The sequence below is a fragment of the Caballeronia cordobensis genome (genome assembly GCF_001544575.2).
GTDB lineage: Bacteria > Pseudomonadota > Gammaproteobacteria > Burkholderiales > Burkholderiaceae > Caballeronia > Caballeronia cordobensis.
On record NZ_FCNY02000025.1, the window covers coordinates 1 to 104,588 of the forward strand.

111 protein-coding genes, 5 tRNA genes, 1 rRNA gene and 1 riboswitch are annotated in these 104,588 nt (G+C 61.9%); of the genes, 107 read left to right on the forward strand and 10 right to left on the reverse strand.

All coding sequences use genetic code 11. The features are described from left to right. The 50 genes from rrf to dsbD all read left to right on the forward strand — a co-directional run. Positions 1–106: ribosomal RNA gene (gene rrf / locus AWB70_RS32280) — 5S ribosomal RNA — on the forward strand; the annotation flags it as partial. Between the two features lie 148 nt (positions 107–254). Further along, positions 255–340 (forward strand) — tRNA-Tyr (locus AWB70_RS32285). A 31-nt stretch (positions 341–371) separates the two neighbouring features. After that, positions 372–445 (forward strand) — tRNA-Gly (locus AWB70_RS32290). Between the two features lie 16 nt (positions 446–461). Continuing rightward, positions 462–536: transfer RNA gene (locus AWB70_RS32295), tRNA-Thr, on the forward strand. A gap of 62 nt (positions 537–598) precedes the next feature. Further along, on the forward strand, positions 599–1,789 hold the full coding sequence (gene tuf / locus AWB70_RS32300; protein ID WP_014192481.1) for an elongation factor Tu: 1,191 nt from the start codon (positions 599–601) through the stop codon (positions 1,787–1,789). A 67-nt stretch (positions 1,790–1,856) separates the two neighbouring features. Beyond that, positions 1,857–1,932: transfer RNA gene (locus AWB70_RS32305), tRNA-Trp, on the forward strand. A gap of 37 nt (positions 1,933–1,969) precedes the next feature. Next, on the forward strand, positions 1,970–2,350 hold the full coding sequence (gene secE / locus AWB70_RS32310; protein WP_008343790.1) for a preprotein translocase subunit SecE: 381 nt from the start codon (positions 1,970–1,972) through the stop codon (positions 2,348–2,350). 1 nt (position 2,351) lies between these two features. After that, entirely contained in the window at positions 2,352–2,909 is a 558-nt protein-coding gene (gene nusG, locus AWB70_RS32315) for a transcription termination/antitermination protein NusG (RefSeq protein ID WP_053568889.1), read from the forward strand. 147 nt (positions 2,910–3,056) lie between these two features. Then, positions 3,057–3,488, forward strand: coding sequence for a 50S ribosomal protein L11 (gene rplK, locus AWB70_RS32320; protein WP_008343796.1), 432 nt, complete (start codon positions 3,057–3,059; stop codon positions 3,486–3,488). Next, positions 3,489–4,187, forward strand: coding sequence for a 50S ribosomal protein L1 (gene rplA, locus AWB70_RS32325; RefSeq protein ID WP_053568888.1), 699 nt, complete (start codon positions 3,489–3,491; stop codon positions 4,185–4,187). A gap of 303 nt (positions 4,188–4,490) precedes the next feature. Then, entirely contained in the window at positions 4,491–4,988 is a 498-nt protein-coding gene (gene rplJ / locus AWB70_RS32330; protein ID WP_014192487.1) for a 50S ribosomal protein L10, read from the forward strand. 83 nt (positions 4,989–5,071) lie between these two features. Beyond that, complete coding sequence (gene rplL / locus AWB70_RS32335; protein ID WP_014192486.1) at positions 5,072–5,446, forward strand: 50S ribosomal protein L7/L12; 375 nt, start codon at positions 5,072–5,074, stop codon at positions 5,444–5,446. 368 nt (positions 5,447–5,814) lie between these two features. Beyond that, a complete protein-coding gene (gene rpoB, locus AWB70_RS32340; RefSeq protein WP_014192485.1) occupies positions 5,815–9,921 on the forward strand; it encodes a DNA-directed RNA polymerase subunit beta in 4,107 nt (1,368 codons plus the stop codon). A gap of 21 nt (positions 9,922–9,942) precedes the next feature. After that, positions 9,943–14,187 (forward strand): DNA-directed RNA polymerase subunit beta', encoded by a 4,245-nt coding sequence (gene rpoC, locus AWB70_RS32345; protein ID WP_014192484.1) that lies wholly within the window; start codon positions 9,943–9,945, stop codon positions 14,185–14,187. 165 nt (positions 14,188–14,352) lie between these two features. Next, positions 14,353–16,200 (forward strand): DNA helicase RecQ, encoded by a 1,848-nt coding sequence (recQ, locus tag AWB70_RS32350; protein ID WP_053568887.1) that lies wholly within the window; start codon positions 14,353–14,355, stop codon positions 16,198–16,200. 218 nt (positions 16,201–16,418) lie between these two features. Beyond that, positions 16,419–16,799, forward strand: coding sequence for a 30S ribosomal protein S12 (gene rpsL / locus AWB70_RS32355; RefSeq protein WP_006998493.1), 381 nt, complete (start codon positions 16,419–16,421; stop codon positions 16,797–16,799). Between the two features lie 184 nt (positions 16,800–16,983). Continuing rightward, positions 16,984–17,454: a 30S ribosomal protein S7 gene (rpsG, locus tag AWB70_RS32360; RefSeq protein ID WP_008343817.1), complete on the forward strand. Its 471-nt coding sequence runs from the start codon at positions 16,984–16,986 to the stop codon at positions 17,452–17,454. Positions 17,455–17,573: 119 nt separating this feature from the next. After that, positions 17,574–19,676: an elongation factor G gene (gene fusA, locus AWB70_RS32365; RefSeq protein WP_014192482.1), complete on the forward strand. Its 2,103-nt coding sequence runs from the start codon at positions 17,574–17,576 to the stop codon at positions 19,674–19,676. Between the two features lie 54 nt (positions 19,677–19,730). Then, positions 19,731–20,921, forward strand: coding sequence for an elongation factor Tu (gene tuf, locus AWB70_RS32370; protein WP_014192481.1), 1,191 nt, complete (start codon positions 19,731–19,733; stop codon positions 20,919–20,921). Positions 20,922–21,054: 133 nt separating this feature from the next. Then, the gene (gene rpsJ, locus AWB70_RS32375; protein ID WP_006998489.1) at positions 21,055–21,366 is read left to right on the forward strand and encodes a 30S ribosomal protein S10; all 312 of its coding nucleotides are present in this window, start codon (positions 21,055–21,057) and stop codon (positions 21,364–21,366) included. Positions 21,367–21,574: 208 nt separating this feature from the next. Then, positions 21,575–22,234: a 50S ribosomal protein L3 gene (gene rplC / locus AWB70_RS32380; RefSeq protein WP_014192480.1), complete on the forward strand. Its 660-nt coding sequence runs from the start codon at positions 21,575–21,577 to the stop codon at positions 22,232–22,234. After that, a complete protein-coding gene (rplD, locus tag AWB70_RS32385; RefSeq protein ID WP_008343845.1) occupies positions 22,234–22,854 on the forward strand; it encodes a 50S ribosomal protein L4 in 621 nt (206 codons plus the stop codon). The genes rplC and rplD overlap by 1 nt, the downstream gene beginning before the upstream one ends. Next, entirely contained in the window at positions 22,851–23,165 is a 315-nt protein-coding gene (gene rplW, locus AWB70_RS32390) for a 50S ribosomal protein L23 (RefSeq protein ID WP_008343846.1), read from the forward strand. The genes rplD and rplW overlap by 4 nt, the downstream gene beginning before the upstream one ends. A 2-nt stretch (positions 23,166–23,167) precedes the next feature. Next, positions 23,168–23,995 (forward strand): 50S ribosomal protein L2, encoded by an 828-nt coding sequence (gene rplB, locus AWB70_RS32395; protein WP_014192479.1) that lies wholly within the window; start codon positions 23,168–23,170, stop codon positions 23,993–23,995. Positions 23,996–24,005: 10 nt separating this feature from the next. After that, positions 24,006–24,281 carry a 30S ribosomal protein S19 gene (rpsS, locus tag AWB70_RS32400; protein WP_008343850.1) on the forward strand — a complete coding sequence of 92 codons (276 nt, stop codon included), beginning with the start codon at positions 24,006–24,008 and terminating at the stop codon, positions 24,279–24,281. Positions 24,282–24,293: 12 nt separating this feature from the next. Then, positions 24,294–24,623 carry a 50S ribosomal protein L22 gene (gene rplV / locus AWB70_RS32405; RefSeq protein WP_004199272.1) on the forward strand — a complete coding sequence of 110 codons (330 nt, stop codon included), beginning with the start codon at positions 24,294–24,296 and terminating at the stop codon, positions 24,621–24,623. An 11-nt stretch (positions 24,624–24,634) separates the two neighbouring features. After that, a complete protein-coding gene (gene rpsC / locus AWB70_RS32410) occupies positions 24,635–25,429 on the forward strand; it encodes a 30S ribosomal protein S3 (protein ID WP_014192478.1) in 795 nt (264 codons plus the stop codon). 2 nt (positions 25,430–25,431) lie between these two features. Beyond that, positions 25,432–25,848, forward strand: a complete 417-nt coding sequence (gene rplP / locus AWB70_RS32415; protein WP_014192477.1) for a 50S ribosomal protein L16 — start codon at positions 25,432–25,434, stop codon at positions 25,846–25,848. 9 nt (positions 25,849–25,857) lie between these two features. Continuing rightward, a complete protein-coding gene (rpmC, locus tag AWB70_RS32420; protein WP_014192476.1) occupies positions 25,858–26,052 on the forward strand; it encodes a 50S ribosomal protein L29 in 195 nt (64 codons plus the stop codon). Then, the gene (gene rpsQ / locus AWB70_RS32425; protein WP_008343854.1) at positions 26,049–26,321 is read left to right on the forward strand and encodes a 30S ribosomal protein S17; all 273 of its coding nucleotides are present in this window, start codon (positions 26,049–26,051) and stop codon (positions 26,319–26,321) included. The genes rpmC and rpsQ overlap by 4 nt, the downstream gene beginning before the upstream one ends. 299 nt (positions 26,322–26,620) lie before the next feature. Beyond that, on the forward strand, positions 26,621–26,989 hold the full coding sequence (gene rplN, locus AWB70_RS32430; protein WP_006998478.1) for a 50S ribosomal protein L14: 369 nt from the start codon (positions 26,621–26,623) through the stop codon (positions 26,987–26,989). Between the two features lie 9 nt (positions 26,990–26,998). Then, complete coding sequence (rplX, locus tag AWB70_RS32435; RefSeq protein ID WP_045451318.1) at positions 26,999–27,307, forward strand: 50S ribosomal protein L24; 309 nt, start codon at positions 26,999–27,001, stop codon at positions 27,305–27,307. A 14-nt stretch (positions 27,308–27,321) separates the two neighbouring features. After that, positions 27,322–27,861, forward strand: a complete 540-nt coding sequence (gene rplE, locus AWB70_RS32440; RefSeq protein ID WP_014192474.1) for a 50S ribosomal protein L5 — start codon at positions 27,322–27,324, stop codon at positions 27,859–27,861. A gap of 7 nt (positions 27,862–27,868) precedes the next feature. Then, positions 27,869–28,174 (forward strand): 30S ribosomal protein S14, encoded by a 306-nt coding sequence (rpsN, locus tag AWB70_RS32445; protein WP_014192473.1) that lies wholly within the window; start codon positions 27,869–27,871, stop codon positions 28,172–28,174. Between the two features lie 14 nt (positions 28,175–28,188). Further along, the gene (rpsH, locus tag AWB70_RS32450; protein ID WP_014192472.1) at positions 28,189–28,584 is read left to right on the forward strand and encodes a 30S ribosomal protein S8; all 396 of its coding nucleotides are present in this window, start codon (positions 28,189–28,191) and stop codon (positions 28,582–28,584) included. An 18-nt stretch (positions 28,585–28,602) separates the two neighbouring features. Beyond that, entirely contained in the window at positions 28,603–29,136 is a 534-nt protein-coding gene (gene rplF, locus AWB70_RS32455) for a 50S ribosomal protein L6 (protein ID WP_014192471.1), read from the forward strand. A gap of 12 nt (positions 29,137–29,148) precedes the next feature. Beyond that, positions 29,149–29,514 (forward strand): 50S ribosomal protein L18, encoded by a 366-nt coding sequence (gene rplR / locus AWB70_RS32460; protein WP_008343872.1) that lies wholly within the window; start codon positions 29,149–29,151, stop codon positions 29,512–29,514. A gap of 14 nt (positions 29,515–29,528) precedes the next feature. After that, entirely contained in the window at positions 29,529–30,047 is a 519-nt protein-coding gene (rpsE, locus tag AWB70_RS32465; protein ID WP_008343875.1) for a 30S ribosomal protein S5, read from the forward strand. Between the two features lie 10 nt (positions 30,048–30,057). Next, a complete protein-coding gene (gene rpmD, locus AWB70_RS32470; RefSeq protein WP_006400644.1) occupies positions 30,058–30,240 on the forward strand; it encodes a 50S ribosomal protein L30 in 183 nt (60 codons plus the stop codon). Positions 30,241–30,269: 29 nt separating this feature from the next. After that, the gene (rplO, locus tag AWB70_RS32475; RefSeq protein WP_008343934.1) at positions 30,270–30,704 is read left to right on the forward strand and encodes a 50S ribosomal protein L15; all 435 of its coding nucleotides are present in this window, start codon (positions 30,270–30,272) and stop codon (positions 30,702–30,704) included. A gap of 41 nt (positions 30,705–30,745) precedes the next feature. After that, positions 30,746–32,092: a preprotein translocase subunit SecY gene (secY, locus tag AWB70_RS32480; protein WP_008343935.1), complete on the forward strand. Its 1,347-nt coding sequence runs from the start codon at positions 30,746–30,748 to the stop codon at positions 32,090–32,092. 8 nt (positions 32,093–32,100) lie between these two features. Beyond that, positions 32,101–32,319, forward strand: a complete 219-nt coding sequence (infA, locus tag AWB70_RS32485) for a translation initiation factor IF-1 (protein ID WP_004521905.1) — start codon at positions 32,101–32,103, stop codon at positions 32,317–32,319. Positions 32,320–32,339: 20 nt separating this feature from the next. Beyond that, on the forward strand, positions 32,340–32,456 hold the full coding sequence (rpmJ, locus tag AWB70_RS32490; RefSeq protein WP_004199844.1) for a 50S ribosomal protein L36: 117 nt from the start codon (positions 32,340–32,342) through the stop codon (positions 32,454–32,456). Positions 32,457–32,497: 41 nt separating this feature from the next. Then, a complete protein-coding gene (gene rpsM / locus AWB70_RS32495) occupies positions 32,498–32,863 on the forward strand; it encodes a 30S ribosomal protein S13 (protein ID WP_008344037.1) in 366 nt (121 codons plus the stop codon). A 28-nt stretch (positions 32,864–32,891) separates the two neighbouring features. Next, positions 32,892–33,296, forward strand: coding sequence for a 30S ribosomal protein S11 (gene rpsK, locus AWB70_RS32500; protein WP_006052224.1), 405 nt, complete (start codon positions 32,892–32,894; stop codon positions 33,294–33,296). Positions 33,297–33,446: 150 nt separating this feature from the next. After that, positions 33,447–34,070 (forward strand): 30S ribosomal protein S4, encoded by a 624-nt coding sequence (gene rpsD, locus AWB70_RS32505; RefSeq protein ID WP_014192468.1) that lies wholly within the window; start codon positions 33,447–33,449, stop codon positions 34,068–34,070. A 135-nt stretch (positions 34,071–34,205) separates the two neighbouring features. Next, entirely contained in the window at positions 34,206–35,183 is a 978-nt protein-coding gene (locus AWB70_RS32510) for a DNA-directed RNA polymerase subunit alpha (RefSeq protein WP_014192467.1), read from the forward strand. Between the two features lie 141 nt (positions 35,184–35,324). Beyond that, complete coding sequence (gene rplQ, locus AWB70_RS32515) at positions 35,325–35,720, forward strand: 50S ribosomal protein L17 (RefSeq protein ID WP_008344047.1); 396 nt, start codon at positions 35,325–35,327, stop codon at positions 35,718–35,720. A 154-nt stretch (positions 35,721–35,874) separates the two neighbouring features. Next, a complete protein-coding gene (cutA, locus tag AWB70_RS32520; protein WP_053568884.1) occupies positions 35,875–36,207 on the forward strand; it encodes a divalent-cation tolerance protein CutA in 333 nt (110 codons plus the stop codon). Beyond that, entirely contained in the window at positions 36,200–38,029 is a 1,830-nt protein-coding gene (gene dsbD, locus AWB70_RS32525; RefSeq protein WP_053568883.1) for a protein-disulfide reductase DsbD, read from the forward strand. Before cutA ends, dsbD begins: the two co-directional genes overlap by 8 nt. 39 nt (positions 38,030–38,068) lie before the next feature. Here dsbD and hemB read toward each other — a convergent pair whose 3' ends face one another. Together hemB and yihA are read right to left on the reverse strand one after the other, a co-directional pair. Further along, positions 38,069–39,064 (reverse strand): porphobilinogen synthase, encoded by a 996-nt coding sequence (gene hemB / locus AWB70_RS32530; RefSeq protein ID WP_045451304.1) that lies wholly within the window; start codon positions 39,062–39,064, stop codon positions 38,069–38,071. A gap of 258 nt (positions 39,065–39,322) precedes the next feature. Beyond that, positions 39,323–39,985, reverse strand: coding sequence for a ribosome biogenesis GTP-binding protein YihA/YsxC (yihA, locus tag AWB70_RS32535; RefSeq protein ID WP_014192463.1), 663 nt, complete (start codon positions 39,983–39,985; stop codon positions 39,323–39,325). 369 nt (positions 39,986–40,354) lie between these two features. On the opposite strand from yihA, the gene AWB70_RS32540 reads away from it, so the two are divergent. From AWB70_RS32540 to msrQ, 5 genes are all read left to right on the forward strand, one after another. Beyond that, positions 40,355–41,029 carry a c-type cytochrome gene (locus tag AWB70_RS32540; protein ID WP_041730717.1) on the forward strand — a complete coding sequence of 225 codons (675 nt, stop codon included), beginning with the start codon at positions 40,355–40,357 and terminating at the stop codon, positions 41,027–41,029. A gap of 175 nt (positions 41,030–41,204) precedes the next feature. Further along, positions 41,205–43,439, forward strand: coding sequence for a cytochrome c biogenesis protein ResB (locus AWB70_RS32545; RefSeq protein ID WP_053568882.1), 2,235 nt, complete (start codon positions 41,205–41,207; stop codon positions 43,437–43,439). A 4-nt stretch (positions 43,440–43,443) separates the two neighbouring features. Further along, the gene (gene ccsB, locus AWB70_RS32550; protein ID WP_053568881.1) at positions 43,444–44,649 is read left to right on the forward strand and encodes a c-type cytochrome biogenesis protein CcsB; all 1,206 of its coding nucleotides are present in this window, start codon (positions 43,444–43,446) and stop codon (positions 44,647–44,649) included. 122 nt (positions 44,650–44,771) lie between these two features. Then, positions 44,772–45,752, forward strand: a complete 981-nt coding sequence (gene msrP / locus AWB70_RS32555; RefSeq protein WP_053568880.1) for a protein-methionine-sulfoxide reductase catalytic subunit MsrP — start codon at positions 44,772–44,774, stop codon at positions 45,750–45,752. A gap of 3 nt (positions 45,753–45,755) precedes the next feature. Beyond that, positions 45,756–46,400 carry a protein-methionine-sulfoxide reductase heme-binding subunit MsrQ gene (gene msrQ, locus AWB70_RS32560; RefSeq protein WP_045451293.1) on the forward strand — a complete coding sequence of 215 codons (645 nt, stop codon included), beginning with the start codon at positions 45,756–45,758 and terminating at the stop codon, positions 46,398–46,400. Positions 46,401–46,452: 52 nt separating this feature from the next. On the opposite strand, the gene lysA is transcribed toward msrQ, so the two are convergent. Beyond that, complete coding sequence (lysA, locus tag AWB70_RS32565) at positions 46,453–47,715, reverse strand: diaminopimelate decarboxylase (protein ID WP_053568879.1); 1,263 nt, start codon at positions 47,713–47,715, stop codon at positions 46,453–46,455. 42 nt (positions 47,716–47,757) lie between these two features. Further along, positions 47,758–48,042, reverse strand: a complete 285-nt coding sequence (gene lptM / locus AWB70_RS32570) for an LPS translocon maturation chaperone LptM (RefSeq protein ID WP_041730715.1) — start codon at positions 48,040–48,042, stop codon at positions 47,758–47,760. Between the two features lie 35 nt (positions 48,043–48,077). Here lptM and cyaY point away from each other — a divergent pair, with 35 nt between their 5' ends. Then, complete coding sequence (gene cyaY / locus AWB70_RS32575) at positions 48,078–48,395, forward strand: iron donor protein CyaY (protein ID WP_014192456.1); 318 nt, start codon at positions 48,078–48,080, stop codon at positions 48,393–48,395. A 53-nt stretch (positions 48,396–48,448) separates the two neighbouring features. Here cyaY and AWB70_RS32580 read toward each other — a convergent pair whose 3' ends face one another. Then, complete coding sequence (locus tag AWB70_RS32580; protein ID WP_014192455.1) at positions 48,449–50,857, reverse strand: penicillin-binding protein 1A; 2,409 nt, start codon at positions 50,855–50,857, stop codon at positions 48,449–48,451. A 251-nt stretch (positions 50,858–51,108) separates the two neighbouring features. On the opposite strand from AWB70_RS32580, the gene pilM reads away from it, so the two are divergent. From pilM to ugpQ, 12 genes are all read left to right on the forward strand, one after another. Continuing rightward, positions 51,109–52,110 (forward strand): type IV pilus biogenesis protein PilM, encoded by a 1,002-nt coding sequence (gene pilM, locus AWB70_RS32585; protein WP_053568878.1) that lies wholly within the window; start codon positions 51,109–51,111, stop codon positions 52,108–52,110. Continuing rightward, positions 52,107–52,778, forward strand: coding sequence for a PilN domain-containing protein (locus AWB70_RS32590; protein ID WP_053568877.1), 672 nt, complete (start codon positions 52,107–52,109; stop codon positions 52,776–52,778). The genes pilM and AWB70_RS32590 overlap by 4 nt, the downstream gene beginning before the upstream one ends. After that, positions 52,775–53,644, forward strand: a complete 870-nt coding sequence (gene pilO / locus AWB70_RS32595; RefSeq protein WP_053568876.1) for a type 4a pilus biogenesis protein PilO — start codon at positions 52,775–52,777, stop codon at positions 53,642–53,644. Before AWB70_RS32590 ends, pilO begins: the two co-directional genes overlap by 4 nt. Beyond that, on the forward strand, positions 53,641–55,170 hold the full coding sequence (locus AWB70_RS32600) for a type IV pilus secretin PilQ (RefSeq protein WP_053568875.1): 1,530 nt from the start codon (positions 53,641–53,643) through the stop codon (positions 55,168–55,170). The genes pilO and AWB70_RS32600 overlap by 4 nt, the downstream gene beginning before the upstream one ends. 94 nt (positions 55,171–55,264) lie before the next feature. Further along, the gene (locus AWB70_RS32605) at positions 55,265–55,810 is read left to right on the forward strand and encodes a shikimate kinase (RefSeq protein WP_053568874.1); all 546 of its coding nucleotides are present in this window, start codon (positions 55,265–55,267) and stop codon (positions 55,808–55,810) included. Between the two features lie 16 nt (positions 55,811–55,826). Then, positions 55,827–56,903: a 3-dehydroquinate synthase gene (gene aroB / locus AWB70_RS32610; protein WP_053568886.1), complete on the forward strand. Its 1,077-nt coding sequence runs from the start codon at positions 55,827–55,829 to the stop codon at positions 56,901–56,903. 44 nt (positions 56,904–56,947) lie between these two features. After that, positions 56,948–58,168, forward strand: coding sequence for a deoxyguanosinetriphosphate triphosphohydrolase (locus AWB70_RS32615; protein WP_053568873.1), 1,221 nt, complete (start codon positions 56,948–56,950; stop codon positions 58,166–58,168). 45 nt (positions 58,169–58,213) lie between these two features. Continuing rightward, the gene (gene ugpB / locus AWB70_RS32620; protein WP_053568872.1) at positions 58,214–59,539 is read left to right on the forward strand and encodes a sn-glycerol-3-phosphate ABC transporter substrate-binding protein UgpB; all 1,326 of its coding nucleotides are present in this window, start codon (positions 58,214–58,216) and stop codon (positions 59,537–59,539) included. A 50-nt stretch (positions 59,540–59,589) separates the two neighbouring features. After that, positions 59,590–60,474, forward strand: coding sequence for a sn-glycerol-3-phosphate ABC transporter permease UgpA (gene ugpA / locus AWB70_RS32625; RefSeq protein ID WP_053568871.1), 885 nt, complete (start codon positions 59,590–59,592; stop codon positions 60,472–60,474). Beyond that, a complete protein-coding gene (gene ugpE, locus AWB70_RS32630; protein WP_014192445.1) occupies positions 60,471–61,316 on the forward strand; it encodes a sn-glycerol-3-phosphate ABC transporter permease UgpE in 846 nt (281 codons plus the stop codon). Before ugpA ends, ugpE begins: the two co-directional genes overlap by 4 nt. 3 nt (positions 61,317–61,319) lie before the next feature. Continuing rightward, positions 61,320–62,396: a sn-glycerol-3-phosphate import ATP-binding protein UgpC gene (locus AWB70_RS32635; RefSeq protein ID WP_053568870.1), complete on the forward strand. Its 1,077-nt coding sequence runs from the start codon at positions 61,320–61,322 to the stop codon at positions 62,394–62,396. Between the two features lie 18 nt (positions 62,397–62,414). Continuing rightward, positions 62,415–63,170, forward strand: a complete 756-nt coding sequence (gene ugpQ / locus AWB70_RS32640) for a glycerophosphodiester phosphodiesterase (RefSeq protein ID WP_053568869.1) — start codon at positions 62,415–62,417, stop codon at positions 63,168–63,170. A 4-nt stretch (positions 63,171–63,174) separates the two neighbouring features. Here ugpQ and AWB70_RS32645 read toward each other — a convergent pair whose 3' ends face one another. Both AWB70_RS32645 and AWB70_RS32650 read right to left on the reverse strand, forming a co-directional pair. Next, entirely contained in the window at positions 63,175–63,552 is a 378-nt protein-coding gene (locus tag AWB70_RS32645) for an ElaB/YgaM/YqjD family protein (RefSeq protein WP_041730713.1), read from the reverse strand. Positions 63,553–63,848: 296 nt separating this feature from the next. Next, a complete protein-coding gene (locus AWB70_RS32650; RefSeq protein WP_014192441.1) occupies positions 63,849–64,574 on the reverse strand; it encodes an OmpW/AlkL family protein in 726 nt (241 codons plus the stop codon). Positions 64,575–64,780: 206 nt separating this feature from the next. On the opposite strand from AWB70_RS32650, the gene AWB70_RS32655 reads away from it, so the two are divergent. The 3 genes from AWB70_RS32655 to AWB70_RS32665 all read left to right on the forward strand — a co-directional run bounded on the left by AWB70_RS32655 (position 64,781) and on the right by AWB70_RS32665 (position 72,059). Next, complete coding sequence (locus AWB70_RS32655) at positions 64,781–65,488, forward strand: transposase (protein ID WP_014192440.1); 708 nt, start codon at positions 64,781–64,783, stop codon at positions 65,486–65,488. 322 nt (positions 65,489–65,810) lie between these two features. Next, positions 65,811–70,514 (forward strand): glutamate synthase-related protein, encoded by a 4,704-nt coding sequence (locus AWB70_RS32660; RefSeq protein ID WP_014192439.1) that lies wholly within the window; start codon positions 65,811–65,813, stop codon positions 70,512–70,514. A gap of 78 nt (positions 70,515–70,592) precedes the next feature. Then, positions 70,593–72,059 (forward strand): glutamate synthase subunit beta, encoded by a 1,467-nt coding sequence (locus tag AWB70_RS32665; protein WP_053568868.1) that lies wholly within the window; start codon positions 70,593–70,595, stop codon positions 72,057–72,059. A 67-nt stretch (positions 72,060–72,126) separates the two neighbouring features. Here the strand turns inward: AWB70_RS32665 and AWB70_RS32670 are convergent, their stop codons facing one another. Both AWB70_RS32670 and AWB70_RS32675 read right to left on the reverse strand, forming a co-directional pair. After that, positions 72,127–73,860 carry an ABC transporter ATP-binding protein/permease gene (locus AWB70_RS32670; RefSeq protein ID WP_053568867.1) on the reverse strand — a complete coding sequence of 578 codons (1,734 nt, stop codon included), beginning with the start codon at positions 73,858–73,860 and terminating at the stop codon, positions 72,127–72,129. A gap of 198 nt (positions 73,861–74,058) precedes the next feature. After that, complete coding sequence (locus AWB70_RS32675; RefSeq protein ID WP_045452227.1) at positions 74,059–75,801, reverse strand: ABC transporter ATP-binding protein/permease; 1,743 nt, start codon at positions 75,799–75,801, stop codon at positions 74,059–74,061. Positions 75,802–76,030: 229 nt separating this feature from the next. Then, positions 76,031–76,155, forward strand: a riboswitch (TPP riboswitch). A gap of 179 nt (positions 76,156–76,334) precedes the next feature. On the opposite strand from AWB70_RS32675, the gene AWB70_RS32680 reads away from it, so the two are divergent. The 29 genes from AWB70_RS32680 to tatC all read left to right on the forward strand — a co-directional run bounded on the left by AWB70_RS32680 (position 76,335) and on the right by tatC (position 97,714). Next, positions 76,335–77,477 (forward strand): FAD-dependent oxidoreductase, encoded by a 1,143-nt coding sequence (locus tag AWB70_RS32680; protein WP_053568866.1) that lies wholly within the window; start codon positions 76,335–76,337, stop codon positions 77,475–77,477. A 16-nt stretch (positions 77,478–77,493) separates the two neighbouring features. Next, positions 77,494–77,691 (forward strand): sulfur carrier protein ThiS, encoded by a 198-nt coding sequence (thiS, locus tag AWB70_RS32685; protein WP_014192433.1) that lies wholly within the window; start codon positions 77,494–77,496, stop codon positions 77,689–77,691. Between the two features lie 23 nt (positions 77,692–77,714). Continuing rightward, positions 77,715–78,521 carry a thiazole synthase gene (locus tag AWB70_RS32690; RefSeq protein WP_041730708.1) on the forward strand — a complete coding sequence of 269 codons (807 nt, stop codon included), beginning with the start codon at positions 77,715–77,717 and terminating at the stop codon, positions 78,519–78,521. Next, positions 78,518–79,603 (forward strand): thiamine phosphate synthase, encoded by a 1,086-nt coding sequence (thiE, locus tag AWB70_RS32695; protein WP_063786687.1) that lies wholly within the window; start codon positions 78,518–78,520, stop codon positions 79,601–79,603. The genes AWB70_RS32690 and thiE overlap by 4 nt, the downstream gene beginning before the upstream one ends. Before the next feature lie 97 nt (positions 79,604–79,700). Beyond that, a complete protein-coding gene (locus tag AWB70_RS32700; protein ID WP_053568865.1) occupies positions 79,701–80,516 on the forward strand; it encodes an ABC transporter ATP-binding protein in 816 nt (271 codons plus the stop codon). Next, positions 80,513–81,280, forward strand: coding sequence for a lipid asymmetry maintenance ABC transporter permease subunit MlaE (mlaE, locus tag AWB70_RS32705; protein WP_014192429.1), 768 nt, complete (start codon positions 80,513–80,515; stop codon positions 81,278–81,280). The genes AWB70_RS32700 and mlaE overlap by 4 nt, the downstream gene beginning before the upstream one ends. Before the next feature lie 94 nt (positions 81,281–81,374). After that, positions 81,375–81,941, forward strand: a complete 567-nt coding sequence (mlaD, locus tag AWB70_RS32710; protein WP_014192428.1) for an outer membrane lipid asymmetry maintenance protein MlaD — start codon at positions 81,375–81,377, stop codon at positions 81,939–81,941. Positions 81,942–81,952: 11 nt separating this feature from the next. After that, a complete protein-coding gene (locus AWB70_RS32715; protein ID WP_014192427.1) occupies positions 81,953–82,843 on the forward strand; it encodes an MlaA family lipoprotein in 891 nt (296 codons plus the stop codon). A 124-nt stretch (positions 82,844–82,967) separates the two neighbouring features. After that, on the forward strand, positions 82,968–83,597 hold the full coding sequence (locus AWB70_RS32720; protein ID WP_014192426.1) for an MlaC/ttg2D family ABC transporter substrate-binding protein: 630 nt from the start codon (positions 82,968–82,970) through the stop codon (positions 83,595–83,597). Continuing rightward, positions 83,594–83,881 carry an STAS domain-containing protein gene (locus AWB70_RS32725; protein WP_082378078.1) on the forward strand — a complete coding sequence of 96 codons (288 nt, stop codon included), beginning with the start codon at positions 83,594–83,596 and terminating at the stop codon, positions 83,879–83,881. The genes AWB70_RS32720 and AWB70_RS32725 overlap by 4 nt, the downstream gene beginning before the upstream one ends. Before the next feature lie 203 nt (positions 83,882–84,084). Further along, entirely contained in the window at positions 84,085–85,011 is a 927-nt protein-coding gene (locus AWB70_RS32730) for an ABC transporter ATP-binding protein (RefSeq protein WP_053568863.1), read from the forward strand. Then, positions 85,008–85,763, forward strand: coding sequence for an ABC transporter permease (locus AWB70_RS32735; protein ID WP_014192423.1), 756 nt, complete (start codon positions 85,008–85,010; stop codon positions 85,761–85,763). The genes AWB70_RS32730 and AWB70_RS32735 overlap by 4 nt, the downstream gene beginning before the upstream one ends. A gap of 17 nt (positions 85,764–85,780) precedes the next feature. After that, positions 85,781–86,020, forward strand: coding sequence for a BolA family protein (locus tag AWB70_RS32740; RefSeq protein WP_014192422.1), 240 nt, complete (start codon positions 85,781–85,783; stop codon positions 86,018–86,020). 153 nt (positions 86,021–86,173) lie between these two features. Then, a complete protein-coding gene (murA, locus tag AWB70_RS32745) occupies positions 86,174–87,445 on the forward strand; it encodes a UDP-N-acetylglucosamine 1-carboxyvinyltransferase (RefSeq protein WP_014192421.1) in 1,272 nt (423 codons plus the stop codon). Then, a complete protein-coding gene (gene hisG, locus AWB70_RS32750; protein ID WP_014192420.1) occupies positions 87,442–88,143 on the forward strand; it encodes an ATP phosphoribosyltransferase in 702 nt (233 codons plus the stop codon). Before murA ends, hisG begins: the two co-directional genes overlap by 4 nt. Positions 88,144–88,189: 46 nt before the next feature. Continuing rightward, positions 88,190–89,512, forward strand: coding sequence for a histidinol dehydrogenase (gene hisD, locus AWB70_RS32755; protein ID WP_053568862.1), 1,323 nt, complete (start codon positions 88,190–88,192; stop codon positions 89,510–89,512). Positions 89,513–89,586: 74 nt separating this feature from the next. Next, the gene (gene hisC, locus AWB70_RS32760; protein ID WP_053568861.1) at positions 89,587–90,660 is read left to right on the forward strand and encodes a histidinol-phosphate transaminase; all 1,074 of its coding nucleotides are present in this window, start codon (positions 89,587–89,589) and stop codon (positions 90,658–90,660) included. Positions 90,661–90,693: 33 nt separating this feature from the next. Beyond that, positions 90,694–91,281 (forward strand): imidazoleglycerol-phosphate dehydratase HisB, encoded by a 588-nt coding sequence (gene hisB, locus AWB70_RS32765; protein WP_008344136.1) that lies wholly within the window; start codon positions 90,694–90,696, stop codon positions 91,279–91,281. A gap of 48 nt (positions 91,282–91,329) precedes the next feature. Then, the gene (locus AWB70_RS32770; protein WP_014192417.1) at positions 91,330–91,950 is read left to right on the forward strand and encodes a YchE family NAAT transporter; all 621 of its coding nucleotides are present in this window, start codon (positions 91,330–91,332) and stop codon (positions 91,948–91,950) included. After that, positions 91,947–92,588, forward strand: coding sequence for an imidazole glycerol phosphate synthase subunit HisH (gene hisH, locus AWB70_RS32775; RefSeq protein WP_075644241.1), 642 nt, complete (start codon positions 91,947–91,949; stop codon positions 92,586–92,588). Before AWB70_RS32770 ends, hisH begins: the two co-directional genes overlap by 4 nt. Before the next feature lie 148 nt (positions 92,589–92,736). Then, entirely contained in the window at positions 92,737–93,489 is a 753-nt protein-coding gene (gene hisA / locus AWB70_RS32780) for a 1-(5-phosphoribosyl)-5-[(5-phosphoribosylamino)methylideneamino]imidazole-4-carboxamide isomerase (protein WP_014192415.1), read from the forward strand. Positions 93,490–93,554: 65 nt separating this feature from the next. Beyond that, a complete protein-coding gene (gene hisF / locus AWB70_RS32785; RefSeq protein WP_053568860.1) occupies positions 93,555–94,328 on the forward strand; it encodes an imidazole glycerol phosphate synthase subunit HisF in 774 nt (257 codons plus the stop codon). 4 nt (positions 94,329–94,332) lie between these two features. After that, entirely contained in the window at positions 94,333–94,737 is a 405-nt protein-coding gene (hisI, locus tag AWB70_RS32790) for a phosphoribosyl-AMP cyclohydrolase (protein WP_014192413.1), read from the forward strand. Beyond that, positions 94,734–95,102: a phosphoribosyl-ATP diphosphatase gene (locus AWB70_RS32795; RefSeq protein WP_014192412.1), complete on the forward strand. Its 369-nt coding sequence runs from the start codon at positions 94,734–94,736 to the stop codon at positions 95,100–95,102. Before hisI ends, AWB70_RS32795 begins: the two co-directional genes overlap by 4 nt. A 32-nt stretch (positions 95,103–95,134) precedes the next feature. Beyond that, the gene (locus AWB70_RS32800) at positions 95,135–95,527 is read left to right on the forward strand and encodes a DUF4870 family protein (RefSeq protein WP_045451225.1); all 393 of its coding nucleotides are present in this window, start codon (positions 95,135–95,137) and stop codon (positions 95,525–95,527) included. Positions 95,528–95,558: 31 nt separating this feature from the next. After that, a complete protein-coding gene (locus AWB70_RS32805) occupies positions 95,559–95,921 on the forward strand; it encodes a histidine triad nucleotide-binding protein (RefSeq protein ID WP_041730702.1) in 363 nt (120 codons plus the stop codon). 153 nt (positions 95,922–96,074) lie between these two features. Next, positions 96,075–96,320, forward strand: a complete 246-nt coding sequence (gene tatA, locus AWB70_RS32810; protein ID WP_014192410.1) for a Sec-independent protein translocase subunit TatA — start codon at positions 96,075–96,077, stop codon at positions 96,318–96,320. A 36-nt stretch (positions 96,321–96,356) separates the two neighbouring features. Beyond that, the gene (gene tatB, locus AWB70_RS32815; protein ID WP_053568859.1) at positions 96,357–96,887 is read left to right on the forward strand and encodes a Sec-independent protein translocase protein TatB; all 531 of its coding nucleotides are present in this window, start codon (positions 96,357–96,359) and stop codon (positions 96,885–96,887) included. 50 nt (positions 96,888–96,937) lie between these two features. Beyond that, positions 96,938–97,714, forward strand: a complete 777-nt coding sequence (tatC, locus tag AWB70_RS32820) for a twin-arginine translocase subunit TatC (RefSeq protein WP_014192408.1) — start codon at positions 96,938–96,940, stop codon at positions 97,712–97,714. A 107-nt stretch (positions 97,715–97,821) separates the two neighbouring features. Here tatC and AWB70_RS32825 read toward each other — a convergent pair whose 3' ends face one another. Then, positions 97,822–99,045, reverse strand: a complete 1,224-nt coding sequence (locus AWB70_RS32825; protein ID WP_014192407.1) for a S1C family serine protease — start codon at positions 99,043–99,045, stop codon at positions 97,822–97,824. Positions 99,046–99,065: 20 nt separating this feature from the next. On the opposite strand from AWB70_RS32825, the gene AWB70_RS32830 reads away from it, so the two are divergent. The 7 genes from AWB70_RS32830 to AWB70_RS32860 all read left to right on the forward strand — a co-directional run bounded on the left by AWB70_RS32830 (position 99,066) and on the right by AWB70_RS32860 (position 104,179). Beyond that, on the forward strand, positions 99,066–99,812 hold the full coding sequence (locus tag AWB70_RS32830; protein WP_053568858.1) for a Nif3-like dinuclear metal center hexameric protein: 747 nt from the start codon (positions 99,066–99,068) through the stop codon (positions 99,810–99,812). Positions 99,813–100,030: 218 nt separating this feature from the next. Continuing rightward, positions 100,031–100,651: a ubiquinol-cytochrome c reductase iron-sulfur subunit gene (gene petA / locus AWB70_RS32835; protein ID WP_041730699.1), complete on the forward strand. Its 621-nt coding sequence runs from the start codon at positions 100,031–100,033 to the stop codon at positions 100,649–100,651. Next, the gene (locus AWB70_RS32840; RefSeq protein WP_014192404.1) at positions 100,652–102,034 is read left to right on the forward strand and encodes a cytochrome b; all 1,383 of its coding nucleotides are present in this window, start codon (positions 100,652–100,654) and stop codon (positions 102,032–102,034) included. It abuts the gene before it with no gap. 23 nt (positions 102,035–102,057) lie between these two features. Continuing rightward, positions 102,058–102,813: a cytochrome c1 gene (locus AWB70_RS32845; protein ID WP_014192403.1), complete on the forward strand. Its 756-nt coding sequence runs from the start codon at positions 102,058–102,060 to the stop codon at positions 102,811–102,813. Between the two features lie 93 nt (positions 102,814–102,906). Continuing rightward, the gene (locus tag AWB70_RS32850) at positions 102,907–103,518 is read left to right on the forward strand and encodes a glutathione S-transferase N-terminal domain-containing protein (protein ID WP_014192402.1); all 612 of its coding nucleotides are present in this window, start codon (positions 102,907–102,909) and stop codon (positions 103,516–103,518) included. A 63-nt stretch (positions 103,519–103,581) separates the two neighbouring features. Further along, on the forward strand, positions 103,582–104,085 hold the full coding sequence (locus tag AWB70_RS32855; protein WP_053568857.1) for a ClpXP protease specificity-enhancing factor: 504 nt from the start codon (positions 103,582–103,584) through the stop codon (positions 104,083–104,085). An 18-nt stretch (positions 104,086–104,103) separates the two neighbouring features. After that, positions 104,104–104,179 (forward strand) — tRNA-Thr (locus AWB70_RS32860). The last annotated feature ends 409 nt before the right edge of the window (positions 104,180–104,588 follow it).

The window sequence follows — 104,588 nt, forward strand, 5'->3', positions numbered from 1 at the left end:
CCATAGCGAGTCGGTACCACCCCTTCCCATCCCGAACAGGACCGTGAAACGACTCCACGCCGATGATAGTGCGGATCACCCGTGTGAAAGTAGGTAATCGTCAGGCTCCTCTCTATGAGATGCAAAAGCCCCGTCTGATCTTCAGATGGGGCTTTTTGCATTTCTCTCACTATAGGTGAGAGCCTCGGTTGCCTCGGGTCGCAAGAAACGCTTGACAGCGGCGTGTTGTTACCCCATAATCGATAGTTCTCTGCGGAGGGGTGCCCGAGTGGCTAAAGGGGGCAGACTGTAAATCTGTTGGCTTACGCCTACGTTGGTTCGAATCCAACCTCCTCCACCAGAATTTAAGCGGTAAGGGAATCCAACACCTCGCGGGTGTAGCTCAATGGTAGAGCAGAAGCCTTCCAAGCTTATGACGAGGGTTCGATTCCCTTCACCCGCTCCAGTGCCGGTTTTGTAGTGCCCATGTGGCTCAGTGGTAGAGCACTCCCTTGGTAAGGGAGAGGTCGGCAGTTCGATCCTGCCCATGGGCACCAGTTGTATCAGTCTAGTAAGTTGCGCGCGGCGCAAGGTGCGAAAATCCTGTTAGGAGTCGAAAATGGCCAAAGGTAAATTCGAGCGGACCAAGCCGCACGTGAACGTGGGCACGATCGGTCACGTTGACCACGGCAAGACCACGCTGACGGCAGCAATCACGACGGTGCTGACCAAGAAGTTCGGCGGCGAAGCCAAGGCGTACGACCAGATCGACGCGGCGCCGGAAGAAAAGGCGCGTGGTATCACCATCAACACCGCGCACGTCGAGTACGAAACGGCAAACCGCCACTACGCACACGTCGACTGCCCGGGCCACGCCGACTACGTGAAGAACATGATCACGGGCGCAGCGCAGATGGACGGCGCAATCCTGGTGTGCTCGGCCGCTGACGGCCCGATGCCGCAAACGCGTGAGCACATCCTGCTGGCCCGTCAGGTCGGCGTGCCCTACATCATCGTGTTCCTGAACAAGTGCGACATGGTGGACGACGCCGAGCTGCTCGAACTCGTCGAAATGGAAGTGCGTGAGCTTCTGTCGAAGTACGACTTCCCGGGCGACGACACCCCGATCATCAAGGGTTCGGCGAAGCTGGCGCTGGAAGGCGACACGGGCGAGCTGGGCGAAGTGGCGATCATGAACCTGGCCGACGCACTGGACACGTACATCCCGACGCCGGAACGCGCTGTTGACGGTTCGTTCCTGATGCCGGTGGAAGACGTGTTCTCGATCTCGGGTCGCGGCACGGTGGTGACGGGTCGTATCGAGCGTGGTCTGGTGAAGGTCGGCGAGGAAATCGAAATCGTCGGTATCAAGCCGACGGTGAAGACGACCTGCACGGGCGTGGAAATGTTCCGCAAGCTGCTGGACCAAGGTCAAGCGGGCGACAACGTCGGTATCCTGCTGCGCGGCACGAAGCGTGAAGACGTGGAGCGCGGCCAGGTTCTGGCCAAGCCGGGTTCGATCACGCCGCACACGCACTTCACGGCTGAAGTGTACGTGCTGAGCAAGGACGAAGGCGGCCGTCACACGCCGTTCTTCAACAACTACCGTCCGCAGTTCTACTTCCGTACGACGGACGTGACGGGCTCGATCGAGCTGCCGAAGGACAAGGAAATGGTGATGCCGGGCGACAACGTGTCGATCACGGTGAAGCTGATCGCCCCGATCGCCATGGAAGAAGGTCTGCGCTTCGCAATCCGCGAAGGCGGCCGTACCGTCGGCGCCGGTGTCGTTGCGAAGATTATCGAGTAAGAGCCAGACATCTTCTCGGTAGTTTGAGGTTTCGGGGTCGGCGAAGTCCGTCGACCCCAAATGGTTTAGGGGTATAGCTCAACTGGCAGAGCGTCGGTCTCCAAAACCGAAGGTTGGGGGTTCGATTCCCTCTGCCCCTGCCAAAATTCTTGCGCCAAGTGGCGCTGTGTTTAAGGTGTTATGGCGAATCCTTCCGTCGAAACTGTTAATACTTCCGGCGACAAGTTGATGTTGGTAGCGGGCGTATTGTTGGTCTTGGCCGGGTTCGTTGGATTCTTCTGGCTCTCTGGCCAAGAATGGTACGTCCGCGGCGCAGCGCTTGCTGTTGGTGTCATCGCGGGTGTCGCAGTCGGTCTTCTCTCCGCGCCGGGCAAAGGTTTCATTGCTTTTGCTAAAGACTCATACAAAGAAGTCCGCAAGGTTGTCTGGCCGACTCGCAAAGAGGCCACGCAAACGACCCTGGTGGTCTTCGCGTTTGTTTTGATCATGGCCATTTTTCTTTGGCTTAGCGATAAGTCAATCGAATGGGTGATTTTCTCGGCGATTCTGGGTTGGAAATGATATGAGCGATACTCCGACCACCCCGAGTGGAAAGCGTTGGTACGTGGTGCACGCCTACTCCGGTATGGAGAAGAGCGTGCAACGTGCGCTTCAGGAGCGCATCGAACGCGCAGGCATGCAAGATCAATTCGGTCAGATTCTCGTGCCGACCGAAGAAGTGGTTGAAGTGAAGGGTGGTCACAAATCGGTCACCGAGCGTCGTTTCTTCCCGGGCTACGTCCTGGTCGAAATGGAAATGACGGACGAGACGTGGCACTTGGTCAAAAACACGGCCAAAGTGACCGGTTTCGTCGGTGGTGCACGTAATCGCCCGAGTCCCATCTCGCCGCGTGAAGTCGAAAAGATCATGTCGCAGATGCAGGAAGGCGTCGAGAAGCCGCGGCCGAAGACGCTTTTCGAGGTGGGCGAGATGGTCCGCGTGAAGGAAGGCCCGTTCACCGACTTCAACGGCAACGTAGAAGAGGTGAATTACGAGAAGTCCCGAGTTCGCGTCTCCGTCACGATCTTCGGGCGTTCGACGCCGGTCGAACTCGAGTTCGGTCAGGTCGAGAAGCTTTAAACGAATACATCGCGCGTGGCTTTCGAGTCATCGCGCGATTCGCGCTTACGGTCCGCGTCATGACCGTTGAGGAGCGTCAGTAGCCGGCAACGTCGAACGCGCGCTACCACTCACCGAACGCTCACGCGTTCAGCAGAGGTTTTCAACATGGCAAAGAAAATCATCGGCTTTATCAAGCTGCAGATTCCTGCAGGTAAAGCCAACCCGTCGCCGCCGGTTGGTCCGGCACTGGGCCAGCGTGGCCTGAACATCATGGAGTTCTGCAAGGCGTTCAACGCGCAGACTCAGGGCATGGAGCCGGGGTTGCCGGTGCCGGTCGTCATTACGGCATTCGCGGACAAGAGCTTCACGTTCATCATGAAGACGCCGCCGGCTACCGTTCTGATCAAGAAGGCAGCCGCAGTGCAAAAGGGTTCGAGCAAGCCGCATACCGATAAGGTCGGCAACATCACCCGCGCTCAAGCGGAAGAAATCGCGAAGACCAAGATGCCGGATCTCACGGCAGCCGACCTGGATGCAGCCGTGCGTACGATCGCCGGCAGCGCGCGTTCGATGGGCATCACTGTGGAGGGCGTGTAAATGGCTAAGGTTTCTAAGCGCCTTCAGGCATTCGCGGCCAAGGTCGATCGCCAAAAGCTGTACGCGATCGAAGACGCACTGACTCTCGTGAAGGAATGCGCGAGCGCGAAGTTCGACGAGTCGATCGACGTGGCAGTGCAACTCGGCATCGACGCGAAGAAGTCGGATCAAGTGGTTCGCGGTTCGGTCGTTCTGCCGGCAGGCACGGGCAAGTCGGTTCGCGTGGCCGTGTTCGCGCAAGGCGACAAGGCTGAACAAGCTCGCGCTGCTGGTGCGGACGTGGTCGGTATGGAAGACCTGGCCGAGCAAGTCAAGGCCGGCAATCTGAACTTCGACGTCGTGATCGCGTCGCCGGACACGATGCGTGTCGTCGGTACGTTGGGTCAGATCCTCGGCCCGCGCGGCCTGATGCCGAACCCGAAGGTCGGTACCGTTACGCCGGACGTCGCGCAAGCAGTGAAGAACGCGAAGGCCGGTCAGGTGCAGTTCCGCGTCGACAAAGCGGGTATCATCCACGGCACGATCGGTCGTGCGTCGTTCGAGTCGGCATCGCTGCGCCAGAATCTGGCCGCGCTGATCGATGCGCTGCAAAAGGCGAAGCCGGCGACGAGCAAGGGCGTGTACCTGCGCAAGATCGCTGTGTCGAGCACGATGGGTGTCGGCGTTCGCGTGGACCAATCCACGCTCGCGCAACAGTAAGCATTCAGGGCGCGGTCGAAAGATCGCGCTACTAAAAGGGCTTTGGGCGGTTGCGAGATTGCAGTTCGGTCGAGCAACCGGTTGTCAAAGACCGTTGGTGGTAGTGCAGCAGGCAGGCGCTGCCTTAATTCAAGCCAACGCAGATGGCGAACCCGAAACAGTTTTGTAGTGGTTGAAGTCGGTTGTCGAGCGTCGTGAGACGGTTCACCAATCGATCGAGATACTCCTAACAGTCGGACGCCGTTGTTGAACGTGGTGCACAAGGGTTTGTGGCCCGAATGCATCGAATCTGGAGGTTTAACCGTGCCACTGAACAAAGAAGATAAGCAGGCAGTCGTCGCTGAAGTCGCCGCGCAAGTCGCGAAGGCTCAGACGATGGTGCTCGCTGAGTATCGTGGGATCACGGTTGGCGATCTGACCAAGCTGCGCGCGAAAGCGCGTGAGCAACAGGTGTATCTGCGCGTGTTGAAGAACACGCTGGCGCGTCGCGCCGTCGAAGGTACGCCGTTCGCTCCGCTGGCTGAGCAGATGACCGGTCCTCTGATCTACGGCATCTCGGAAGATGCCATTGCCGCTGCCAAGGTCGTCAACGACTTCGGTAAGGGCAATGACAAGTTGATCATCAAGGCTGGTTCCTACGAAGGCAAAGTGATGGACAAGGCAGGCGTGCAAGCGCTGGCCAACATCCCGAGCCGCGAAGAACTGCTCTCCAAGCTGCTGTTCGTCATGCAAGCACCTGTTTCCGGCTTCGCGCGTGCTCTGGCCGCGCTGGCTGAAAAGAAGCAGAGCGAAGCTGCGTAACGATCGCGCTTGGGCGCTAGTCGCTTAACGTAGGCAAAGCCAGATCGCTAGCTCGATCCGAATTCAATCTAGGAGTATTTCACATGGCAATCGCAAAAGAAGACATCCTCGAAGCCGTTGGCTCGATGTCCGTTCTGGAACTGAACGAGCTGGTCAAGGCGTTCGAAGAGAAGTTCGGCGTGTCGGCTGCTGCTGTTGCAGTCGCCGGCCCGGCCGGCGGCGGCGCTGCAGCTGCTGTCGAAGAGCAAACGGAATTCACCGTGAACCTGCTCGAAGCAGGCGCGAACAAGGTTTCCGTGATTAAGGCTGTTCGTGAACTGACGGGTCTTGGCCTGAAGGAAGCGAAGGACCTGGTCGACGGCGCACCGAAGCCCATCAAGGAAGCGGTGCCCAAGGCTGCTGCTGAAGAAGCCAAGAAGAAGCTGGAAGACGCTGGCGCGAAGGCTGAAATCAAGTAAGTCGCGTTGCGCTATGCGAAGGCTGGCGGTTTTTCACCGCCGGCCTTTTTGTGCTTTGTGGGGATGCAGTTTTGATGCTTGCGAGCAAGCATAAACGTCCCTGCAGAAGCCAAAGAGAACGGTCGTATCGGTATGAATTTCCGGCAGTTCTCTTTGTCTTCTGAAGCGACTGCAGAAGGCAAGTTTGGTCGGGTAGCGGGAAACACAGGCATCCGCTGCCGTCAGCCAGCGGTTGGTAGCGGCCAACCACCAAGCTTCTAGACTCGCGCGTCCTCCCCGGACACGTGCGCGGGTCTCAGTCGGTGAACACCGGGTCGTGACATCGAGGTATCCCGCCTCGGTAACGCCCGCCGTGATTCGGAGATCGTATGCAATATTCCTTCACCGAGAAGAAGCGTATTCGCAAGAGTTTCGCGAAGCGCCCCATCGTTCACCAAGTTCCCTTCTTGCTGGCGACCCAGCTTGAATCATTCCAGACGTTTCTGCAAGCAGACACGTCTTCTTCGCAGCGCAAGGCAGAAGGCTTGCAGGCTGCGTTCAGCTCAGTTTTCCCGATTGTCTCGCACAACGGCTTCGCGCGGCTCGAGTTCGTCAGCTACATGCTGTCGCCGCCCGCGTTCAACATCAAGGAATGTCAGCAGCGTGGCCTGACGTACTGCTCGGCGCTGCGCGCGAAAGTGCGTCTGGTTCTGCTCGACAAGGAATCGCCGAGCAAGCCGGTCGTCAAGGAAGTGAAGGAACAGGAAGTGTACATGGGCGAAATTCCGCTCATGACGCCGACGGGTTCGTTCGTCATCAACGGCACCGAGCGCGTGATCGTGTCGCAGCTGCACCGTTCGCCTGGCGTGTTCTTCGAGCACGACAAGGGCAAGACGCACAGCTCGGGCAAGCTGCTGTTCTCGGCGCGCATCATCCCTTACCGTGGTTCGTGGCTCGATTTCGAGTTCGATCCGAAGGACGTCCTGTACTTCCGCGTCGACCGTCGTCGCAAGATGCCGGTCACGATTCTGCTGAAGGCCATCGGCATGACGCCGGAGCAGATCCTCGCGAACTTCTTCGTGTTCGACAACTTCGGCCTGATGAGCGAAGGCGCGCAGATGGAATTCGTTCCGGAGCGTCTGCGCGGTGAAGTCGCGCGCTTTGACATCCAGGACCGCGATGGCAATGTCATCGTGACGAAGGACAAGCGCATCAACGCGAAGCACATTCGCGACCTCGAAAACGCCAAGACGAAGTTCATCTCGGTGCCCGAGGAATACCTGCTCGGCCGCGTGCTGGCGAAGAACGTGATCGATCCGGAAACGGGCGAAGTGATCGCGAACGCCAACGAGGAAATCACCGAAACGGTTCTCGAAAAGCTGCGCGAGGCGAAGGTCAAGGACATCCAGACGCTGTACACGAACGATCTGGATCAGGGTCCGTACATCTCGTCGACGCTGCGTATCGACGAAACCGCCGACAAGATGGCCGCGCGCATCGCGATCTATCGCATGATGCGTCCGGGCGAGCCGCCGACCGAAGAAGCGGTCGAGGCCCTGTTCAACCGTCTGTTCTACAGCGAAGACGCGTACGACCTGTCGAAGGTCGGCCGTATGAAGTTCAACCGCCGCGTGGGTCGCGATGAAATCATCGGACCGATGACGCTGCAGGACGACGACATCCTCGCGACCATCAAGATCCTCGTCGAGCTGCGCAACGGCAAGGGCGAAGTGGACGATATCGATCACCTCGGCAATCGTCGCGTGCGTTGCGTCGGCGAACTCGCGGAGAATCAGTTCCGCGCTGGTCTCGTGCGTGTCGAGCGCGCGGTGAAGGAACGCCTCGGCCAGGCCGAAAGCGAAAACCTGATGCCGCACGACCTGATCAACTCGAAGCCGATTTCGTCGGCGATCCGCGAGTTCTTCGGTTCGTCGCAGCTTTCGCAGTTCATGGACCAGACCAACCCGCTGTCGGAAATCACGCACAAGCGTCGCGTGTCCGCACTGGGCCCGGGCGGTCTGACGCGCGAACGCGCGGGCTTCGAAGTCCGCGACGTGCATCCGACGCACTATGGCCGCGTGTGCCCGATCGAAACGCCGGAAGGTCCGAACATCGGTCTGATCAACTCGCTCGCGCTCTACGCGCACCTGAACGAATACGGCTTCCTCGAAACGCCGTACCGCAAGGTCGTGGACAGCAAGGTGACCGACCAGATCGACTATCTGTCGGCGATCGAAGAAGGCCGCTATGTGATCGCGCAGGCGAACGCGGCGGTGGCCGAAGACGGCACGCTGACCGACGAACTCGTGTCGTCGCGTGAAGCGGGCGAAACGCTGATGGTCACGCCGGACCGCATCCAGTACATGGACGTGGCGCCGTCGCAGATCGTGTCGGTGGCCGCATCGCTGATCCCGTTCCTCGAACACGACGATGCGAACCGCGCGTTGATGGGCTCGAACATGCAGCGTCAGGCCGTGCCTTGCCTGCGTCCGGAAAAGCCGGTCGTCGGTACGGGCATCGAGCGCACGGTTGCGGTCGACTCGGGCACGACGGTTCAGGCGCTGCGTGGCGGTGTCGTGGATTACGTCGACGCGGGCCGTATCGTGATTCGCGTGAACGACGACGAAGCCGTGGCCGGCGATGTCGGCGTGGACATCTACAACCTGATCAAGTACACGCGTTCGAACCAGAACACGAACATCAACCAGCGTCCGATCGCGAAGGTCGGCGACAAGGTCGCTCGTGGCGACGTGCTGGCTGACGGCGCATCGACCGATCTGGGCGAACTCGCGCTCGGCCAGAACATGCTGGTCGCGTTCATGCCGTGGAACGGCTACAACTTCGAAGACTCGATCCTGATCTCGGAGAAGGTCGTTGCGGACGATCGCTACACGTCGATCCACATCGAAGAACTGAATGTCGTTGCGCGCGACACGAAGCTCGGACCGGAAGAAATCACGCGCGATATTTCGAACCTCGCGGAAGTGCAGCTCGGCCGTCTGGACGAGTCGGGCATCGTGTACATCGGCGCGGAAGTCGAAGCGGGCGACGTGCTCGTCGGCAAGGTTACGCCGAAGGGCGAAACCCAGCTCACGCCGGAAGAAAAGCTGCTGCGCGCGATCTTCGGCGAGAAGGCATCGGACGTGAAGGACACGTCGCTGCGCGTGCCGTCGGGCATGAGCGGCACGGTCATCGACGTGCAAGTGTTCACGCGCGAAGGCATCACGCGTGACAAGCGCGCGCAACAGATCATCGACGATGAACTGAAGCGCTATCGCCTCGACTTGAACGACCAGCTGCGCATCGTGGAAGGCGACGCGTTCTCGCGTCTCGCACGTATGCTGAACGGCAAGGTCGCGAACGGCGGTCCGAAGAAGCTCGCGAAGGGCACGGCAATCGACCTCGCGTACCTCGAAGATCTCGACCACTACCACTGGTTCGACATCCGCCTCGCGGACGAAGAAGCAGCGGCACAGCTGGAAGCGATCAAGGATTCGATCGAGCAGAAGCGTCACCAGTTCGACCTCGCGTTCGAAGAGAAGCGCAAGAAGCTCACGCAGGGCGACGAGCTGCCGCCGGGCGTGCTGAAGATGGTCAAGGTGTATCTCGCGGTCAAGCGTCGTCTGCAGCCTGGCGACAAGATGGCGGGCCGTCACGGCAACAAGGGTGTCGTGTCGAAGATCGTGCCGATCGAAGACATGCCGTACATGGCCGATGGCCGTCCGGCCGACGTCGTGCTCAACCCGCTCGGCGTGCCGTCGCGGATGAACGTGGGTCAGATTCTCGAAGTGCATCTGGGCTGGGCCGCGAAGGGTCTCGGCTGGCGTATCGGCGAAATGCTGCAGCGTCAGACGAAGATCGAAGAACTGCGCATGTTCCTGACGCAGATCTACAACGAGTCGGGCCGCAAGGAAGAGCTGGACAGCTTCTCCGACGACGAAATCCTCGAACTCGCGAAGAATCTGCGCGAAGGCGTGCCGTTCGCCACGCCGGTGTTCGACGGTGCGACCGAAGAGGAAATGGGCCGCGCGCTGGATCTGGCGTACCCGGACGATATCGCGACGAACCTCGGCATGAACCCCTCGAAGAATCAGGTTCAACTGCACGATGGCCGCACGGGCGAACCGTTCGAGCGCAAGGTCACGGTCGGCTACATGCACTACCTGAAGCTGCACCACTTGGTCGACGACAAGATGCACGCGCGTTCGACCGGCCCGTACTCGCTCGTCACGCAGCAGCCGCTGGGTGGTAAGGCGCAGTTCGGCGGCCAGCGCTTCGGCGAGATGGAAGTGTGGGCGCTGGAAGCGTACGGCGCATCGTATGTGCTGCAAGAAATGCTGACGGTCAAGTCGGACGACGTCACCGGCCGGACGAAGGTGTATGAGAACCTCGTCAAGGGCGATCACGTCATCGACGCGGGCATGCCGGAATCCTTCAACGTGTTGGTGAAGGAAATCCGCTCGCTCGGTATTGATATCGATCTGGACCGCAACTAATCGGACTACGGAGAGAAAGCAATGAAAGCTCTGCTCGATCTATTCAAGCAAGTCCAACAAGAAGAAGTTTTTGATGCGATCAAGATCGGCCTCGCGTCGCCCGACAAGATTCGCTCTTGGTCGTTCGGCGAAGTGAAGAAGCCGGAGACCATCAACTACCGCACGTTCAAGCCGGAGCGGGATGGTCTGTTCTGCGCGAAGATTTTTGGTCCGATCAAGGACTACGAATGCCTTTGCGGCAAGTACAAGCGCCTGAAGCATCGTGGCGTGATCTGCGAAAAGTGCGGCGTCGAAGTGACGCTGGCGAAGGTGCGTCGTGAGCGGATGGGTCACATCGAGCTCGCGTCGCCGGTCGCGCACATCTGGTTCCTGAAGTCGCTGCCGTCGCGTCTGGGCATGGTGCTCGACATGACGCTGCGCGACATCGAGCGCGTGCTGTACTTCGAAGCCTATGTGGTCATCGATCCGGGCATGACGCCGCTGAAAGCGCGGCAGATCATGACGGAAGAGGATTACTACAACAAGGTCGAAGAGTACGGTGACGAATTCCGTGCCGAAATGGGCGCGGAAGGCGTGCGCGAGTTGCTGCGCGCGATCAACATCGACGAACAGGTCGAGATGCTGCGCACCGAACTCAAGAACACCGGTTCGGAAGCGAAGATCAAGAAGTACGCCAAGCGCCTGAAGGTGCTCGAGGCCTTCCAGCGTTCGGGCATCAAGCCGGACTGGATGGTGCTCGAAGTGCTGCCGGTGCTGCCGCCGGAACTGCGTCCGCTCGTGCCGCTGGACGGCGGCCGTTTCGCGACGTCGGACCTGAACGACCTGTATCGCCGCGTGATCAACCGTAACAACCGGTTGAAGCGTCTGCTCGAACTGAAGGCGCCTGAAATCATCGTCCGCAACGAAAAGCGGATGCTGCAGGAAGCCGTCGATTCGCTGCTCGACAACGGCCGTCGCGGCAAGGCGATGACTGGCGCGAACAAGCGTCCGCTGAAGTCGCTCGCTGACATGATCAAGGGTAAGGGCGGCCGTTTCCGTCAGAACCTGTTGGGTAAGCGCGTCGACTACTCGGGCCGTTCGGTGATCGTGGTCGGCCCGACGCTCAAGCTGCATCAGTGCGGTCTGCCGAAGCTGATGGCGCTCGAACTGTTCAAGCCGTTCATCTTCAACAAGCTGGAAGTGATGGGCGTCGCGACGACCATCAAGGCGGCGAAGAAGGAAGTCGAGAACCAGACGCCGGTCGTGTGGGACATTCTCGAAGAAGTCATTCGCGAACATCCGGTCATGCTGAACCGCGCGCCGACGCTGCACCGTCTCGGCATTCAGGCTTTCGAGCCGGTGCTGATCGAAGGTAAGGCGATTCAGCTGCACCCGCTCGTCTGCGCGGCGTTCAACGCCGACTTCGACGGCGACCAGATGGCCGTTCACGTGCCGCTGTCGCTCGAAGCGCAGATGGAAGCGCGCACGCTGATGCTGGCGTCGAACAACGTCCTGTTCCCGGCCAACGGCGATCCGTCGATCGTGCCGTCGCAGGATATCGTGCTGGGCCTGTACTACGCATCGCGTGAAGCGATCAACGGCAAGGGCGAAGGCATGACGTTCACGGGCGTGTCGGAAGTCATCCGCGCGTACGAGAACAAGGAAGTCGAGCTGGCTTCGCGCGTCAACGTGCGTATTACCGAAATGGTGGCGAACGAAGACCAGAGCGAAGGCGCGCCGAAGTTCGTGCCGAAGATCTCGCTGTACGCGACGACCGTCGGCCGTTCGATCCTGTCGGAGATTCTGCCGCCGGGCCTGCCGTTCACGGTGCTGAACAAGCCGCTGAAGAAGAAGCAGATTTCGCAGCTGATCAACACGGCGTTCCGCAAGTGCGGTCTGCGCGAAACGGTGATCTTCGCCGACCAGCTGATGCAGATGGGTTTCCGTCTCGCCACGCGCGCCGGCATCTCGATCTGCGTGGACGACATGCTCGTGCCGCCGCAGAAAGAGACGATCGTCGGCGACGCCGCGAAGAAGGTGAAGGAGTACGACCGTCAGTACATGTCGGGTCTCGTCACCGCGCAGGAACGCTACAACAACGTGGTCGACATCTGGTCGGCGACGTCGGAAGCGGTCGGCAAGGCGATGATGGAGCAGCTCGCAACCGAACCGGTCGTCGACCGCGACGGTAACGAGACGAAGCAGGAATCGTTCAACTCCATCTACATGATGGCCGACTCGGGCGCTCGCGGTTCCGCGGTGCAGATTCGTCAGCTGGCCGGTATGCGCGGCCTGATGGCGAAGCCGGACGGTTCGATTATCGAAACGCCGATTACCGCGAACTTCCGCGAAGGCCTGAACGTGTTGCAGTACTTCATCTCGACGCACGGCGCTCGTAAGGGTCTGGCGGATACGGCGTTGAAGACCGCGAACTCGGGTTACCTGACGCGTCGTCTCGTCGACGTGACGCAGGATCTGGTCGTCGTCGAAGATGATTGCGGCACGTCGAACGGCGTGGCGATGAAGGCGCTGGTCGAAGGCGGTGAAGTCGTCGAAGCGCTGCGTGACCGTATTCTCGGTCGCGTCGCGGTGGCAGACGTCGTCAATCCGGAAACGCAGGAAACGCTGTACGCGTCAGGCGATCTGCTCGACGAAGACGCGGTGGAACGGATCGAAGCACTCGGCATCGACGAAGTGCGCGTGCGCACGCCGCTGACCTGCGAAACGCGTTATGGCCTGTGCGCCGCGTGCTACGGCCGCGATCTCGGCCGCGGTTCGCGCGTGAACGTCGGTGAGGCAGTCGGCGTGATCGCTGCTCAGTCGATCGGTGAGCCGGGCACGCAGCTGACGATGCGTACGTTCCACATCGGTGGTGCGGCATCGCGTGCGGCAGTTGCTTCGACGGTGGAAGCGAAGTCGAACGGTACCGTGCGCTTCACGGCCACGATGCGTTACGTCACCAACGCGAAGGGCGAGCAGGTCGTCATCTCGCGTTCGGGCGAAGCGATCATCGCGGACGACTTCGGTCGCGAACGTGAGCGTCACAAAGTGCCGTACGGCGCGACGCTGCTGCAACTCGACGGCGCGCAGATCAAGGCCGGTGCGCAACTGGCGCAATGGGATCCGCTGACGCGTCCGATCATCACCGAGTGGGGCGGTACGGTGAAGTTCGAAAACGTCGAGGAAGGCGTGACGGTCGCCAAGCAGATCGACGACGTGACCGGTCTTTCGACGCTCGTCGTGATCGATGCGAAGCGTCGTGGTTCGCAAGCCGGCAAGAGCGTGCGTCCGCAGGTGAAGCTGCTCGACGCGAACGGCGAGGAAGTGAAGATCCCGAACACCGAGCATTCGGTGCAGATCGGCTTCCAGGTCGGCGCACTGATCACCGTGAAGGATGGTCAGCAAGTGCAGGTCGGTGAAGTGCTGGCACGTATCCCGGTTGAAGCGCAGAAGACGCGTGACATTACCGGCGGTCTGCCGCGCGTGGCCGAACTGTTCGAAGCGCGCTCGCCGAAGGACGCGGGTATTCTCGCGGAAGTCACGGGCACGACGTCGTTCGGTAAGGACACGAAGGGCAAGCAGCGTCTCGTTATCACGGACCTCGAAGGCAATCAGCACGAGTTCCTGATCGCGAAGGAAAAGCAGGTGCTGGTGCACGATGGTCAGGTCGTCAACAAGGGCGAAATGATCGTGGACGGCCCGGCCGATCCGCACGACATCCTGCGTCTGCAGGGTATCGAGGCGCTGTCGCGCTACATCGTGGACGAAGTGCAGGACGTGTACCGTCTGCAGGGCGTGAAGATCAACGACAAGCACATTGAAGTCATCGTGCGTCAGATGTTGCGTCGTGTGCAGATCGTCGATAACGGCGATACGCGCTTCATTCCTGGCGAGCAGGTCGAGCGTTCGGACATGCTGGACGAGAACGACAGCATGACCGCGGACGACAAACGCCCGGCGACGTACGAAAACGTGCTGCTCGGTATTACGAAGGCATCGCTCTCGACCGATTCGTTCATCTCGGCGGCGTCGTTCCAGGAAACGACTCGCGTGCTGACCGAAGCGGCGATCATGGGCAAGCGCGACGATCTGCGTGGCCTGAAGGAAAACGTGATCGTCGGCCGTCTGATTCCGGCCGGTACGGGTCTCGCGTTCCACAAGGCGCGCAAGGCGAAGGAATCGTCGGATCGCGAACGCTTCGACCAGATCGCTGCCGAAGAGGCATTCGATTTCGGTACGCCGGAAACCCCGGCAGCGGAGCAGCAGCAGCCGCACACCAACGAGTAAGCGTTCTTCGCTCGTAGCAGCATCGAACCGCTCAGCTTCGGCTGGGCGGTTTTTTTTCGCCTCTACGTTTCTCCGCCGCCCTCGTCCGAATGGCTAACGCCGTTTCTGCGCGGCAATGCGTTGGTAGAATTCGTTATCTCCCACGTCGCAGTGCGCGCTTTCTCCATGTCCCGGTCGCTCGAAATACTCAACGAAATCTTCGGCTATCCCGCGTTTCGCGGACAACAGGCGGAGATCGTCGAGCACGTCGCGGGCGGCGGCGATTCGCTCGTTCTCATGCCCACGGGCGGCGGCAAGTCACTCTGCTATCAGATACCGTCGCTCGTGCGGCGCGAGGCGGGGCTTGGCGCGGGGATCGTCGTTTCGCCGCTGATCGCGCTGATGCAGGATCAGGTCGCCGCACTGACGGAGGTCGGCGTGCGCGCCGCGTATCTCAATTCGACGCTCTCTGGCGCCGAAGCCGCCGCAACCGAACGCGCGTTGCGCAATGGCGAAATCGATCTGCTGTACGTCGCGCCCGAGCGGCTGATGACGCCGCGCTTCCTGGATCTGCTCGACAGCTCGCCGGTCGGGCTCTTCGCGATCGACGAAGCGCATTGCGTGTCCCAATGGGGGCACGATTTCCGCCCTGAATACATTCAGCTTTCGGTGCTGCACGAGCGCTTTCCGAACGTGCCGCGCATCGCCCTCACGGCGACCGCGGATGCGATCACCCGCGATGAAATCGTGCATCGCTTGGCGCTCGACGATGCGCGCATCTTCGTTTCGAGCTTCGACCGGCCGAATATCCGCTATCGAATCGTCGAGAAAGACAACGCGCGCTCGCAGTTGCTCGATTTCATCCGCGCGGAACATACGAACAAGGACGGCACGACCGATGCGGGCGTCGTCTATTGTCTGTCGCGCCGCAAGGTCGAGGAGACCGCGGACTGGCTGAAGGGGCAGGGCGTTCGCGCGCTGCCTTATCACGCGGGCATGGAATTCGAGACGCGCCAGAAGCACCAGGAAATGTTCCAGCGCGAGGAAGGCATCGTCATGTGCGCGACGATCGCATTCGGCATGGGCATCGACAAGCCGGATGTGCGCTTCGTCGCGCATCTGGATTTGCCAAAGAGCGTCGAGGGCTACTATCAGGAAACCGGGCGCGCGGGCCGTGACGGTCTGCCGGCGAACGCGTGGATGGCCTATGGACTGGGCGACGTCGTTCAGCAGCGTAAGATGATCGACGAGTCCGAAGCGGACGACGCGCACAAGCGCGTGCAGACTGGCAAGCTCGATGCGTTGCTCGGCCTGTGTGAAGTCGCGTCATGCCGCCGCGTGCGCCTGCTCGCGTACTTCGGCGAGACCAGCACACCGTGCGGCAATTGCGATACGTGTCTGGAGCCGCCCGCTTCCTTCGATGCCACGCGCGAGGCGCAGATGGCGCTGTCGTGCGTCTATCGTGCGCAAAGGGCGAGCGGATTCCATTTTGGCGCGGGTCATCTCATCGATATTCTTCGCGGCACGCGCAGCGAAAAAGTGCTGCAACGCGGCCACGAAAAGATTTCTACCTTCGGTGTCGGCGCGGCGCTGTCCGAACCCGAATGGCGTGCGGTGTTTCGGCAACTCGTCGCGTTCGGCTTTCTCGCGGTCGATCACGAGGGCTTCGGCTCGCTCGTGCTGACCGACGCCAGCAAGCCGGTGCTCAAAGGCGAAGAGCGCGTGACGCTGCGCAAGTACGTGAAGCCTACGCGGGCCCGGTCGTCGTCGAGCCGCACGGGCGAACGCGCCGATCCGACCGCGGGCATGTCGTCGCGCGAGAAGTCCCGCTGGGAGCGGCTTCGCGCCTGGCGTGCCGAAACCGCGAAAAGCGACGGCGTGCCGGCGTACGTCATTTTCCACGATGCCACCCTTGCGGAAATCGCGCGAAGCGATCCCGATACCATCGACGATCTGCGTCATATTCCGGGTATCGGCGTGCGCAAGCTCGAACGCTTCGGCGACGAATTACTCGATGTCGTCGGGTCGGACTGACGCCGCGCGGCGAAAACTCGTCGAAATCGTCGCAACGTATTGACCCGATTGCGATTTTCGGAATATCATGCTTGGTTCTCGTTCTTGGTCCGCCTTCGGACCCGGCCTAGCGTCGGGCACGGAAAGCGAAATTCATCGGCGAGAATCGTCAAACGCGCAGTTCTTTTCGCTTTGCCCGAGAGATCTGCGTGGATTTTGTTCAATTTCAGGAATAAACGATGCCAACCATCAATCAACTGGTTCGCAAAGGCCGCGCGTCGGAAACGACGAAGAGCAAGTCGCCGGCCCTGCAGGACTGCCCGCAGCGTCGCGGCGTGTGCACCCGCGTGTACACGACGACGCCGAAGAAGCCGAACTCGGCACTCCGTAAGGTCGCCAAGGTTCGCCTGACGAACGGCTTCGAAGTCATTTCGTACATCGGTGGTGAAGGCCACAACCTGCAAGAACACTCGGTCGTGCTGATTCGCGGCGGCCGTGTGAAGGACTTGCCGGGTGTGCGTTACCACATGGTTCGCGGCTCGCTGGATACGCAAGGCGTCAAGGACCGTAAGCAAGCTCGCTCGAAGTACGGTGCGAAGCGTGCCAAGGCTGGCAAGTAAGCTGCCAGTTCGCTGTAGAAGAATCAGGTCGCCGCAAGGCGGTTAAGGCGGTGGTGCCGGAAATGCCGGTGTCATCGAGTAAGTGGTCACCCGGCCAAGCTGGTTTAGTCGAATAGATGTGGATCGGGTTAGTTGGTGGCCGCGGAGCGGAAGACGCTCCAACTGAAAAAGCAAAGGAAGAATCATGCCGCGTCGTCGCGAAGTCCCCAAGCGGGAAGTGTTGCCGGATCCGAAATTCGGCAACGTAGATGTAGCCAAGTTCATGAACGTGCTGATGCTCTCCGGCAAGAAGTCGGTTGCCGAGCGTATCGTGTACGGCGCTTTTGAACAGATCCAGACCAAGGGTGGCAAGGACCCGCTGGAAGTGTTCACGGTTGCGCTCAACAACGTGAAGCCGGTGGTCGAAGTGAAGAGCCGTCGCGTTGGTGGTGCCAACTATCAGGTTCCGGTCGAAGTGCGTCCGTCGCGTCGTATGGCATTGGCGATGCGTTGGTTGCGTGAAGCCGCGAAGAAGCGCAGCGAAAAGTCGATGGCCCTGCGTCTCGCAGGTGAACTGCAGGAAGCGGCGGAAGGCCGTGGTGGCGCAATGAAGAAGCGCGACGAAGTTCACCGCATGGCAGAAGCCAACAAGGCATTCTCGCACTTCCGTTTCTAAGCTCCCGCTCACCGGGCAAACGGAAAATCAGGGCGGGTGCGCTAGTTTTGGCGCCTCGCCCGTTTGTGTTAGGGCGCGGCCGGCAGTTCGCCGGCGCGTCGACCGAAAAAGGATCCAAAGTGGCTCGCAAGACACCTATCGAGCGCTACCGCAATATCGGTATCAGCGCTCACATCGACGCCGGCAAAACGACGACGACCGAGCGCATCCTGTTCTACACGGGCGTGAACCACAAGATTGGTGAAGTTCACGACGGCGCAGCAACGATGGACTGGATGGAGCAGGAGCAGGAGCGCGGCATCACCATCACGTCGGCTGCTACCACGGCGTTCTGGAAGGGCATGGGCGGCAACTATCCCGAGCACCGCATCAACATCATCGACACACCGGGACACGTGGACTTCACGATCGAAGTGGAGCGCTCGATGCGCGTCCTCGACGGCGCGTGCATGGTCTACTGTGCAGTGGGCGGCGTGCAGCCGCAGTCGGAAACGGTGTGGCGCCAGGCGAACAAGTACAAGGTTCCCCGTCTCGCGTTCGTCAACAAGATGGACCGTACCGGCGCGAACTTCTTCAAGGTCTACGACCAACTGAAGAACCGCCTGAAGGCGAACCCGGTTCCGGTCGTGGTGCCGATCGGCGCGGAAGAAAACTTCAAGGGCGTCGTCGATCTCCTGAAGATGAAAGCGATCATTTGGGACGAAGCGTCGCAAGGCACGAAGTTCGACTACGTCGACATCCCGGCTGAACTCGTCGATACGTGCAACGAGTGGCGCGAAAAGATGATCGAGTCGGCTGCCGAAGCCAGCGAAGAGCTGATGGAAAAGTACCTCGGCGGCGAAGAGCTGAGCGAAGCGGAAATCGTCAAGGCGATCCGCGACCGGACCATCGCGTGCGAAATCCAGCCGATGCTGTGCGGCACCGCGTTCAAGAACAAGGGCGTGCAGCGCATGCTCGACGCCGTGATCGACTTCCTGCCGTCGCCGGTCGACATTCCCCCGGTTACGGGTGAACTCGAAAGCGGCGAGAAGGGTGAGCGTCGTGCATCCGACGACGAAAAGTTCGCGGCGCTCGCGTTCAAGATCATGACCGACCCGTTCGTCGGTCAGCTGATCTTCTTCCGCGTGTACTCGGGCATCGTCAATTCCGGCGACACCATCCTGAATGCGACCAAGGACAAGAAGGAGCGTCTGGGCCGTATTCTGCAGATGCACGCGAACCAGCGCGAAGAAATCAAGGAAGTGCGCGCGGGTGACATCGCTGCAGCCGTTGGCCTGAAGGAAGCAACCACGGGCGACACGCTGTGCGATCCGCAAAGCCCGATCGTGCTCGAACGCATGATTTTCCCGGAGCCGGTTATCTCGCAGGCCGTTGAGCCGAAGACGAAGCCCGACCAGGAAAAGATGGGTCTGGCGCTGAACCGTCTCGCACAGGAAGATCCGTCGTTCCGCGTTCAGACCGACGAAGAATCGGGCCAGACCATTATTTCGGGCATGGGCGAGCTCCACCTGGAAATTCTGGTGGACCGTATGAAGCGCGAGTTCGGCGTGGAGGCAACTGTCGGCAAGCCGCAGGTTGCTTACCGCGAAACGATCCGCGGTACGGCTGCGGACGTTGACGGCAAGTTCGTCAAGCAGTCGGGCGGTCGCGGCCAGTACGGTCACGCGGTCATCACGCTCGAGCCGAACGAGCAGGGCAAGGGTTACGAGTTCCTGGACGAAATCAAGGGCGGCGTGATCCCGCGCGAGTACATCCCGGCAGTGGACAAGGGTATCCAGGAAACGTTGAAGTCGGGCGTGCTGGCTGGCTTCCCGGTCGTCGACGTGAAGGTTCACCTGACGTTCGGTTCGTACCACGACGTGGACTCGAACGAAAATGCGTTCCGTATGGCCGGCTCGATGGCCTTCAAGGAAGCAATGCGCAAGGCAAGCCCGGTCATCCTCGAACCGATGATGGCTGTGGAAGTCGAAACGCCTGAAGACTATATGGGCAACGTGATGGGCGATCTGTCCAGCCGTCGCGGTATCGTCCAGGGCATGGAAGACATGATCGGCGGTGGCAAGATCGTCCGTGCGGAAGTTCCGCTGTCGGAAATGTTCGGCTACTCGACGTCGCTGCGTTCGGCCACGCAAGGCCGTGCAACGTACACGATGGAGTTCAAGCACTACGCTGAAGCTCCGCGTAACGTCGCCGAGGCGATCATCAACGCCAAGGGCAAGTAATTCGGCGCAAGCCACAAGCTTTAACCGATAACCAAACTTTGAAAGAAGGTAATCATGGCAAAAGGTAAATTCGAGCGGACCAAGCCGCACGTGAACGTGGGCACGATCGGTCACGTTGACCACGGCAAGACCACGCTGACGGCAGCAATCACGACGGTGCTGACCAAGAAGTTCGGCGGCGAAGCCAAGGCGTACGACCAGATCGACGCGGCGCCGGAAGAAAAGGCGCGTGGTATCACCATCAACACCGCGCACGTCGAGTACGAAACGGCTAACCGCCACTACGCACACGTCGACTGCCCGGGCCACGCCGACTACGTGAAGAACATGATCACGGGCGCAGCGCAGATGGACGGCGCAATCCTGGTGTGCTCGGCCGCTGACGGCCCGATGCCGCAAACGCGTGAGCACATCCTGCTGGCCCGTCAGGTCGGCGTGCCCTACATCATCGTGTTCCTGAACAAGTGCGACATGGTGGACGACGCCGAGCTGCTCGAACTCGTCGAAATGGAAGTGCGTGAGCTTCTGTCGAAGTACGACTTCCCGGGCGACGACACCCCGATCATCAAGGGTTCGGCGAAGCTGGCGCTGGAAGGCGACACGGGCGAGCTGGGCGAAGTGGCGATCATGAACCTGGCCGACGCACTGGACACGTACATCCCGACGCCGGAACGCGCTGTTGACGGTTCGTTCCTGATGCCGGTGGAAGACGTGTTCTCGATCTCGGGTCGCGGCACGGTGGTGACGGGTCGTATCGAGCGTGGTCTGGTGAAGGTCGGCGAGGAAATCGAAATCGTCGGTATCAAGCCGACGGTGAAGACGACCTGCACGGGCGTGGAAATGTTCCGCAAGCTGCTGGACCAAGGTCAAGCGGGCGACAACGTCGGTATCCTGCTGCGCGGCACGAAGCGTGAAGACGTGGAGCGCGGCCAGGTTCTGGCCAAGCCGGGTTCGATCACGCCGCACACGCACTTCACGGCTGAAGTGTACGTGCTGAGCAAGGACGAAGGCGGCCGTCACACGCCGTTCTTCAACAACTACCGTCCGCAGTTCTACTTCCGTACGACGGACGTGACGGGCTCGATCGAGCTGCCGAAGGACAAGGAAATGGTGATGCCGGGCGACAACGTGTCGATCACGGTGAAGCTGATTGCCCCGATCGCTATGGAAGAAGGTCTGCGCTTCGCAATTCGCGAAGGCGGCCGTACCGTCGGCGCCGGTGTCGTTGCGAAGATTATCGAGTAAAATCTCGGATTCGCTCGATCTGAAGTAGCAGTACCCGACCGGGTTCGGGCGTGCGCTCTCCGCAAGCGCCCGAACCCACGCTCTTTTGCCCAATCGGCGGTGCAAGACCGCCTCGCTCTTTTAAGGAATCGTCATGCAGAACCAGAAAATCCGTATTCGTCTGAAGGCTTTCGACTATCGCCTGATCGATCAATCGGCAGCCGAGATCGTCGATACGGCGAAGCGGACTGGCGCGATCGTCCGTGGCCCGGTGCCGCTGCCGACGCGTATTCAGCGTTTCGACATCCTGCGTTCGCCGCACGTCAACAAGACGTCGCGCGACCAGCTCGAAATCCGTACGCATCAGCGCCTGATGGACATCGTCGATCCGACGGACAAGACCGTCGACGCGCTGATGAAGCTCGACCTGCCGGCTGGCGTGGACGTCGAGATCAAGCTGCAGTAAGTCCCAAAAGCTCCGCTGGCGGCAACAAAACCGGCAGATGGAGCTAAGTCTTTGATTGCTTGCATGATTCGAAAAGCCTTGTTATACTCCAAGGCTTTTCGCGCCTATGCGCACGAAAAAGACGCAAGAAAGCCGACCCAGTCTCCCGTGACGCAGCCGGCATTTGTAAATCAGCCCCGACCAATCGCAGTTGGGAATGGAGAAAACGATGAGCCTTGGACTCGTAGGTCGCAAGGTTGGCATGACCCGTATCTTCACGCCTGAGGGGGATTCGATCCCCGTCACCGTGCTGGACGTGTCGGACAACCGCGTGACGCAGATCAAGACCGTTGAAACGGATGGTTATACCGCCGTTCAGGTTGCATTCGGCGCCCGCCGCGCATCGCGCGTGACGAAGCCGTTGGCGGGTCACCTCGCCAAAGCCGGCGTTCAAGCCGGTGAAATCCTCAAGGAATTCCATATCGATACGGCCAAGGCAGGTGAACTGTCGAACGGCGCTGTCATCGGTACGGACATTTTCGAAGTCGGCCAGAAGGTTGATGTGCAAGGCACGTCGATCGGTAAGGGCTACGCCGGTACCATCAAGCGCTACAACTTCGCTTCGGGCCGCGCATCGCACGGTAACTCGCGTTCGCACAACGTTCCGGGTTCGATCGGTATGGCGCAGGATCCGGGTCGTGTTTTCCCGGGTAAGCGCATGACGGGTCACCTCGGCGATGACACCGTTACGGTTCAAAACCTCGAAATCGCCCGCATCGACGCTGAGCGCAATCTGCTGCTCGTCCGCGGTGCTGTTCCGGGTGCGAAGGGCGGCAAGGTCTTCGTGACCCCGGCCGTCAAGACGCGTGCTGTGAAAGGAGCGAAATAATGGAACTTAAGCTCCTGAATGCCAATGGTCAGGAAGGCGCTGGCGTGAACGCATCGGACGTCGTGTTCGGTCGCGATTACAACGAAGCCCTGATTCACCAGGTCGTCGTCGCCTATCAGGCGAATGCACGCAGCGGCAACCGCGCTCAGAAGGATCGCGAGCAGGTCAAGCACACCACCAAGAAGCCGTGGCGTCAGAAGGGTACGGGCCGCGCTCGTGCCGGTATGTCGTCGAGCCCGTTGTGGCGTGGCGGTGGTCGCATTTTCCCGAATTCGCCGGAAGAAAACTTCTCGCACAAGGTCAACAAGAAGATGCATCGCGCGGGTCTCCGCTCGATCTTCTCGCAGTTGGCTCGCGAAGGCCGTATCGCTGTTGTCGAAGACTTCGTGCTCGAAGCTCCGAAGACCAAGCTGCTGGCCGAAAAATTCAAGGCAATGGGCCTCGACTCCGTGTTGGTGATCACCGATACGGTCGACGAGAACCTGTACCTCGCGTCGCGCAACCTGGCCCACGTGGCGGTTGTCGAGCCGCGTTACGCCGACCCGCTCTCGCTGATCTACTTCAAGAAAGTGCTGATCACGAAGGCTGCGGTTGCTCAGATCGAGGAGTTGCTGTCATGAGCGAAATCCGCAAAAACGATCATCGTTTGATGCAAGTTCTGCTCGCGCCGGTGATCTCCGAAAAGGCGACGCTGGTTGCCGACAAGAACGAACAAGTCGTGTTCGAAGTCGCACCGGACGCCACGAAGCAGGAAGTCAAGGCTGCTGTCGAGCTGCTGTTCAAGGTCGAAGTCAATTCCGTCAACGTGCTCGTCACGAAGGGCAAGGCAAAGCGCTTTGGCCGCTTCAACGGCAAGCGCAAGGACGTGAAGAAGGCGTACGTCTGCCTGAAGCCCGGCCAGGAAATCAACTTTGAAGCGGAGGCCAAGTAATCATGGCAATCGTGAAAGTTAAGCCGACCTCGCCGGGTCGCCGCGCGATGGTCAAGATCGTCAACAAGGATCTGCACAAGGGCAAGCCGCACGCAGCGCTGCTCGACACGCAATCCAAGTCGGCGGGCCGTAACAACAACGGCCGTATCACCACGCGTCACCAAGGTGGCGGTCACAAGCAGCACTATCGTATCGTCGATTTCCGTCGCAACAAGGACGGCATTCCGGCAAAGGTCGAGCGTCTCGAGTACGACCCGAACCGTAGCGCGAACATCGCGCTGGTTCTGTACGCAGACGGCGAGCGCCGCTACATCATCGCGCCGAAGGGCGTGACGGTCGGCACGCAGCTCATGTCCGGTTCGGAAGCGCCGATCCGCGCGGGTAACACCCTGCCGATCCGCAATATCCCGGTTGGTACGACGATCCACTGCATCGAAATGCTGCCGGGCAAGGGCGCGCAAATGGCGCGTTCGGCTGGTACGTCCGCCATGCTGCTGGCTCGCGAAGGCGTCTACGCTCAAGTGCGTCTGCGCTCGGGCGAAATCCGCCGCGTGCACGTCGAGTGCCGCGCGACGATCGGCGAAGTGGGTAACGAAGAGCATAGCCTCCGTCAAATCGGTAAGGCTGGCGCGAACCGCTGGCGCGGTATCCGTCCGACGGTGCGCGGCGTTGCAATGAACCCGGTCGATCACCCGCACGGCGGTGGTGAAGGTAAGACGGCAGCAGGTCGCGATCCGGTGAGCCCGTGGGGCACGCCGACGAAGGGCTATCGCACCCGCAGCAACAAGCGCACGACGACCATGATCGTCCAGCGCCGTCACAAGCGTTAAGGAGTAGGCAATGACACGTTCTGCTAAAAAAGGTCCGTTCTGCGACGCTCATTTGCTGAAGAAAGTTGAGGCGGCTGCGTCCACGCGTGACAAGAAGCCGATCAAGACCTGGTCGCGTCGTTCGACGATTTTGCCGGACTTCATCGGTCTGACGATCGCTGTTCACAACGGCCGTCAGCACGTTCCGGTGTACGTCACGGAAAACATGGTCGGCCACAAGCTTGGCGAGTTCGCACTGACCCGTACGTTCAAGGGTCACGCGGCCGACAAGAAGGCCAAGAAATAAGGGGCAATCAAGATGGAAGTGAAAGCAATTCATCGCGGTGCCCGCATCTCGGCGCAGAAAACGCGCCTTGTGGCTGACCAGATTCGTGGTTTGCCGGTCGACAAGGCGCTGAACGTTCTGACGTTCTCGCCGAAGAAGGCGGCGGGTATCGTCAAGAAGGTCGTGCTGTCTGCGATCGCGAATGCGGAACACAACGAAGGCGCCGATATCGACGAGCTCAAGATCAAGAGCATCTACGTCGACAAGGCTGCTTCGCTGAAGCGTTTCACCGCACGCGCCAAGGGTCGCGGTAATCGCATCGAGAAGCAATCCTGTCACATCACTGTGACGGTCGGGAATTAAGGAGCCATACGATGGGACAGAAAATTCATCCGACTGGCTTCCGTTTGGCCGTCAGCCGCAATTGGGCTTCGCGCTGGTACGCGAACAACAACAATTTCGCGGCGATGTTGCAGGAAGACATCGGTGTCCGTGAATACCTGAAGAAGAAGCTGAAGAACGCTTCGGTTGGTCGCGTCGTTATCGAGCGTCCGGCGAAGAACGCGCGCATCACGATTTACAGCTCGCGTCCTGGCGTCGTCATCGGCAAGAAGGGTGAAGACATCGAACTGCTGAAGTCCGAGCTGCAAAAGCGCATGGGCGTTCCGGTTCACGTCAACATCGAAGAAATCCGCAAGCCGGAAACCGATGCTCAGCTGATCGCTGACTCCATCACGCAGCAGCTCGAGCGCCGGATCATGTTCCGCCGCGCGATGAAGCGTGCGATGCAGAACGCGATGCGTCTTGGCGCCCAAGGCATCAAGATCATGAGCGCGGGCCGCCTGAACGGTATCGAAATCGCTCGTACCGAGTGGTATCGCGAAGGTCGCGTGCCCCTCCATACGCTGCGTGCGGATATCGACTACGCGACTTCGGAAGCGAAGACGACGTACGGCATCATCGGCGTGAAGGTGTGGGTCTATAAGGGCGACACCCTCGGCCGTAACGAAGCGCCGGTCGTGGAAGAAGTAGCGGAAGAAAAGCGTCCGCGCCGCAACGCACGTCCGGGTGGCGATCGCCGTCCGCGTCGCGATGGTGAAGGCGGTGGCCCGGCAGGTGCACGCCGTGGCGGCCCTCGCCGTGGCGGTGACGCGAAGACTGGAGAATAACGATGCTGCAACCGAAACGCAGAAAGTATCGCAAAGAGCAGAAGGGTCGTAACACCGGCAAGGCGACGCGCGGCAACGCAGTGTCGTTCGGTGAGTACGGTCTGAAGGCTATCGGTCGCGGCCGTTTGACCGCGCGTCAAATCGAAGCGGCGCGTCGTGCAATGACGCGTCACATCAAGCGTGGCGGCCGGATCTGGATCCGTATCTTCCCGGACAAGCCGATTTCGCAAAAGCCGGCCGAAGTGCGTATGGGTAACGGTAAGGGTAATCCTGAGTACTACGTCGCCGAGATTCAGCCGGGCAAGATGCTGTACGAAATGGACGGTGTCACCGAAGAACTGGCGCGCGAAGCGTTCCGTCTGGCTGCAGCCAAGCTGCCGCTCAAGACGAACTTCGTGGTCCGTCAGCTCGGCGCCTAAGGAGTAAATATGAAGGCAACTGAACTTCGCCAGAAAGACCAGGACGCGCTCAACAAGGAGTTGTCGGACCTGCTCAAGGCGCAATTTGGCCTGCGCATGCAACTCGCGACCCAGCAGCTCACGAACACGAGCCAGCTGAAGAAGGTTCGTCGCGACATCGCGCGCGTGCGCACCGTCATGACCGAGAAGGCGAACCAGAAATGAACGATAGCGTAAAAACCTCGCTCAAGCGGACGCTGGTCGGCAAGGTCGTCAGCAACAAGATGGACAAGACGGTCACCGTGCTGGTCGAGCACCGCGTGAAGCATCCGATCTACGGCAAGTACGTCGTGCGTTCGAAGAAGTATCACGCGCACGATGACGCGAACACGTACAACGAAGGCGATCTCGTCGAAATCCAGGAAACCCGTCCGATTTCGAAGACGAAAGCCTGGGTTGTGTCGAAGCTGGTTGAAGCGGCTCGCGTGATTTAAAGCTGAAGTAGAAGTAAGGCGATGCAGGAAGTAGTGTCGCAGTAAGTTTCGCTTGCAAGACCGAGATTATTTGTTATAATCTCGGTCTTCCCTCTTTGTGGGAGCCCCGTCGCGGGCGAAATTGGTGGGGGAAGCCGGTTCGGGCGCCAGCCTGAGTCGACAGATTCACCGGATTGCGATGGCGGGTTTCGTCTGCCATTGCTGCCTGTTCTAACCCAAGCAGCCATTTGGCTGACGGGACCAAGACTGACCGGTTGTGCCATGGTGGTGCAATCGGATTAAGTTGGGAAAGATAAACCATGATCCAGACCGAAACTCGGCTTGAAGTGGCCGACAACACGGGTGCGCGTGAAGTCATGTGCATCAAGGTGCTCGGCGGCTCGAAGCGTCGTTACGCAAGCATTGGCGACATCATCAAGGTGACCGTCAAGGAAGCGACGCCGCGCGGACGCGTGAAAAAGGGCGAAATCTACAACGCTGTGGTCGTTCGTACGGCCAAGGGCGTGCGCCGTCAAGATGGCTCGCTCATCAAGTTCGACGGCAATGCCGCCGTACTGCTGAATACGAAGCTCGAGCCGATCGGCACGCGTATTTTCGGGCCGGTGACGCGTGAACTGCGTAGCGAACGATTCATGAAGATCGTTTCGCTCGCGCCGGAAGTGCTGTAAGGAGTCGCGATGAATAAGATTCGCAAGGGTGACGAAGTCATCGTCATCACCGGCAAGGACAAGGGCAAGCGCGGCACCGTGCTGGCCGTTGCGGAAGAGCGTGTCACTGTCGAGGGCATCAACCTCGTCAAGAAGCACGTGAAGCCGAACCCGATGAAGGGTACGACGGGCGGTGTGGAAGCCAAAACGATGCCGCTGCATATTTCGAACGTCGCATTGGTCGACGCGAACGGCAAGGCATCGCGCGTTGGCATCAAGGTCGAAGACGGCAAGAAGGTTCGCTTCTTGAAGTCGACCGGCGCCACGTTGAACGCCTGACGCGGAGTTAAAAAATGGCTCGTCTGCAAGAGATTTATAAAGAAAAGGTTGTGCCGCAACTGGTTGAAAAGTTCGGTTACAAGTCGGTCATGGAAGTGCCGCGTCTCACCAAGATCACCCTGAACATGGGTCTTGGCGAAGCCGTCGCTGACAAGAAGGTCCTTGAGCACGCTGTTGGCGACCTCACGAAGATCGCCGGCCAGAAGCCGGTTATCACGAAGTCGCGTAAGGCAATCGCTGGTTTCAAGATCCGCGAAGGCTACCCGATCGGCACGATGGTTACCCTGCGTGGCAATGCCATGTACGAATTCCTGGACCGTTTCGTGACGGTCGCGCTGCCTCGCGTGCGCGACTTCCGCGGCGTGTCGGGCAAGGCATTCGACGGCCGTGGTAATTACAACATCGGTGTGAAAGAGCAGATCATTTTCCCCGAAATCGACTACGACAAGATCGACGCGCTGCGTGGGCTGAACATCAGCATCACGACAACTGCGAAGACCGACGAAGAAGCAAAGGCGCTGCTCGCCGGCTTCAAGTTCCCGTTCAGAAACTGAGGTTACCGTGGCTAAACTGGCACTGATCGAACGTGAAAAGAAGCGCGCGCGCCTGGCAGCCAAGTACGCTCCGAAGCGTGCTGAGCTGAAGGCTGTGATCGACGACGCAAGCAAGTCCGACGAAGAGCGTTATCTCGCACGTCTGGCGCTGCAACAACTGCCGCGTAACTCGAACCCCACTCGCAAGCGTAACCGCTGCGCGATCACGGGTCGTCCGCGTGGCACGTTCCGCAAGTTCGGACTCGCGCGTAGCAAGATTCGTGAAATCGCGTTCCGCGGCGAAATCCCTGGCCTCACCAAGGCGAGCTGGTAATAGGAGAAACATAAATGAGCATGAGTGATCCTATCGCCGATATGCTGACTCGCATCCGCAATGCGCAGATGGTCGAGAAGGTTTCGGTGACTATGCCCTCGTCGAAAGTCAAGGTTGCGATTGCGCAGGTTTTGAAGGACGAAGGTTATATCGACGATTTCGCGGTGAAGGCTGAAGGCGCGAAGATCGAATTGAACATCGCGTTGAAGTACTACGCCGGCCGTCCGGTCATCGAGCGCCTCGAACGCGTCTCGAAGCCTGGCTTGCGCGTGTACCGCGGTCGCAACGACATCCCCGTGGTCATGAACGGCCTGGGCGTTGCAATCGTTTCGACGCCGAAGGGTGTGATGACTGACCGCAAGGCGCGCCAAAACGGCGTCGGCGGCGAAGTCATCTGCTACGTCGCTTAACGCCTAAGGAGAAGAAACATGTCTCGAGTAGGTAAAAGCCCGATCGCGCTGCCGCAAGGCGCCGAAGTGGCCATCAAGGGCGACGTCATCACCGTCAAAGGTCCGCTCGGCACGATCTCGCAACCGGCGAACAAGCTGGTCAGCGTCACGAACGAGAACGGCACGCTGAAGCTGGCTCCGACGGACGAAAGCCGCGAAGCAAACGCGATGTCCGGCACGATGCGCGCCCTGGTGGCGAACATGGTGCAAGGCGTCACCAAGGGTTTCGAGCGCAAGCTGACGCTGGTTGGCGTCGGTTATCGTGCGCAAGCGCAAGGCGACAAGCTGAACCTGTCGCTGGGTTTCTCGCACCCCGTGGTGCACCAGATGCCGGAAGGCGTCAAGGCTGAAACTCCGTCGCAAACCGAAATCGTGATCAAGGGGATCGACAAGCAGAAAGTCGGACAGACCGCAGCAGAAGTGCGCGGCTATCGTCCGCCTGAGCCGTACAAGGGCAAGGGCGTGCGTTATTCCGACGAGGTCGTGATCCTCAAAGAAACGAAGAAGAAGTAAGGGTGCGCAATCATGGATAAGACTCAATCTCGCCTGCGCCGCGCTCGTCAGACGCGTATCAAGATCGCTGAGCTGCAGGTTCCGCGTCTGGCCGTGCATCGCACGAATACGCATATCTACGCGCAAGTGTTCTCGGCATGTGGCACGAAGGTCGTGGCAAGCGCCTCGACGCTGGAAGCCGAAGTCCGCGCTGAACTGGCCGACAAGTCGGGCAAGGGCGGCAACGTCAATGCTGCGACCCTGATCGGCAAGCGTATCGCCGAAAAGGCCAAGGCTGCCGGCATCGAATCCGTCGCCTTTGACCGCTCGGGTTTCCGCTACCACGGCCGCGTGAAGGCGCTGGCTGATGCGGCGCGTGAAGCCGGGCTCAAGTTCTAAGGGAAGAATTCGTCATGGCAAAGATGCAAGCGAAAGTTCAGGCTGACGAACGCGACGACGGCCTGCGCGAAAAGATGATTTCGGTCAACCGCGTGACCAAGGTCGTGAAGGGTGGCCGTATTCTCGGCTTCGCCGCACTGACCGTGGTTGGCGACGGTGATGGCCGTATCGGCATGGGCAAGGGCAAGGCGAAGGAAGTTCCCGTCGCCGTTCAGAAGGCAATGGAACAAGCCCGCCGCAACATGTTCAAGGTGCCCCTGAAGAACGGCACGCTGCAACACGAAGTGCACGGCAAGCACGGCGCATCGGCGGTCCTCCTCGCTCCGGCGAAGGATGGTACCGGCGTGATCGCTGGCGGTCCGATGCGCGCAGTGTTCGACGTGATGGGCGTGCAAAACGTTGTGGCCAAGAGCCACGGTTCGACGAACCCGTACAACCTCGTTCGTGCGACGCTGGACGGTCTGCGCAAGCAGTCGACCCCGGCCGACATCGCGGCGAAGCGTGGTAAGTCCGTCGAAGACATTCTGGGCTAAGGTGGGCACCATGTCTGAAAAAACTGTCAAGGTTCAGCTCGTCAAGAGCCTGATCGGGACCCGCGAATCGCACCGCGCTACGGTGCGTGGCCTCGGCCTGCGTCGCCTGAACTCGGTTTCCGAGCTGCAGGACACGCCGGCAGTGCGCGGGATGATCAACAAGGTTTCGTACCTCGTTAAGGTCATCGCCTAAGCGCGACCCAAGGATCCAAGGAGTTGAACATGGAATTGAATAACCTGAAGCCGGCAGAAGGCGCGAAGCACGCAAAGCGTCGCGTCGGTCGTGGTATCGGTTCGGGCCTCGGCAAGACCGCTGGCCGCGGCCACAAGGGTCAGAAATCGCGTTCGGGCGGCTTTCACAAGGTCGGCTTCGAAGGCGGTCAGATGCCTCTGCAGCGTCGTCTGCCGAAGCGTGGCTTCACCTCGCTGACGAAGGAATTCGTCGGTGAAGTGCGCCTGGCTGATCTCGAGAAGCTGCCGGTCGACGAAATCGATCTGTTGGCGCTGAAGCAAGCGGGTCTGGTCGGCGAGCTCATCAAGAGCGCGAAGATCATCAAGACCGGCGAGATCACGCGCAAGGTCACGGTGAAGGGCCTGACGGCAACGAAGGGCGCCCGCGAGGCAATCGAAGCCGCTGGCGGCTCGTTCGCCGAGTAACGCGCCTTCGCCGTTACTAGCACTAGCATCGGAGAAGGTACTTGGCTAACAGCCCGAGTCTCGCAAAAACCGGTCGAAGCGCGGCGAAATTCGGCGATCTGCGTCGGCGTGCAGTGTTCCTGCTGCTGGCGCTGATCGTCTACCGCATTGGTGCGCATATTCCGGTACCCGGCATCGATCCGGATCAACTGGCGAAGCTGTTCCAAAGCCAGTCGGGCGGCATCCTGGGCATGTTCAACATGTTCTCGGGTGGCGCGCTGTCACGGTTCACCATCTTTGCGCTGGGCATCATGCCCTACATTTCGGCGTCGATCATCATGCAGTTGCTGTCGATCGTGTCGCCGCAGATGGAAGCGCTGAAGAAGGAAGGACAGGCGGGCCAGCGGAAGATTACGCAGTACACGCGTATCTTCACGGTGGTTCTGGCGACCTTCCAGGCTTTCGGTATCGCGGTCGCGCTGGAAAACCAGCCGGCTCTGGTGCTGGATCCCGGCATGGTGTTCCGCCTGACGACGGTCGTCACGCTGGTGACGGGCACGATGTTCCTGATGTGGCTCGGTGAGCAGATCACGGAGCGCGGTCTCGGAAACGGCATCTCGATCATCATCTTCGGTGGTATCGCGGCGGGTTTCCCGAACGCAATCGGCGGTCTGTTCGAGCTGGTTCGCACGGGTTCGATGAGCATCATCTCGGCGATCATCATCGTCGTGCTGATCGCGGCGGTCACGTATCTGGTCGTGTTCATCGAACGCGGTCAGCGCAAGATCCTCGTGAACTATGCGAAGCGCCAGGTCGGCAACAAGATTTACGGCGGACAGTCGTCTCATCTGCCGTTGAAGCTGAATATGTCGGGTGTGATTCCGCCGATCTTCGCGTCGTCGATCATCCTGTTCCCGGCAACCATCCTGAACTGGTTCAGTTCGGGTACGCGCACCAACTGGTTCGCAAACACGCTGCACAACGTGGCCGAGGCACTGAAGCCGGGCCAGCCCGTGTACGTGTTGCTGTATGCGTTGGCGATTGTTTTCTTCTGCTTCTTCTACACCGCACTGGTGTTCAACAGCCGGGAAACAGCCGACAACTTGAAAAAGAGCGGTGCTTTCGTTCCGGGTATCCGTCCGGGCGATCAGACTGCACGGTATATCGACCGCATCCTCACGCGTCTCACGCTGGCTGGTGCGATCTACATCGTATTCGTGTGCCTGCTGCCTGAGTTTCTGGTGTTGCGTTGGAACGTGCCGTTTTATTTTGGTGGAACGTCGCTGCTGATCATTGTCGTCGTCACGATGGACTTCATGGCTCAGGTGCAGTCGTACGTTATGTCGCAACAGTATGAGTCGCTGCTCAAGAAGGCAAACTTCAAGGGCGGCAACGTCCCGATGCGTTAATTAGGACCATGGCCAAAGACGATGTTATCCAGATGCAGGGTGAGGTCATCGAAAACCTCCCCAACGCTACTTTCCGGGTGAAATTGGAAAATGGCCATGTCGTCCTGGGGCATATTTCCGGAAAGATGCGGATGCACTACATCCGCATTCTGCCGGGCGACAAGGTTACGGTTGAATTGACGCCTTACGATCTGTCTCGTGCACGGATCGTGTTCCGGGCGAAGTGATTTGAAAAAAGGGTAATATCATGAAAGTGATGGCATCGGTTAAGCGCATTTGCCGCAATTGCAAGATCATCAAGCGCAAGGGCGTTGTGCGCGTGATTTGCAGCTCTGATCCGCGCCACAAACAGCGTCAAGGCTGAACGCCGCGCTTTTGCTTGCGCTTTTTGTTTGAGGAAAAACAATGGCTCGTATCGCAGGGGTTAACATCCCGAATCACCAGCATACCGAGATCGGCCTGACGGCAATCTTCGGCATCGGACGCACGCGCTCGCGCGGCATTTGCACCGCTGCTGGTGTGGAATTTTCGAAGAAGGTCAAGGACCTCACCGACGCAGACCTCGAAAAGCTGCGTGACGAAGTGGGTAAGTTCATCGTCGAAGGCGACCTGCGCCGTGAAGTGACGATGAACATCAAGCGCCTGATGGACTTGGGTTGCTACCGCGGTATGCGCCATCGCAAGGGCTTGCCCCTGCGCGGCCAGCGTACGCGCACGAATGCCCGTACGCGTAAGGGTCCGCGTCGTGCAGCGCAATCGCTGAAGAAGTAAGCGGAACTGACAGTTACAGGAAAACGTAATGGCTAAGGCTTCGAACAACTCCGCGGCGCAACGCGTTCGCAAGAAGGTCAAGAAGAACGTCGCCGAGGGCGTGGTTCACGTTCACGCGTCGTTCAACAACACCATTATCACGATCACCGATCGTCAAGGTAACGCGCTGGCATGGGCGACCTCGGGCGGTCAGGGCTTCAAGGGCTCGCGTAAGTCGACGCCTTTTGCAGCTCAGGTCGCAGCCGAATCGGCTGGCCGCGTGGCAATGGAATACGGCGTGAAGAACCTCGAAGTGCGGATCAAGGGCCCCGGTCCTGGCCGTGAATCGGCGGTGCGCGCGCTGCATGGTCTTGGCATCAAGATCACCGCGATCTCCGACGTGACGCCGGTCCCGCACAACGGCTGCCGTCCGCCGAAGCGCCGTCGTATCTAATACGCCGACGCTTGCCGCATGTTTCCTGTCGATGCGCGAGTATCGGCGGGTTTCGTGCGTTATGAAGTTTTGACTAAGCCCACCGTTCGGCCCAAAGGGTTCGAACTAGCGCAGACGAAAGTTTGCGTGATCAATATTTAAGGATGCAAAGTGGCACGCTATACCGGTCCCAAAGCAAAACTGTCCCGCCGTGAAGGCACCGATCTGTTCCTGAAGAGCGCTCGCCGCTCGCTCGCCGACAAGTGCAAGCTCGACAGCAAGCCCGGCCAACATGGCCGCACCTCGGGCGCGCGTACGTCCGACTACGGTACCCAGTTGCGCGAAAAGCAGAAAGTGAAGCGTATCTACGGCGTGTTGGAGCGTCAGTTCCGCCGTTACTTCGCTGAAGCCGACCGCCGCAAGGGCCCGACGGGCGAAAACCTGCTGCAGTTGCTCGAGTCGCGTCTCGACAACGTCGTGTATCGCATGGGCTTCGGCTCGACGCGCGCCGAAGCGCGTCAGCTCGTGAGCCACAAGTCGATCCTCGTGAACGGCCAGGTCGCGAACATCCCGTCGCTGCAAGTGAAGTCGGGCGACGTCGTGTCCGTGCGCGAACAATCGCGCAAGCAGGCTCGTATCGTCGAAGCGCTCTCGCTGGCGCAGCAAGGCGGCATGCCGAGCTGGGTGTCGGTCGACGAGAAGAAGTTCGAAGGTACGTTCAAGTCGATGCCCGAGCGTAGCGACATCGCCGGCGACATCAACGAAAGCCTGATCGTCGAATTGTATTCGCGTTAATTCGCGGCGGTAATGGATGGACAGCCGGGGAGCCTGATTGCTCGTGGCAAGGGGTGGCCTCGGCTGTTTATTTTCAGGTTGTTACCGGTCAGCCTTATCGGTGTAACGAGCCGAGGGTATTGAAAAGGAAAACCTATGCAAACCAGTTTGTTGAAGCCCAAGATCATTGCAGTTGAATCGCTTGGTGAGAACCACGCGAAAGTGGTTATGGAGCCGTTCGAACGCGGCTATGGCCACACCTTGGGTAACGCGCTTCGGCGCGTGCTGTTGTCGTCGATGATCGGCTACGCGCCGACCGAAGTGACGATCGCAGGCGTCGTGCACGAATACTCGACGCTCGATGGTGTGCAAGAGGATGTGGTCAACCTGCTGTTGAACCTGAAGGGCGTCGTCTTCAAGCTGCACAACCGCGACGAAGTCACGGTGACGCTGCGCAAGGAAGGCGAAGGCCTTGTCACGGCCGGCGATATCGAGCTCGCGCACGACTGCGAGGTCATCAATCCGGAACACGTGGTCGCGCACCTGTCGAAGGGTGGCAAGCTCGACGTTCAGATCAAGATCGAAAAAGGCCGCGGCTATGTGCCGGGCAATGTGCGTCGTTATGGTGAAGAGTCGGCCAAGATCATCGGCCGTATCGTGCTGGATGCGTCGTTCTCGCCGGTTCGCCGCGTGAGCTACGCCGTGGAAAGCGCGCGTGTCGAACAGCGTACCGACCTCGACAAGCTCGTGATGAACATCGAGACCAACGGTGTCATTTCGCCGGAAGAAGCGATCCGCCAGTCGGCTCGCATTCTGGTCGACCAGTTGTCGGTGTTCGCAGCGCTGGAAGGCACGGAAGCGGCAGCGGAAGCGCCGTCGCGTGCGCCGCAGATCGATCCGATCCTGCTGCGCCCGGTGGACGATCTCGAACTCACGGTTCGTTCCGCGAACTGCCTGAAGGCCGAGAACATCTACTACATCGGCGATCTGATCCAGCGCACGGAAAACGAACTGCTGAAGACGCCGAACCTGGGCCGCAAGTCGCTGAACGAAATCAAGGAAGTGCTGGCTTCGCGCGGTCTGACGCTCGGTATGAAGCTCGAAAACTGGCCGCCGGCTGGTCTCGACAAGTAATACGGCAGAACGAAAGCGTTACTGGCAAAGACGCGGATTTTCCTTTAGAATCCGCGTCTTGCTTTTTCTCCGACCGGCCCGTGCCCCGAATCAGGGTGCAATAGAAGAGCTGGCTCTAAACTCGTTATAGGAAGCTGAAAAATGCGTCATAAGCATGGTCTGCGGAAACTGAACCGCACGAGCAGCCATCGTCTGGCAATGCTCCGCAATATGTCGAATTCGCTCATCGAGCACGAAGTCATCAAGACGACGCTGCCGAAGGCCAAGGAACTGCGCAAGGTCGTTGAGCCCCTTATCACGCTGGGCAAGAAGCCGTCGCTCGCGAACCGTCGTCTGGCGTTCAACCGCCTGCGCGATCGTGATTCCGTCGCGAAGCTGTTCGACGTTCTCGGCCCGCGTTACGCGAACCGTCCGGGTGGCTACCTGAGCATCCTGAAGTTCGGTTTCCGCGTCGGCGACAACGCACCGATGGCGCTGGTCCAGTTGATGGATCGCCCGGAAGTCGAAGAGACGGAAGAAGTGCAAGAAGCGGAATAAATTCCGTTTTCGGTTGTTAGCAGAAAGGCCAGGCTCGAAGCTTGGCCTTTTTGCATTCTGGCTGCGACGTTTCAGCGCATCGAAGCGTAAAAGTGCGTGTCCGTGGCCGATGCTACGATATGCAATTGGCCTGTCGCATCTCCCGGAGTTTCGAGTGAACGTCCCCGTCGTTTTGATGCTCTCCACGCTGCCCGATGCCGCTACCGCCGATGCGCTCGCGCAAGCCGCGCTCGAAGCACGGCTCGCCGCGTGTGTGACGAACGTCGGCGCGGTGTCGTCCCACTATCACTGGAAGGGCGCGGTGGAGTCGTCGCGGGAAGTGCAGTTGGTTTTCAAGACGAGCGTCGCGCGCTGCGATGAGTTGCAGCGCTTCGTCGAGGCTCGCCATCCCTATGAAACGCCCGAAATTCTCGTATGGCAGGTGCACGCATCGCCTGCCTATGGTCAGTGGGTCAACGCAGAAACGCAGCGTCCTCTTCATGTTTGAGCTTTCTCGTCTTGTCGCGCGACGGTTTTTCGGTGCGCTTCTGTTTCTCGCGGCGTTCGCGCTGCTTTCGGGCGCGGCGCACGCGGCCGACGACTTTCTCGATCCCGACGTCGCGTTCAAATTCAGCGCCACGGAAAAGCCCGGCGAAGTGGACGTGCGCTACAAGATCGCGGACGGTTACTACATGTATCGCGAGCGTTTTGCGTTCGCGGTGAAGAGCGGCGACGCGACCCTTGGCACGGCGCAACTGCCGGCAGGCAAAGTGCACTTCGATCAGACGTTCAATAAGGACGTCGAAACCTATCGCGGCGAGTTGATCATCCGCATTCCGGTGACGAAGGCCAGCGGGCCATTCGAGCTTGCGGTAACGTCGCAAGGCTGCGCGGATGGCGGCATCTGCTATCCGCCGATGGAGAAAACGTACCGCGTGCGCGGCGACGCACTCCAACCAGCCGGAAGCGTGTCCAGCGCGCCGACGCGTGATTCGCAAGCTTCCTGGTTCGAACGCGCGACGAGCGCGGACTACGCGCAATCGATGCTGGAAGGCGGCGGATTCCTGACCGTCGTCGGACTGTATTTTCTCGCAGGCATGGTGTTGAGCCTGCTGCCGTGCTCGTATCCGATGATCCCGATCCTCTCCGCGATCATCGTGGGCGAAGGCGCGCGCGTGACGCGTGCGCGCGGCTTCGCGCTGTCCGTGTCCTATGTGATCGGCATGGCGCTCGTGTACACCGTGCTCGGGATCGCCGCCGCGCTCGTCGGGCAGAGCCTCGGCGCGTGGTTGCAGAATCCGTGGGTGCTCGGCTTGTTCGGCGCGTTGCTGGCGGCGTTCGCCATCGCGCTGATTTCGGGCGTCGATATCGCGTTGCCGCAGCGCTGGCAAAGCGGCGTCAACGAGGCATCGCAAAAACGCAGCGGCGGCAAGTTCGCCGCGGTCGCGGTGATGGGCGCGCTCTCGGCGCTCGTCGTCGGTGCGTGCATGACCGCGCCGCTCTTCGCGGTGCTGGCGTTTATCGCGCATACCGGCAACGCGGTGCTCGGTGGCGCGGCGCTCTTCGCAATGGGCATCGGGCTCGGCGTGCCGTTGCTCGTCATCGGATTGGGCGCGGGTTCTCTCCTGCCGCGCGCGGGCACGTGGATGGACGGCGTGAAAGTGTTCTTCGGCGTGGCCTTGCTCGCAGCCGCACTGTGGATCGTGTGGCCGGTGATCGGCGGCGTCGCGCAAATGCTGCTCGCGGCCTTGTGGCTGTTGATCGCGGCGGCATCGCTCGGTTTGTTCTCGTCGGGCGCGGCTCAGTCGGGTGGCATCTGGAAGCGCCTGGGACGCGGCGTCGGCGCCGCGTTTGCGATCTGGGCCGCGACGGTGCTCGTCGGGCTGGCGGCGGGCTCGACGGACCCGCTCAAACCGCTGGCGGTGCTGGCTGCGCGCGGCGGATCGCAAACGACGGCCGCGCAGAGCGAAGGACCGATATTCGCGCGGGTGCGCTCATCGGCCGAACTAGACAACGCGCTCAAAGCCGCGGCGAAACCGGCGATGCTCGATTTTTACGCGGACTGGTGTGTGTCCTGCAAGGAAATGGAGAAACTGACATTCTCCGACGCCCGCGTACAGGCGCGTCTCGCGCAGCTCAATCTCCTGCGCGCGGACGTGACCGCCAATAACGCCGACGATCAGGCGCTTCTCAAGCGCTTCAAGTTATTCGGGCCGCCGGGCATCATCTTCTTCGATGCGCAGGGCAACGAGGTCGCGCGCGTGGTCGGCTATGAATCGGCGGATACGTTTTTGAAGAGCCTCGAAAAGCTCGGCCCGTCGAACGGATAAGAAAGAGCGATGCCCCGGAAGCATCGCTCTCGAAACAACTCAGGAAGCCCGCAGAATCCGCGCGGCGTCCAGCGCGAAGTAGGTCAGCACGCCGTCCGCGCCCGCGCGCTTGAACGCGAGCAGCGCTTCCATCATCACCTTGTCGTGGTCGATCCAGCCGTTCTGCGCCGCGGCCTTGATCATCGCGTACTCGCCGCTCACCTGATACGCATACGTCGGAAAGCGGAACTCGTCTTTCACGCGTCGCACGATGTCGAGATACGGCATGCCCGGCTTGACCATCACCATGTCCGCGCCTTCCTCGATGTCCATGCGCACTTCGCGCATCGCTTCATCGGAGTTGGACGGGTCCATCTGATACGTCATCTTGTTGCCCTTGCCGAGATTCGCGGCCGAGCCGACGGCGTCGCGGAACGGGCCATAGAACGCCGACGCGTACTTCGCCGCGTACGCCATGATGCGCGTGTGAATGTGGCTTTCGCTTTCGAGCATCTCGCGGATCGCGCCGATGCGGCCGTCCATCATGTCCGAAGGCGCGACGATATCCACGCCCGCCTCGGCCTGCGTGCGCGCCTGCTCGACGAGAATTTCGCTCGTTTCGTCGTTCTTCACGTAGCCTTCTTCGTCGAGCACGCCGTCCTGGCCGTGGCTCGTGTACGGATCGAGCGCGACGTCGGTGAGCACGCCGAGCGTCGGAAAGTTCTTCTTCAGCTCGCGCACCGCACGCGGAATCAGGCCTTCGGGATTGGTCGCCTCGCGGCCATCGGGCGTCTTGATCGACGGCTCGATCGCGGGGAAGAGCGAGATCACCGGCACGCCCAGTTCGACGCATTGTTCGGCGACTTTCATCAGCAAATCGACCGACGTGCGCTCGACGCCGGGCATCGACGGCACGCTCTGGCGCACATTCGTCCCTTCGACGATGAACACCGGATAAATGAGGTCGTTCGTGGTGAGGATGTTTTCGCGCATCAGACGGCGCGAGAAGTCATCGCGGCGCATGCGGCGCGGGCGATGGTGAGGATAGAAGCTCATGTCTTGACTCGGAGTTGAGTGGTCTTCCAGGGAGGGCGTCGAAAACGGGTTTGGATACGTATAAAGTCTTGCGGAACAAGCACTTGGCCGTGTCTGAAACCGTTTTGAGACAATGGTATATCATACCGATCGAGCGAGGCGCTTGCCGCCGGACTCCCCGCTTCTCCTCCCTGAGCGGGTGCCTGTCGATATTCGATTAGGCTGTTAACCCGCCGTCATGCGGCGGGTTTTTTTATGCCGGAGCACCGTCGCGACGGCTTACTCCGCAGCGTCTTCTTGCGCGTTTTCGCTCGCTTCCGCGGGCATCAGCCAGCTTTCGATCAGTTCGTGCGCCTCTTCGATGCCCGTGCGCTTGAGTGCGGAAAAGAGCTGCACGGTCAGTTCACCGCGATAGCCCGCGTCCTTGTATTCCGCGAACGATTTCTTCGTCGCGCGCAGGGCATTGGTCATCTCCTGTCGCGTCAATTTGTCGCATTTGGTGAGCAGCGTGTGAATCGGTTTTCCGGTCGGCGCGAACCAGTCGATCATGATGCGATCGAGGTCGGTCAACGGCCTGCGCGAATCCATCATCAGGATCATGCCGCACAGTTGCGCGCGGCTTTGCAGATACGTCGACAGCAGCCGTTGCCAGTGTTCCTTCGCGGCACCCGGCACTTCGGCGTAACCATAGCCGGGAAGATCGACGAGATAGCCTACGGGCGCGTCCTGCGGCCCTACGGAGAAGTAGTTGATGTGCTGGGTGCGGCCCGGCGTCTTGCTCGCGAAAGCAAGCCGCTTCTGATTGCACAGGATGTTGATGGCCGTCGATTTACCCGCGTTCGAACGGCCGCCAAATGCGATTTCAGGCTGCGGCGTAGGTGGCAGATCGCGCAGATGGTTGACGGTGGTGAAGAAGCGGGATTGGTGAAGCAGGAATGACATGGGCGGGCCCAATCGAGTGAACCGCGGAAAAGCGCGGTGAATACCAGAAGCCTTGAGAACCCGGCGAATACTGGGCATGCCCCGACTGGCGTCTTTGCGTGTAGCGGGTTATTGTACAATACGACGGATTTTTAAAGATCAGCACGGGCACGCAAGACCCAGGCCGCAGGCGGCACCCACAGCTTTGCATGGGACCAGAGTAAGTAAGGCGCTGAAGCGTCAACTCTGATCGACAGGAGCGAGACAGTTTTCAGAGGCATCTTTTGGGCCTCTTCGTTCAGCGAGTTCGGGTATCTTGCGGCGAAGTTCGATCGCCGTCGTTTTTTGCAGAACCTCACATTCTCACAAGACGAAAAACAGGGTACGCGAATGAACCGACTGTACAGGTCTCTGGTGGTGATTCGAGCAGCGGCGGCTTTCGGTGTGGGTTTCGGTGGACTAGCGGTATCGATGTCAGTGAACGCGGCGGAGCCCGCGCAGCCGGCCAAGCCGGATGTCGCGCGAGGGCAGGCCATCGCGACTCAGGTGTGCGCGGCGTGTCACGCGGCAGACGGCAACAGCGCCGGCGCGGCGTTTCCGAAACTGGCGGGCCAGCACGCTGAGTACATCGTCAAGCAATTGAAGGATTACAAGACGCAGCCGGGTGCGAAAGCGCCGGCGCGCAACAATCCGATCATGGCGGGCATTGCGGGCGCGCTATCGGATCAGGATATGGTGAACGTCGCGGCGTACTTCGCGTCGCAGAAAACCAAGCAGGGCTACGCGCGCGACAAGAACGACGTCGCGCTGGGGCAGAAGATCTATCGCGGCGGCATCGCTGACAAGGGCGTTCCCGCGTGCGCCGCGTGTCACGGCGCGACGGGCATGGGCATTCCGGTGCAGTATCCGCGGTTGTCGTGGCAGTGGGGCGATTACACGGTGGCGCAGTTGAACGCCTTCGCATCGGGGCAACGCGCCAACAGCGAGCCGATGCATCAGATCTCCTCGCGCCTGAATGAAGCGGAGATGAAGGCGGTTGCCGACTACATCGCCGGTTTGCATTAAAACGCAGCAGTCAGCGTCCAGCGGTTCCCTGCAACGAAAGCGGGAATCGCCCATACTACGAAGCCGGTCCCGGGAAGATCCGAGAAGACCGGCGCGAAAACAAGAAAAGGGTGGGACGTCGGTCGATAAGACCGCTAGCGTCTCCACCCTTTTTTGCTGTCCAGCCGGAGTTTGAATGAGCGTCACCACATCGGGTTTGCAGTCGAAGTCGAGCCGCCGCGCCGTCAGGCATTTCGTCGAACTCGTCAGTTCGATGCGCTTCGCCATTGCGCTGCTGGTCATTCTGGCGATCGCGAGCATCATCGGCACGGTGCTCACGCAGGACGATCCGTATCCCAACTACGTGAATCAGTTCGGCCCGTTCTGGGCGGACATCTTCCGCGGCCTCAGCATCTACACCGTGTATAGCGCGTGGTGGTTCATGCTGATCCTGATCTTCCTCGTGATTTCGGTGTCGCTGTGCGTCATCCGCAACAGTCCGAAGATGATCGCGGACATCAAGAGCTGGAAGGATCGCGTGCATGAAGGCGGCCTGCGCGCGTTCCATCACAAGGGCGAGTTCACGGTTTCCGCCAGCCGCGCGCAGACCGCGGCGACGCTCGAACGCCTCGCGGTGAAAATGGGCTATCGCACCGTCACGCGGCAAACCGATAACGGCGCGACGCTCATCGCGGGCAAACGCGGCGCGATGACGAAGATCGGCTATATCTCGGCGCACATCGCGATCGTCGTGATCTGTATCGGCGGGCTGCTCGACAGCAATCTGCCCATCAAATTGCAGATGTGGATGTTCAACAAGACGCCGATCAACAGCAACGCCGTCATCAACGACATTCCGGCGGAGCATCGCCTCTCGACGTCGAACCCCACGTTCCGCGGCTACGCGTGGGTGCCGGAAGGCCAGTACGTCGGCACGGCGATTCTCAATCAACAGGACGGCTCGATCATTCAGGATCTGCCGTTCTCGATCGAACTGAACAAGTTCATCGTCGATTACTACTCGACCGGCATGCCGAAGCTCTTCGCGAGCGATATCGTCGTGATCGATCATAAGAGCGGCAAGCGCATTCCGGCGCGCATCGAGGTGAACAAGCCCTTCACCTACGACGGCATCTCGATTTATCAGTCGAGCTTTCAGGACGGCGGCTCGAAGCTCGAAATGACCGCCTGGCCGATGACCGGCGGCAGCGCGAAGACCGCGCCCTTCCACGGCGCGATCGGTGGCACGGCGCCCATCGGCACGCAGTTCACGGGCGCGCAGGGCGAAACCATCGAATTCACCGATTTCCGCGCGATCAACGTCGAAAACATGACCGATGGCAGCGGTGCGCCGGATGCGCGCGGCGTCGGCAAGAAGGAAACGCTGCGCGACGCGTTCGACGAGCGTCTCGGCTCCGGCGCGAAAACCTCGAAGCCGACGGATCTGCGCAATATCGGCCCGTCGGTGCAATACAAGGTGCGCGGCACGGACGGCCAGGCGCGCGAGTACAGCAACTACATGCTGCCGGTCGATGTCAGCGGCCAGCGCATGTTCCTCGCGGGCATGCGCTTGAGCCCGAACGATTCCTTCCGCTATCTGCGCATTCCCGCCGACGAGCAGGGCACCGTCAAGCAATGGATGGATTTGCGCGCCGCGCTCGCCACGCCCGCGACACGCGTCGAAGCGGCGCACCGGTTCGCGCTGCGTTCGGTGCCGGCGGAAAACGGCGAGTTGCAGAAGCATCTGGAAGAAAGCGCGATCCGCGTGCTGAACCTCTTCGCGGGCGCGGACGAAACGGGCAAGCCCGTGTCGAATCCTCAGGTGATTGGCGGCTTTCAGGGCATCGCGACTTTCATCGATAAATCCGTGCCTAAGGGCGAGCAGGAAAAGGCGGCGGGCTTGCTGATGCGCATGCTGGAAGGCGCGATGTGGGACGTATGGCAGATTTCCCGAGAGCAAAACGGCCTTTCGGCGGCTAAAGTGGATGAGAAGAGCTCAGCGTTCGTGCAGTCGGCCATCAACGCGCTTTCCGACAGCTTTCTGTACGGCTCGCCGGTCTTTCTGCAACTGGACAACTTCAAGCAGGTGCAAGCTTCGGTATTCCAGTTGACGCGCGCGCCGGGTAAAAATCTGGTGTATCTTGGCAGCCTTCTGCTGGTGGTCGGCATCTTCGCGATGTTTTATGTGCGCGAACGCCGCCTCTGGTTCTGGCTCAAGGATTCGGGTCAGGGCGGCGCGAGCGTGCTGATGGCAATGTCCACGGCGCGCCGCACGTTCGATTTCGAAAAAGAGTTCGTGCGCACGCGGGCGCAGATTGCCGCGGCGCTCGGCGTGAAGCTGGCCGAACCGGTTGATCCGTCCCCGACATCCAGCGCACCCACGGCGCAAACGCAATCCGAAGCCACGCGCTCGGAAGTTTCGACACGGTAAGATCATGGACCTCTCTCAAACCTCCTCCCACGCATCCGTCAAGGCGGAGCGTCCGGCGCCCGTCGGGTTGCCCGATGTCGCCGCGTTCGACGACCGTCCGTTTCTGCGCCGCCTCACGCTCGTCGACTGGCTTTTCGCCCTCGCGATGGTCGCGGGCGCGGGCTTCGCGCTGAATCGCTATCACGCGTACATGGACGTGTACGACACGGCCGTGCTGATCGGCGCGGTGCCCACGTTCGTCGTGCTCGGCTGGCGCTGGAAGCCGGTGCGCCTGCTTATCGCGATGATCGCGGTGCTGGCGCTGTCTTCGATCCAGCTTTATCAGCATGACCTCGCGCGCGCCGACACCAATTTCTTCCTCAAGTACTTCCTGTCGAGCCAGTCCGCGATTCTGTGGATGAGCGCGCTGTTCATTCTCGCGACGCTGTTCTACTGGATCGGCCTCGTGTCGCGCTCGCAGACGGGCGGCGCGATCGGTTCGCGCATGACGTGGGTCGCCGTGCTGATGGGTTTCACGGGCCTGATGGTGCGCTGGTACGAGTCGTACATGATCGGCGCGGACATCGGCCATATTCCGATTTCGAACCTCTACGAAGTGTTCGTGCTGTTCTGCCTGATCACGGCGCTCTTCTATCTCTATTACGAACAGCACTATTCGACGCGCGCGATGGGCGCGTTCGTGCTGCTCGTGATCAGCGCGGCGGTCGGCTTTCTGATGTGGTACTCCATCGCCCGCGACGCGCAGCAGATTCAGCCGCTCGTGCCCGCGTTGCAAAGCTGGTGGATGAAAATCCACGTACCGGCGAACTTCATCGGTTACGGCAGTTTCGCGCTGTCGGCCATGGTTTCCGTCGCGTATCTCGGGAAGCAGCGCGGTTTCATGTCGGACCGCCTGCCGTCGCTGGAAGTGCTCGACGACGTCATGTACAAGTCGATCGCGGTCGGTTTCGCGTTCTTCACCATCGCGACGATTCTGGGCGCGCTGTGGGCCGCGGAAGCGTGGGGCGGCTACTGGAGCTGGGACCCGAAGGAAACCTGGGCGCTGATCGTGTGGCTGAACTACGCGGCGTGGCTGCACATGCGCCTCATGAAAGGCCTGCGCGGCGCGGCGGCGGCCTGGTGGGCGCTGACGGGCCTGATCGTGACGACGTTCGCCTTCCTCGGCGTGAACATGTTCCTGTCGGGCTTGCACAGTTACGGCAAACTCTGATTAGCCGCGTCGAACCGGAAAAAACCGCCATGCGTTGCGCTGGCGGTTTTTTTTCGTCGCGCGATGGAATACGGGCATTCATTCTGCTGTTTCCCCGTATATGAACGAAGGAGTAACGCTTCATGTGGATCAGACGAAATCGCCCTCTCTATGGCGACGACATAGCGGGTCATGAAATCACGCCGCGCGACGTGTTCGAGAACCGGCGGCGCGTGCTGCGCTCGATCGGCGCGATGAGCATGATGAGCGCGACGGGCCTCGCGCACGCGACGATGACATCGCCCGATGCGAAAGGCCAGAAACTCGCCGCGACGACCAATCCGAAGTTCGTCGCGCTCGACAAGGCCACGTCGCTCAAGGACATCACGTCCTACAACAACTTCTACGAATTCGGCACCGACAAGGGCGACCCGGCCGAGCACGCGGGCGCGTTGCGTCCGCGGCCGTGGAAGGTTTCGGTCGAAGGCGCGATCAAGAACCCGAAGGTCTACGACATCGACGAACTCCTCAAGCTCGCGCCGCTCGAAGAACGCGTGTACCGGCTGCGCTGCGTCGAAGGCTGGTCGATGGTGATTCCGTGGATCGGCGTGTCCTTGTCCGAGCTCATCAAGCGTGCCGAGCCGACGGGCAACGCGAAATACGTCCAGTTCATCACGCTCGCGGACCCGTCGCAGATGCCGGGCCTCTCGACGCCGATTCTCGAATGGCCGTATTCCGAGGGCCTGCGCATGGATGAAGCGATGAACCCGCTCACGCTTCTCACGGTCGGGCTGTACGGCGAAGTGCTGCCGAATCAGAACGGCGCGCCGGTGCGCATCGTCGTGCCGTGGAAGTACGGCTTCAAGAGCGCGAAGTCGCTCGTGAAGATCCGTTTCGTCGAAAAGCAGCCGCCGACGAGCTGGAACCTGTACGCGCCGAGCGAATACGGTTTCTATTCGAACGTGAATCCGAATGTCGATCATCCGCGCTGGAGTCAGGCGACGGAGCGCCGCATCGGCGAAGACGGTTTCTTCGCTCCGAAGCGCAAGACGCTCATGTTCAACGGATACGGCGATCAGGTCGCGTCGCTGTATTCGGGCATGGATCTGAAGAAGAACTTCTGAGCGATGTCGTCCGCATCTCAGATCAAAAGCGCGCGCGTCGCGTCCGGTCCGCGCTGGATCGTTCCGGCAAAGATCGTCGTCTTCGTGGCGATGCTGTTTCCGCTCGCGCGTCTCATTGTGCTCGGCGTGAACGGCGGCCTGGGCGCGAATCCAATCGAGTTCATCACGCGCTCGACGGGCCTCTGGACGCTCGTTTATCTATGTATCACGCTCGCGATCACGCCCGTGCGACGCCTGACCGGCGTGAATGCGCTGGCGCGCTTTCGGCGCATGACCGGCCTCTTCGCATTCTTCTTCGCCGTGCTGCATTTCACGACGTACATCTGGTTCGACAAATGGTTCGATGTCGCCGAGATGGTGAAGGACATCGGCAAGCGTCCGTTCATCACGGTGGGCTTCGCGGCGTTCGTGCTGCTGATTCCACTGGCGATCACGTCGCCCAAAGCGATGGTCCGCAAGCTCGGCCGCCGCTGGCAGACCTTGCATCGCGCGATCTATCTGATCGCCACGCTCGCCATTCTGCATTTCTGGTGGATGAAGGCGGGCAAGAACGATCTCGAATTGCCGAAGATTTACGGCGCCGTCGTGATCGCGCTGCTTGGCTGGCGCGTGATCGCGTGGCTTCGAACGCGAAGCAAGCGCGCATAAAAAAAGCGACGCCTTTGCCAAGCGTCGCTTTTTTCATTGATGTGCGAAAGTCTCAGTCCGGCAGAATCGATTCCCCGGCGAACAACTGCGCAACCGTTTCGCGCTCGCGCACGAGACGCGCGCGTTCGCCATCGACCATGATTTCGGCGGCGCGCGGACGCGTGTTGTAGTTCGAGCTCATCACGAAGCCGTATGCGCCCGCCGAGCAGATCGCGAGCAGATCGCCCGGCTCGATTGCCAGCTTGCGATCGCGCCCGAGCCAGTCGCCGCTTTCGCAGACCGGACCGACCACATCGTATTTGTGCGCTTGAGCGTTGCGCTTCTCGACGGGCACGATGCGATGAAACGCCTCGTACATGGCGGGGCGCGCGAGGTCGTTCATCGCGGCATCGACGATGGCGAAGTTCTTTTCCTCGCCCGGCTTCAGAAACTCGACGCGCGTGAGCAGCACACCCGCATTGCCGACGAGCGAGCGTCCCGGCTCGAAATACACTTCCCGCTCGCCGTGGCCGCGCTGCTCGATGTGATCGAGCAGCGTCTTCACGAACACACCGATATCGGGCGGCGTTTCGTCGTCGTAGGTAATGCCGAGACCGCCGCCGACATCGACGTGACGAATGCGCATGCCATCGGCTTCGATCTGCTCGACGAGTTCGAGCAGCTTGTCGACGGCATCGAGATACGGGCTGATTTCCGTGATCTGCGAGCCGATATGGCAATCGATGCCGACGACATCGAGATTGGGCATCGCATGCGCTTCGCGGTACGTGGCGCGCGCGTCGCCGAACGCGACGCCGAACTTGTTCGACTTCAGGCCCGTGGAAATATACGGATGCGTTTTCGCATCGACGTCCGGATTCACGCGCAGCGAAACGGGCGCCTTCTTGCCCAGCGACTTCGCGACTTCGTTCAGCGCGTGCAACTCGGGAATCGATTCGACGTTGAAGCACTTCACGCCCGCTTCGAGCGCCTCGCGCATTTCGGCCGCCGTCTTGCCGACGCCGGAAAACACGGTGTTTGCCGCTTTGCCGCCCGCCGCGAGCACGCGTGCGAGCTCGCCCGACGACACGATGTCGAAGCCTGCGCCCATGCGCGCGAACACGTTGAGCACGGCGATATTGCTGTTCGCCTTCACCGCGACATGCACGGTCGCCTTGCGGCCCGCGCAGGCGTCGGCGTAGGCGTGATACGCGCGCGTGAGCGCATCGCGCGAATAGACGTAAAGCGGTGTGCCGAACTGCTCCGCGAGCGACGCGGCGGAGACGCCCTCGGCGTGCAGCACGCCATCGACGTAGTGGAATGCGGAATCACTCATGCGTGGAATCGAGTTGCGCCAGGAGGCGTTGAGACTAGCGGATCAATAAGCGGACGATGCGGCTTTCGGCGCCGATGCAGCGTTGGGACTCGTCTTGAGGTCCGTCTCCGGCGACAGCGAAAGCGGCTCGCCCGAGGTATCCGGCACGCTGCCCGGAGCGGCAGTCGAAGGCGGCGTATTCTGGAGAGAGGCGGGACGTTGAGGTAGCGGAGGCACTGACGGCATATAGAGCGGACCGCGTTGCCCACAACCGCCGAGTGAGACTGTAGCCGCGGCGCTTAAGCTCAAAGCCGCTACAATCGCGCTCATCCTGAAAACGACTCGCATGACCGTCCCTATACGTTTAATCGATGGAGTTTAGCATGACAGACCAGGAATACCTGACGCTGGCGGAGGCCGCGCTGACGGCCATCGAGCGCGCGGTGGACGCAGCCGACGCCGATATCGAATTCGAGCGCAGCGGCAATGTGCTCACGCTCGAATTCGAGAATCGCACGAAAGTGATCGTCAACCTGCAGCCGCCGAAGCACGAAATCTGGCTCGCCGCGAAGGCGGGCGGATTCCACTACAAGTATGTCGATGGCGCATGGCGCGATACGCGCGACAACAGCGAATTCTTCGCCACGCTGAGCAAGTATTCGACCGAGCAGGCCGGCGAGCCGATCCGCTTCAAGGCGTAAAAAAAGCGAGCGGATCTTTCGACCCGCTCGCTTCGGTTCTTGCCAGGGCGCGCTTACTGCCCCTTGAACAGATTCATGATGTCCTGCTTTTCCTGTTCGCCGACTTCGGGCGCGGGAGCCGTCACGCCGGATACCCCGTCCTGCGGCGGCGCCTGACTCACGCCGATCGTCGCGACGAAGCCGTGGCCCGGCGTCATGTCGTCGTAATACAGTTCGCTGCCGAGCGAGGCGATATCGGGCGGCATCATCGGCTTGTATTCGGGCACACCCTTCAACGCGCGGCCCATGTAATCCATCCACACCGGCAGCGCGAGACCGCCGCCCGTTTCCTTGTCGCCGAGACTGCGCGGGTTGTCGTAGCCGATCCACGCGATCGCCACCAGCGTGCGCTGATAACCGGCGAACCATGCATCGCGCGAATCGTTCGTCGTACCGGTCTTGCCGGCGAGGTCGCCGCGCTTCAACTGATTCGTCTTCGCGCCGGTGCCGTGCTGCGCGACGCTCTGCAACAGGCTGTTCATGACGAACGCGTTGCGCGGCGTGATCGCGAGCGGCGCGCTTTGCTGGGCGACGAGCGGCTGCGGATGCGAGACGACGCGGCCATACGGATCGGTAATGTCGGCGATCAGATACGGATTCACGCGATAACCGCCGTTCGCGAACACCGCATAGCCGGCCGCCATTTGCAGCGGCGTGACGAGACCGGCGCCGAGCGCCATCGGCAGATAGGCGGGGTGACGGTCCGCGTCGAAGCCGAAGCGCGTGATGTACTGCTGCGCGTACTTCGTGCCGATATGGTTCAGGATGCGGATCGACACCATGTTCTTCGAGCGCTGCAGGGCCGAACGCATGCTCATCGGGCCATCGAAGCCGCCGCCGTAGTTCTTCGGCTCCCACGCCTGCCCGCCGGTCTCGGCGGCGCTGAAGAAGAGCGGCCCGTCGTTGATGATGGTCGCCGGCGAAAGTCCCTTTTCGAGCGACGCCGAATAGATGAACGGCTTGAAGCTCGATCCCGGCTGACGCCACGCCTGCGTGACGTGATTGAACTTGTTCTTGTTGAAGTCGAAGCCGCCGACGAGCGCGCGGATCGCGCCGTCCTGCGGGACCATCGAAATGAACGCGCCTTCGACTTGCGGCAGTTGCGTGATGACCCAGTCGCCGCCGTCGTCCTTCATGAGACGCACGATCGCGCCGGGGCGAATGCGCGCGTTCGGCTGCGCTTTCGTACTGAGCGCGAACTGCACGAAGCGCAGATCGTTGCCGGCAATCGTCGCCGTATTGCCGTCGATGAAGCTCGCCTTCACTTCCTTCGGGCTTGCCGACGTCACCACCGCCGCGACGATCTCGCCGTTGTCGGGATGCTCGGCGAGCGCGTCGTCGATGGCTTGCTCGCGGTCGTCGGCATCCGCCGGCAGATCGATATAGCCTTCCGGCCCGCGATAGCCATGCCGGTGCTCGTAGTCCATCAAGCCTTTGCGCACCGCGCGATACGCGGCGTCCTGATCGCCGGAGTCGATCGTCGTCACGACGTTCAGGCCGCGCGTGTACGCTTCTTCGCGATACTGCGCGTACATCATCTGGCGCACCATTTCCGCGACGTACTCCGCGTGCACGCTGAACTCGCGGCCCTGTCCCTTCACGACGAGCGCCTGTTTCACCGCCTGCTCGTACTGGTCCTGCGTGATGAAATTCAGCTCGCGCATGCGTTGCAGGATGTACTCCTGCCGCACCTTCGCGCGTTTCGGATTGACGACCGGGTTATACGCGGAAGGCGCTTTCGGCAGGCCCGCGAGCATCGCGGCTTCGGCGAGCGAAACGTCCTTCAGATCCTTGCCGAAATAAACGCGCGCGGCGCTCGCGAAGCCGTAGGCGCGCTGCCCGAGATAGATCTGATTCATATAGACCTCGAGAATCTGATCTTTCGTCAGCGCGCGCTCGATCTTGTACGCCAGCAGCATCTCGTAAATCTTGCGCGTGTAGGTCTTTTCGCTCGACAGGAAGAAGTTGCGCGCGACCTGCATCGTGATCGTGCTCGCGCCCTGCGAGGCGTGGCCGTTGGTCAGCGCGACCGAGCCCGCGCGCAGGATGCCGGTGAGATCGACGCCGCCGTGATCGTAAAAGCGCGCGTCTTCGATCGCGAGGACCGCTTTTTTCAGATGATCGGGCACGTCCTGAATGCGCACGACGCTGCGGCGCTCCTCGCCGAATTCGCCGATCAGAACGTGATCGGCCGTATAGATGCGCAGCGGCACCTTCGGCTTGTAGTCCGTGAGCGCCTCCAGCGAAGGCAGGTTCGGCATCGCGACGACGAGCGCGTAGCCGAGCACGAGACCCGCGCAGACGACGAGGGCGAATACGCTGACGAAAAATGCGAGGAGAAGCCGCGCCCACCACGGGCGCTTGGCTTTCTTCTGCCCTTCGGGCGGCGTGGACGGCGGGTTGGTCGGGGAAGAGGATTGCATAGCACCACCAAAAACAATCTCGCGATTATAGCTGCCCGGGTTTAGGAGAATTCCGGTCGGGTTCTGGCGCGCGCGGCCGTCGCGCGTGCCTGCCGTTATCTTCACGATACGCGCGATCCGGCCCGCGAGCATGCGGAACTCGCGAGCGCTGGCCGTTTGGCTGAGTGTTCGCAGCGGATCACGCTCGCGACAATTCTTTCCGATCAGGCGCCCGAACGGTTCGGTGCGCGATTGAATGGAAGGAGTCGGTCATGAGTAAGGAAAACGCGTTGCGCGGCGCGATGCTGACGGTCACGCGGCGCTATGCGGCGGGCATCGACGTGAGCGAGGACGCCGTGCGCATCGCGGTCGTCAGCAGGCGATTGCGCGCGAATGCGACGGTGTGCGTCGAGCATCTGGAATCGGTGGCGTTGCCCTCGGGCGCGGTGATCGACGGCGATTTCGTCGATCGCGCGGCCATTGTGAGAGCGCTGCGCGAGGCCTTCGCGCGCCTGCCGGAAAGCGGCGCGTGGCGGGCGCTGCGTTGCGCGATGGGCTTGTCCGCGTCGGCGACGCTGACGACGCGGGTTCCGCTCGCCCGCCTGATGGACGTGCACGATCACTTCGCGGGCAACATCGGCGGCGATCCGCGCGGCCTGCTCGAACCGGCCGTGCTGGCGGAGGCGGAACGCGCGACCGGCATTGAGCGCGGCGCGCTGGCGGTCGACTGGTCCGTGCGGGCCCGCGAGGACGGCGAGGCGCAAATCGCCATCGCGGCCACGGCGCGGCGGCACGTCGAGGCGCGCGTCGAAACGGCGGCGGAAGCGGGCATTGCGCTGTCGGCCATCGACGGAGAGCCGGCCGCCGCGTTGCGCGCGATGCGCCATGCCGCTTCGACCGAACTCGACCCCGACGCGCGCTATCTCGTCTGCTGGCTGGAAAGCACTGGCTTGCACGGCTGGCTCGTCGGCTCGCGCGGCGTCGAAAACGAGATCCGCTACCCCGCGCCGGAGCATCGAAGCATCTCCGATGCGCTGCACGATCTCGTCGGCCAGGACGCGCCGCTCGATTGCATCTACGTGGGCGGGCAGATCGAATTGCTGGCGCACGCGTGCGTTCCGCTGCCCGCGCTCGGCAAGATCTTCGGCTGCCCGGCGCTGCCGTTCGAGGCCGCGCCGTATTGCAACGGCGCGCCCGACGTTTCGTCCGCAAACAAGCATTCGCCGCGTTTCGCCGTGGCGTTCGGCCTTGCTCTGCGCGAGGTGATGCAATGAACGCGGCCATGCTCGATGGATTCAATCTGCTGCCGTATCGCGCGCGTAGACGCCGTGAGATGCGGCGTCAGCGGCTCGCGCTGCTCGGCGCGCTGAGCCTGGCCGGTTGCGCGGCCATCGGCGCCGTGGCCGGCTGGGACGCGTTCGAGCGCGCGCGGATGGACGAGCGCCGCGTGGCGCTGGAGACGTCGCTGCGCGCATCGGGCGCGCAACTCGACGAGCACGCGCGGCTCCTGCGCGCCGAAGCCGACCGGCGGCGCGGGCGCGAGGCGGCGCAGCCGCTGGCCTTGCCGCGCGCGCGTTTTCTCGCGCTCCTCGAAGCGCTGGCGGACGCGCCGCCGCAACGCGGCATCGCGCTGCAACGCGTGTCGCAGCGAACCAACGAGGTCGAACTGGCCGCGCTCGCGCCCGATTCGCGAGCCGCCGCGCTCTGGCTCAAGCGGCTGGAGGGGCTGAGCGGCGTGCAATCGGTGGAAGTGATCGAGATGAAGCGCCGCGCAGACGCGGCCCCTTCAGGCAGACGGGTTGCCTCGACGCCCGCCGATGAGCGTCCGGCGCATTTCGAGTTCGTCGCGCTCGTGCGTTACGCGTCGGATCGTTCGCGGGATCAGGCCGCGGCGCGGCAGGCGCGGCCCCTATTGGCGACCGCGCGGGGGAGCCGGCCATGAGCACGATGCTGATGAATCTCCCCGCCGGGAAGCCATCGCGCGGCGCGCACGCCATCATGCGTCCGCTCGATGAATGGTCGTGGCTTCGCACCGCGTGTGTCGCCGTCGCATTGGGCGCGCTCGTGTTCGGCCTCGGGCTACGAGCGTGGCGCATGACCGACGCGAGCCAGCTCGAAGCGAGCCGCGCCGCGTTGACGGCGGCTCAAGCGAAGGCGCAGGACATGGGGCGCATCGCCGAAGCGCTGCCCGGGCTGCGTGCGCGGGCGGCATCGGGCCGGCTGGAGCCGGAACACTGGAGCGCCGCGGACGCGTTGCGCGCGGTGGCCGATCTCGCCGCGCAGAACGGATTGCGCGTGACGAGCATCGAGCCAGTCGCGACCCAAAGCGCCGATCCGAAAGCGCGCGAGCCGTTCCCGGAGCGCGCGCTCAAACTGCGCGCCGACGGCGCCTTCGGGGAAATGCGACGTTTCCTCGACGCGCTCGCCGGGCTGCCACGGCTCGTCGTGCCCGAGAACGTGCAGATCAGGCGGCAGGCCGCCGCGCTCGCCGTCGAAGCGACGCTGCGCATCTACGAGACACTGCCCGCCGTAGCGCCTGCCGCGACGCCACGCGCGAACGCGTTCGTGGTCGATCCCTTCGGCGGCGCGGAGGCGGCCATGCAGGGCGGCGACCTGTTGCTCGTCGGCACCTTCGTTGGACGCCGCCGCGTCATGGCGCTGCTGCAAAGCGGCCGCGATTCCGACGCCTTCGCGCCGGGGCAAAAAATCGGCGACGAATGGCTCGGGCGCATCGTGCCGCGCGAGGTCGAACTCGCCGGCAACGATGGCGTCGCGCGCAAGCTGAGCTTCGCGGAGGATCGCAAGTGAGCGGGTTTGCGCTGTTTTTACGAAGGGTCCTCGCGCCGGGAGCGGCGGCGCTGTTGCTTGCGCATGCGTCGCTGGCCGCCGAAAACGCCGACTCTGCCGATAACGCCATTGCGCCGCTGCCGCCGCTGCCCGCATTGCTCGATGCGCAGCCCGCGGACCAGCTCGCGATCGACCCGGCTCCGCCGCCGCCTGCGGCGCTGACCGCGGCCGGGAAGCCTGCGGCGGAAGCCGTATCGGAAGCGGCATCGGAACCGCTCGAAGGTCCGCCGGTACCGCTGCCCAAGCCCCAACGCCTGAGCGGCGAGCAGAACGCCACCAACGACGGCAAGCCGATCACGCTCGACCTGAAGAATGCCGACCTGAGCGCCGCGCTGCATGCGTTCGCGCGCTTCACGGGCCTGAATATCGTCGCGAGCGAGAAGGTGCGCGGACAGGTGTCGATGAATCTCGTCGCCGTGCCGTGGCGGCGCGCCTTCGACACATTGCTCGAAGTCAACGGCCTGGCGATGGAGCAGCGCGGCAACCTGATCTGGGTCGCGCCCATCGCGGAACTCGCCGCGCGCGAGAAGCTGCGCTTCGAGGCGCACGCGCGCGCGGCGGAACTCGAACCGCTCGCGAGCCGTACGTTCGTGCTGCGCTACGCGCGCGCGGAAGATCTCCGCAAGATGCTGACCGGCTCGGGCACTCAGCGCGTGCTGTCCAAGCGCGGATCGGCGATGGCCGATGCGCGCACGAATCTGCTCTTCGTCACCGATCTCGACGCGCGCATCCAGCAGATCGGCGAGCTGATCGCGCTGCTCGACAAGCCGATGCCGCAGGTGATGATCGAGGCGAAAATCGTCGAGGGCGAAGCGGGGCTGTCGCGCAATCTCGGCGTGAAACTGGGCGTCGCGGCGCAGGGCGATCCGGCGCGTGGGCTCGCGGGCGGCAAGGACGGTGTGGTATACGATCTGTCGGCGGGGCCGATCAACGGCTTCGACGCGGCGACGGCCGGGCTCACGCTGTTCGTCGCGCAGGCCACGCGGCTGCTCAACATCGAACTGAGCGCGCTGGAGTCGGAAGGGCGTGGGCAGATCGTTTCGCGTCCGCGCGTCGTGACGGCGGACAGGGTGAAGTCGGTCGTCGAGCAGGGCATGGAGGTGCCGTATCAGGCGAAGGTCGGCAACGGCATGTCGGGCGTGCAGTTTCGGCGCGCAACGCTCAAACTGGAGGTCGAGCCGCAGATCACGCCGCATGGCCACGTCATCCTCGATCTCGACATTACGAAAGACAGTCTCGGCGAGCAGACGGCGAACGGCCCGGCCATCCACACCAAGCACGTGCAGACGCGCGTGGAAGTGGAAAACGGCGGGACGGTCGCGATCGGCGGCATTTATTCCGACGACGCGCGCGACGACGTGACCGGCGTGCCTGGATTGTCGAAACTGCCGCTGATCGGCTGGCTGTTCCGCCACGACGCGCGGCGCAGCTCGAAAAGCGAGCTCGTCATACTGATTACGCCGCATGTGCTCCCGAGCGGCGGTTGAGGCCGGCCGCACAGGCGGCGCGACTCGACAAAGCGGGCGGTTTGCCCTTAAGCTGCCGCACGAACAAATTGCATCGAACTGGAAGGAAACCGAGTTGCAGGAAGGGCACGCGAACGCGAACATTTTTTTCGTCGGACTCATGGGGGCGGGTAAAACCACCGTGGGCCGCGCGGTTGCGCGCCGTCTGCAGCGCTCGTTCATCGATTCGGATCTGGAGATCGAGGCGCGCACGGGCGCCCGCATCCCGGTGATCTGGGAACTCGAAGGCGAGGCAGGCTTTCGCCAGCGCGAGGCGAACGTCATCGACGAGCTGTCACAGCGAAACGGCATCGTGCTCGCCACAGGCGGCGGCGCGGTGCTTCGCCCGGACAACCGCGAACATCTGAAGAATCGCGGCATCGTCATCTATCTGCGCGCAAATCCGCACGATCTCTGGCAGCGCACGCGGCGCGACAAGAATCGCCCGCTGCTGCAGACCGAAGATCCGCGCGGCAAGCTCGAAGCGCTTTTCAAGACGCGCGATCCGCTTTATCACGAATGCGCGCACTTCGTCGTCGAAACGGGGCGGCCGACCGTGAACGCGCTCGTCAACATGGTCCTGATGCAACTGGAGGTGGCCGGCGTCGTCAAGCCGGCCTGAAGATCACATGTCCGCCATGAATACAGTCAACGTCGAACTGGGCGAGCGCGCCTATCCCATTCATATCGGTGCGGGCCTGATCGGCCGCACGGAACTTTTCGCGCCGCATATCAAGGGCGCCTCCGTGGCGATCGTCACGAATTCCACGGTCGATCCGCTTTACGGCCAACAGTTGCGCGTGGCGCTCGAACCACTCGGCAAGAAAGTGACGACGGTCGTCCTGCCCGACGGCGAAGCCTACAAGAACTGGGAAACGCTCAACACGATCTTCGATGCGCTCCTGACCGGGCGCGCCGACCGCAAGACGACGCTGATCGCGCTCGGCGGCGGCGTCGTCGGCGACATGACGGGCTTCGCGGCGGCATGCTACATGCGCGGCGTGCCTTTCATTCAGGTGCCGACCACGTTGCTTTCGCAAGTCGATTCGTCGGTCGGCGGCAAGACGGGCATCAATCATCCGCTCGGCAAGAACATGATCGGCGCGTTCTATCAGCCGCAAGCCGTAATCGCGGATATCGGCGCGCTATCCACGCTGCCCGAGCGCGAACTGGCCGCGGGCATCGCCGAAGTCATCAAGACGGCCGCGATCAAGGACGCCGGTTTCTTCGAATGGATCGAAGCGAATATCGACGCGCTCAATCGTCTCGACGAAGACGCGCTCGCGTATGCGGTGAAGCGCTCGTGCGAGATCAAGGCGTCGGTGGTGGCGTCGGACGAGCGCGAAGGCGGGCAGCGCGCGATCCTCAATTTCGGGCACACGTTCGGCCACGCGATCGAGGCGGGCCTCGGCTACGGTGAATGGCTGCACGGCGAGGCGGTTGGCTGCGGCATGGTGATGGCGGCGGACCTGTCCGTGCGCCTCGGCAAGCTCGACGAAGCCGCGCGCCAGCGTCTCGTGCGCGTGATCGAAGCGGCGAAGCTGCCGGTCACGGCGCCCAGGCTCGGCGACGACCGCTACGTCGATCTGATGAAGGTCGACAAGAAAGCGGAAGCCGGCGAGATCAAATTCATTCTGCTGACCCGCTTCGGCGCGACCGAGATCACGAGCGCGCCCGATCAGGCCGTGCGCGCGACGCTCGCAGCCAGCGTCTGATCCGCGCAAGCGGCGGCCAGAACCACGACGAAGCGGAGCAGCCGGTGAGCGAAAAAGAACAGCAACTTCCGCCAGGCGCGCCGTCATCGCTCGCGCTCGAAGCGCATCTCGCGCCATATGCCGCGCACTCGTCGCAATCGCGCGGACGGCGCTTTCACGAATCGCCGCCCGCCGCGCGCACCGAGTTCCAGCGCGACCGCGACCGCATCGTGCATTCGACCGCGTTTCGCCGGCTCGAATACAAGACGCAGGTCTTCGTCAATCATGAAGGCGACCTGTTTCGCACGCGCCTCACGCACAGTCTCGAAGTTGCGCAGATCGCGCGGTCGGTGGCGCGCAATCTGCGGCTGAACGAAGATCTCGTCGAAGCCATTTCGCTCGCGCACGATCTCGGCCACACGCCGTTCGGCCATGCCGGACAGGACGCGCTGCACGAATGCATGCGCGATCACGGCGGCTTCGAGCACAACCTGCAAAGCCTCGCGGTGGTCGATCAGCTCGAAGAGCACTACGGCGCGTTCAACGGCCTGAACCTGTGTTTCGAAACGCGCGAAGGCATTCTCAAGCATTGCTCGCGCGAAAACGCGCGCCGGCTCGGCGATCTCGGCGAACGCTTTCTCACGGGCAAGCAGCCTTCGCTCGAAGCGCAGATTGCGAATGTCGCGGATGAAATCGCGTACAACAATCACGATGTCGACGACGGCCTGCGCTCCGGCCTCATCACGCTCGAACAGCTTTCCGAAGTGAGCCTGTGGCACACGCATTTCGACGCCGCGCGCGCCGATTACCCGAACATCGAAGGGCGCAGGCTGATTCATGAAACGATCCGCCGCATCATCAATACGCTGATCGTCGATCTGATCGAGTCGACGAACCGCAATCTCGAACGCGTCGCGCCGCAATCGCTGGAGGACGTTCGCAACGCACCGTCGCTCGTTGCGCATACCGATGAAGTCGCGGCTCAGGCGGCGCAGCTCAAGCGCTTCCTGTTCAAGAATCTGTACCGGCACTACCGCGTGATGCGCATGGCGAACAAGGCGAAGCGCGTCGTGACGGGCCTTTTCGAAGCCTTCACCGACGACCCGCGTCTCTTGCCGCCGGCGTATCAGGCGCGTTTGCCGGTGGCGGAGGAATCGGCCAACGATGCGCCTTCATTGAGCCATGACAGCTCGCAGGCGCGCCTCATCGCGCATTACATCGCGGGCATGACGGACCGCTATGCATTAAAAGAGTATCAACGCCTGTTTGTCATCGACAACAACTAAGATCGCGCGTTTTGAAGCGCGAATCGTCTAAAAGGAGACTCATCGATGAGCCGCAAGCCCTTGTTCCGCTCGATCCCGGCGGCCGCCGTTCTCATGTTCGGCGCGGCCACCGCCGCGCACGCCGCGACGGAAATCCAGTTCTGGCACGCGATGGAAGCCGCGCTCGGCGAGCGCGTGAACGATATCGCCACCGACTTCAACAAGTCCCAGAGCGATTACAAGATCGTTCCCGTGTTCAAGGGCACGTATGACCAGACGCTCGCCGCGGGTATCGCGGCCTATCGCAGCGGCAACGCGCCCGCGATCCTGCAGGTCTACGAAGTCGGCACCGCAACGATGATGCAGGCGAAGAAGGCCGTCATTCCCGTCTCCGATGTCTTCAAGCAGGCGGGCGTGACGCTCGACGAAAAGGCGTTCGTGCCGACCATCGCCGGCTATTACAGCGACGCGAAGACCGGCCATCTAATCTCGATGCCCTTCAACAGTTCGACGCCCGTTCTCTACTACAACAAGGACGCGTTCAAGAAGGCCGGTCTCGATCCCAACCAGCCGCCGAAGACCTGGGCCGACGTCGAAGCCGACGCGAAGAAGCTGAAGGCCGCGGGTTATTCGTGCGGTTATTCGTCGGGATGGCAAAGCTGGATTCAGCTCGAAAACTACAGTGCGTGGCATGCCGCGCCGTTCGCGACGAAGAACAACGGCTTCGATGGCCTCGACGCCAAGCTCGAGTTCAACAAGCCGCTGCAGGTCGCGCACATCACGTTCCTGCAGAAGATGGCGAAGGAAGGCAACTTCACTTACGTGGGCCGCAAGGACGAGCCGGTGTCGAAGTTCTATAGCGGCGACTGCGGGATCATCACGAACTCGTCGGGCTCGCGTGCGACCATCGCCAAATACGCCAAGTTCGATTACGGCGTCGGCATGATGCCGTACGACGCGAACGTGAAGGGCGCGCCGCAGAACGCGATCATCGGCGGCGCGAGCCTGTGGGTGTTGTCGGGCAAGGATCCGGCCGTCTACAAGGGCGTCGCGAAGTTCCTCGCGTATCTGGCGACGCCGGAAGTCGCCGCGAAATGGCATCAGGACACGGGTTATCTGCCGGTCACGCAGGCGGCCTACGAGCTGACGCAGAAGCAGGGCTTCTACGACAAGAATCCGGGCGCGGACATCGCCATCAAGCAGATGATGAACAAGCCGCCGCTGCCGTACACGAAGGGCCTGCGCCTCGGCAACATGCCGCAGATCCGCACCATCGTCGATGAAGAGCTCGAACAGGTCTGGGCGGAAAAGAAGACGCCGCAGCAAGCGCTCGACGCATCGGTGCAGCGCGGCGACGAACTGTTGCGCCGCTTCGAGAAGACCGGCAACTAACACGCGCGCGCCCGCGTTTGCCGCGCGGGCGCCGGTTAAGGATCTAGCGCATGGAAAAACGCTCTCGTTTCGATACGAGCGTCTTGCCGTATCTGCTCGTCGCGCCGCAACTCGCGATCACGGCGCTGTTCTTTCTGTGGCCCGCGGGCGAGGCGCTCTGGCAGGCCACGCAGAGTCAGGATGCGTTCGGCACGTCGAGCGAATTCGTCGGATTGGCGAACTTCAAACAGCTTTTCGCCGATCCGCTGTATCTGTCGTCGTTCAACACGACGATGATCTTCTGCGCGCTCGTCACCGTGTCCGGGCTCGTGATCTCGCTGCTGCTCGCCGCGTGTGCCGATCGCGTGACGCGCGGGGCGAAGGCGTATCAGACGCTGCTCATCTGGCCGTATGCGGTCGCGCCTGCGATCGCGGCTGTGCTGTGGTCGTTTCTGTTCAATCCGAGCATCGGGCTCGTGACTTACGCGCTCGCCAAGCAGGGCATCGTCTGGAATCACGCGCTCAACGGCACGCAGGCAATGTTCCTCGTCGTGCTCGCCTCCGTCTGGAAGCAGGTCAGCTACAACTTCCTGTTCTTCTATGCGGGGCTTCAGGCGATCCCGCAATCGCTGATCGAAGCAGCCGCCATCGACGGCGCCGGCCCCGTGCGGCGTTTCTTCGGCATTGCGTTGCCGCTCCTGTCGCCGACGTCTTTCTTTTTGCTCGTCGTGAATCTCGTCTACGCGTTCTTCGATACGTTCCCTGTCATCGATGCCGCGACCGGCGGCGGTCCCGCGCAATCGACCAAGACGCTCATCTACAAGATTTTCGCGGAAGGTTTCCAGGGGCTCGACATCGGCAGTTCGGGCGCGCAGTCGGTCGTGCTCATGGCGATCGTCGTTGGGCTGACGATCGTGCAGTTCCGTTTCGTCGAACGCAGGGTGCAATACTCATGATCGAAAACCGCCGCGGCTTCGATATCTTCTGTCATGCGGTGCTGCTGCTGGGCGTCGCGCTGATCGTGTTTCCCGTGTACGTCGCGTTTTGCGCGGCCTCGATGAACTCGAAGGAAGTATTCAGCGTGCCGCTTTCGCTCGTGCCGAGCTCGCATCTCTTCGAGAACATCGCGCATATCTGGACGCGAGGCAGCGGCAATGCGGCGGCGCCGTTCGGCCTCATGCTGATGAACAGCCTCGTGATGGCGCTCGTGATCTCGATCGGCAAGATCACGGTGTCGATCATCTCCGCGTACGCGATCGTCTTCTTCCGCTTTCCGATGAAGAACCTCGCGTTCTGGTTGATCTTCATTACGCTGATGCTGCCGGTCGAAGTGCGTATCTTCCCGACGGTCGAAGTCGTTTCGTCGATGCATCTGTCGAACACCTATGCCGGGTTGACGCTGCCCTTGATCGCCTCCGCGACCGCCACGTTTCTCTTCCGGCAGTTCTTCATGACCTTGCCCGATGAATTGATGGAAGCGGCGCGCATCGACGGCGCGGGGCCGCTGCGCTTTTTCTGGGACGTCGTGCTGCCGCTTTCGAAGACGAACATTGCGGCGCTTTTCGTCATCACCTTCATCTACGGCTGGAATCAGTATCTCTGGCCGATTCTCATCACCAATCAGGTGTCGCTGCAAACGGCGGTGGTCGGCATCAAGAGCATGATCGCGTCGGGCGATACCGCGACGGAATGGCACTACGTGATGGCCGCGACGCTGCTCGCCATGCTGCCGCCGCTTGCCGTCGTACTGACGATGCAGCGCTGGTTCGTGCGCGGCCTCGTCGATTCCGAGAAATAACACATGGCTGCGTTGAATCTGAAAGGCGTCAAGAAAACGTACGACGGCACGAACTACGTGCTGCACGGCATCGATGTGGCGATCGAAGACGGCGAGTTCGTCGTGATGGTCGGCCCTTCGGGCTGCGGCAAGTCCACGCTGCTGCGCATGGTCGCGGGTCTCGAGTCCGTGTCCGACGGCGCAATCGAAATCGGCGGCAAGGTCGTGAACAAACTGGAGCCGAAGGATCGCGACATCGCGATGGTGTTTCAGAACTACGCGCTCTATCCGCACATGAGTGTCGCGCAGAACATGGCGTATGCGCTCAGAATCGGCGGTTTCGAGAAGAAGATCATCGAGGAACGGGTGACGAACGCTGCGCGCATCCTCGAACTCGAACATCTGCTTGCACGCAAGCCGCGCGAGTTGTCGGGCGGACAGCGGCAGCGCGTCGCGATGGGCCGCGCGATCGTGCGCGAGCCCGCGGTGTTCCTGTTCGACGAGCCGCTTTCGAACCTCGACGCCAAGCTGCGCGTGCAGATGCGCCTCGAAATCCAGCGGCTGCATGCGCGTCTTGCGACGACGAGCCTGTACGTCACGCACGATCAGATCGAGGCGATGACGCTTGCGCAGCGCGTCATCGTCATGAACAAGGGGCATGCCGAGCAGATCGGCGCGCCGACCGAAGTGTACGAGCGTCCGGCGACGGTGTTCGTCGCGAGTTTCATCGGTTCGCCCGCCATGAATCTGCTCGAAGGGCGCATGTCGGAAGATGGCGCGACTTTTGTCGTCGCTGGCGACGGGCCTTCGCTGCCCTTATCCGGCGTCAGCAGCGCATTGCACGGGCGCGAGTGGATCATCGGCATTCGCCCGGAACATATGACGCCGGGCGCGGACGCCGCGGCAAGCGTCACGCTCGACGTCGATTCGGCGGAACTGCTCGGCGCGGACAATCTCGCGCACGGCAAGTGGGGCAAGCACGATGTGGCGGCGCGCTTGCCGCACGAGCACCGGCCGCAGCGCGGCGAGCGCCTGAGCGTGTCGTTGCCCGCGCGGCATCTGCATTTCTTCGATCCGTCCACCGGCCTGCGCGCGAATTAAAGGAAAGGAGTCGATGCGATGAGAACCTGGCCTTATCCCGCGATCGTCGCGCATCGCGGCGGCGGCAAGCTCGCGCCCGAGAACACGCTCGAAGCCATCGACGTGGGCGCGCGTTTCGGCCACACGATGATCGAGTTCGACGCGAAGCTCTCCGCCGACGACGTCGTCTTTCTGTTGCACGATGACGCCGTGGATCGCACATCGAACGGCCGCGGCGCGGCGAAAGCGCTGACCTATGCGCAGTTGCGCGCGCTCGACGCGGGCTCGTGGTTCGGCGCGGAATTCGCGAACGCGCGCATGCCGACGCTCGCGCAAGTCCATGAGCGGTGCATGCAGCATGGGCTCGCGGCGAACATCGAGATCAAGCCGAGTCAGGGTCGCGACGTGGAAACGGGCGTGCTCGTCGCGCGCGAGGCGGCGCGCCTGTGGGCGGACGCCGAAATCGCGCCGCTGTTGTCGTCGTTTTCGTATGCGGCGCTCGAAGCCGCGCGCGATATCGCGCCGACGCTGCCGCGCGGCATGCTTTATGAACGCGTTCCCGAGAACTGGCGCGCGCAGACGGCGGCGCTGGCGTGCGTGTCGCTGCACGCGAGCCATCGCGCGCTCGATGAAGCGCTCGTCGCGCAAATCAAGGATGCGGGCTTGCGCATCCTCGCCTACACGGTGAACGATCCGGCGCGCGCGCGTCTGCTCGCGCAGTGGGGCGTCGATGCAATCTGCACGGATCGCATCGACATCATCGGCGCGGACTTTCTGGATGCGCCGCCGGGCTGAGACGTCAGCGCACGCGCGCGAGCAGCACGCCCGCGACGAGCGCCAGCCCGCCGACGAGCACGATCGTCTGCCAGGGTCTTTCGTGGATGTAGGCGTCGGCGTCTTCGAACACGGCGCCCGCGCGCTGGCGCAGCGCGGCATGCGTGTCGTTCAGTCGTGCGCGCGCGCTGTCGAGGCGCTCGCCGATTTGCGCGCGTAGCGCGGCGGCATCGGCCGATGTGCCTTCGGCCAGCGTGCTCTCGAGTTCGCTCAGGAGCGTACGGAGTTCGGAGCCGATATCTTCGGCTGCTTCACGGCCATGACGCGCCATGCGGCGCGCGCGGCGGCTCGTCGTGCTCCATGAATCTCCGATGGCGTCTCGCGTATTAGGCAGTGCGTTCATAGATCGCTCCGTCGATGGATGAATCGTGGATGGCCCGCGCAATCGCTGCGGGGAAACTCATCATGCAGCAAATTCGATGCCGACGCTTCGTCATTGCGCAATACCTTGTGAGCGCGATCGTGGCGCGCCGTTTCAGATATAGGCACGTAAGAACTGCAAGCTATTTCTTCCCGTGACGGTCACATTTACAAGGCGCGAATACAAAAACGCCGACATGAATGAATCATGCCGGCGTTTTCTTTCTTTTCGCGCTGGCAACGAATAATCGACGCTAGTTGCCCGCGAACAATTTCAATTTAGAAGCGATAGCCTACGCGCAAATACGTGACGATCGGGTTGAGCGTGATTTTCGCTTGCGACTGGACATTCAGCGTGCCAACGGGCGTTTGCGCCTGCGTGTTCAACTTCGCCGTGGCCTTCAACGGAATGAACGACACGGAGAATCCCGCGAACCAGTGTTCTGTGAAATTGTACGTCGCGCCGACATTAAACACGGGCGCCCACGAACTATCCGTGTCGACGGTGGTCGGACCATGCAGGACCGAGCCTTCGAACTGCTGGTTCGTGATTTGCGCGTCGGTGAACCAGGTGCGCGTCACGCCAATACCAACGTACGGACGGAACTTCGCCTGAGGAGCATTGAAGAAGTATTTGAACAGCAGCGTCGGGCTCCATTGCTTCGCGCTGCCGAGCGTGCCGAACCGCTCGAGGTTGCCGGTGCCCTTCAGGTCGAAGGTAGGCGGAATGCCCATCTCGAGTTCCGCGGCGATGTGATCGGTGGCGAAGTAACCTACGGTGAAGCCGGCCGTATCAGCGCTGGAAATGCCGGCGCCCGTGCCGGGAACATCGATATTGACCGGAGATCCGCCTACACTTGTTTCTTTGAGCGGACCGCTGCTGTCTTGCGGGGCAAAGTGAAACCAGCCTCCAGTTACGTAGATGGACCCAGCAGATTGCGCATGTGCCGCCGTTGACACACACGCTAATGCCGCGATCCCCGTGATGACTTGTTTTATTTTCAATTTGTGCTCCTCCGAAAAAGCACGCTCATTATGAACACAACATTTCACATTAACCATAGCGGTGCCGTAGAGCATTTTCCCTAGGGCAAAGAGCGGCTTTGGGGCCTCGTTGCACGGCGCTTGCATGTGTTTCGTCCATGCCGCCGCAACGGCTCCGAGAGGCCCCCGAACGGGGTAACACAAACGCGACCAACGGAAAATCCAGAATGGCACGGCTTGCACGACTCTACGTTCCCGAACAGCCGCAGCATGTCATCCTGCGTGGTCTCGACCAGCAACCCGCCTTCGTCGACGACCAGGACTACGAGCTCTTCATCGACTGCTTGAGGACTGCTTCACGTGATCACCACCTCTCCATCCACGCCTATGCGCTGATGCCGCAAGCGGTGCATCTGCTCGTCACGCCACGCGACGAAGCCAGCCTGCCCAAAGCGATGCAGGCGGTCGGGCGTCGCTACGTCGCGCACTTCAATCGCCGATACATGCGGCGCGGCACGCTCTGGGAAGGGCGTTACCGTGCCACGGTCATCGAAGGCGAGCGTTACTTTCTGCTTGCCACGCGCGTCGTCGAAATGGCGCCGGTGCGCGCGCAACTCGTCGCGGCGCCGCAGGACTACAAGTGGTCCAGCTTCCGTCATCATGTCGGGCTCGCGCTCGACGGCCTCATCACCGACCATCCTCTTTTCTGGTCGCTCGGGAACACGCCGTTCGAACGCCAGCATGCCTACAAGGAGTTGTGCGAACAGCCGCTCGACGAGCGCGAGGCCAACCGTCTCCTGCAAGCAACGCTCAAAGGCTGGGTGCTCGGCAGCGACGCCTATCGCGAATGGGCGTCGCATGCGGCCAATCGCCGGGTGTCGCCGCTGCCGCGCGGCCGCCCGCGCAAGATTCGCGAAACCCCGCAGCCCCAATAAAGGCCTGGGCGGCAAGGCTGAATCAACAAACGAAACGGCGTCTCGGATTTTGACCGAGCGCCGTTTCTTTTTTACGAAGATTGATACGTCCCCGTTTAATTGGCTCCACTTTGCACCATAACGATAATTAGCACCATATCATCAAGTTTTATTTCCATCTTTTTGATTCGTCGCGTATATTTCGATTTCCGGCAATTGCCGCGGTGCAGCGTGCCGCGCACGACCGTGCTTCGTGACACATCAAGTTGAAAGAATCCGTCGCGGGCAACAAGAAAATGGTTCAACGGCCGAGTTGGCCCCTCACAGTAGAGACGGTGTCCCCATGAACGATCATCAGCAGCCGGTAGCCGGTTCGCTTCCCGCCGCGCAGGGCATGTACGACCCTGCGAACGAACACGACGCGTGCGGCGTCGGCTTCGTCGCCCATATCAAGGGGAAAAAGAGCCACGAGATCATTCAGCAGGGTCTCAAGATTCTGGAGAATCTCGACCACCGCGGCGCGGTCGGCGCCGATCCGCTGATGGGCGACGGCGCCGGCATCCTGATTCAGGTGCCGGACGGCTTCTATCGCGAGGAAATGGCCAAGCAGGGCGTGACGTTGCCGCCGGCTGGCGAATACGGCGTCGGCATGATCTTCCTGCCGAAGGAACACGCGTCGCGTCTCGCGTGCGAGCAGGAGCTGGAGCGCACGGTGAAGGCCGAAGGCCAGGTCGTGCTCGGCTGGCGCGATGTGCCCGTCGATTCGAACATGCCCATTTCGCCGACCGTGAAGGCGAGCGAGCCGCTGATCCGCCAGATTTTCATCGGGCGCGGCAAGGACATCGTCGTGACGGACGCGCTGGAGCGCAAGCTGTACATCATCCGCAAGACGGCGAGCCACCGCATTCAGGCGCTCAAGCTCAAGCACGGCAAGGAATACTTCGTGCCGTCGATGTCCTCGCGCACGGTCGTCTACAAGGGTCTGCTGCTCGCGGGTCAGGTCGGCGTGTATTACCGCGATCTGCAGGACGAGCGCGTCGTCTCCGCGCTCGCGCTCGTGCACCAGCGCTTCTCGACCAACACGTTCCCGGCGTGGGAGCTCGCGCACCCGTACCGCATGATCGCGCACAACGGTGAAATCAACACCGTGAAGGGCAACGTCAACTGGCTGAACGCGCGCACCGGCGCGATCGCCTCCTACGTGCTCGGCGACGATCTGCCGAAGCTCTGGCCGCTGATCTACCCGGGCCAGTCGGACACGGCGTCGTTCGACAACTGTCTCGAACTCCTCGTGATGGCCGGCTACCCGCTCGTCCACGCGATGATGATGATGATCCCGGAAGCGTGGGAACAGCACACGCTGATGGACGACAACCGCCGCGCGTTCTACGAATACCACGCCGCGATGATGGAGCCGTGGGACGGCCCCGCCGCGATCGCGTTCACGGACGGCCGCCAGATCGGCGCGACGCTCGACCGTAACGGCCTGCGTCCGGCGCGCTATCTCGTCACCGACGACGATCTCGTGATCCTCGCATCGGAATCCGGCGTGCTGCCGATTCCCGAATCGAAGATCGTGCAGAAGTGGCGTCTGCAGCCCGGCAAGATGTTCCTGATCGACATGGAGCAGGGCCGCATCATCCAGGACAAGGAACTGAAGGACAACCTGTCCAACGCCAAGCCGTACAAGAGCTGGATCGAAGCCGTGCGCATCAAGCTCGACGAGATCGAGCCGAAGGCGGAAGACGTCGAAACGCAGCGTCGCGAAGCCGCCGCGCTGCTCGACCGTCAGCAGGCGTTCGGCTATACGCAGGAAGACCTCAAGTTCCTGATGGCGCCGATGGCGCAGTCGGGCGAAGAGGCCGTCGGCTCGATGGGCAACGACTCGCCGCTCGCGGTCATGTCCAACAAGAACAAGACGCTTTACAACTACTTCAAGCAGTTGTTCGCGCAAGTGACGAACCCGCCGATCGATCCGATCCGCGAGAATCTCGTCATGTCGCTCGTCTCGTTCATCGGCCCGAAGCCGAACCTGCTCGACACGACCAACATCAACCCGACGATGCGCCTCGAAGTGTCGCAGCCCGTGCTCGACTTCAAGGACATCGCGAAGATCCGCGCGATCGATCAGTACACGGGCGGCAAGTTCAGCTCCTATGAACTGAACATCGTGTATCCGGCTTCGTGGGGCAAGGAAGGCATCGAGGCGCGCATCGCGTCGCTGTGCGCGGAAGCCGTCGATGCGGTCAAGTCGGGCTACAACATCCTGATCGTGTCGGACCGCAAGGCGGACCGCGACAATGTCGCGATTCCGGCGCTGCTCGCCACGTCCGCGATTCACTCGCATCTCGTGCAGCACGGCCTGCGCACGAGCACGGGTCTCGTCGTGGAAACGGGCTCGGCGCGCGAGACGCATCACTTCGCGCTGCTCGCGGGTTACGGCGCGGAAGCCGTTCACCCGTACCTCGCGCTCGAAACGCTCGCCAACATGGCCGAAGGCCTGAAGGGCGATCTCTCGGCTGACAAGGTCATCTACAACTTCACGAAGGCAGTCGGCAAGGGCCTGCTGAAAGTGATGTCGAAGATGGGCATTTCGACGTACATGTCCTACACCGGCGCGCAGATTTTCGAAGCGGTCGGCCTGTCGTCGGAACTCGTGGAGAAGTATTTCAAGGGCACGGCGTCGAAGGTCGGCGGCATCGGCATCTTCGAAGTGGCGGAAGAAGCGATTCGCCTGCATCGCGATGCGTTCGGCGACAACCCGGTCCTCGCGAACATGCTCGACGCGGGCGGCGAATACGCGTACCGCGTGCGCGGCGAAGAACACATGTGGACGCCGGATGCGATCGCCAAGCTGCAACACTCGGCGCGCAGCAATTCGTATCAGACGTACAAGGAATACGCGCACATCATCAACGACCAGACGAAGCGTCACATGACGTTCCGCGGTCTGTTCGAGTTCAAGGTCGCGCCGACCAAGGCGATTCCGCTCGACGAAGTGGAATCGGCGAAGGAAATCGTCAAGCGCTTTGCGACCGGCGCAATGTCGCTCGGCTCGATTTCGACCGAAGCGCACGCCACGCTGGCTGTCGCGATGAACCGCATCGGCGGCAAGTCGAACACGGGCGAAGGCGGCGAGGACGAAACGCGTTACCGCAACGAACTGCGCGGCATTCCGATCAAGAACGGCGACACGCTGCAATCGATCATCGGCAAGGAAGTCGTCACCGACATTCCGCTGAAAGAAGGCGATTCGCTGCGCTCGAAGATCAAGCAGGTCGCGTCCGGCCGCTTCGGCGTGACGGCGGAGTATCTATCGTCGGCGGATCAGATCCAGATCAAGATGGCGCAGGGCGCGAAGCCGGGCGAAGGCGGTCAGTTGCCGGGCCACAAGGTGTCGGATTACATCGGCAAGCTGCGTTACTCGGTGCCGGGCGTCGGCCTCATTTCGCCGCCGCCGCACCACGACATCTATTCGATCGAAGATCTGGCGCAGCTCATTCACGATCTGAAGAACGTGAATTCGTCGTCGAGCATTTCGGTGAAGCTGGTGTCGGAAGTGGGTGTCGGCACGGTGGCCGCCGGTGTTGCGAAGGCGAAGGCGGATCACGTCGTGATCGCGGGTCATGACGGCGGCACGGGCGCGTCGCCCCTGTCGTCGCTCAAGCACGCGGGCACGCCGTGGGAACTGGGTCTGGCCGAAACGCAGCAGACGCTCGTGCTCAACCGCCTGCGCGGCCGTATCCGCGTGCAGGCCGACGGTCAGATGAAGACCGGCCGCGATGTCGTGATCGGCGCGCTGCTCGGCGCGGACGAGTTCGGTTTCGCGACCGCGCCGCTCGTCGTCGAAGGCTGCATCATGATGCGCAAGTGCCATCTGAACACGTGCCCGGTCGGCGTCGCGACGCAAGATCCGGTGCTGCGCGCGAAGTTCTCCGGCCAGCCGGAACACGTCGTCAACTTCTTCTTCTTCGTTGCGGAAGAAGTGCGCGAAATCATGGCGCAGTTCGGCATCCGCAAGTTCGACGATCTGATCGGCCGCGTCGATCTGCTCGACATGAAGAAGGGCATCGAGCACTGGAAGGCGAAGGGTCTCGACTTCTCGCGCATCTTCTATCAGGTGCCGGTGGCCGAAGACGTCGCGCGCAAGCATGTGGATGTGCAGGATCACGGTCTCGATAAGGCGCTCGATCACGTGCTGATCGAGAAGTCGAAGGCGGCGATCGAGAAGGGCGAGCACGTGTCGTTCATTCAGCCGGTGCGCAACGTGAACCGCACGGTCGGCGCGATGCTGTCCGGCCTGATCGCGAAGAAGCACGGCCACGACGGTCTGCCCGACGACTCGATCCACATCCAGTTGAAGGGCACGGCGGGTCAGAGCTTCGGCGCGTTCCTGGCGAAGGGCGTGACGCTCGATCTCGTCGGCGACGGCAACGACTACGTTGGCAAGGGCCTCTCGGGCGGGCGCATCATCATTCGCCCGACCAACGACTTCCGCGGCAAGTCCGAGGAAAACATCATCTGCGGCAACACGGTGATGTACGGCGCGATCGAAGGCGAATCGTATTTCCGCGGCGTTGCGGGCGAGCGCTTCTGCGTGCGTAACTCGGGCGCGACGGCGGTCGTCGAAGGCACGGGCGATCACGGCTGCGAATACATGACGGGCGGCACGGTGGTCGTGCTCGGCGAGACGGGCCGCAACTTCGCGGCCGGTATGTCGGGCGGTATCGCGTTCGTGTACGACCCGGACGGCGCGTTCGCGGGCAAGTGCAACAAGTCGATGGTCGCGCTCGATCCGGTTCTGCAACAGGCGGAACAGGAACGCACGGTGGACCGCGCGCTGTGGCACGCCGGCAAGACGGACGAAGCGCTGTTGAAGGGCCTCGTCGAGCGTCACTTCCAGTTCACCGGCTCGCCGCGCGCGAAGTCGCTGCTCGAAAACTGGGATTCGGCGCGCCGTCAGTTCGTCAAGGTGTTCCCGACCGAGTACAAGCGCGCGCTCACGGAGATGGGCGCGAAGAAGTCCAAGGACGCCATCGCGGCTTAAAGCCGGATTTAAAGATAGAAGGCCTTCCCGATGCGAGCGCATTGGGAAGCGAGTCCCTCACTGTACATAGAGAAAGAAATGGGCAAGGCAACCGGTTTTCTCGAGTTCGAACGCCGCCACGAGGCGTACGAAGCACCGCTGACCCGCGTCAAGCATTACAAGGAATTCGTCGCCGCGCTGACCGATGAAGACGCGAAGGTTCAAGGCGCGCGCTGCATGGACTGCGGCATTCCGTTCTGCAACAACGGCTGCCCGGTCAACAACATCATTCCGGACTTCAACGATCTCGTGTTCCAGCAGGACTGGAAGAGCGCGATCAACGTGCTGCACTCGACCAACAACTTCCCCGAGTTCACGGGCCGCATCTGCCCGGCGCCGTGCGAAGCGGCGTGCACGCTCGGCATCAACGACGATCCGGTGGGCATCAAGTCGATCGAGCACGCGATCATCGACAAGGCGTTCGCGGAAGGCTGGGTCGTACCGCAGCCGCCGAAGCACAAGACGGGCAAGAAAGTGGCCGTCGTCGGTTCGGGGCCGGCTGGCCTGGCCGCCGCGCAGCAACTCGGGCGTGCGGGCCATGAAGTCGTCGTGTTCGAGAAGAACGATCGCATCGGCGGTTTGCTGCGCTACGGCATTCCCGATTTCAAGCTGGAAAAGTGGCTGATCGATCGCCGCATGCGCCAGATGGAAGCGGAAGGCGTGTCGTTCCGCACCAACGTGTTCATCGGCCGCGATGCGCTGCCGGAACACATCGCCAACACGGCGAAGGAAACCATCACGCCGGACGAACTGAAGGAACAGTTCGACGCGGTCGTGATCGCGGGCGGTTCGGAAACGCCGCGCGATTTGCCGGTGCCGGGGCGCGAGCTCGAAGGCATCTATTACGCGATGGAATTCCTGCCGCAGCAGAACAAGGTCAACGCGGGCGACAAGCTCACGGATCAACTGCTGGCGAAGGGCAAGCATGTTGTCGTGATTGGTGGCGGCGATACGGGTTCGGATTGCGTCGGCACGTCGAACCGGCATGGCGCGAAGGGTGTGACGCAGTTCGAGCTGCTCTCGCAGCCGCCCGAGGAAGAGAACAAGCCGCTCGTGTGGCCGTACTGGCCGATCAAGCTGCGCACGTCGTCGTCGCACGAGGAAGGTTGCGAGCGCGACTGGTCGGTCGCGACGAAGCGCTTCGAAGGCAAGAACGGCAAGGTCGAGAAGCTGATCGCGGTGCGCGTCGAATGGAAGGGCGGCAAGATGGTCGAAGTGCCGAACTCCGAATTCGAAATGAAGGCCGATCTCGTGCTGCTCGCGATGGGCTTCACGCAGCCGGTGTCGCCGGTGCTGGACGCGTTCGGCGTCGAGAAGGATGCGCGCGGCAACGTGCGCGCCGCGACCGAAGGCGACAAGGCGTATTACACGTCGGTGGACAAGGTGTTCACGGCGGGCGATATGCGCCGCGGGCAATCGCTCGTGGTGTGGGCGATTCGCGAAGGGCGGCAGTGCGCTCGGTCGGTGGATGCGTATTTGATGGGGTCTAGCGAGTTGCCGCGGTAAGAGGCGGCGGCGCGAAGAAAAGGGCGGATGACTGCGAGGTCGTCCGCCCTTTTTGTTTGCGTGAGGCTCAGGCTTTCACCATCTCGCTTTCCACCCCAATCTCCAGCCGCCGATCATGAAACCGCGCGACCGCTTCCCGATGCGCGACGCTCACGATCGCCGCATTGGGCAGCCGTTCGACGATCGTCGTATAGATGTGCTGCTCGTTCGCGGGGTCGAGCGCGCTGGTCGATTCGTCGAGGAACAGGAAATCCGGCTTATGCAGCAGCACGCGCGCAGCCGCGAGCCTTTGCTGCTCGCCCGGCGACAGGCAGCGCGCCCAATGCGCGTTTTCTCCCAGCCGATCCACATACGCGTCGAGATGACACAGCCGCAGCACGTCGCGCGCTTCGTTGTCGCTGAACGCGCCTTCGGCCGACGGGTAGCACAACGCCGCGCGCAAAGTGCCGATCGGCAGATAGCTTGTCTGCGGGACGAACATCATCTTCGCGTCGGCGGGAATATCGACGGTGCCGCCGCCGAAGGGCCACAAGCCTGCCAGCGCGCGCATCAGCGTGCTCTTGCCCGAGCCCGACGGTCCCGTGATCAGCCAGCGCGAGCCCGGTTCGACCGACCCATCCGGAACGTGCGAAAGCAGCGCGCCGGTCGGACGCGCGAGCGTCACGCCGTGTGTCGAGAGCGCGAGCGCCTTCGTCTGATTCAAGGTGATGCCGCCGCGCTGCATCGAATGACGGTGCGCCGCGCTCATCACACTCTGGAAGTCTCGCAGACGATTGATCGTCGCGCGCCATTCGATCAGCGCGCCATAACTGTTGATGAACCAGGAGAACGAATCGCTGGCCGTGCCGAATGCGCCCGTGATCTTCATCAGCATGCCGAACGTGAATGCACCCGCGAAGTAGTGCGGCGTCGCCACGACGAACGGAAAGACGACCGCGACCTGCGCGTAGAAACTCGTCGAGAAGGTGAGGCGCTTGGTGAACTTCATGATGAGCCACCAGTTATCGCGAATGCTCTGGAAGGTCTGCCGTGCGTGTTCCGTCTCCGCTGCGCCGCCCTTGTAGAACGCAATCTGCTCGGCGTTCTCGCGCACGCGAATCAGCCCGAAGCGAAAGTCCGCCTCGACCTTCTGCTGCCGGTAATTGAGGCCCACGAGCGGACGTCCGACCCGCTGGATCAGAAGCGAGCCCGCCAGCGCGTAAATCGCCGCCGCCCACACGAGATAACCCGGAACGACGAGCGGTTTGCCGAACACGGTGATCGTCAGCGCGCCCGCCAGCGTCCAGAGAATCGTGACAAAAGAAATCAGCGTGACGAGCGTCGAGAGCAGATCGAGCGAGAGCGAAAGCGTCGAATCCGTGAACGATTGAAGATCGTCGCTGATGCGCTGGTCCGGGTTGTCGAACAGTTGGTCGCGCTCGATCCGGTAGAACGCGCGGTCCCCGAACCATTGCTCCAGATACCGGTTCGTGAGCCATTGCCGCCAGCGGAACTGCAGCATTTGCCGCAAATACCGTCCGTAGACGCCGAGCACGATGCTACAAAAAGCCAGCGCGGAAAAGCTCAGGAGCAGATGCGGAAAGTCGTGGACGTTCTTGTTCTGCAACGCATCGTAGAACCTGCCGTTCCAGTCGTTCAGCCAGACGTTGAGATAAACGATCGTCAGATTGATGACGATGATCGTGACGAGCAGCGCCCACGCGACATGCTTCTCTTCGGACACCCAATAGGGCTTGATGAGTTGCCACGCGGAGAGCCTGACGTGCTCTCTTTCATTGCTTCCGGGTTCGATACGGTTCATGAATTCTTCGGATGGTGCGTCGCGCGCGGGTGCCCGGCGCTCGGGAAACGCGCATCATCTTCGAATTCAGCGAGCTTGCTTGCAGATAATCGGCAAAATTGTCGGCAAATCTGACAAGTTCCTTTGCAGCTTGCAAAAAGAAAGCGGGCCACGCATGGCCCGCTCCTGATTTCTGCCTATGCCGCCAGCGCGGACACTTCAAGCCTCCGCCATCGCCCGCTCGATCTCGATCTTGTAGTCATGGAACATCGCCACGGACTCGCGATGCGCCACGCTCAGGATCGCCGCCTTCGGCAGCCGCTCGACGAGCGTGTTGTAGATGTGCAGCTCGTTCTCGGCATCGAGCGCGCTGGTCGCTTCATCGAGGAACACAAAATCCGGCTTGTGCAGCAGCACGCGCGCGGCGGCGAGCCTCTGCTGCTCGCCCGGCGAAAGACTGCGCGCCCAATGCGCGTTTTCTTCCAGCCGGTCCGCATACCCTTCGAGATTGCACAGACGCAGCACTTCGCGCGATTCGTCGTCGCTGAACGTGCCGCCCGGCGACGGATATGACAGCGCCGCGCGCAGCGTGCCGATCGGCAGATAGCTCATTTGCGGGATGAACATCATCTTCGCGTCGACGGGCGCGTCGATCGATCCGTCGCCGAACGGCCACAGGCCCGCGAGCGCGCGCATCAGCGTGCTCTTGCCCGATCCCGACGGCCCGACCACCAGCCAGCGCGATCCCGGCTCGATCGATACGTTCGCCACGCGCGAGAGCGGCGTGCCGTTCGGCAGCGCGAGCATCAGTCCGTTGGTCGTGAGGGAAGGCGTGCTCGTGTAATGCAGATTGATGCCGCCGTGTTCCGTCGCCGGCGACGTTTCCTCGCGGATATGCGTGGAGCGCATCACGCGCTTGAATTCGCGCAGACGATTCACCGTGGCGCGCCATTCGACCAGTGTCGAATAACTATTGATGAACCAGGAGAACGAATCGCTGACCGTGCCGAATGCCGATGAAATCTGCATCAGCACGCCAAAGGAGAACGCGCCCGCGAAATAGCGCGGCGCCGCGACCATGATCGGAAAGATGATCGCGATCTGTCCGTAGAAGCTCAGCACGAAGGTCATGCGCTTCGTGTACTTCATGATCATCCACCAGTTGTCGCGGATGCGCTGGAAGATGGTCTTCGCGTTGGCGGTTTCGGTCGAGATGCCGTCGTAGAACGCGATCTGCTCGGCGTTCTCGCGCACGCGGATCAGGCCGAAGCGGAAATCCGCCTCCACCTTCTGCTGCTGATAATTGATCGACACGAGCGGATGGCCGACCTTCTGGATGATGAGCGAGCCGAGAATCGCATAGAGCGCGGCGGCCCAGACCATATAGCCCGGAATCGTAATTGGCGTGCCGCCGAGCGAAAACGTCAGCGCGCCCGCGATGGTCCAGAGAATCGTGATGAAGGTGACGAGCGTGACGAGCGTCGAAAGCAGGTCGAGAGACAGCGAGAGGGTCGTCGTGGCGAAGGATTGCAGGTCGTCGGAAATACGCTGGTCGGGGTTGTCGGCGAGGCGGTCGCGCTCGATCCGGTAGAACGCCTTGTCGCCGAGCCATTGCTCCAGAAACCGGTTGGTGAGCCACTGCCGCCAGCGGAACGCGAGCATCTGGCGCAAATATCGGCCGTACACCGCGAGCAGGATGTACGCGAACGCGAGGCCGGTGAAGATCAGCAGCAGGTGCGGGAAGTCCTTGACGTTCTTGTTTTGCAGCGCGTTGTAGAAGTCGGCGTTCCAGCTGTTGAGCCGCACGTTGATCCACACGACCGTCATGTTGATGGCGATGATCGCGACGAGCAGTCCCCACGCGACGCCTCGCTCCTCCGAAATCCAATAGGGCTTGATGAGGCTCCATGCGGAGACTTCGTCGGCCTTCTGCTGCGTGTTTTCGATTTGAGTGTTGGTCATGAGCTTCCTGCTGATGCGCATCGAGGCGCCCGATTTTTACGTTCGCGGCCGAATGGGACAGCCCAATCCGGCTCGGCAAATTGTTCCGGGATTCTCTTAACGCCCGCTTAATTTCACGCGATGGTTCGGCGAACCGTGTTCGCGGCATTGTGCCAGAGTGCCGCGCGGCACGATAAAAGGCGGGCAATCCCGGTTTGCAGCGGGTTCGGCTTTCATGTTTTAATGATCCTCGACGAAACAGGGGTGCTTCGCGTGCATCGGCGGCCAACATGGCGGTCAGCGCGGCGAGGCTGAGAGAGACCCTTTGCACCCGATCCGGGTAATACCGGCGAGGGAAGTTTCCGGAAATCGCGCGCCGTTTGCGCCATTTCTTCCGTCTCTTTCAGTCCTCCCTTTGCGCCCGGCGCGTGCCGATTCACGCCGAGCCGCTTTCTCCGCTGATTTCGTCCTTGTTATGTGGCGCCATGTCCGCACGGTCGAGATCGCGAACGCCGTCTCCTCGTGCCGCACCGGCGCACTAAGGAGACATCGAATTGAACAGGATCGAACAGGGCGCCGCCGCGCGCCGGCCGGAATTCGCCGTCGTGGGCGGCGGGCTCGTCGGGCGGCTCGTCGCCTGGCAGCTCGCGGGGGCGGGGCATGACGTCGCGCTCTACGAACGCGGCGACGCGGCTGGCACGCAGTCGGCGGCGTGGGTCGCCGCGGCGATGCTCGCGCCGCTCGCGGAGGCGGCGAGCGCGGAGCCGCTCGTGGTCGGGCTCGGGGCGGCGTCGCTGGAACGCTGGCCGAAGCTCATCGCGCAATTGCCCGAGCCGGTGTTCTTTCAGCGCAACGGCACGCTCGTCGTCTGGCACGGCGCCGATCGCGCCGAGGCGCCGCTCTTCGAGCGCCGGCTGCGCGCCAATTCGCCGCCCGCTCTGCTCGATGGCGGTTTCATCAAGCTCGCGGGCGCGCAGCTCACGCAAGCCGAACCCGCGCTCGGAACGCGCTTCCCGCAGGGCTGGATGTTGCCGAATGAGGGACAGCTCGACAATCGTCAGGCGCTCGCCGCGCTCGCGTCCGGACTTGCCGCGCGCGGCGTGCGCACGCACTGGAATACGGCCGTCGATGCCATGCCGGACGCGCGCTGGATCATCGATTGCCGGGGGCTCGGCGGCAAGCCCGCGTGGCCCGCGCTGCGCGGCATTCGCGGTGAAGTCGCGCGCGTGCACGCGCCGGGCATCGGGTTGTCGCGGCCCGTGCGGCTGCTTCATCCGCGCTATCCGCTCTATATCGCGCCCAAGGAGAACGATCTGTATGTGATCGGCGCGACGGAGGTGGAAGGCGAAGACATGTCGCCGGTAACGGTGCGTTCCGCGCTCGAACTGCTGAGCGCGGCGTTCGCCGTGCATCCGGGTTTCGGCGAGGCGCGCATTCTCGAACTGAATGCGCACTGCCGGCCGACCTTGCCCGATCATCGCCCGGCCATCGTCTGGGACGGGGCGCGGACCTTGCGCGTGAACGGCCTGTACCGGCACGGTTTCATGATCGCGCCGGAAGTCGCGGATAGCGCGTGCCACCTGGCGCAGGCGCTTATTTCCGGCGAGGTTGCCGACCACGACGCCTTCACGGCATTTCGAGACGCCGCGCGCTGGCCCGAACTGCTTCACGACGAAACGGCCGTCGCCGCGCTCTAGCACTCAGGAAAGCACCATGAACATCCATATCAATCAGCGCGTTTTCGATTTGCCCGACGCGACCACCGTTACCGAGGCGCTCGCCGCGTTCGGCGCGAAGCCGCCGTTCGCCGTCGCGTTGAACGGCCAGTTCGTCGCGCGCGGCGAGCATGCCACGAAAACGCTCGCGTCCGGCGACAAGCTCGATGTCGTGTCGCCCGTCGCGGGCGGCTGAATCACGAACCGAAGGATCGAACCATGACCATTCCAACCGCCGACCTGCTCACGCTTTACGGCGAAGCGTTTCCGAGCCGCGTGCTGCTCGGCACGTCGCGTTATCCGTCGCTGCAATCGCTGTCCGACTCCATCGACGCCGCGCGGCCAGGCATGGTGACGGTCGCGCTGCGCCGACAGTCGGAAACGGGCGAAGCCGGCTTCTTCGACGTGCTCAAGCGCCACGGCGTCGCGCTCTTGCCGAATACGGCGGGTTGCCAGAGCGTCGATGAAGTGTTGACCACCGCCCACATGGCGCGCGAAGTGTTCGAGACGCCGTGGATCAAGCTCGAACTGATCGGCGACGACTACACGCTGCAGCCCGACCCCATCGGGCTCGTCGAAGCGGCGGGCAAGCTGATCCGCGACGGCTTCAAAGTGCTGCCGTACTGCACGGAAGATCTGGTGATCGGCCGGCGTCTGCTCGATGCCGGTTGCGAGGCGCTGATGCCGTGGGGCGCGCCGATCGGCACCGGCAAAGGCGTGACGAATCCGTACGGCTTGCGCACGCTGCGCGAGCGGCTGCCGGACGTGCCGCTGATCGTCGATGCGGGTCTCGGCGTGCCGTCGCACGCGTGTCAGGTGATGGAATGGGGCTTCGACGGCGTGCTGCTCAACACGGCTGTATCGCAGGCGACGTTTCCGCCGCAGATGGCGCGCGCCTTCGCGCTCGGCGTCGAAGCGGGGCGCATGGCGTTCCTCGCCGGACCGATGGCCGAGCGCGACTCCGCGCAGGCGAGCACGCCGGTCGTCGGCATGCCGTTCTGGCATCAGGACGGAGGCGCGGCATGAGCATGCTGAATCGCGAAGTGTTCTGGCCGCCCGCCGATGAACTGACCGAAGTCGCCGAACGGATTCGCGCGCGTCTGGGCGCGTGGCCCGCGGCCGAAACGCGCTGGCGCGTTTGCCTCACCGCGCCGGAAGCGCCGTCAGCGGCCGATCTGATCGTTTTCACCGAAGCGCATGACGCCGATACGGCGCGTCTCGCAAAAAGCGGCGCGGCAGTGCTGGAAGCGCACGGCGGGCGCGTGACGCTGCGCCGCGGCGGCGAGGTTTTCGCGCTGGAGGGCGAATGGTCCGATGATTGGCTGGCTGCGCTCGCCGCGTTCCTCGACTGCAACTTCGAGCCGCACGACGCGCTCACGCTGGCGCTCGCCTGGCGCGCGGGCGATGAGAACAAGGCCGACGCGTGGCCCGTCGATTTCGTGACGTTCCCGCGCGTGGCCGATCTGCCCGCGGCGCCCGAAGGCGGTTTCCCCGCGTGCCCGGACCGGCTCGGGCTGTATCCGGTGCTGCCGAGCGCCGAATGGGTCGAACGCGTGCTCGATCTCGGCGTGCGCACCGCGCAATTGCGCCGCAAGAGCGCCGATGCCGCCGATCTGCAACGCGAAATCGCACGGTCGGTCGAAGCGGGGCGGCGACATGACGCGCAGTTGTTTATCAACGATCACTGGCGCGAGGCGATCGCCGCGGGCGCATACGGCGTGCATCTCGGTCAGGAAGACGTGCAGACGGCCGATCTGGCCGCGATCGCGAAGGCCGGTCTGCGCCTCGGCCTGTCGACGCACGGCTACTACGAAATGCTGCGCGCGCTGCATTTCAGGCCGAGCTATCTCGCGCTCGGCGCCGTCTATCCGACCACGACGAAAGTCATGCCGACCAAGCCGCAAGGCCTTGAGCGGCTCGCCCGTTATGTGCAGTTGCTGTCGGGCCGCGTGCCGCTCGTCGCGATCGGAGGAATCGACGCCAAAGTCATGCCCGACGTGCTCGCGACGGGTGTCGGCAGCGCGGCGGTCGTGCGCGCGGTGACCGAAGCGCCGGACACGGCCTCGGCGGTTTCCTCGTTGCGACAGATGTTTGCATGTCAACGGTGAAAATTCCGAAATGTAAGGGAGCGCAGGCTTAGGCAAAGCACCGATTGCGCGCAGGCCCTATAATTCGCGGTCTTGCGTCAACGGAATCTCTTACCCAGTGCCTGCTTCCTCCGAGACTCTGCTGGAGCTACGCGACGTCGATTTCGGCTACGGCGACCGGCTCGTTCTGTCGAACCTGAACATGCGTTTCACGCGTGGGCAGGTCGTCGCGGTCATGGGCGGCTCCGGCTGCGGCAAAACCACGACCTTGCGCCTCGTCGGCGGCCTCGTGAAAGCGAGTCGCGGTCAGGTGCTGTTCGGCGGAAAGGACGTCGGCGCGCAAACGCGCGAAGGCCTGTACGCCCTGCGCCGCAAGATGGGCATGCTGTTCCAGTTCGGCGCGCTCTTCACGGACCAGACCGTGTTCGAGAACGTGGCTTTTCCGCTGCGCGAACATACGGACCTGCCGGAAGCGCTGATCCGCGATCTCGTACTGATGAAGCTCAACGCCGTCGGTCTGCGCGGTGCGCGCGATCTCGCGCCGTCGGAAATTTCGGGCGGCATGGCGCGCCGTGTGGCGCTCGCACGCGCCATCGCGCTCGATCCCGAACTCATGATGTACGACGAGCCGTTTGCCGGCCTCGATCCCATTTCGCTCGGCATCACGGCGCAGCTCATCCGCACGATCAACGACGCGCTCGGCGCCACCTCCATTCTCGTCACGCACGACGTGCCCGAATCGTTCGCGATCGCGGACTACGTGTACTTCATCGCGAATGGCGGCATTCACGCCGAAGGCACGCCCGCGCAACTGCGCGCATCGGAAGACCCGACCGTGCGGCAGTTCATCGACGGCACACCGGACGGCCCCTTCAAGTTTCATTACGCGAGCACGCCGCTCGCCGCGGATTTCGGCATCGGAGGGCAGGCATGATCAGCGCGCTCGGACGCTGGGTGCTCGACGGTTTCGGCACCGCAGGCTACGCGACGCGCATGTTCCTGCGCCTCGTGTTCGAATTTTTTTCGCTGTTGCGCCGCCCGCGCCTCGTCACGAAACAGATCCATTTCGTCGGCAACTATTCGCTCGTCATCATCGCGGTGTCGGGCCTGTTCGTCGGGTTCGTGCTTGGGCTTCAGGGCTATTACACGCTGAGCCGCTACGGTTCCGAACAGGCGCTCGGCCTGCTCGTCGCGCTCTCGCTCGTGCGCGAACTCGGCCCGGTGGTCACGGCGCTGCTCTTCGCGGGTCGCGCGGGCACTTCGCTGACGGCGGAAATCGGCCTCATGAAAGCGGGCGAGCAGCTCACGGCAATGGAAATGATGGCGGTCGATCCGCTGAAAGTCGTCGTCGCGCCGCGCATGTGGGCGGGCATCGTCGCCATGCCGGTGCTCGCCGCCATCTTCAGCGCGGTCGGCATCGTCGGCGGCTATGTCGTCGGCGTGATCCTGATCGGCGTCGATCCGGGCGCGTTCTGGTCGCAGATGCAAGGCGGCGTGGACGTGTGGCGCGATGTCGGCAACGGCGTCATCAAGAGTATCGTGTTCGGCTTCGCGGTGACGTTCATCGCGTTGTTCCAGGGCTACGAGGCGAGGCCGACGCCGGAAGGCGTGTCGCGCGCGACGACCAAAACCGTCGTCTACGCGTCGCTCGCCGTGCTCGGGCTCGATTTCCTGCTGACCGCACTGATGTTCAGCTAATGGACCGCGCGTCAAGCGCCAGGTAACGGCGCGGCGTGGTGAGCGGCACAGACCGCCACGCGCCATCTGCGCAAAGATTCTCTTTGGGAAGACGATGAAAAAGACTGCTCTCGACTTTTGGGTCGGCCTCTTCGTGGTGCTTGGTTTCGTGGCGCTGCTGTTTCTTGCGCTGAAGGCGGGCAATATGAGCTCGCTGTCGTTCCAGAAAACCTACGCGGTGAAACTCAAGTTCGACAACATCGGCGGGTTGAAGGCGCGCGCGCCCGTGAAGAGCGCGGGCGTGACGGTGGGCCGCGTCGGCGGCATCGGCTTCGATTCGAATACGTATCAGGCCGTCGTGACGATCGATATCGATCAGGAATATCAGTTTCCGAAAGATTCTTCCGCGAAGATCCTGACCTCGGGTCTGCTTGGCGAGCAATACATCGGTCTCGAGCCGGGTGGCGACGATCAGATGCTCAAGAACGGCGACACCATCACGATGACGCAATCGGCCGTGGTGCTCGAAAACCTGATTGGCCAGTTCCTCTACAACAAGGCGGCGGATTCGGGCGCGTCGAAGTCGTCGTCGGCGCCGGCAACGCCCGCCGCACCGGCGCCCGCGTTTCCGGGCGCGGCGAGCGCGATGGGCGCTGCGGGCGCTTCGGGCGCGGCTCAATAAGGAGAAGACACATGCAGGCGATGGGGATTCGGCGTGCAGTCCTCATGGCGAGCGTCGTTGCGCTCGCCGGTTGCGCGACGGTGACGACGCCCACCAAGGGCGACCCGTTCGAGAGCTACAACCGGACGATGTTCACGATCAACGACAAGGTTGATCAGTACGCGTTGAAGCCGGTGGCGCAGGGTTACGTGTGGGCCGTGCCGGAGCCGGTGCGCAACAGCGTGACCAACTTCTTCTCGAATATCGGCGACGTGTACATCGCCGCGAACAATCTGCTGCAATTGAAGATTGCGGACGGCGTGTCGGACATCATGCGCGTCGCGATCAATACGGTGTTCGGCGTCGGCGGCCTGTTCGACGTCGCGACGGTCGCGAAGCTGCCGAAGCACGCCGGCGATTTCGGCCTGACGCTCGGCCACTATGGGGTGCCGTCCGGTCCGTACCTCGTGCTGCCGCTGCTTGGGCCGAGCACGGTACGCGATTCCTCGGGTCTCGTCGTCGATTATTTCGGCAACCCGCTGACTTACGTGAGTCCGGATTCCGTGAGCTGGGCGCTGTATGGCGTGAATCTTATTAACGTGCGCGCGAATCTTCTGGGCGCAACCGATGTGCTCTCCGACGCCGCGCTCGACAAATATTCGTTCGTGCGCAATGCGTATTTGCAACGCCGTCAATATCTGATCAGCGGCGGCGATGACAACGCGCCGGATTACGGCGAAGCGCCGCTGCCGAATTACGGCGACGCGGACGGCGCGGCAGCACCGGAAGGCGCATCCGCGACGGCTCCGGTCGCGCCTGCCTCGGGCGCAGCGGCGCCCGCACCGGCGAGCGGGTCGGGCCATACGGTGCCGGGCAATCAGTATGTTCCGCCATCGGGCTTCCCTTCATTCCGCTTGCGTTGAGCGGGCTTTTCCTAACGCGCGGTAACATATCTAACGACATTTCTTACGCTTTGGCTGCTGTTCCGCCTGAACTCGCTTCAGGCGGCGCGCTCAAACCGAAGCCTCTACTTTTGCAGGATCTGTGATGAAAAAACTTTTGCTTCTTCCCCTCTTTGCGATGTTCATGGCGGTCTGCGGCGCGGCGTCCGCGCAAGCTGTCGATAGCAGCGCGCCTGACGTGCTGATCAAGACGGTGACGCAGCAAGTCCTCGACGAGATCAAGTCGGACAAGAAGATCCAGTCGGGCGACATTCAGAAGATCACTGAACTCGTCAACCAAAAGATCCTGCCGTACACCGACTTCACGCGCACGACGCGCCTCGTGATGGGCCGGAACTGGAATTCGGCCACGCCGGAACAGCAAAAGCAGATCGTCGAGCAATTCAAGATTCTGCTGATTCGCACGTACTCAGGCGCGCTTGCGCAGGTGCGCAACCAGACGGTTCAATACAAGCCGTTCCGCGCGAATCCGGACGACACCGACGTCGTGGTTCGCTCCGTCGTGATGAACAACGGTCAGCCGGTCGAGCTCGACTACCGCCTGTACAAGACGGCGCAAGGCTGGCGCGTGTACGACATCAACGTGCTCGGCGCGTGGCTGATCCAGGCGTATCAGCAGCAGTTCAACGAGCAGATCTCGCAGAACGGCGTGGGCGGTCTGCTGCAATTCCTGACGCAGCGTAACCAGCAACTCGCGGGCGCCAAGGCATCGTGAGCACGCCAGCCACCGGCGGCCGTTTCCAGACGGCCGCGACCCTGACCCACGAGAGCGCGAAGGCCGCGCTCGACGCGGGTCTGTCGCGCATCGCGGCAGGCGCGACCGAAGTCGATTGCGCGCCGCTCACGCAATTCGACTCTTCCGCGCTCGCCGTGCTGCTCGCATGGCAGCGCGCCGCATCCGCGCGCGGCGCTGCGTTCGGCGTCGTCAACCTTCCTTCCGGGCTTGCGAGTCTCGCGCGAGCCTACGGCGTCGATACGCTCCTCACCTTCCGACATTGATGCTGCTCTGACCGCAGCGCAGAAGGCGGCGACGCGCGCCGCCGCTGCAATCGGGATCACTCCGAAGTCGGCGTCAAGCGCTTTGTCCTATAATCAAACGTTTTTTTCGCGGCCGTACCCGGCCCTTTTTGTCTGAGCCGGGATCGTCACGCGAATCTCCGCACAATCGAGGCGCGGCCGTGCGAGGCGCGCGCACTGTCCACATGTCAGCGATAGAAATCCGAAACGTCAGGAAGCGCTACAAGGATCTCCAGGCGCTCAAAGGCGTGAGCCTCACGGTGGAAGAGGGCGAGTTCTTCGGCTTGCTCGGTCCCAACGGCGCGGGCAAAACCACGTTGATCAGCATTCTGGCCGGCCTTGCGCGCGCCGATAGCGGCACGATCTCCGTGCGCGGCCACGATGTCGTCAGCGACTTCCGGGCGGCGCGGCGCGCGCTCGGCGTCGTGCCGCAGGAGCTCGTCTTCGATCCGTTCTTCACCGTGCGCGAGTCGCTGCGCATCCAGTCGGGCTACTTCGGCTTGCGCAACAACGACGACTGGATCGACGAAGTGATGGCCAATCTCGATCTCACCGAGAAAGCCGACGTCAACACGCGCGCGCTTTCCGGCGGGATGAAGCGCCGCGTGCTCGTGGCGCAGGCGCTGGTGCATCGGCCGCCCGTGATCGTGCTCGACGAGCCCACCGCCGGCGTCGATGTCGAACTGCGCCAGACGCTCTGGAAGTTCATCTCGCGCCTGAATCGCGAAGGCCACACGATCGTGCTGACGACGCACTATCTGGAAGAAGCCGAATCGCTGTGCGACCGTCTCGCGATGCTTCGTCGCGGCGAAGTCGTGGCGCTGGAGCGCACGAGCGCGCTGTTGCAGCGGTTCTCGGGCATGCAGTTGTATTTGCGGCTGTCGAACGGCGCGCTGCCCGCCGAGCTGCGTTCGCTCGAAGTCGATCCGCACGCGGTATCGGGCACGCAGCACTTGTTGCGTCTCGCAACCTACGACGACGTCGAGCCGATTCTCGCGAAATGCCGCGCGGCCGGCTGCACGTTCGACGAAATCGAAGTGCGCAAGGCCGATCTCGAAGACGTATTCGTGCAGGTGATGAACGAGCCGGAAGTGGTCGAGGGACTTTCATGAGCGGTTTCCAGACGTTGTTCTACAAGGAGCTGCTGCGCTTCTGGAAGGTCTCGTTTCAGACCGTGCTCGCGCCGGTGGTCACGGCGCTGCTGTATCTCACCATCTTCGGTCACGCGCTGTCGGGGCACGTGCAGGTGTATCCGGGTGTCGGCTACACGAGCTTCCTCGTGCCGGGCCTGGTGATGATGAGCGTGCTGCAGAACGCGTTCGCGAACAGTTCGTCGTCGCTGATCCAGTCGAAGATCACGGGCAATCTCGTGTTCGTGCTGCTGCCGCCCATCGCGCACTGGGAAATGTTTTTCGCGTATGTGCTGGCGTCGGTCGTGCGCGGGCTGAGTGTCGGTCTCGGCGTGTTCATCGTGACGATATGGTTCATCCCGATGTCTTTTTCCGCGCCGTTCTACATCATTGCGTTCGCGATCCTCGGTTCGGGCATTCTCGGCACGCTCGGTTTGATCGCGGGCATCTGGGCGGACAAATTCGATCAGCTGGCCGCGTTTCAAAACTTCCTGATCATGCCGCTCACGTTTCTTTCCGGCGTGTTCTACTCGACGCATACGCTGCCGCCGCTGTGGCGCGCGGTGTCGCATCTGAATCCGTTCTTCTACATGATCGACGGCTTCCGTTACGGCTTTTTCGGCCTGTCCGACGTCAATCCGCTGGTGAGCCTCGGCATCGTCGGCGGATTTCTCGCGGTGCTGGCGTTGATCGCCGTGCGTTTGCTCGCGAGCGGCTACAAGCTGCGTCACTAATATTCAAGGAGACTTTCATGTTGCCGACTCCGGAGCAAGTGAAGGACTACATCGCCAAAGGTCTCGCCTGCCAGCATCTCGAAGTGGAAGGCGACGGCCAGCATTTTTTCGCGACCATCGTGAGCGACGCGTTCGTCGGCAAGCGGCTGATCGCGCGTCATCAACTGGTTTATGCGGCGCTCGGCGAGCGCATGCGCGAGGAGATTCATGCGCTCAGCATGAAAACCCTCACCCCCGACGAGTGGAAAGCGGCCTGAGTCCACCCGGCGAAGCCAATCAGGTCATACGACTCATCTTCAGCAACATCCGGCATCACCGGTAGACAAAGGCAGTAAAGAGTGCGATTCATTCAAGACAACGGCGGCGCCCAGAACGGCACCGCAGGCAGCTCGGTAGAAGGACAAGCAAGCATGGATAAACTGGTCATCACGGGGGGCGCGAAGCTCTCTGGCGAAATCACCGTCTCGGGCGCGAAGAACGCGGCTCTGCCCATTCTTTGCGCGAGCCTTCTCACCGCCGACGACGTCCATCTGTCGAACGTGCCGAATCTCCAGGACGTGCGCACGATGCTCAAGCTGCTGCGCCAGATGGGCGTGCAGTGCGAAGTGTCCGGCGACGGGCGCGTCACGCTGAATGCATCGAAGGTCGACAAGCTGGTCGCGCCATACGAAATGGTGAAGACCATGCGCGCGTCGATTCTCGTGCTCGGGCCGCTCGTCGCGCGCTTCGGCGAGGCGAAGGTGTCGCTGCCCGGCGGCTGCGCGATCGGCGCGCGTCCGGTCGATCAGCACATCAAGGGCCTGCAGGCGATGGGCGCCGAGATCAACATCGAGCACGGCTTCATCGAGGCGCGCGCGAAGCGTCTGAAGGGCGCGCGCATCATCACGGACATGATCACCGTTACCGGCACGGAAAATCTGCTGATGGCGGCGGTGCTGGCCGAAGGCGAAACGGTCATCGAGAATGCGGCGCGCGAGCCGGAAGTCTCCGACCTCGCGCATCTGCTCGTGAAGATGGGCGCGAAGATCGACGGCATCGGCACGGATCGTCTGGTGATTCAGGGCGTGGACAAGCTGCACGGCGCGAAACACGACGTCGTGCCGGACCGCATCGAGGCGGGCACGTTCCTGTGCGCGGTCGCGGCGGCGGGCGGCGATGTCATGCTGCGCCGTGTGAGCTCGCATCTGCTCGACGCCGTGACGGCCAAGCTGCGCGAAGCGGGCGTGAGCATCGAGGAAGGCGACGACTGGATGCGCGTGCGCATGAGCAAGCGCGCCGAAGCGGTGAACATCCGCACGTCGGAATATCCGGCGTTCCCGACCGACATGCAGGCCCAGTTCATGGCGCTCAACACGATCGCGAGCGGCACGTCGCAAGTCGTCGAGACGATCTTCGAGAACCGCTTCATGCACGTGCAGGAGCTGAACCGTCTGGGCGCGCGCATCACCATCGACGGCAACACCGCGCTCGTGTCGGGCGTCGAGATGCTCTCCGGCGCGAAAGTCATGGCGACGGATCTGCGCGCATCGGCAAGCCTCGTGATCGCGGCGATGTGCGCCGACGGCGAGACGCTCATCGACCGCATCTACCATCTGGACCGCGGTTACGACCGCATGGAAGCGAAGCTGACCGCCGTGGGCGCGAACGTACGCCGCATCAAGGGCAGCGGGAGCGAGCAATGAGTTCGCTGCCGCAGACGTCGTCGTCGGTGGAGCCGCGCGCTCCGCTCACGCTCGCGCTGTCGAAAGGGCGTATCTTCGAGGAAACGCTGCCGCTGCTCGCGGCGGCCGGCGTGCAGGTGGCCGAAGATCCGGAAAGCTCGCGCAAGCTGATTCTGCCGACCACGAACCCGAACCTGCGCGTGATCATCGTGCGCGCGACCGATGTCCCGACCTACGTCGAATACGGCGCGGCGGATTTCGGGGTCGCGGGCAAGGACGTGCTGATCGAGCACGGCGGCGGCGGCCTGTATCAGCCGATCGATCTGGACATCGCGCGTTGCCGGATGTCGGTGGCCGTGAAGGCCGGTTTCGATTACGCGAACGCGGTGCGCCAGGGCGCGCGCCTCAAGGTCGCGACGAAGTACACCGAGGTGGCGCGCCAGCATTTCGCGTCGAAAGGCGTGCACGTCGACCTGATCAAGCTGTACGGTTCGATGGAGCTCGCGCCGCTCGTCGGCCTGGCCGATGCAATCGTCGATCTGGTGAGCTCGGGCGGCACGCTGCGGGCGAATAACCTCGTCGAAGTCGAAGAGATCATGCAGATTTCGTCGCGCCTCGTCGTGAATCAGGCGGCGCTCAAGCTGAAGCGGGCGGCGCTCACGCCCTACCTCGACGCCTTCGAGCGCGCCACGGCCCAGAGAGCCGGCACAGGCAATTAGGCGAGCCGCACACCGCGGCGCGCCACAAGCAAAACGGAAAACCAGCATGTCCATCAAGATTCGCAAACTCGATTCCAGCACCGATGGTTTTCAAAAGGCGCTGCGCGCGGTCCTCGCATTCGAGGCGAGCGAAGACGAAGCGATCGAGCGCTCGGTCGCGCAGATTCTCGCCGACGTCAAAGCGCGCGGCGATGAGGCCGTGCTCGAGTACACCAACAAGTTCGATCGCCTGAAGGCTACGAGCGTCGCGGCGCTCGAACTGCCGCTGTCCGAAATGGAAGCCGCGCTCGAAGGGCTCGAACCCAAACGGCGCGCGGCGCTCGAAGCGGCGGCGGCGCGCGTGCGCGGTTATCACGAAAAGCAGCGTATCGAGTGCGGCAGCCATAGCTGGCACTACACCGAAGCAGACGGGACCGTGCTCGGCCAGAAGGTTACGCCGCTCGATCGCGCGGGCATCTACGTGCCGGGCGGCAAGGCGGCGTATCCGTCGTCGGTGCTGATGAATGCGATTCCGGCGCGCGTCGCGGGCGTGAAGGAAATCGTGATGGTCGTGCCGACGCCCGACGGCGTGAAGAATCCGCTCGTGCTCGCGGCGGCGCTGCTCGGCGGCGTGGATCGCGTGTTCACGATCGGCGGCGCGCAGGCCGTGGCCGCGCTCGCGTACGGCACGCAAACCGTGCCCGCCGTCGACAAGATCTGCGGCCCGGGCAATGCGTATGTCGCGTCGGCGAAGCGCCGCGTGTTCGGCACGGTCGGCATCGACATGATCGCCGGTCCGTCCGAAATCCTCGTGATTTGCGACGCCACCACCGATCCGCGCTGGGTCGCGATGGACCTCTTTTCGCAAGCGGAGCACGACGAGCTCGCGCAATCCATCCTGCTGTGCCCCGACGACAACTTCATTCAGCGCGTCGAAGATGCGATCGTCGAACTGCTGCCCGCGATGCCGCGCCGCGAAGTCATTCAGCGCTCCCTCGAAGATCGCGGTGCGCTCATCAAGGTGAAGGACATGGCCGAAGCGTGCGCGATCGCCAACGATATCGCGCCGGAGCATCTGGAGATTTCCGCGCTCGATCCGCATCAGTGGGCCTCGCAGATCCACAACGCGGGCGCGATGTTCCTCGGCCGCTATACGAGCGAAAGCCTCGGCGATTACTGCGCGGGCCCGAATCACGTGCTGCCTACGTCGCGTACGGCGCGGTTCTCGTCGCCGCTCGGCGTGTACGACTTCATGAAGCGTTCGAGCGTGATCGAAGTGAGCGCGGACGGCGCGCAGACGCTCGGCGAAATCGCGGCGGAACTGGCGTACGGCGAAGGCCTGCAGGCGCATGCGAAGAGTGCCGAATACCGAATGAAAAACATCGGCTGAGATAGAGCCGACTCCACGGAACGAGGCGGCCTGAGAGCCGCCATTGAAAACCGGCGGGAGAGCGCCGGGAAATCATGACGACAGCCCAAGACATCATTCGTCCCGACGTACTCGCGATGACGAGCTATCCCGTGCCCGATTCAACGGGCCTGATCAAGCTCGACGCGATGGAAAATCCCTACACGCTGCCCGCCGATCTCGCCGAACGTTTGGGCGCGCATCTCGCTGGCGTCGCGCTGAATCGGTATCCGGCGCCGCGTCCCGCGGAACTGCTCGCCAAGATCAAACGCGCGATGCACGTGCCCGACGCCTGCGACGTTTTGCTCGGCAACGGCTCCGACGAGTTGATCACCATGATGTCGGTCGCGTGCTCGACGCCGGGCGCGAAGGTCGTGGCGCCGGTGCCGGGCTTCGTGATGTACGAAATGTCGGCGAAGTTCGCGCACCTCGAGTTCATCGGCGTGCCGCTGAAGGCCGACTTCACGCTCGACGCCGATGCGCTCATCGCCGCCATCGACGAGCACGCGCCCGCGCTCGTCTACCTCGCGTATCCGAACAATCCGACCGGTACGCTCTACGACGACGCCGATATCGAACGCGTGATCGCGGCGGCGCGAAAAAGTCTCGTCGTGATCGACGAGGCGTATCAGCCGTTCGCGGAAAAGACCTGGATGCCGCGCGCGGCGGATTTCGACAACGTCGTCGTGATGCGCACCGTCTCGAAGCTCGGCCTCGCGGGCATCCGGCTAGGCTATATGGCCGGCCGGCCCGCGTGGATCATGCAGTTCGACAAGGTGCGCCCGCCCTACAACATCAACGTGCTGACGCAGGCCACCGCCGATTTCCTGCTCGATCACCTCGACGTGCTCGACGCGCAAGCAGCCGAACTGCGCGCGCAACGCACGAAACTCGCGCGCGACGTCGCCGCGCTGCCCGGCATGACCGTCTATCCGAGCGCGGGCAATTTCCTGCTCGTGCGCGTGCCGGACGCCGCCGTTGCTTTCGAAACCCTTCTGACTTCGCGGGTTTTGATAAAAAACGTGGGTAAAATGCATCCATTGCTCACTAACTGCGTTCGTTTGACGGTCGGCACGGCCGAGGAAAACGAGCAGATGGTCGCGGCGCTGAAAAAGCTCGCGCCGAACTGACCCCCACTTTTCGAAAAGTCTCAAGGAATCACCATGCGCATTGCGGAAGTCGTTCGCAACACCAGCGAAACGCAGATCCGTGTGAAGCTCGATCTGGACGGCACCGGCAAGCAGAAGCTCGCCACTGGCGTCCCGTTTCTCGATCACATGCTCGACCAGATTGCCCGTCACGGGCTCATCGATCTCGACATCGAAGCGCACGGCGACCTCCATATCGACGATCACCACACGGTCGAAGACACCGGCATCACGCTCGGAATGGCCATCGCGAAGGCCATCGGCGACCGCAAGGGCATTCGCCGCTACGGGCATTCGTATGTTCCGCTGGACGAGGCGCTGTCGCGCGTCGTGATCGATTTTTCCGGCCGGCCCGGGCTCGAATTCCATGTGCCGTTCACGCGCGCGCGTATCGGCACGTTCGACGTCGATCTCACCATCGAATTTTTCCGCGGCTTCGTGAATCACGCGGGCGTAACGCTGCACATCGACAACCTGCGGGGCATCAACGCGCATCATCAGGTCGAAACCGTGTTCAAGGCGTTCGGCCGCGCGCTGCGCATGGCGTGCGAAGTCGATGAACGCGCGGCGGGGCAGATTCCGTCGACCAAAGGCAGTCTCTGAACGGCGCTCGGCGCTTTCGCTGTTTCAAGCACGCGCGTCGGGATCACGATGGATCTGTTCAAGTCGTTCATATCGCTGCTCGCGCTGATCAACCCGATCGGCGCGATACCGTTTTTTCTCAGCCTGACCTCGCAGCAATCCGACATCGAGCGGCGCAACACGATTCGCGTCGCGTCCATTTCGGTGTTCTGCGTGATCGCCGTGACCGCGCTGCTCGGGCAGCAGATCATCGCGTTCTTCGGCATTTCGGTCGGGTCGTTCGAAGTGGGCGGCGGCATCATCATGCTGCTCATGGCGATCAGCATGTTGAACGCGCAGGTCGGCAACGCGCGCTCGACGCCGGAAGAACGCATGGAGGCCGAGGAGCGCAACAGCGTCGCGGTCGTGCCGCTCGCGATTCCGCTGCTTACCGGCCCCGGCTCGATCAGCACGGTGATCGTCTATGCGGCCAATGCGCAGCACTGGTATGACCGTTTCGGGCTCGTCGTGCTGGGCGCGATCATCGCGGGGCTGTGCTTCGGCGCGCTGAATCTCGCCGAGCCGATCGCCCGCGTGGTCGGGCGCACCGGGATCAATATCGGCACGCGTCTCATGGGTTTGATGTTGTCCGCGCTGGCGGTGGAGTTCATCGTCGACGGGTTGAAGGCCTTGATGCCATCTTTGAAATGAATACTTCGATTGCGATTGTTGATTACGGAATGGGCAACCTGCGCTCGGTCTACCAGGCGCTGAAAAAGGCTGCACCCGACGCGAACGTGGCGATCGTCGATCAGCCGCAGGGCATTCACGCCGCGGATCGCGTCGTGCTGCCGGGCCAGGGCGCGATGCGCGACTGCATGAGCCATCTCGCCGAATCCGGTCTGCAGGAAGCGGTGATGCAGGCGGCGCGCGAAAAGCCGATGCTCGGCGTGTGCGTCGGCGAGCAGATGCTCTTCGACTGGAGCGAGGAAGGCGACACGAAAGGCCTCGGCCTGCTGCCGGGCAAGGTCGTGCGCTTCCAGCTCGACGGTCTGCTTCAGGACGACGGCTCGCGCTTCAAGGTGCCGCAGATGGGCTGGAACCGCGTGCGCCAGACACAGGCGCATCCGATCTGGGACGGCGTCGCGGACGGCGCGTTCTTCTACTTCGTGCACAGCTATTACGTGGTGCCGGAGAATCCGGCGCACACATCCGGCGAAACCGTGTACGGTGGCGCATTCACATCGGCGGTGGCGCGCGACAATATCTTCGCGACCCAATTTCACCCCGAAAAGAGCGCGGATGCCGGATTGCGCCTGTACCGAAATTTCGTGCACTGGAACCCGTGAAACGGCGCGCCCGCTAGCGTTTTCGCCTATTACGACCGGCGCATGACCGTTGCAAGACTTGTACTACACTAGCGAGACGGCGCGAAGGGCGCGTAACACCGCGCGTGCGCCGTTTTGATCAACTCCACCCAGAAACTACGCGATACCTATGCTGCTCATTCCGGCCATCGATCTTAAGGACGGTCAGTGCGTGCGCCTCAAGCAGGGCGATATGGACCAGGCGACCATTTTTTCAGAAGATCCTGCGGCAATGGCCCGACATTGGGTCGATCGCGGCGCGAGACGACTGCATCTGGTCGATCTGAACGGCGCGTTTGCAGGAAAGCCGCGAAATGGCGATGCGATCCGCTCGATCATCGAAGAAGTGGGCAGCGAGATTCCCGTGCAGCTGGGCGGCGGCATCCGCGATCTGGAAACCATCGAGCGCTATCTGGACGACGGTTTGTCGTTCGTGATCATCGGCACCGCGGCGGTGAAGAATCCAGGCTTCCTGCGGGACGCGTGCAGCGCGTTCGGCGGGCATATCATCGTCGGGCTCGACGCGAAGGACGGCAAGGTCGCCACCGACGGCTGGAGCAAGCTGACGGGCCACGAAGTCGTGGATCTCGCCCGCAAGTTCGAGGACTATGGCTGCGAATCGATCATCTACACCGACATCGGGCGCGACGGGATGCTTCAGGGCATCAACATCGACGCGACCGTGCGCCTCGCGCAGGCGGTGAAGATTCCGGTGATCGCGAGCGGCGGGCTGTCGAACATCGCGGACATCGAATCGCTCTGCGAGGTCGAGGGCGAGGGCATCGAAGGCGTGATCTGCGGCCGCGCGATCTACTCCGGCGATCTCGATTTCACGGCCGCCCAGACGCGAGCCGACGCGCTGCGCGAACCGGACGGCGCTTAACTATTCTCGCGGCGCGAGCATGGCCGGGCACGCCCGGCTGCTTCTACTTCGTGACACCACAGAAAATGGCTCTCGCTAAACGCATCATTCCCTGTCTCGACGTGACCGCTGGCCGCGTCGTGAAGGGCGTCAATTTCGTCGAATTGCGCGACGCGGGCGATCCCGTCGAAATCGCGCGCCGCTACGACGATCAGGGCGCGGACGAACTCACCTTCCTCGACATCACCGCAACCTCTGATCAACGCGATCTGATTCTGCCGATCATCGAGTCGGTGGCGTCGCAGGTGTTCATTCCGCTGACGGTCGGCGGCGGCGTGCGCGCGGTCGAAGACGTACGGCGGCTGCTCAACGCGGGCGCGGACAAGATCAGCATGAATTCGTCGGCGGTTGCGAATCCGCAGCTCGTGCGCGACGCGTCGGACAAGCACGGTTCGCAATGCATCGTCGTCGCGATCGACGCCAAGCGCGTGTCGGGCGAAGGCGAAACGCCGCGCTGGGAAGTCTTCACGCACGGCGGCCGCAAGGCGACCGGCATCGATGCGATCGAGTGGGCGCGCAAGATGGCCGAATACGGCGCGGGCGAAATCCTGCTCACCAGCATGGACCGCGACGGTACAAAATCGGGCTTCGATCTTGCCCTGACGCGCGCCGTGTCGGACGCGGTGCCCGTGCCGGTGATCGCGTCGGGCGGCGTCGGGTCCCTCCAGCATCTGGCGGACGGCATCGTCGAAGGTCACGCGGACGCGGTGCTCGCCGCGAGCATCTTCCACTATGGCGAGCACACGGTCGGCGAAGCCAAGCGCTTCATGGCCGATCACGGCATTTCGGTGAGGACGTAAGCCGATGAACGCAGAAGCCGGCTGGCTCGACAAAGTGAAGTGGGACGCGAACGGCCTCGTGCCGGTGATCGCGCAGGAACACACGACCAACGACGTGCTGATGTTCGCGTGGATGAATCGCGAGGCGCTCGCGAAAACCATCGAACTGAAACGCGCGGTGTATTTTTCACGCTCGCGCCAGCGCCTGTGGTTCAAGGGCGAGGAATCGGGCCACGTGCAGCACGTGCACGACGTGCGCCTCGATTGCGACGAAGACGTCGTGCTGCTCAAGGTCGAACAGGTATCGGGTATCGCGTGCCACACGGGGCGCCATTCCTGCTTTTTCCAGAAATTCGAAGGCACGGCCGAGAGCGGCGAGTGGGTCGCGGTCGAACCCGTGCTGAAAGACCCAGAAAGCATCTACAAATGACGCAAGACACCACGCTGGACACGCTGTTGCGACTCGCTTCCATCATCGACAGCCGCAAGGGCGGCGATCCGGAACAATCCTACGTTTCTCGACTCTTTCATAAAGGTGACGACGCGATCCTGAAGAAGATCGGCGAGGAAGCGACGGAAGTCGTGCTCGCCGCGAAGGACGCGCGTCACGGCGGCGCACCGAAGGCATTGGTCAGCGAGGTCGCCGATTTGTGGTTTCATTGTCTCGTGACGCTGTCGCATTTCGATCTGAGTCCCGCCGACGTCATCGCCGAACTCGAACGTCGCGAAGGCTTGTCGGGAATCGAAGAGAAAGCGCTGCGCAAGTCGCGCGAGCGCGAGCAGAACGGCGGCTGACGAGCGTCTCGCATTTGCGAAGGAGGTCAAGCATGAACCGGCCATACGAACCCTATCCGCCTGTCATTCAGAATTCGACCGATCCGGAACGTCTGCGCAATATTCGCACGTTTACCCATGTGCTTTATGCGCTGTACGCCGTCTATTGGCTGACGGGCGGGCTCACCGGCCTCGTCGCCATCATCCTCAACTACGTCAAGCGCAGTGATGCCGTCGGCACACCGTGCGAAGATCATTTCACGTGGCAGATCCGCACGTTCTGGTGGTCGCTGCTCGGGCACGTCGTCGGTTTCGCCTTGATCTGGGTGCTCGGCCTCGGCTTTCTGGTCATCGGTGCGACCTGGATCTGGACGCTTTATCGGATCATCAAGGGCTGGCTGTTCCTCTACGAGGGCAAGACGCTCGACGCGACCGCGTGGTTCTAATCACATCCGACAACGAAAAACCGTCAAGTCCATGAGCCAAGACACCTGTATTTTTTGCCGGATCGCTTCCGGACAGCTTCCGAGCACAAAAGTCTACGAAGACGACGAATTTGTCGCGTTCAACGACATCAATCCCGCTGCGCCGGTGCACGTGCTGGTGATTCCGCGGAAGCATATTGAAACACTTTCTCATTGCACAGAAAGTGACAGTCCGCTGCTTGGTAGAATGGTGAGTCTCGTCGGAAGGTTGGCGAAAGACCTGGGTGTGTCCTACACGGGGGGCGACACGGGTTTTCGCACGGTAATTAATACCGGACCGGGCGGCGGGCAGGAGGTGTATCACATCCACGCGCATTTGTTAGCCGGCGAGCGCCCGTGGCGCCGAATGGGGTAAGCCGCATTCTTTGTCGGCATTCTCCTTTCCAATGAAATATTGGGCGAGCAGAATCGATAGTTGAAGCTGAGGCGATCTGCCTCGGCTCGGTCGAAAGGCCGATCTTCCGTCCCCGGTACCCAATTCGGGGCGGAATCACGGAGAGTTTTCATCATGGGTTCGTTAAGCATTTGGCATTGGTTGATCGTTCTGTTGATCGTGGCGCTCGTCTTCGGCACGAAGAAGTTGCGCAATATCGGCGGCGATCTGGGCGGCGCGGTGAAGGGTTTCAAAGACGGCATGCGCGAAGGCGAAACGCCGGCCGATCGGGCGAACGCAGCCGACCAGCGCGAACTGCCGCGTAACGGCGCGGTGGACGTCGAGGCGAAGGACAAGTCCCGCTCGGGCGACTACCGTTAATTCGGCCGCCGACCGCAACCATCCACTTCTCGTTCAATGCTCGATCTCGGTCTGACCAAAATGGCGGTCATCGGCGTCGTGGCGCTGGTGGTCCTCGGGCCGGAGCGCCTGCCGGGTGTCGCGCGCACGGCGGGTGCGCTCTTTGGGCGCGCTCAGCGCTACATCAACGACGTCAAGTCGGAAGTCGCGCGCGAAATGGAACTCGATGAGCTGAAGAAAATGCGCACCGAGTTCGAAACCGCGGCGACGAACGTACAGTCGTCGATTCACGACACGCTCAAGCGCCACGAGTCGGAGTTGAACGATGCGTTCAAGGAAGGCTCGTCGGTCACACCGAGCATTGCGGGCGGCGAGGCGGATTTCGCCGGCAGCGCCGCATCGGACAAGCCTTGGGCCAGCACATCGACCTCGACGCCGGTGAAGCGCAAGAACTGGCGCGTCAAGCAAAGCGCGCTGCCCAACTGGTACAAGCGCACGACCGCGCGCCGCACGCGGGTTCAGTCGGGCGCGGCGCGCGTCGCGCGTCACACGCCCGCCACGTTGCGCCGCCAGACGAAGTTCTTTTGAGCGAGCCGCGCTTCCATCCCATTTCCTTCCATGAATAACCGAGGGCCGGCGTGAGCGACCCGCAATTACCCAAAGAAGAGCCCGTCGAAGAGACGTTCATATCGCATCTGGTCGAATTGCGCGACCGCATCATTCGCGCGGGCGCCGCGGTTATCGTCGTGTTCGTCTCGCTGGTGTACTGGGCGCCGGACATCTTCAAGCTGCTGGCCCGCCCGCTGATGCAGAACCTGCCGGCCGACGGCAAGATGATCGTCACCGACGTCACCGGCTCGTTCTTCGTGCCGATGAAGGTCACGATGCTCGTCGCGTTCGTCATCGCGCTGCCGATCGTGCTGTATCAGATCTGGGCGTTCGTCGCGCCGGGCTTGTATCAGCACGAAAAGAAGCTCGTCGCGCCGCTCGTGTTCAGCAGCTATTCGCTGTTCCTGTGCGGCATGGCGTTCGCGTATTTCGTCGTGTTCCCGACGATCTTCCGCGTGATGGCGCACTACAACGCGCCGCTCGGCGCGGAAATGACGACGGATATCGACAATTACCTGAGCTTCGTCCTGACGATGTTCATCGCGTTCGGCGTGACCTTCGAAGTGCCGATCGTCGTCGTGCTGCTCGCGCGCATGGGCGTCGTGTCGATCGCGAAGTTGAAGCAGGTCCGTCCTTACGTGATCGTCGGCGCGTTTGTCATTTCGGCGGTCGTCACGCCGCCCGATGTTTTCTCGCAGCTCATTCTCGCGATTCCGCTCGTGATTCTTTATGAGCTGGGCATCATCGCGGCGCGGCTGGTGGTCGGCAAGGAAGCGATCAAGAGCGGGGAAGCCGCGGCGGAATAGCGGCTTTGGGTGCGGCGAATCGTCGCGCCGAACGGTATGAATTCGGCATGAAAAAAGGCAGCTTCGAGCGATCGAAGCTGCCTTTTTGTTTTACCGGACTCGCGGGGTTACTCGTCGTTCTGGTCGCCCTGATCGCCGTCGTCTTCCGGCATCTGCGGTGCGCGCGGCGGCGCGGGACGCTTGCCGATCATCACGTTGACGTCGAGCTCCTTGTTCTTGCGCATCAGATGAACCTTCACCGACGTGCCCGGCTTGATCTGCGCTACGACGTTCAGAAGACGCGTCGTATCGGTGATCGTGTCGTCGTTGATGGACACGAGGATATCGCCCGGCTTGATGCCTGCCTTGTCCGCCGGGCCGCCTTGCAGCACGCCCGCGACGATCGCGCCGGATTTCTGGTCCAGCCCGAACGATTCGGCGATTTCCGGCGTCACGTCCTGCGGTTCCACGCCGATCCAGCCGCGCGTCACCGTGCCGGTCGTAATGATGCTCTCCAGCACGCTGCGCGCGGTCGACACGGGAATCGCGAAGCCGATGCCGAGCGAGCCGCCGCTGCGCGAATAAATCGCGGTGTTGATGCCGAGGAGGTTGCCGTTCACGTCCACCAGTGCGCCGCCGGAGTTGCCGGGGTTGATGGCGGCGTCGGTCTGGATGAAGTTTTCGAACGTGTTGATGCCGAGGTGATTGCGCCCGAGCGCGCTCACGATGCCCATCGTGACCGTCTGGCCGACGCCGAACGGATTGCCGATCGCGAGCACGACATCGCCCACGCGCGTCTGATCCATTCGCCCGAGCGTGATGCTCGGCAGGTTGGTCATGTTGATCTTGAGCACGGCGAGGTCGGTTTCGGGATCGACGCCGATCACCTTGGCGCTCGACGTGCGGCCATCGGCCAGGGCGACTTCGATTTGATCCGCACCGTCGACTACATGCTGGTTCGTTAGAATGTAACCTTCCGAGCTGACGATGACACCGGAGCCGAGATTCGACGCCGGCGGCTCGTCGCTCTTGCGCTTGTTCTTGTCACCGAAGAAGTAGCGGAATAGCGGGTCTTTCGCACGCGGATCGGGCGGCAGATTGCCGTCCTTGCTGGAGAACACGTTCACAACGGCCGGCATCGCCTTTTGCGCGCCTTCCGAAAAGGACGACTGGAGCGGTCGCGAGCCTATGCTCGGCGCCACTTCCTGCAACGCGACGATCGGCTCGGCAAGCTGCTTGCCGAATTGACCTTGACGTTGAAGCCACTGCGGTTTCAAGGTCGCGATGATGAACATCAGGGCCAAAAGCACGGTGACCGCTTGGGCAAAAAATAGCCAGAAGCGTCTAAGCATTTGAAGGGATAGAGGATTTCATGGATCGGATCGAACTCGAATTGTATCTGAACAATCTGCTGGAAATCGGCCGCTTCAAGGACTATTGCCCTAATGGCCTGCAGGTTGAAGGCGCGCGCCGCGTGCGGAAGATCGCGACCGGCGTGACAGCATCGCTCGCCTTTCTGGAAGCCGCGGCGGAGTGGGGCGCGGACACCGTGCTCGTGCATCACGGCTACTTCTGGCGCAACGAAGCGCCGCAGATTACCGGGCGTAAGCATCGGCGGTTGCGCACGCTGATTGCGAACGACATCAATCTTTTCGCTTACCATCTCCCGCTTGATTCACATCCGGAACTGGGCAACAACGCGCAGATCGGCGCGCGGCTCGGGTTGATCGCGGACAGCCGTTTCGCCGATCAGGATCTCGGCTGGGTCGCGACGCTCGGCATGCCGCTTCCGCTCGAACACTTCAGCGCGATGGTCGAGAACGCGCTCGGCCGCAAGCCGCTCGTGTTCGGCGATACGGACAAGGAACTCCGGCGCGTGGCGTGGTGCACGGGCGGCGCGCAAGGTTACTTCGAAGACGCCATCGCGGCCGGCGCGGACGTGTATCTCAGCGGCGAAGTCTCCGAGCAGACCATGCATATCGCGGCGGAATCGGGTGTCGCGTACATCGCGGCCGGACATCACGCGACGGAGCGCTACGGCGTGCAGGCAGTGGGCGCGCATCTGTCCGAGCAATTCGATCTCGAACATGTTTTTATCGATATCGATAATCCGGTTTAATGCACTATTAAGGCCTGTCGGCGATTATTGCCGTGTGCGGCTGGCTTAAATGAACGTTTCACGAGATTGCGCGAAAAACGTGGGGAAAACCCTGAAGCATCAATCACTTCGAGTGATTTTTGCTATTCGGCCCTTGTAAATGCCAACTCCATTCGCGCACACTAGCGGCGGAACGACTGATGTGACGGTATAAATCCAACTCAGAAGTGGGGCGTGTGATGCGAGACAAGGAAGAAAAACGCGTCGACGGCGGCCGCCGTACCTGGCTGATTGCGACGACCGTAACAGGTGGTATCGGAGGTGTGGCGACGCTGGTTCCGTTCGTAGGTTCGTTTGCGCCGTCCGCGAAGGCCAAGGCGGCGGGCGCGCCGGTCGAGGTCGATATCAGCGGACTCAAGCCCGGCGACATGATGACGGTCGCCTGGCGCGGCAAGCCGGTGTGGATCGTGAACCGCACCGACGAGATGCTGGCCGACGTCAAGAAGGCCGACAACGAAGTGGCCGACCCGCAGTCGAAGATGGAATTTTCGATGCCGTTGCCGGAGTACTGCAACAACGAGTTCCGGTCGCGCGCCGATCACAAGAACATTTTCGTGGCGGTTGCCGTGTGCACGCATCTGGGCTGCACGCCGACGCCGCGCTTCACCGAAGGTCCTCAACCCAATCTCCCCGATAACTGGCCGGGCGGCTTCCTGTGCCCGTGCCACGGCTCGACCTACGACATGGCCGGCCGCGTCTTCAAGAACAAGCCCGCGCCGCAGAACCTGGACATTCCTCCGTTCATGTTCACCTCCGCGACGCAACTCGTGATCGGCAAGGACGAAAAGGGAGAGGCGTAAATGGCGACCGCAGAAAAGGAAGTCGAGACGACGGGGCTGGTCGGCTGGATCGACCGCCGGTTCCCGATGACGTCGACGTGGAAGAAACACGTATCCGAATACTACGCGCCGAAGAACTTCAACTTCTGGTACTTCTTCGGCTCGCTCGCGCTGCTGGTGCTAGTAAATCAGATCGTCACTGGCATTTTCCTGACGATGAACTACAAGCCCGACGCGACGCTCGCGTTCGCATCGGTCGAGTACATCATGCGCGAGGTGCCGTGGGGCTGGCTCATCCGCTACATGCACTCCACGGGCGCGTCGATGTTCTTCGTGGTCGTCTATCTGCACATGTTCCGCGGGCTGATGTACGGGTCGTACCGCAAGCCGCGCGAGCTCGTGTGGATTTTCGGCTGCGCGATCTTCCTGTGCCTCATGGCCGAAGCGTTCTTCGGCTATCTGCTGCCGTGGGGGCAGATGTCGTTCTGGGGCGCGCAGGTGATCGTGAACCTGTTCTCGGCGATTCCGTTCATCGGGCCGGATCTGTCGCTGTGGATTCGCGGCGACTATGTTGTGTCGGACGTGACGCTGAACCGCTTCTTCGCGTTCCACGTGATCGCGATTCCGCTGGTGCTGATCGGCCTCGTGGTCGCGCATCTGGTCGCGCTGCATGAGGTCGGCTCGAACAATCCGGACGGCATCGAGATCAAGGCGAAGAAGGACGCGAACGGCATTCCGCTCGACGGCATTCCGTTTCACCCGTACTACTCGGTGCACGACTTCATGGGCGTGTGCGTGTTCCTGCTGATCTTCGCGGCGATCATTTTCTTCGCGCCGGAGATGGGCGGTTACTTCCTTGAAGCGAACAACTTCGTGCCGGCGAATCCGCTGCAAACGCCGCCGGAAATCGCGCCGGTGTGGTACTTCACGGCGTTCTACGCGATGCTCCGCGCGACCACCGATCCGTTCAAGATCGTGCTGATGATCGTGATCGCGGCGCTCGCGCTGCTCGCGCTTTTGCGCGCGCGCGGCAAGTGGCGTCTCGGCCTGCCGGTGCTCGCGGTGCTCGTGCTGATTTTCATGGCGCTGACGGAGTCGAAGTTCTGGGGCGTGGTCGTGATGGGCACGGCGGTCGTTTCGCTGTTCTTCCTGCCGTGGCTGGACAGGAGCCCGGTGAAGTCGATTCGTTACCGGCCGCTTTTCCATAAAGTCTTCTATGCGATTTTCGTGTTCGCGTTCCTGTTGCTCGGATTCCTCGGCACGCGACCGCCATCGCCAGCCGCGACGCTGATCGCGCAGATATGCGCGCTGATCTACTTCGCATTCTTCCTCGGCATGCCTTTCTGGACGCCGCGCGGCAAGTTCAAGACGCCGCCTGAGCGCGTGCACTACAAACCTCACTGAGCGCACGTCCGGAGACAAATACGATGAAAAAATGGCTCTCTACAATATCGATGATCGCCGCGGTGCTGTTCGCGTTCGCGGCGGCGCCCGTGCACGCGGAGGAAGAAGCGGTGCTCGATCGTGCGCCCGATAGCTCGGACAATCTCGCGTCCTTGCAGCACGGCGCTCAAATCTTTGTAAACTACTGCCTGAACTGCCACAGTGCGAATTTGATGCGGTACAACCGGCTGACCGATATCGGCATCAGCGAAAAGCAGATCCAGGAAAATCTGCTGTTTTCGACCGACAAGGTCGGCAACACGATGTCGATCGCGATGCGCCCGGAAGACGCGAAGGCGTGGTTCGGCGCATCGCCGCCGGATTTGTCGGTGGAAGCGCGGGCGCGCGGCAAGGACTGGCTCTATACGTATTTGCGGAGTTTCTACCGGGATCCGGCGCGGCCGACCGGCTGGAACAATCGCGTGTACGAAAATGTCGGGATGCCGCATGTGCTGTGGACGCTTCAGGGTATCCGCGATGCCAAATTCGAGACGGATACGGACGAGCACACCGGCGAAAAGGTAAGAAGATTCGTGGGTTACACTCAGGTTACACCTGGTGCCATGTCATCCGTGGATTATGATTCAAGTGTAGCCGATCTCGTTTCGTACATGTCGTGGATGTCGGAACCCGCGCAGCAGACGCGCAAGCGGCTCGGCGTCTGGGTTCTGCTGTTCCTGGCGCTCTTGAGTTTCCTCGCGTGGCGCCTGAACGCGGCATACTGGAAAGATATCAAATAGCGCGCCCTCGACGGCGTGGGTCGGCGCGACGGCGTTCCCCGGAAGGGAGCGCCGCGGCCGGCCCTTCGAGTTTACTGAAGGAACTTTAAAAACATGATGGTTCTGTATTCCGGCACTACTTGCCCCTTCTCCCAGCGCTGCCGGCTGGTGTTGTTCGAAAAGGGCATGGATTTCGAGATCCGCGACGTCGATCTGTTCAACAAGCCGGAAGACATCGCGGTAATGAACCCTTACGGACAGGTGCCGATTCTCGTCGAGCGTGACCTGATCCTGTACGAGTCGAATATCATCAACGAATATATCGACGAGCGCTTCCCGCATCCGCAACTCATGCCGGCAGATCCGGTGCAGCGCGCCCGCGCGCGCCTGTTCCTGCTGAACTTCGAGAAGGAACTGTTCGTTCATGTCGGCACGCTCGAGAACGAGAAGGGCAAGGCCGCCGAGAAGAATCACGAGAAAGCGCGTGGCGCGATCCGCGATCGCCTCACGCAGCTTGCGCCGATCTTCCTGAAGAACAAGTACATGCTGGGCGAAGAGTTTTCGATGCTCGACGTCGCGATCGCGCCGCTCCTGTGGCGTCTGGATCACTATGGCATCGAGTTGTCGAAGAATGCGGCGCCGTTGATGAAGTACGCCGAGCGGATCTTCAGCCGCCCGGCTTATATTGAAGCGCTGACGCCTTCCGAGAAGGTGATGCGTCGATAGTTTGCATGCGTTGGGAGGCGGCTGCGCCGTTTCGCGCGGTCGCGTTCCGACAGAGGAAAGTTGATGCAAGAGATTTCCACCAAGCCGTATTTGTTGCGCGCGCTGTATGAGTGGTGCACGGACAATGGCTTTACGCCCCACATCGCCGTGCGCGTCGATGCGGCCACGCGCGTGCCGCGACAGTTCGTGCGCAACGACGAGATCGTGTTGAACATCAGTTTCGAGGCGACGAGCCAACTGCAGATGGGCAACGAGTGGATCGAGTTCAGCGCGCGCTTTTCGGGCAAGTCCCACAAGATCGAAGTGCAGGTTGCAAACGTGCTCGCCATTTATGCGCGCGAGAACGGACAGGGCATGGCGTTCCCGGTCGAGCCGGCCTCGCATTCGGGCGCGGATCTGGGGAGCGCCCCCGTTGGTTCGCGGCCGGTCGAGCGTGATCGGCAGATCGAGGAGTCGGCTGCCGGACCGGCGGATTCCGGTTCAGCCGCACAGGATGACTCTCAGGAGAACGCCGAGGACGATCCTTCGAAATCGCCCGCGAGGTCTCACCTGAAAGTCGTCAAATGAAGTAGAATCTCGTGCTTCGCCGGCTTAGCTCATCTGGTAGAGCAGTTGATTTGTAATCATCAGGTGGCGGGTTCGAGTCCTGCAGCCGGCACCAAGACTGATGTCGACGGGTCGTGCGATGTTTGCACGACCCGTTTGCTTTACGGTCGGTAGGAAGATGTAGATAGTCGGCAAGAAAACTTCGAAATTCTTGTTGACAGTAACCGAAGCGGTGTTCATAATCTCGTTTCTCTGCTGCAGACAACGCAGCGACGCAAGACGGTGGTGAGGTTGGATGTCTTGCGATGTGCTCTTTAAAAACTAACAGCCGATAAGTGTGGGCGCTTGATAGCGAGTGCGGCTGGTCTTTCGGGATCAGTCATAGCAAAAGTATCAAGAGTCTCACACGAAGTATCAGAGGAAGGTTTTTCTGTTTTAGAACAGGATAATCATCGTCAGTACGTTGAGTGAGCGACCGGTTCTTAACGGAACCGAAAACAGTAACAGGTTTGAACTGAAGAGTT

What these genes read in the sequence shown, in the direction of transcription:
- tuf (WP_014192481.1), top strand. Translation starts at nt 599, where the DNA reads ATGGCCAAAGGTAAATTCGAGCGGACCAAGCCGCACGTGAACGTGGGC.
- secE (WP_008343790.1), top strand. Translation starts at nt 1,970, where the DNA reads ATGGCGAATCCTTCCGTCGAAACTGTTAATACTTCCGGCGACAAGTTG.
- nusG (WP_053568889.1), top strand. Translation starts at nt 2,352, where the DNA reads ATGAGCGATACTCCGACCACCCCGAGTGGAAAGCGTTGGTACGTGGTG.
- rplK (WP_008343796.1), top strand. Translation starts at nt 3,057, where the DNA reads ATGGCAAAGAAAATCATCGGCTTTATCAAGCTGCAGATTCCTGCAGGT.
- rplA (WP_053568888.1), top strand. Translation starts at nt 3,489, where the DNA reads ATGGCTAAGGTTTCTAAGCGCCTTCAGGCATTCGCGGCCAAGGTCGAT.
- rplL (WP_014192486.1), top strand. Translation starts at nt 5,072, where the DNA reads ATGGCAATCGCAAAAGAAGACATCCTCGAAGCCGTTGGCTCGATGTCC.
- rpoB (WP_014192485.1), top strand. Translation starts at nt 5,815, where the DNA reads ATGCAATATTCCTTCACCGAGAAGAAGCGTATTCGCAAGAGTTTCGCG.
- rpoC (WP_014192484.1), top strand. Translation starts at nt 9,943, where the DNA reads ATGAAAGCTCTGCTCGATCTATTCAAGCAAGTCCAACAAGAAGAAGTT.
- recQ (WP_053568887.1), top strand. Translation starts at nt 14,353, where the DNA reads ATGTCCCGGTCGCTCGAAATACTCAACGAAATCTTCGGCTATCCCGCG.
- rpsL (WP_006998493.1), top strand. Translation starts at nt 16,419, where the DNA reads ATGCCAACCATCAATCAACTGGTTCGCAAAGGCCGCGCGTCGGAAACG.
- rpsG (WP_008343817.1), top strand. Translation starts at nt 16,984, where the DNA reads ATGCCGCGTCGTCGCGAAGTCCCCAAGCGGGAAGTGTTGCCGGATCCG.
- tuf (WP_014192481.1), top strand. Translation starts at nt 19,731, where the DNA reads ATGGCAAAAGGTAAATTCGAGCGGACCAAGCCGCACGTGAACGTGGGC.
- rpsJ (WP_006998489.1), top strand. Translation starts at nt 21,055, where the DNA reads ATGCAGAACCAGAAAATCCGTATTCGTCTGAAGGCTTTCGACTATCGC.
- rplC (WP_014192480.1), top strand. Translation starts at nt 21,575, where the DNA reads ATGAGCCTTGGACTCGTAGGTCGCAAGGTTGGCATGACCCGTATCTTC.
- rplD (WP_008343845.1), top strand. Translation starts at nt 22,234, where the DNA reads ATGGAACTTAAGCTCCTGAATGCCAATGGTCAGGAAGGCGCTGGCGTG.
- rplW (WP_008343846.1), top strand. Translation starts at nt 22,851, where the DNA reads ATGAGCGAAATCCGCAAAAACGATCATCGTTTGATGCAAGTTCTGCTC.
- rplB (WP_014192479.1), top strand. Translation starts at nt 23,168, where the DNA reads ATGGCAATCGTGAAAGTTAAGCCGACCTCGCCGGGTCGCCGCGCGATG.
- rpsS (WP_008343850.1), top strand. Translation starts at nt 24,006, where the DNA reads ATGACACGTTCTGCTAAAAAAGGTCCGTTCTGCGACGCTCATTTGCTG.
- rplV (WP_004199272.1), top strand. Translation starts at nt 24,294, where the DNA reads ATGGAAGTGAAAGCAATTCATCGCGGTGCCCGCATCTCGGCGCAGAAA.
- rpsC (WP_014192478.1), top strand. Translation starts at nt 24,635, where the DNA reads ATGGGACAGAAAATTCATCCGACTGGCTTCCGTTTGGCCGTCAGCCGC.
- rplP (WP_014192477.1), top strand. Translation starts at nt 25,432, where the DNA reads ATGCTGCAACCGAAACGCAGAAAGTATCGCAAAGAGCAGAAGGGTCGT.
- rpmC (WP_014192476.1), top strand. Translation starts at nt 25,858, where the DNA reads ATGAAGGCAACTGAACTTCGCCAGAAAGACCAGGACGCGCTCAACAAG.
- rpsQ (WP_008343854.1), top strand. Translation starts at nt 26,049, where the DNA reads ATGAACGATAGCGTAAAAACCTCGCTCAAGCGGACGCTGGTCGGCAAG.
- rplN (WP_006998478.1), top strand. Translation starts at nt 26,621, where the DNA reads ATGATCCAGACCGAAACTCGGCTTGAAGTGGCCGACAACACGGGTGCG.
- rplX (WP_045451318.1), top strand. Translation starts at nt 26,999, where the DNA reads ATGAATAAGATTCGCAAGGGTGACGAAGTCATCGTCATCACCGGCAAG.
- rplE (WP_014192474.1), top strand. Translation starts at nt 27,322, where the DNA reads ATGGCTCGTCTGCAAGAGATTTATAAAGAAAAGGTTGTGCCGCAACTG.
- rpsH (WP_014192472.1), top strand. Translation starts at nt 28,189, where the DNA reads ATGAGCATGAGTGATCCTATCGCCGATATGCTGACTCGCATCCGCAAT.
- rplF (WP_014192471.1), top strand. Translation starts at nt 28,603, where the DNA reads ATGTCTCGAGTAGGTAAAAGCCCGATCGCGCTGCCGCAAGGCGCCGAA.
- rplR (WP_008343872.1), top strand. Translation starts at nt 29,149, where the DNA reads ATGGATAAGACTCAATCTCGCCTGCGCCGCGCTCGTCAGACGCGTATC.
- rpsE (WP_008343875.1), top strand. Translation starts at nt 29,529, where the DNA reads ATGGCAAAGATGCAAGCGAAAGTTCAGGCTGACGAACGCGACGACGGC.
- rpmD (WP_006400644.1), top strand. Translation starts at nt 30,058, where the DNA reads ATGTCTGAAAAAACTGTCAAGGTTCAGCTCGTCAAGAGCCTGATCGGG.
- rplO (WP_008343934.1), top strand. Translation starts at nt 30,270, where the DNA reads ATGGAATTGAATAACCTGAAGCCGGCAGAAGGCGCGAAGCACGCAAAG.
- infA (WP_004521905.1), top strand. Translation starts at nt 32,101, where the DNA reads ATGGCCAAAGACGATGTTATCCAGATGCAGGGTGAGGTCATCGAAAAC.
- rpmJ (WP_004199844.1), top strand. Translation starts at nt 32,340, where the DNA reads ATGAAAGTGATGGCATCGGTTAAGCGCATTTGCCGCAATTGCAAGATC.
- rpsM (WP_008344037.1), top strand. Translation starts at nt 32,498, where the DNA reads ATGGCTCGTATCGCAGGGGTTAACATCCCGAATCACCAGCATACCGAG.
- rpsK (WP_006052224.1), top strand. Translation starts at nt 32,892, where the DNA reads ATGGCTAAGGCTTCGAACAACTCCGCGGCGCAACGCGTTCGCAAGAAG.
- AWB70_RS32510 (WP_014192467.1), top strand. Translation starts at nt 34,206, where the DNA reads ATGCAAACCAGTTTGTTGAAGCCCAAGATCATTGCAGTTGAATCGCTT.
- rplQ (WP_008344047.1), top strand. Translation starts at nt 35,325, where the DNA reads ATGCGTCATAAGCATGGTCTGCGGAAACTGAACCGCACGAGCAGCCAT.
- dsbD (WP_053568883.1), top strand. Translation starts at nt 36,200, where the DNA reads ATGTTTGAGCTTTCTCGTCTTGTCGCGCGACGGTTTTTCGGTGCGCTT.
- hemB (WP_045451304.1), bottom strand. Translation starts at nt 39,064, where the DNA reads ATGAGCTTCTATCCTCACCATCGCCCGCGCCGCATGCGCCGCGATGAC.
- yihA (WP_014192463.1), bottom strand. Translation starts at nt 39,985, where the DNA reads ATGTCATTCCTGCTTCACCAATCCCGCTTCTTCACCACCGTCAACCAT.
- AWB70_RS32540 (WP_041730717.1), top strand. Translation starts at nt 40,355, where the DNA reads ATGAACCGACTGTACAGGTCTCTGGTGGTGATTCGAGCAGCGGCGGCT.
- AWB70_RS32545 (WP_053568882.1), top strand. Translation starts at nt 41,205, where the DNA reads ATGAGCGTCACCACATCGGGTTTGCAGTCGAAGTCGAGCCGCCGCGCC.
- ccsB (WP_053568881.1), top strand. Translation starts at nt 43,444, where the DNA reads ATGGACCTCTCTCAAACCTCCTCCCACGCATCCGTCAAGGCGGAGCGT.
- msrP (WP_053568880.1), top strand. Translation starts at nt 44,772, where the DNA reads ATGTGGATCAGACGAAATCGCCCTCTCTATGGCGACGACATAGCGGGT.
- msrQ (WP_045451293.1), top strand. Translation starts at nt 45,756, where the DNA reads ATGTCGTCCGCATCTCAGATCAAAAGCGCGCGCGTCGCGTCCGGTCCG.
- lysA (WP_053568879.1), bottom strand. Translation starts at nt 47,715, where the DNA reads ATGAGTGATTCCGCATTCCACTACGTCGATGGCGTGCTGCACGCCGAG.
- lptM (WP_041730715.1), bottom strand. Translation starts at nt 48,042, where the DNA reads ATGCGAGTCGTTTTCAGGATGAGCGCGATTGTAGCGGCTTTGAGCTTA.
- cyaY (WP_014192456.1), top strand. Translation starts at nt 48,078, where the DNA reads ATGACAGACCAGGAATACCTGACGCTGGCGGAGGCCGCGCTGACGGCC.
- AWB70_RS32580 (WP_014192455.1), bottom strand. Translation starts at nt 50,857, where the DNA reads ATGCAATCCTCTTCCCCGACCAACCCGCCGTCCACGCCGCCCGAAGGG.
- pilM (WP_053568878.1), top strand. Translation starts at nt 51,109, where the DNA reads ATGAGTAAGGAAAACGCGTTGCGCGGCGCGATGCTGACGGTCACGCGG.
- AWB70_RS32590 (WP_053568877.1), top strand. Translation starts at nt 52,107, where the DNA reads ATGAACGCGGCCATGCTCGATGGATTCAATCTGCTGCCGTATCGCGCG.
- pilO (WP_053568876.1), top strand. Translation starts at nt 52,775, where the DNA reads ATGAGCACGATGCTGATGAATCTCCCCGCCGGGAAGCCATCGCGCGGC.
- aroB (WP_053568886.1), top strand. Translation starts at nt 55,827, where the DNA reads ATGAATACAGTCAACGTCGAACTGGGCGAGCGCGCCTATCCCATTCAT.
- ugpB (WP_053568872.1), top strand. Translation starts at nt 58,214, where the DNA reads ATGAGCCGCAAGCCCTTGTTCCGCTCGATCCCGGCGGCCGCCGTTCTC.
- ugpA (WP_053568871.1), top strand. Translation starts at nt 59,590, where the DNA reads ATGGAAAAACGCTCTCGTTTCGATACGAGCGTCTTGCCGTATCTGCTC.
- ugpE (WP_014192445.1), top strand. Translation starts at nt 60,471, where the DNA reads ATGATCGAAAACCGCCGCGGCTTCGATATCTTCTGTCATGCGGTGCTG.
- AWB70_RS32635 (WP_053568870.1), top strand. Translation starts at nt 61,320, where the DNA reads ATGGCTGCGTTGAATCTGAAAGGCGTCAAGAAAACGTACGACGGCACG.
- ugpQ (WP_053568869.1), top strand. Translation starts at nt 62,415, where the DNA reads ATGAGAACCTGGCCTTATCCCGCGATCGTCGCGCATCGCGGCGGCGGC.
- AWB70_RS32645 (WP_041730713.1), bottom strand. Translation starts at nt 63,552, where the DNA reads ATGAACGCACTGCCTAATACGCGAGACGCCATCGGAGATTCATGGAGC.
- AWB70_RS32655 (WP_014192440.1), top strand. Translation starts at nt 64,781, where the DNA reads ATGGCACGGCTTGCACGACTCTACGTTCCCGAACAGCCGCAGCATGTC.
- AWB70_RS32660 (WP_014192439.1), top strand. Translation starts at nt 65,811, where the DNA reads ATGAACGATCATCAGCAGCCGGTAGCCGGTTCGCTTCCCGCCGCGCAG.
- AWB70_RS32665 (WP_053568868.1), top strand. Translation starts at nt 70,593, where the DNA reads ATGGGCAAGGCAACCGGTTTTCTCGAGTTCGAACGCCGCCACGAGGCG.
- AWB70_RS32670 (WP_053568867.1), bottom strand. Translation starts at nt 73,860, where the DNA reads ATGAACCGTATCGAACCCGGAAGCAATGAAAGAGAGCACGTCAGGCTC.
- AWB70_RS32675 (WP_045452227.1), bottom strand. Translation starts at nt 75,801, where the DNA reads ATGACCAACACTCAAATCGAAAACACGCAGCAGAAGGCCGACGAAGTC.
- thiS (WP_014192433.1), top strand. Translation starts at nt 77,494, where the DNA reads ATGAACATCCATATCAATCAGCGCGTTTTCGATTTGCCCGACGCGACC.
- AWB70_RS32690 (WP_041730708.1), top strand. Translation starts at nt 77,715, where the DNA reads ATGACCATTCCAACCGCCGACCTGCTCACGCTTTACGGCGAAGCGTTT.
- thiE (WP_063786687.1), top strand. Translation starts at nt 78,518, where the DNA reads ATGAGCATGCTGAATCGCGAAGTGTTCTGGCCGCCCGCCGATGAACTG.
- mlaE (WP_014192429.1), top strand. Translation starts at nt 80,513, where the DNA reads ATGATCAGCGCGCTCGGACGCTGGGTGCTCGACGGTTTCGGCACCGCA.
- mlaD (WP_014192428.1), top strand. Translation starts at nt 81,375, where the DNA reads ATGAAAAAGACTGCTCTCGACTTTTGGGTCGGCCTCTTCGTGGTGCTT.
- AWB70_RS32715 (WP_014192427.1), top strand. Translation starts at nt 81,953, where the DNA reads ATGCAGGCGATGGGGATTCGGCGTGCAGTCCTCATGGCGAGCGTCGTT.
- AWB70_RS32720 (WP_014192426.1), top strand. Translation starts at nt 82,968, where the DNA reads ATGAAAAAACTTTTGCTTCTTCCCCTCTTTGCGATGTTCATGGCGGTC.
- AWB70_RS32730 (WP_053568863.1), top strand. Translation starts at nt 84,085, where the DNA reads ATGTCAGCGATAGAAATCCGAAACGTCAGGAAGCGCTACAAGGATCTC.
- AWB70_RS32735 (WP_014192423.1), top strand. Translation starts at nt 85,008, where the DNA reads ATGAGCGGTTTCCAGACGTTGTTCTACAAGGAGCTGCTGCGCTTCTGG.
- AWB70_RS32740 (WP_014192422.1), top strand. Translation starts at nt 85,781, where the DNA reads ATGTTGCCGACTCCGGAGCAAGTGAAGGACTACATCGCCAAAGGTCTC.
- murA (WP_014192421.1), top strand. Translation starts at nt 86,174, where the DNA reads ATGGATAAACTGGTCATCACGGGGGGCGCGAAGCTCTCTGGCGAAATC.
- hisG (WP_014192420.1), top strand. Translation starts at nt 87,442, where the DNA reads ATGAGTTCGCTGCCGCAGACGTCGTCGTCGGTGGAGCCGCGCGCTCCG.
- hisD (WP_053568862.1), top strand. Translation starts at nt 88,190, where the DNA reads ATGTCCATCAAGATTCGCAAACTCGATTCCAGCACCGATGGTTTTCAA.
- hisC (WP_053568861.1), top strand. Translation starts at nt 89,587, where the DNA reads ATGACGACAGCCCAAGACATCATTCGTCCCGACGTACTCGCGATGACG.
- hisB (WP_008344136.1), top strand. Translation starts at nt 90,694, where the DNA reads ATGCGCATTGCGGAAGTCGTTCGCAACACCAGCGAAACGCAGATCCGT.
- AWB70_RS32770 (WP_014192417.1), top strand. Translation starts at nt 91,330, where the DNA reads ATGGATCTGTTCAAGTCGTTCATATCGCTGCTCGCGCTGATCAACCCG.
- hisH (WP_075644241.1), top strand. Translation starts at nt 91,947, where the DNA reads ATGAATACTTCGATTGCGATTGTTGATTACGGAATGGGCAACCTGCGC.
- hisA (WP_014192415.1), top strand. Translation starts at nt 92,737, where the DNA reads ATGCTGCTCATTCCGGCCATCGATCTTAAGGACGGTCAGTGCGTGCGC.
- hisF (WP_053568860.1), top strand. Translation starts at nt 93,555, where the DNA reads ATGGCTCTCGCTAAACGCATCATTCCCTGTCTCGACGTGACCGCTGGC.
- hisI (WP_014192413.1), top strand. Translation starts at nt 94,333, where the DNA reads ATGAACGCAGAAGCCGGCTGGCTCGACAAAGTGAAGTGGGACGCGAAC.
- AWB70_RS32795 (WP_014192412.1), top strand. Translation starts at nt 94,734, where the DNA reads ATGACGCAAGACACCACGCTGGACACGCTGTTGCGACTCGCTTCCATC.
- AWB70_RS32800 (WP_045451225.1), top strand. Translation starts at nt 95,135, where the DNA reads ATGAACCGGCCATACGAACCCTATCCGCCTGTCATTCAGAATTCGACC.
- AWB70_RS32805 (WP_041730702.1), top strand. Translation starts at nt 95,559, where the DNA reads ATGAGCCAAGACACCTGTATTTTTTGCCGGATCGCTTCCGGACAGCTT.
- tatA (WP_014192410.1), top strand. Translation starts at nt 96,075, where the DNA reads ATGGGTTCGTTAAGCATTTGGCATTGGTTGATCGTTCTGTTGATCGTG.
- tatB (WP_053568859.1), top strand. Translation starts at nt 96,357, where the DNA reads ATGCTCGATCTCGGTCTGACCAAAATGGCGGTCATCGGCGTCGTGGCG.
- AWB70_RS32825 (WP_014192407.1), bottom strand. Translation starts at nt 99,045, where the DNA reads ATGCTTAGACGCTTCTGGCTATTTTTTGCCCAAGCGGTCACCGTGCTT.
- AWB70_RS32830 (WP_053568858.1), top strand. Translation starts at nt 99,066, where the DNA reads ATGGATCGGATCGAACTCGAATTGTATCTGAACAATCTGCTGGAAATC.
- petA (WP_041730699.1), top strand. Translation starts at nt 100,031, where the DNA reads ATGCGAGACAAGGAAGAAAAACGCGTCGACGGCGGCCGCCGTACCTGG.
- AWB70_RS32840 (WP_014192404.1), top strand. Translation starts at nt 100,652, where the DNA reads ATGGCGACCGCAGAAAAGGAAGTCGAGACGACGGGGCTGGTCGGCTGG.
- AWB70_RS32845 (WP_014192403.1), top strand. Translation starts at nt 102,058, where the DNA reads ATGAAAAAATGGCTCTCTACAATATCGATGATCGCCGCGGTGCTGTTC.
- AWB70_RS32850 (WP_014192402.1), top strand. Translation starts at nt 102,907, where the DNA reads ATGATGGTTCTGTATTCCGGCACTACTTGCCCCTTCTCCCAGCGCTGC.
- AWB70_RS32855 (WP_053568857.1), top strand. Translation starts at nt 103,582, where the DNA reads ATGCAAGAGATTTCCACCAAGCCGTATTTGTTGCGCGCGCTGTATGAG.